Here is a 113,063-nt window from a genome sequence, read left to right as displayed (position 1 = left end):
TGTGCCAGCCTTCGCGCTGCCAGAGCGCCTCAATAATGCCTGCCACGGTGGCGACGCCGGCGACGGTCTGGGTGCCGCAGTCGACGTTTACCAGGGTTTTCAACTCTTCAATGTATTGGTCAAGATTCATGTTCACGTCCTGTTCAGAAATGATGTGCATCAGCAGTTCGGTACAAACGTTGCGTCATTCTGGCCGGGTTACGTGCAAAAAAAATGATACAAATCATCCCGTAATAACGTGCCTGGCTGAAAAAGGTAAAAGTGTGACCGCTGACGGCGCGAAAGTGATCGGCTTAACACTGTGGTGTAAATGTCTGGTACGACCCCACATTATTGCGTTTCAAAGTTGTTAAATTTTGGCGGGTGTTCTAGAAACAAAATGTAACATCTCACTGTTTCACAACAACGGACACCAACTATGAACAACTCAGGGAAATACCTTCTGTGGGCAGGGCTCTCCGTTGTGGGAGCCTTTGCCCTGGGCTATATCGCCCTCAATCGGGGGGAGCAGATCAACGCGCTGTGGATCGTCGTCGCCTCCGTCTGCATTTATCTGATCGCGTATCGTTTTTATGGCCGTTATATCGCTAAAAACGTGCTGGGCGTGGACAGCACGCGCATGACACCAGCGGTGCGCCATAACGACGGGCTGGACTACGTGCCGACCGACAAAAAAGTGCTGTTTGGTCACCATTTCGCGGCCATTGCCGGGGCAGGGCCGCTGGTGGGGCCGGTGCTGGCGGCGCAGATGGGCTACCTGCCAGGGATGATCTGGATCCTCGCGGGCGTGGTGCTGGCCGGGGCGGTGCAGGACTTCATGGTGTTGTTCGTCTCTACGCGCCGCGACGGACGTTCGCTGGGCGAGCTGGTGAAAGAGGAGATGGGAGCCACTGCCGGGGTGATTGCCCTGGTGGCGACCTTTATGATTATGGTGATCATTCTGGCGGTGCTGGCGATGATCGTGGTGAAAGCGCTGACCCACAGCCCGTGGGGAACCTACACCGTGGCCTTTACCATTCCGCTGGCGCTGTTCATGGGGATCTACATTCGCTATCTGCGCCCGGGGCGTATTGGCGAAGTGTCGGTGATTGGCCTGGTGTTCCTGGTGTTCGCCATTATCTCCGGCGGCTGGGTGGCGGAAAGCCCCACCTGGGCGCCGTGGTTTGACTTCACCGGCGTGCAGCTGACGTGGATGCTGGTGGGCTATGGCTTTGTGGCGGCGGTGCTGCCGGTGTGGCTGCTGTTGGCCCCGCGCGACTATCTCTCCACGTTCCTGAAAATCGGCACGATTGTCGGGCTGGCGATCGGCATTCTGATTATGCGCCCGACCCTGACCATGCCCGCATTAACCAAATTCATCGACGGTACCGGCCCGGTCTGGACCGGCAACCTGTTCCCGTTCCTGTTTATCACCATTGCCTGCGGAGCGGTGTCGGGCTTCCATGCCCTGATTGCCTCCGGCACCACGCCCAAGATGCTGGCGAATGAAAATCAGGCCTGCCTGATTGGCTACGGCGGTATGCTGATGGAGTCTTTCGTGGCGATCATGGCGCTGGTCTCCGCCTGTATTATCGACCCGGGCGTTTACTTTGCGATGAACAGCCCGATGGCGGTGCTGGCCCCTGCCGGAACCGTGGACGTGGTGGCTTCTGCTGCGCAGGTGGTCAGCGGCTGGGGCTTTGCGATTACCCCTGAAACGCTGACGCACATCGCGAATGAGGTGGGCGAGCAGTCGATCATCTCCCGAGCGGGCGGCGCACCGACGCTGGCGGTGGGGATGGCCTACATTCTGCACGGCGCGCTGGGCGGGCTGATGGATGTCTCGTTCTGGTATCACTTTGCGATCCTGTTTGAAGCGCTGTTTATCCTGACCGCGGTGGACGCAGGTACGCGCGCGGCGCGCTTTATGCTGCAGGATCTGCTGGGCGTGATTTCGCCGAACCTGAAGCGTACCGACTCCCTCCCGGCCAATCTGCTGGCGACGGCGCTGTGCGTGCTGGCGTGGGGCTACTTCCTCCATCAAGGGGTGGTCGATCCGCTGGGCGGGATTAACACCCTGTGGCCGCTGTTCGGCATCGCCAACCAGATGCTGGCGGGGATGGCGCTGATGCTCTGTGCGGTGGTTCTGTTCAAAATGAAGCGCCAGCGCTATGCATGGGTGGCGCTCCTGCCAACCGCGTGGCTGCTGATTTGTACCCTGACGGCAGGCTGGCAGAAAGCCTTCAGCCCGGATAACAAGGTAGGCTTCCTGGCGATTGCCAACAAGTTCCAGGCGATGATCGACAGCGGTAAAATCCCGGCGCAGTACACCGAATCGCAGCTGTCGCAGCTGGTGTTTAACAACCGTCTGGACGCCGGGCTGACCATCTTCTTTATGGTGGTGGTTGTGGTGCTGGCGTTGTATTCTCTGAAAACCGCGCTGGCGGCCCTGAAAGTGGACAAGCCGACGGCGAAAGAGACGCCGTACGAGCGGATGCCTGAGAACCTGGATGAGATTGTGACCCAGGCGAAAGGGGCGCATTAACCTGTGTGCCGGGTGGCGGCTCCGCCTTACCCGGCCTACATTTCCTGTGAGACCAGAATCATGTTCGACACCCTCTCCAAAGCTGGTAAGTACCTGGGCCAGGCCGCCAAAATGATGATTGGCGTGCCGGACTACGACAACTACGTCGAGCATATGCGCGTCACCCATCCGGATCAGACGCCGATGACCTACGAAGAATTTTTCCGCGATCGTCAGGACGCCCGCTACGGCGGCAAGGGCGGGGCGAAGTGCTGTTAACCCTCTTTTGGTAAATAGAGGCTGATCTGCTCCTGCTTACAGCCGTAAATGGCCGCCAGCTTTTCGCGGGTGCGCTTTTGCGGGCGTGAGTCGATGGCCTCAAGCTGCGACACGGCGGACTGGCTGATGCCGAGTTTCTCCGCCACCTCCTGCTGTGATAGCCCGCAATGGATGCGCCACGCGGCCTGCAGGCTGACGTTCTGCCAGGTCATGATGCTGCATACTTCACCGGGCAATTCAACGTCATCCAGACTATCGTGTTCGACTTCAATATCCTCCAGATCGTCGTCGGTTTCGTCGTCAATCTCAGCCATCTGCAAGCACATGCGGAAGTATTCGTGATAAGGAATAACCACGTACTGCGTTTTACCGTTATCGTCCTTAATTAGCTGAACAGCCATATGTGGCTTTCTCCTCGTGCAGGTAAGTTGTTGATGTTCTGCGTTTGATGGCCAGAATATAACAATGGTCATCGGGATCGTCCCGAAGCGTATAGATGATGCGGTAATCGCCAACGCGAAGCCGGAAATGATTTTCTGCCATCGATATTTTTTTGATATCGGGCCGGGGAGCCGAGCTGTCATCCAGTTCGGTAAGCTTTACCTCAATGCGGCGCTGATACCGCTCGTCAATTCTGGAAAAAGCCTTTTTTGCACCATTAGACCAGACAATCTTCATCCGTACCTCCACTGTACGCCCACACAAAATATAAGGAAATAATAAGACTATTAGATAAATTCCGAATTTCTTATGGGAGCACTGTAGAGCGGAGCGCTGGCGGGATAAAGCGGCAAAACGCGAACCGTCGAGGCGGCTCGACAAAGCCTCTGCCGGGCGACAGAGGCGTGCAGAAAATATGCGATCAGGCGTTCAAACCGCCGTCCACGTCCAGACCGGTGCCGGAAATTTGCCCCGCTGCCGGGCTGGCGAGGAAGGTGACCGCCGCAGCCACGTCTTCCGGCTGGCCGTAATGCCCCACTGCGATAAGCTGTCGCTGCGAGTCGGCCTGCTCACCGTCTTCCGGGTTCATGTCGCTGTTGGTCGGGCCGGGGTGAACGAGGTTCACGGTGATCCCGCGCGGGCCTAAATCGCGGGCCAGACCACGGGTCAGGGAGTTGAGTGCGGATTTGGTCATCGAGTAGACGGCAATTCCCGGCTGCGCCACGCGGTTCGCCAGACAACTGCCGATGTTGATGATGCGCCCACCGTCGGACATGTGGACCAGCGCCTCCTGAATGGCGATCACCACGCCGCGAATGTTGACGTTGATAAGCGCATCGATATCCGCCAGCGTCATGGTCTCCAGCGGGCCGCCACGGGCGATCCCGGCGTTGTTGACCAGAATGTCCAGCCCGCCGAGGGAGCGTGCCGCATGGGTGACGGCATCCTGAATGGCCTGCGCGCTGGCGCTGTCCGCCTGTATCGCCTCGCCGTGCCGCCCGAGCGCCGTTATCTCATCGACGACGGCCTGCGCTTTATCCGCGGATTTTTCATACGTAATAACCACATCGGCACCGGCGCGCGCCAGCGACAGTGCAATTGCACGACCCAACCCACGGCTGGCGCCGGTAACCAGCGCCTTCTTACCTGTTAAATCGATCTGCATGATGACCTCGTTGCGAGAGTAGTGAGAATCATCATTAGGTATAGACGGTCGGCGCGTTTAGCGGGGGAATGTTTCCACCTTCTCAAACGCAGCACGCAGCACATCCGGGCTGAGCGTAACCGGCAGGTAGTGAATCGACTCGACCGGGCGCAGGGTATGGGCAATCACCTTGTCCAGCTCGTCACGGTTGTTGATATCCACCTCCAGTTCACGCAGGGTGGTCGGCAGGTTAAAGCGCTGATAGGCCGCCACCAACTGCGCCAGCACCTCATCCTGACCGAGCAGCGCGCTTTGCACCAGAATGCCGTAGGCCACTTTGGTGCCGTGCAGGTATTTTTCCGTCTGCGGCAGCACCGTTAAGCCGTTGTGTACCGCATGCGCGGCGGCCACGCGGGTAAAGCGTTCGCCAAGACCACCAACCATCCCGCCTCCGGCGATGATGGCATCCACCACGTCGCGGAACGCCTGCGTCTGTTCACCACGCTGCTGGTCGGCCAGCGCCTCCTCGCTGCGCGCCAGCAGCACATCGCGGATTGCCAGTGCGCCGTTAATGCCCAGCCGCACGGTCAGCGGCAGCGCCTCCGGCTGCGGGGCGAGGACCACCGCCTCGTACCACTTCGCCAGCGTGTCGCCGATGCCCGCCAGCAGGTATTCCGCCGGGGCGTTGAGGATGATTTGCGGCTCCACCAGCACCAGAAAATTGGCGTCGTCGAAAATCTCGAACTGAAGCGCCTGACCGGCATCGTTGTACCAGACGGAGAGCGGCGTCCACGCGGCGCAGGTGGCAGCGATGGTCGGCACCGCCACGACAGACACGCCCAGACGGCGCGCCACGGCTTTGGCGGTATCAAGCAGCGCGCCGCCGCCCACCCCAATCACCACGCTGGCGTCGTCGCCGGCCTGGCGAACCAGGTCTGTCACGTCGCGCTCGCTGCAGTGGCCTTTAAATAACAGGCGTTTTGCCCCCGGGGCGTTAAAGCTTTCCGGCAGGAACGGGCGAGCGCCTTCGATGGCGCGTTCGCCGTAAATCCACACGGCGCGGGAAAGCTGCTCCGGGGTAAAAAATTCGCTCAGGCGCGCAAGGCTCCCGGCGTGAGAGAAGTAGTTCGCCGGGCCGGGTACGACGCGGATATCGGTGTTGCTCATGGTGTTGTCCTTTTTCGCAAGCGCTAACCCGATGTTATGTCTGGACATCCGGATGGCTAATAATATTTCGCTTTATCTTATGCCTTTTCCGTCGTTGTCAGTCAACCGGAGCTGTGAAAAATTCGCTAAATCAAAAGAGTAATGAAGGATTTACGCAGATGGTCTCCAGTCACCTTGAAATGCGCGGTATCAGCCTGGCCTTTTCCGGCTTTCAGGCGCTGACGCGCGTGGACTTTACGCTGGCGGGCGGCTCGGTACATGCGCTGACCGGCGCAAACGGCGCGGGGAAATCGACGTTGATGGCGGTGCTGTGCGGAACGCACGATCGCTATGAAGGCGAGATATGCATTAACAACCAGCCGGTGACGATCCGCGAGCCGCTGGACGCCAAACGTCTGGGGATCCACCTTGTTCAGCAGGAGGTGGACGTGGCGCTGGTGCCGGGCTTGAGCATTGCCGAAAACATCATGCTCGACCAGCTGGCGCAGCCGGGACACCGCTACCGCTGGCGCACCATTCGCCAGCAGGCGAGACAGGCGCTGGCGCAGCTTGACGTCTCGCTGGACGTCCGCCGCACCATCGACGGCTGTACGCTTGCCGAAAAGCAGCAGATTTTGCTGGCGCGGGCGCTCTCGCACCACTGCCGTTTTCTGATCCTCGATGAGCCTACCGCGCCGCTCGACGCCCACGAAAGCGAGCGCCTGTTTGCGGTGGTGAGACGTCTGCAACAGCAGGGCATCGGCGTGGTGTTTATCTCGCACCGTATCCACGAGCTGAAGGCCATCTGCGACACCCTGACGGTGCTGCGCGACGGCAGGCTGATTGAGTCCGGCCCGATGGCCGATCTCAGCGGTGAGGCGATCGTCGAGAAGATGCTCGGCCATGTGCTGAGCGATATCTATCCGCCCGCGCGTCCGCCGCACGGTGACGAGACGCTGCTGCGGGTAGAAGGGCTGCACGACGAGGCTCTGCTAAAAGATATCTCTCTGCACCTGCGCAAAGGCGAAATTCTCGGCATTGCCGGGCTGGCGGGGGCGGGTAAAACCGAGCTGTGCAAGGCGCTGTTTGGTGCAACCAAAAGCCGCATCGATCGCGGTGAGTTGAACCATCAACCCTGGCAGCCGCGCGACCCGGCGGACTCGGTGCTGCGCGGTCTGGCGCTGGTGCCGGAGGAGCGGCGCAAAGAGGGTATTTTTATTGATGAACCGATCGGCATGAACCTGGCGGTGACGGCGGACAAGACGTTTTCGCGCTGGAGCCTGTTCGGCCATCGTCAGGCGTGGCGCTGGGCAGAGGAGGTGATTGCCCGGGTTGGCGTGCGTGCGCGTGGGCCGGGGCAGGTGCTGCGCCGCCTGTCGGGCGGTAATCAACAGAAGGTCGCCATTGGCAAATGGCTGCGCAACGACGCCAGCGTATTGATTTTCGATGAGCCGACCAAGGGCGTCGACGTGAAGGCCAAAACCGATCTGTTTCAGCTGATCGACGGCCTGGCGCGCGAGGGCAAAGGGGTGATTTACGCCTCCGGTGAGTTCGCCGAGCTGGTCGGGCTGTGCGACCGCATTTGCGTACTGTGGGACGGGCGCATCGTGGCGGAAATTGCCGGGGCCGAGGCCCGCGAAGAGACACTACTTTATTATTCAACCGGAGGAACGGCGACGTGAGCAAGGCCCTTTCAGTGACCGCGGCGGCGTCGGGCCGCCAGCAGATTTTTGATTTTCTCTACCGGTGGGGCATGCTGTTGACCGTCGTCGCGCTGGTGGCGTTCTTTGGCCTGGCGTCAGACAGCTTCCTCGACCCGAACAACATCATCAATATCCTGCGCGCAATTGCCATCGTGACGGTGATTGCCGTGGGGGTGTCGATTTCCCTCACCGTCGGCGGGTTTGATCTGTCGGTGGGGTCAACGGCCTCGCTGGCTAACGCGCTGGTGATTTCACTTTTCGTCTGGCACGGCTTCGGCACCACCACGTCGATCCTGATTACCCTCGCGCTCTGTACGCTGGTGGGGCTGTTTAACGCCTTTCTGATCGTCATCCTGCGTATCCCGGACATGCTTGCCACGCTTGCCAGCCTGTTTGTGGTTCAGGGCGTGGCGATGACCTACAGCTACGGCGGGTCGATTACCGAAAACATGGTGCTGCCGAGCGGCGATATGGCGGAGGGGACCCTTCCGGCAGCGTTCAGCCTGCTCGGGCAGGTGCCGACCATCGTGATTGTCATGCTGGTGGTGACCGTACTGGCGCAGCTCGGGCTGTCGCTGACTACCCATGGCCGTCGGATGTACGCCATCGGCGGTAACCCGGAGGCGGCGCGCCTTTCGGGCATTCGGACCACGCGCTACAAGGTGGCGGCCTATGTGATTGCCTCGCTGCTGGCCGGGCTGGGCGGCATTTTGCTGGCTTCGCGCATTGGCTCATCGCAGGTGAATGCGGGCGGCGGCTATCTGATGGACGCGGTAGCGGCGGCGTGGATCGGCTTTTCGCTGGCCGGATCCGGGAAACCAAACGCGCTGGGGACTCTGGTGGGCGCGGTGATTCTGGGCGTGCTGTCGAACGGCCTGGTGATGCTCTCCGTGCCGTACTACGCGATGGACATTATAAAAGGGCTGGTGCTCGCCGTGGCGCTGGCCATTACCTACATACAAAAACGTTAAGGGATAGCACAATGAAAACAGTGACACGCGCTGTGGTGGCGCTCGGCTTTCTGACCTCGCTGCCGGGCTTCGCGGCAACGCCCGCACCGCTTCCGGCGGCCATTGCCAGCCATGACGGACCCATCCGCATTGCCGTGATCCGCAACCTCGGTTCCGATGACAACACCACCCAGTTTGTCGCCGGAGCCATCCAGCAGGGTAAAAAGCTCGGCTTTAAGGTCAGCACCTTCTTGAGCAACGGCGATGATGCCAAATTCCAGGACTTCGTTAATCAGGCGATCAGCCAAAAGTATGACGGGATTATTCTCTCGCAGGGGCGCGATCCGTATTCAACCGCGCTGGTGAAAAAAGCGGTGGAGGCCGGGATTAAGGTCTCGGTATTTGATACCGCCGTAAACGGTGACATTCCGGGCGTGACCGTGACCCAGCAGGATGACGCCTCCCTGACCAACCTCTCTTTCGGCCAGCTGGCGAAAGATTTCAACGGCAAAGCCAACATCGTCAAGCTGTGGGTGGCGGGCTTCCCGCCGATGGAACGCCGTCAGGCGGCCTATCAAGCGCTGCAAAAGCAGTACCCGGGCATTAAAGAGCTGGAGTCGATTGGCGCGGTCTCTTCTGACGTGCAGGGCGATACCGCCAACAAGGTGGGCGCGATCCTGGCGAAATACCCGAAAGGCAAAATCGACGCCATCTGGGGAACCTGGGACGCATTCAGCCAGGGGGCATATAAGGCGTTGAAAGAGAATGGCCGGACCGAAATCAAACTCTACAGCATTGATATCTCTAACCAGGATCTTCAGCTAATGCGCGAGCCGGGCAGCCCGTGGACGGTGAGCGTGGCGGTGGATCCGAAACTCATCGGCGCGACCAACGTCCGCCTGATTGCCAACAAGATTGCCGGAGAAACCACGCCTGCAACCTACGACTTTAAAGCGGCGGCGATCCCGCAGGCGTTGCTCACCGCCCAGCCTGGCGCGGTGAACGTGGCTACGCTCGGGAAAATCATTCCGGGCTGGGGCCAGACCGACGATTTTATCGCCCCGTGGTTTGCGACGCTGGAAGCAAAATCTAAATAATGCCCGGTGGCGCTTTTGTAGGCCGGATAAGGCGCAACTGCCATCCGGCGAAAGGACGAAAATATGTCTGCATTACCTCAACCCGAATACAGCCGCAATATGCGGCTGGTAGGTCATAGCGACCAGGGCGGCCGGCCGGACGGCGTGCAGCTGATGGTTCATCGCGGCTTTGCTTACATCGGCCATATGGTGTCGCAGGGTTTTTCAATTGTTGACGTGCGCGACCCGAAAAACCCTAAAGCAGCAGGGTATGTGCCCGCGCCGCCCGGCACCTGGAACGTCCACCTGCAGGCGCACGACGATCTGCTGCTGGTGATTAACGCCCGGGATCTGTTTGCCGATGCCCGCTTTGCCGACGAAAAGGTGTACTACACCCGGCAGGTGGGCGAGACCGTGCGCGACGTGCAGGACACGGGCTGGAGCGCCGGGCTGCGCGTGTTTGATATCTCCACGCCGGATGCGCCGCGTGAGATCGGGTTTCTGTCGCTGAACGGCATTGGCATTCACCGCATCTGGTACGTGGGCGGGCGCTGGGCATACGTATCGGCGCTGATCGACGGCTTTACCGATTATATCTTTCTGACCATCGATCTGGCCGACCCGCGTAAGCCCGAGGTGGCGGGACGCTGGTGGCTGCCGGGGATGAACCAGGCCGACGGCGAAGAGCCGACCTGGCCCGAAGGCAAACGCTACGCGCTGCACCACGCGATTATCGCCGGGGATACCGCGTACGGCAGCTGGCGCGACGGCGGGCTGACCCTGCTGGACGTTAAGGACAGAGCGAATCCGACGCTGATTAGCCATCGCAACTGGAGTCCGCCGTTTGGCGGCGGTACGCACACCGCGCTGCCGTTGCCGGACCGCGATCTGCTGGTGGTGCTGGATGAGGCGGTGCTGGATAACCAGGAAGATGGCGAGAAGCTGATCTGGCTGTTTGATATCCGCGAGCCGTCTAACCCGGTCAGTATTTCCACCTTCCCGCAGCCCGATGAGCGCGATTACGTGGCGAAGGGGGCGCACTTTGGCCCGCATAACCTGCACGAGAACCGGCCAGGGAGCTTTGTCAGCTCCACGCTGATTTTTGCGACGTATCAGAATGCGGGCGTGCGAGCGTACGACATTTCCAACCCGTATCGCCCGGTGGAAACCGGCGCGCTGGTGCCCGCTGCGCCGCAGAAGATGATGGATACGCGGCCCAACCGCCCGCAGGTGATCCAGTCGTGCGATGTGTTTGTGGATGCGCAGGGGATTATCTACAGCACGGATTATAACGGCGGGTTATCGGTGATTGAGTATCTGGGGTGAGTGCGGTTTGATGCCCTCACCCCGGCCCTCTCCCACAGGGAGAGGGCGAAAATCAGGATCGTAGGCCGGGTAAGGCGAAGCCGCCACCCGGCAAAAGCACTCAGCTGTACTGCCGCACCCGCGCCACCAGCTCTTCCGCGCTGTCGATGCGATCGGCAATCACAATCAACGCTTTGCCGAGCGTGATGGCGTGACGCAGGCATTCGTGGCGCATCGCCTCATCCCGAATGGTGTCGATATCCGCCACGTGCGACAGCCCCACGCTGCGGCGAATCAACTCGGTGCCGCAGAAGCCAATCGCGTCCTGCCAGACTTTTTTCAGGAATTCCGTGGCGTAGCCCGGTGCGCTCAGCGCGGCGTCGCGGGTTTTCTCGTGTGCCAGCGCCTGGAAGCGTTCCGCAAAGGTGTGCCACAGCGTCTGGATATCGGTCAGACGCTGCTCGCGGGCGGCGGCGGCATCGCGAATGCCCAGATGACCCGGCAGGCCGCAGAAGTTCAGCAGCAGGTTGCCGATGGCGGTACCCATGTCGAAGCCAATCGGCCCGAAGTAGCCGAATTCGGCGTCAATGGCTTTCAGGCTGCCTTCCGCCACGAAAATCGAGCCGCTGTGAATATCGCCATGCAGCAGGGCTTCGGCCTGTGAGAAAAAGCGGTGCTTCAGGGACGCCACCGCAATTTTCAGTTGGGCATCGTCACGCAGGGCGGCCACGTCATTTTCCAGCTCGGCAGGGTAATTATTGCGCGCGTGGATCTGGTACGGATCGTTAAAGAACAGATCTTCGGTGATCTCGCACATCTCCGGGTTGATGAACTGCGCCACCCGCGCTTTTTTCTCGTGGGGATGCAGGTAAAAATCGCTGGTGTGAAACAGCGTGTGGGCGAGATATTCCCCCAGCTGGCTTGCTGCCTGCGGGTAGGATACGTTACCGATCAGCTCGCCGCGCCAGATGCGATGGCTGGAGAGATCTTCCATCACCATCACCGCCAGCGCCGGATCGAAGTGGTGGATTTTCACCGTATGCTGCGGGCTGTGTTTGTAATGCTCGATCAGCGTTTGCGCTTCCAGGCGGGCGCGGTCCAGCGTCAGCGGCCAGGATTCGCCCACGCAGCGCACATAGGGCAGCGCCTGCTTGACGATGATGCGGCTTACGCCTGCGCTGTCAAAAATTTTAAAGACCAGATTGAGGTTGCCGTCGCCCACTTCCTGCGCCTCTACCAGCGTTGAGGGATCATCAAGGCCCCCGAACTGCTTTGCATACTCCACGGCGTCCTGGGCGGTAAAGGTACGGTATTGCGACATCGCTGTTCCTCACGAGAATGACTAATTAAGACATGTAGACGTCTATACATCTGGATTTCATCCTGACACAATGTGCTACAACAACGCAACAGGGAATTAACGACATGCAGACATTACAGACGACCAGCCTGCGGGTGGCGGATAATCAGCTCTTTATTCTCGACCAGCAGGCGCTTCCGCAGGAGAAACGCTGGCTGGATGCCTCCAGCGTAGAGGCGCTGGTCGGGCACATTCACAGCCTGCGGGTGCGCGGCGCACCGCTGATTGGTCTTTCTGCAAGCCTGCTGCTGGCGCTGCTGGCAGAAAAGGGCGCACGTCGTGACGAACTGGCGGCGGCGCTGGCGATCCTGCGGGCGTCACGTCCGACGGCGGTCAACCTGATGAACAACCTCGACCGCATGAAGCTGGCGCTCGACGAGGCAGATTTTGTCCCGGCGCTGGTGGCCGAAGCGCTGCGCCTGATTGACGAAGACAAACAGCTCTGTAATGCGATCGCGAAAGCGGGCAGCGCGCTGGTTAAGCCTGGCAGTCGCCTGCTGACCCACTGCAACACCGGCGGGCTGGCGACGGCGGGCGTCGGCACGGCGCTGGGCGTCATTGCCCGCGCGCATCAGGAAGGTAACGTGACCAACGTCTGGGTGGATGAAACCCGCCCGCTTTTGCAGGGCGGCAGGCTGACCGCATGGGAACTCGGCGAGCTGGGCGTGCCGTATCAGCTGATCACCGATTCGATGGCCGCCAGCCTGATGGCAAAAGGACAGGTAGACGCCGTGTGGGTGGGGGCTGACCGCATTGCCGCCAACGGCGACGTGGCGAACAAAATTGGCACCTATTCGCTGGCGGTACTGGCGAAATTCCACGGCATACCGTTTTACGTCGCCGCGCCGCACACCACCCTCGACCGCGACTGTCCGAACGGCGAGGCGATCCCGATTGAGCAGCGCGCCGCCAGCGAAGTGACAGGCGTCGCCGGAAGCTTCGGCGCGGTACAGTGGGCGCCAGAGAACGCGCAGGTCTACAACCCGGCGTTTGACGTTACGCCTGCCTCGCTGATTAGCGGCTGGGTGCTGGATACGGGCGTGGTTACGCCGAAAGAGGTGGCAGAAGGGAGATTTGCCTGATTCCACGAAGGAATTGAAACGGTAGTGCTTTTAGACCCCCTCTCCCTTGAGGGAGAGGGCAGGGGTGAGGGGGCTGAACAACGCTCACCCAGCCGAATAGCGATAAAAATCAGGCCAGACGTGGATACGCATTCGCAATCGCATCGCCCGTAAACTGCGCAATCCATCCTTCCGGGTTATCGAAAATACGGATGGCGGTAAAATTCGGCTCGGACCCCATATCAAACCAGTGCGGTGTACCGGCGGGGACGGAAATCAGGTCGTTTTTCTCACACAGTACCTGATACACCTCGTCGCCGATGTGCAGGCAGAACAGCCCGGCGCCCTCGACGAAGAAGCGTACTTCGTCTTCACCGTGGGTGTGTTCGTTGAGGAACTTCTCGCGCAGCGCCTCTTTCTGCGGGTTATCGGCGCGCAGGCTGATGACGTCCCAGCTCTGATAGCCTTTTTCCGCCACCAGTTTGTCGATCGCATGTTGGTAAGCGTCGATCACCGCGTCGGGGGTAGGATCGCGGCCTAAATCACGATCCGCCGCCCAGCGTTCAAATCGCACGCCTTTGGCGTTGAGCTGCCGGGCGATCTCGTCGGCGTCGGTGCTGTGCCACAGGTGCTGGTGCGGATCGTTAACAGAATAAAGGGTTAATGCGCTCATGAGGGGATCTGCTCCGGATTTATCTCGTCAAACTGGTGGACCTGATGGTGGTGGCTCGCGCCATCGTCATCGCCGCGAATCAGTTGCAGGGTGCGAAAACCCGCCTGTTCAGCGGCGTCCAGCTCCTGGTGAATGTCCGACAGGAACAGAATTTGCGACGCAGGGATACCCGTCTGCGCGGCAATGTTCTGATAGGACTGCACCTCGCGCTTGGCACCGATACGCGTGTCAAAGTAGCCGCTGAACAGATGAGTAATATCACCTTCATCGCTGTAGCCAAATAACAGTTTCTGCGCCGCCACGGAGCCAGAGGAATAAACATAGAGATCAATCCCTTGCGCTTTCCATTTTTCCAGCGCGGGCAGGACGTCCGGGTAGAGGTGGCCGGTAAAGTCGCCGTTGACGTAGCCGTCGTGCCAGATAATGCCCTGCAGCGCCTTCAGCGCCGTGGATTTACGATCCTCGTCCATAAAGCCATACAGGGCATCAATAAGCTCGCTGACGCTGGCGTGCGGATGACCGGTTTCATCGCGCAGGTTGTCCAGAATCGATTTGACCGGCTCGGCGTACTGCTGGGCAGTCACGAAGGCCGCCAGCCGCTCACGCGCGTAGGGGAACAAAACCTCATGGACAAAACGAATATCGCTGGTGGTCCCTTCAATATCCGTCACAATCGCGCGAATCATACTCTCTCCCATTGGCGTAAACGCATTTCGCATTCAAATAAGAATTCTAATCCTTCCAGATGACGGCGGGCTTCTGCCACGTCGCGTCCCCAGCAGGTTAAGCCATGGCCGCGCAGAAGAAAACCATAATTCAGCGGGCGCTCGCGGGCGTAATGGGCGATGCGCGAGGCAAGAGCGTCGATATCCTGGTCGTTATCAAATACCGCAATGGCCACCGTATCCTCATGCGTGGTCTGTCCGGCGAGCGATTTCTGCATCTCGAAGCCGCTGATTTTTAGCTCGGCGTCGCGAACCAGACGTGAGAGCACGGTGGCGTTGACGGTGTGAACGTGCAGCACCGCGTTAGCCTCCGGGAACAGACGGTAGAGTAAGGTATGCAGCCCGGTTTCTGCTGAGGGCCTGCGGCCAGACGGCGCGCGGTTGGTGGCGATCTCCACCTGCAGAAAATCGTCCGTCGTAAGGCTGCCCTTATCTTTGCCGGATTCGCTGAGCCAGCACAGGTGCTCATCCTGACGTACGGACATGTTGCCGCCGGTGGCGGGTGCCCAGCCTTTGGAACCAATCCAGCGGCAGGCGTCGACCAGATGCGTGAGTTGCAGGTTGTCTGTCATTTTCCTTTTACCCTCTCGTCAGGCAGGAATATTGATATGGTTTAGACGTCTAAGCGTCTTGATTGCCAAAGACTAACATCGTGTTATAGTGTCAGCAACATAAGTATTACACGCAGGCACAACGCAATGAGCAATAACCCCTTGATTCCGCAAAGTAAACTTCCCAGTCTCGGCACCACCATCTTTTCGCAGATGAGCGCGCTGGCGCAGCAGCACAACGCCATTAACCTTTCCCAGGGATTCCCGGATTTTGACGGCCCGGCTTATCTGCAGGAGCGCCTGGCGTACCACGTTGCGCAGGGGGCGAACCAGTACGCGCCGATGACCGGCGTGCAGGCGCTGCGTGAAGCCATTGCGGATAAAACGGCGGCGCTTTATGGCTACACGCCGGATGCCAACAGCGAAATCACGGTGACGGCAGGGGCCACCGAAGCGCTGTATGCGGCCATTACTGCCCTGGTGCGCACCGGGGATGAAGTGATTTGCTTTGATCCGAGCTACGACAGTTACGCCCCCGCCGTTGCGCTTTCTGGCGGTGTGGTAAAACGCGTGGCGCTTCAGCCGCCGCATTTCCGCCCGGACTGGCAGGCCTTTGCCGCGCTGCTGAGTGATAAAACGCGCCTGGTTATCCTGAACACGCCGCACAATCCGTCCGCGACGGTATGGCAACAGGCGGATTTCGCCGCCCTGTGGCAGGCCATCAGCGAACGCGAAATTTACGTGCTGAGCGATGAAGTGTATGAGCACATCTGTTTTGCCAAAGAGGGGCATGCCAGCGTGCTGGCGCATCCGCAGTTGCGCGAGCGCGCCGTTGCGGTGTCGTCATTTGGCAAAACCTACCATATGACCGGCTGGAAAGTGGGCTACTGCGTGGCACCGGAGGCCATCAGCGGGGAGCTGCGCAAAGTGCATCAGTACCTGACCTTTGCGGTCAATACGCCCGCCCAGCTGGCGCTGGCGGACATGGTGCGCCATGATCCGGCGCACTACCGCGAGCTGCCGGATTTTTATCGCGCCCGCCGGGATCTGTTTGTGGATGCGCTTAGCAAAAGCCGGCTGAAGATTTTGCCGGGGGAAGGCACTTACTTCCTGCTGGTGGACTACAGCGCGATTTCCGATCTGGACGACGTGAGTTTCTGCCAATGGCTGACCAAAGAGGCGGGCGTGGCGGCCATTCCGCTGTCGGTATTCTGCGCCGATCCCTTCCCGCACAGGCTGGTTCGCCTCTGCTTTGCGAAACAGGAATCGACGCTGTTGGCCGCGGCGGAGCGCCTGAACGCCCTCTGATTATTTCACCGTCCAGGCTTCGGAATAACGGCGGTCTGCAAACAGCTCCAGCAGGCCGTTAATCTGCTTCAGACGCAGCACTTCGTCACAGTCCATCCCCAGCTCTTTGCCGATTTTCTCGTCAGGCCAGCCAAGCTGCGCCAGTTCACGTACGATATCGGACATGGCGTTGATCTGGTGTCGACCCCGCGCACGGTTGTGGCGAATGGTGGCGGCCATCCTGTCGACCTTCTCCCGGCGATCTTTGCGCAGGCAGGTGACGGGCAAATAGCCCCGGAGCTGGCGCTTGAGCGCTGCCCGATTTTTGCCTATCTCGTGGCGGTGAAAGCCATCGACGATTTCATAGTGCCGGGATTTGCCTTCCGTCACCACGATTGGCTGGGTGAATCCATCAAGCTCAAGCGACTGCGTCAGCAGACGCTTTTCCGGAGGGGCAACGTTATTGGGGTTGTAATCATTGGCGACAATCTCGTCCTGTTTGATCCACAGCACGCAGTCGATAGGTTGTTCGCGAAAAGGACTGTCTTCATGTAGCGCCTCGCGGAATTTGTTGATCGCCTCGATTTTTTGCTCTTCCGGCAGTGACGACAGATAGCGTTTGATATCGTTGATTAATCGTTGTTGCATAAGATCCCCCACTCCTTGCGTTTTAATTTCATCCGTTCGCTGTATCGCTGGTAATGCTTTGGCTTGTTAGGGCTGAACGACAGCGCGCGACACCAGTAGTCGTTATTGAGAAGTACCTTGCAGATGCGCCGCCACGACGGGATGTCTTTTGACCCGATGTCGCCCTCCTGGGTATCGGGGATCTCTGGCATCCCCTTTTTTTGGTACCAGTGCAGGTAAACGGCAATTTTATTGCGGTAATGTTCAGAGGTGGTTTGCGGCATGCTGTCGAGCAGCAGAAGGGCGTATTCTTGCCAGGTGAGGTGCTCGGGTTTGAGTATTTTACGGTGACCGTAGAAGTGATTGTCGTGGCCCGCGTAGATCCCACCGCTCCTGACGCCGCTGACGCGTTCGCACATTGCGGCCCACCGCTCCGGCTCCAGCACATGATAAAGCCACAGCCCCTGACGTTGCTCCGGGCCGAAGGGTTCACAGATGCGCATATAGCGCGGCGGCACCCCGGCCTGGTACATCAAATCGTACAGCGGGTTATAGCAGGAACCGGTTTTGGCAAACCACGTCCAGATGTCAGCCGTTTTCCAGTCATAGAGCGGGTAGACATACCAGGCATGCCCGCCGGGGGCGACGGTGGTCCAGGGTTTATCATCGGCAAAACGCTGCTTGCGCGCGTTGGCGATGGTCAGAAAGCGGTTGTAGGACTCATCGGCGCGAATACCGATCATCACGGTGGCAGGGCGGTTTTGAGCAAACCAGTCGGAAAAGGCGCGAACAAACGCCTCAAACGTCATGCCCTGCTGGTAAAAATCAAAGTAGCCGGGATCGGTAATGGCATCGGGCGGCGGCTGGCGCACCCACTTCGCGCCCGGCTCCCAGCATTGCCATTCGGGCTGAAATTGAGAAAGGGCATTTTGCGTGGTCAGCGGCAGTGCAACCCACCAGAAATTATCGATGACGTCACAAAACTGGGCTCGCATATTTTCGACATGCTGGATGGTTGTGGAAAATTGCGCTTCCCAGTCGATGAACAGGACGTCAATTTTACGCTGCATCTTGCGCGCGCATTCACACGCCAGGTAGAGCATGACCGTGGAGTCTTTCCCGCCAGAAAATGACACACATACTCGGGAGAAATTTTCCAGCGTCCATGCAATGCGCTCCTGCGTTGCGTTCAGGACATTTTGGTTAAGGGGGAGCTTATATAATGACATATTCTTCCTCATCCTGAGTAAGTTACGCTGTGTCAGCACGGGCCAAACAGCGTGAAGAATAATATCATTATTTTTTCAATGGGTTAGCTGAAAAATTGTGAATATTTGAAAACGGTAGCGTGGAACCTGTTCTTATTGCCCCCGGCTGCTTTAAAGAAAGCAGCCGGAAGGGGGGGTTATAAAACCGGTATTTCCTCAATGAAACTCGAAAATACCGAGCTATTAAGCGCCGAGCGGTTGTACAGCATAAAAATATCAACGGTAGGGATCGCAATATCCGTTTCAAGAACTTTTAAACCCAACGCATCGCCGTATTGCCTGAAGGCATTTTCCGGTACAACGCCCACTAAATCGGAAACGGTAAGCATCGATAATATTGTCAGATAAGAATCGCTTCGGAAACTGACCGTTCTTTCCGGCAGTGCGTGTTCAATTTTTTCCTGAAACGTTTTTACGCCAGAACCGTCGCTTAAGTAAGCGGCAAATTTCTCATTAAGAAGATCCTGGCGGGTAGGCGATACGCTCAGTCGTGGATGCCCCTTGCGGCAGACGAGGTTCATCTGCAATTTATGAAACAGATTGCAGGCGAGTGAGCGGTTGTTCACCGGCGCGATAGCAAAAACCAAATCCGCCTTACGATAGGCCAGCAGGTTTTCTGCGGAGTCCGGTGAGACCATGACGTCATGCAGTTCGATCTCGTAATTATGCTTATCCATGAGAAGCTTAATGGGGTCGAGAAGGATGTTGGGCGTCAAAATTTGCGGGCAATAGATCACAAAGTTTTTCTTTAGCCCTGAGCTGTGCATAATGTTGATGGTCTGCTCAAGCTGGTTCAGGTTTTGTTCCAGATGATGATGCAGATTTACCCCGACAGTGGTAGGCGTGATGCCTTTACCCGAACGGATAAAAAGGGGATCATTAAGCTGGTTGCGCAGACGCTGCAGAGACTGGCTTACGGCTGAAGGCGTAATGTAAAGCGTTTCTGCGGCCTTGCTGATGCTCAGATTCTGATAAATGCACTCAAAAATAACTAAAAGATTTAAATCAAACTTTTTGAGATCGTATAGGTTAGCCATGTTTCATCCTGATGTTGCTTCGTTGTCATGTTGTTAGTGCATTTGTATTAACTATAGATTGAAGCGAACCATTTACAATCCTTGTGGTTAGCTTACTTAATGCCACATTAAAACGTGCTTAATATATCACGCCACCAGATAAATGAAATAGTTCTGAAACGGAACTTAAGATATTATTATCTTTGAAAGGTTGACGTTTCGATTTAAAAAAAACTTGAACTATTTTTTTTACGTATTCAACGTTTTTATTTGTTAAATTTCATGGGTGAAAATAGTGAACATCATTCATGTCATAAATAAAACTGCCTACCTCCTATTCGTTATTCGATCAAACCTATCGCAGCCATAGGCAGTAACGCGGCCAGACCGATTGCCCTGAGCAGGGGCGGGTGCTTTAATCACTTTGCTGTTACGACCTTGATATTACGGTTTGTAGAGCGCAACGCAACGCCAGCGTCTGCTGGCACTGAAAGTTCCTGTGGGAAGTTCAGGTATCAGGGCCGCCCAATGGGCGGCCTTTTTACTTTCAGGCTTAGCTTCTTTTAGGTTCACCACCCTTTGAAGTGCGTTTGTAAGGTATCGCTGATTGATTTGATAAAGTAAACGCATTAGCCCGTTCAGCGAAAGTTCGATACCTTACATCTCAACGAAAACACGGAGGAAGTACAGATGTCCTTGATTAACACCAAAATTAAACCTTTCAAAAACCAGGCGTTCAAAAACGGCGAATTCGTAGAAATCACTGAGAAAGACACCGAAGGCCGCTGGAGCGTGTTCTTCTTCTATCCGGCTGACTTTACCTTCGTTTGCCCAACCGAACTGGGCGACGTGGCAGACCATTACGACGAACTGCAGAAGCTGGGCGTAGACGTTTACTCTGTCTCTACTGACACCCACTTCACCCACAAAGCGTGGCACGGCAGCTCTGAAACCATCGCAAAAATCAAATATGCGATGATCGGCGACCCAACCGGCGCCCTGACCCGTAACTTCGACAACATGCGTGAAGATGAAGGCCTGGCCGACCGTGCCACCTTCGTTGTTGACCCGCAGGGCATTATCCAGGCCATCGAAGTGACCGCTGAAGGCATCGGCCGCGACGCATCTGACCTGCTGCGCAAAGTGAAAGCAGCCCAGTATGTTGCTTCTCATCCAGGCGAAGTGTGCCCGGCGAAATGGAAAGAAGGTGAAGCGACCTTAGCGCCATCTTTGGATCTGGTCGGTAAAATCTAAATTTCCGTCGTCTTTCACGCCATAGCTGCGTTGGCGTCGCCTGCTCACCCCGGTCACTTACTTCAGTAAGCTCCCGGGGATTCACAGGCTAGCCGCCTTGCTCTGACGCGAAATACTTTGGAAATTGTTTCAGTTATGGGCGCACCCGCGCCCATTTTATCCCAGCACCATGATGCAAGTTGCATTCAGGTTGCCCGTTTAAGGCAATTTGCATGATGACGTCTTAAGAGAGGGAAGAACAATGCTCGACACCACAATGAAAAGCCAGCTCAAGGCGTACCTTGAGAAATTAACGAAGCCTGTTGAGCTGATTGCCACGCTGGACGACAGCGCAAAATCGGCAGAAATCAAAGAATTGTTGACCGAGATCGCTGAACTGTCGCCAAAGGTGACCTTCAGAGAAGATAACGCGCTGCCCGTTCGCAAGCCGTCATTCCTGATCGCTAACCCAGGCTCTGACCAGGGGCCGCGCTTTGCCGGTTCTCCGTTGGGGCACGAATTTACCTCACTGGTGCTGGCCCTGCTGTGGACCGGTGGTCATCCGTCGAAAGAGGCGCAGGCGCTGCTGGAGCAGATCCGCGATATCGACGGTGATTTTGAGTTTGAAACGTACTACTCGCTCTCCTGCCACAACTGCCCGGACGTGGTGCAGGCGCTGAACCTGATGGCAGTGCTGAACCCGCGCATTAAACACACGGCGATTGACGGTGGCACCTATCAGAACGAAATCACCGAACGCAACGTGATGGGCGTTCCGGCGGTCTTTATGAACGGTAAAGAGTTTGGTCAGGGCCGCATGACGCTGACGGAAATCGTTGCAAAAGTAGACACCGGTGCGGAAAAACGTGCGGCAGACGCGCTGAACAAACGCGATGCGTACGACGTGCTGATCGTCGGCTCCGGCCCTGCGGGCGCGGCGGCGGCGGTGTACTCCGCACGTAAAGGCATTCGTACCGGCCTGATGGGCGAACGTTTCGGCGGCCAGGTGCTGGATACGGTAGACATCGAAAACTACATCTCTGTGCCGAAAACCGAAGGCCAGAAGCTGGCCGGCGCACTGAAGGCGCACGTTAGCGATTACGACGTGGACGTCATCGACAGCCAGAGCGCCAGCAAGCTGGTCCCTGCGGCAGTGGAAGGCGGTTTACACCAGATTGAAACGGCCTCCGGCGCGGTACTGAAAGCGCGCAGCATTATCATTGCCACCGGCGCAAAATGGCGCAACATGAACGTGCCGGGTGAAGATCAGTACCGTACCAAGGGTGTAACCTACTGCCCGCACTGCGACGGCCCGCTGTTTAAGGGTAAACGCGTGGCGGTGATCGGCGGCGGTAACTCCGGTGTGGAAGCGGCCATTGACCTGGCGGGTATCGTTGAACACGTTACGCTGCTGGAGTTTGCCCCGGAAATGAAGGCCGACCAGGTGCTGCAGGACAAAGTGCGTAGCCTGAACAACGTCGACATCGTGCTGAACGCGCAGACGACGGAAGTGAAAGGCGACGGCAGTAAAGTGACGGGCCTGGAATACCGCGACCGCGTAAGCGGGGATGTGCACAGCGTTCCGCTTTCCGGGATCTTCGTGCAGATTGGTCTGCTGCCCAACACCACCTGGCTGGACGGGGCGATTGAGCGCAACCGCATGGGCGAAATCATCATCGATGCCAAATGCGAAACCAGCGTGAAGGGCGTGTTTGCGGCGGGCGATTGCACCACCGTTCCGTACAAACAGATCATCATCGCCACAGGCGAAGGTGCGAAAGCGTCGCTGAGTTCCTTCGACTACCTGATCCGCACCAAAACAGCATAATAAAAGAAAGTAAGACTACACCTGCATACCGCCTCATCACGAGGCGGTTTTTTTATTTCCACGCTTTTTTAATATTATTTTCCGCGCAAAATATTTTGCATCCCGAACCGACAGCCTGCCTTGATCAAAGAAATTGCCGAATATATTGATAATATCTGCCAGATTTTCGTTGCAGATAATTATTTATATTTTCTATGAAAGATAAAAATATATTCGCAAATTCAATATATGACAACCTGTCATTATTTGAATTAACCGGATTAGCCTTACGCGATTTTTTTAGCGCCGCAGAAATGACGGCACGACAGCGGGCGTTGCGTCAGCTTTATCCGCAATGTAAAGCATGGGACGACAGCGCCTGGCTGGAGATGGAGTACGATTTCAGCGCGCTGTTTGTCGGGCCGATGGCACCGCTGGCCGCGCCCTACGCCTCGGTCTGGCTCGACGATGAACCGCTGGTTATGGGGCCGACAACCCTTAACGTACGCGAATTCTTAGACAGCGTGGGGCTGGTGGTGGGGGAGGACAGCGCGGCACCGGATGACCATATCAGCATTGAGCTGGAACTGGTGGTTATGCTCTGTGCCCACGCTCGTCATTTACCGCAATATCATGACGCCCTGACCCGCTTTACAACGGGCCACCTGGCGCTGTGGCTGCCTGCGTTTATCGACAACATCAAAAACAATGCGAAAACATCTGCAATAAGAGAAGTCGCCCTGCAACTTACTAATTGGTTAGATGAATTAAAAACGAGAGTAATATTATGAGCATTGATAAAGGACAGCTAAACCGGCGCTCCTTTTTAAAAGGTCTGATTGCATTAGGTACCGTTGCGGCACTGCCTGGCGGGTTATTATCTTCCCGCTGCGCGATGGCCCAGCCGCCGATTCCGTTTAACCCTAAAACCTACAAAATTTTCCGCAACGCCTGCCCGCGTAACTGTTATGACACCTGCAGCCTGAAAACCTGGGTGAAGGACGATGTCATCACCTTCGTGGAGGGGGCGAGCGAATCGACCTACACCCACGGCGCGCCGTGCGTGAAAGGCTTGACCTATCCGCGACGCGTTTATTCCCCGGACCGTATTAAGTATCCGATGATTCAGGACGGACGCGGCAGCGGTAAGTGGCGACGCATCTCCTGGGATGAGGCGATGCAGCGCATTGCCAGCAAAATGCTGGAGATCAAAAAGAAAGATGGCTCCCTGCTGGGCCTGGCGCTGACCAAATACTCCGGCAACCTCGGCGTGATGAGTTACGCCGTGGAAGGTATGATGTCCTCTCTGGGATACACCACCCGCTTTGCCGGGACCCCTTGCTGGCCAGCCGGAATTGACGCCCAGCATTACGATATGGGCGACATGTGGTGTAACGACCCGGAAGATATGGTGAAGGCCAAATACATCATTCTCTGGGGCGCGAACCCGGCCTGGTGCTCCATGCACTCGATGAAATACATCTATCAGGCGCGGGAGAAAGGGGCGAAGGTTGTGGTTATCGATCCGCTGTTCTCGCAAACCGCCGCGAAAGCCGATCTCTATCTGCGCGTGCGTCCCGGCTCTGATGGCGCGCTGGCGCTGGGCATGGCGCGTCACCTGCTGGATTTAGGCCGCGTTGATCAGGAATTTGTGACCCAGTTCGCCCACGGCTACCCCGAGTTTGAGCAGTACCTGCGCAACAACATTACGGTGGAGTGGGCGTCCGAAATTTGTGGGCTGGCCCCGGACGTTATCCGGCAGCTGGCGGACGAGTTTACCGCCGTTAAGCCCGCCACCGTCTGGATCGGCTACGGCATGCAGCGTCACGTCAACGGCGGGGCGAACGTGCGCGCCATCGATGCCTTTGTGGCGATGACGGGTAACATCGGGGTTGAAGGCGGCGGGGCGCGCTACGGCCATCTGCAAACCTGGGGCTATAACTACCATGCGATGGCGCAAAAGCCACCGGCTGGCTCCGTCGGTATGACGGGTGCCGCGGGTCCGGTTGGCGAGTTTGTCAGCGACAGCGGCGAGAAAAGTCAGTATTCAGACCGCGCGCTGAACCTGAACCAGACCGCACAGAGCATTCTTGACGCTAACGATCCGCCGGTTCGCATGCTGTGGGTCGCCTGTAAGAACCCGTTCGCGCAGGATTTCGATCGCAACAAAATGGAAAAAGCGTTCGAGAAGCTGGAGATGGTGGTGTGCGTGGATCAGTTCTTTAACGAGACGGTACAGCACGCCGACATCGTTCTGCCTGTCACCACGACCTTTGAGCACTGGAGCGCCTCGTCCTCTTACTGGCACTACTGGCTGACGGTGAACGAACCGGCCATCAAGCCGATGTACGAATGCAAGAGCGACCTGGATATTGCCGTGCTGCTCTCGCGCACCATCAACAAAATGGAGCCGGGTTCATGCACCTTCCCGCAGGATGTCGATCAGAAAAAATGGCTGGACCTCGAGTTTAACGACGGGCTGGCGAAACAGTTCGGCATCAGCTCGTGGGACGACCTGCTGGACGGCCCGGTGAAGGCCAAAATGCCGAGCAGCGCCGCCTGGTACGATCGCAAATTCAAAACGCCGTCCGGCAAGTACGAGTTCCTCTCTGAGCTGTGCGAGAAAAACGGCCACAAGGCGCTGCCGGAATATCTGCCTGCCGCCGAGGGTAAACTGCCGTTCCACCTCTTTACGCCGCATCTGCAGTACGGCCTGCACTCGCAGTTCGTCAACCTCGACTGGATGCAGGTCTTCTGGCCGGAGCCGTTCGTCTATATCCATCCCGTCGCCGCGAAGAAAAAAGGCATCCGCGATCTGGCTACCGTCCGGGTATTTAACGAGATCGGCGAAGTTGAACTGCGCGCGAAGGTCACCACCAACGTGCCGGAGGATTTCCTGGTGATGTATGAATCCTGGTTTAACAAGCTCAGTTACAACGTGCAAAACGTGGTGAAAGACACCCCGGCCGATATGGGCCTGATGGCAACCGGCGCGCCCGGTGCGGCCATTCATGACCAGTTTTTTGACATTGTCCTCATTGCAAATGAAGGAGTAGAGGCATGAGACGCGCATTTTTAGTGAACAGTGATAAGTGCATTGGCTGCCGTGGGTGCGCTATGGCCTGTAAAAGCTTTAACCAGTTGGAGCCGGACCGCTTCTGGCGCTATGTCTATCCGCTGGATAAAGCCATTTACCCGCACGAAGAGCGCGCGTTTTTCTCGCTGGCCTGTAACCACTGTGAAAATCCGGCCTGCCTGGCCGCCTGCCCGGTGGAAGCCTACACCAAACGTGATGACGGCGTGGTGGTGCATAATCCTGAGCGCTGCATTGGCTGTAAAAACTGCATTCGCAACTGTCCTTACGGCGCGCCGCGCTTTAACGAAGAGACGCAAAAAGCCGAGAAGTGCAGCATGTGCTACGAACGTCTGGATATCGGCATGAATCCGGCCTGCGTGAACGCCTGCCCGGTAGGGGCGCTGACGCTTATCGACCTGGACGCCGATCCGCTGCCGAACAACGCGGTGCAGTATCCGCCGGGCTTCCCGCATATGCCGCAGCTTAATCCGGGTACGCGCTTTATTCTTGCCCGTCAGCCAAAACAGCCGGGGGATAAATAATGGAAAAGTATGAACTGCCGCTGGTGATTTTTACCGTGCTGAGCCAGATGTCGGTGGGGATGACGTTACTCCTCACCTGGCGGACGCTGCGCGGCGAGATCGAAGGTAACCGCCTGTACTGGCTGATCACCGGTGCGATCCTTGGGGTAGCGTCCGTTGCGGCGATCCTGCACCTGGCGCACCCGGAACACGCCTATAACGCGCTGATCAACCTGAAACACGCCTGGCTGAGCCGTGAAATTCTCGGCGCGACGATCTACGGGGGGACCATCGGCCTGGCTTTCCTCACCAAAGGCAATAAAGGCGCTGCGCTGCTGGCGTCCCTGTTTGGGGTGTTGCTGGTGGTTGTGCAGGGCATGACCTATGCCGCGCCCGCCATGCAGGCGATTGCCAACGGCATTACCATGATGCTGTTTTTCGCTACCGTCTGGGTGATGGGCTGCGCCGCCACGCCGCTGCTCGGGCTGCAATCCTCCCATCGCGCTCTGCAACAGGGTGTTATCGCCCTGATGGCACTGATGATCGCCGCGCCTGTTATCTGGCTGAGCGGCGGCACGGTGGTGAAGATGACGGCGCAGGCGTGGTTAAGCTCACCGCTCTATCTGGGTAGCCTGGTCTGCTGCCTGCTGGGATGTGGATTAACGCTGACGCGCCAGCCGAAGCAGAAAGCGATCTTCGCGATTCTGCTGGTGGGGGTCGTGCTCAGCCGCCTGACCTTCTTCGGTGATACGGTCAGCACCGTCGTGAACATCGGACACCTGTACTGATAAAACTAACCCCGCATCAGCGGGGTTTTTTACGGGCGTTTAGCGCACCACCATCACCGGGATATGGGTGTGGCGGATCACGCTTGAGGCGTTGGACCCCAGCAGGTGCGTGGTAATCGAAGGATTGCGCGAGCCGATCACCACCACGTCAGCTTTCAGTTCGTCGGCCAGCTCGTTAACCACATCACGCACGCTGCCAAACCTGACGTGGGTTTTGATGCGGGAAGGATCGATGCTGAAGTGCCCGACCATGGTCTGCAGCCGCGTTTCGGCCTCGTGCTGTAAGTGTTCCTCAAAGCGACGCACGTCGGCGGCAAAGCGGTGCAAACTCAGGCTCGCCGAGCCGGGCAATACGTGCAAAAGGTGAATAATCCCGTCCTGCTGCGCCAGGAACTCGGCGTGGCGAACGGCTTTGTCGCTTAGCTCCATCTCAAAAACATCAACCGGCATAATGATTGTCTGATACATACCCGTTTCTCCTTGTTTATTAACGCTGAAATCATTCAACCATAAAATAGTTATGCTTTCTGTAACCTCAACAGCACTTTTTTATATCACCAGGATAAATCTCAAAAGGTGCGGATTTCGGGGGTACGCCTGAGAGGTAGCTACCCTTTTAGTAGCTTACCCACATCCTTTCGGAGGTCGTATGAAGGCATTGACGTATCACGGTCCGCACAATGTTCGCGTTGAGAATGTCCCCGATCCTGTCATTGAGCAGCCTGACGATATCATCCTGCGCGTGACGGCCACCGCCATCTGCGGCTCTGACCTGCATCTCTATCGCGGGAAGATCCCCAAAGTGGAACATGGCGATATCTTTGGTCATGAATTTATGGGCGAAGTGGTTGAAAGCGGGCGGGACGTGAAGAACCTTCAGAAGGGCGACCGCGTGGTGATCCCCTTTGTCATTGCCTGTGGCGACTGCTTCTTTTGCCAGATGCACCAGTACGCCGCCTGCGAAAAAACCAACGCCGGGCAGGGCGCTGCGCTGAACAAAAAGCAAATCCCCGCACCCGCCGCGCTGTTTGGCTACAGCCATCTTTATGGCGGCGTGCCGGGCGGGCAGGCGGAGTACGTGCGCGTGCCGAAAGGCAACGTGGGGCCGTTTAAAGTGCCGCAGCTGCTCTCCGACGACAAAGCGCTTTTCCTGTCTGACATTTTGCCTACCGCCTGGCAGGCGGTGAAAAACGCGCAGGTGGGTAAAGGTTCAAGCGTTGCCGTTTTCGGGGCGGGGCCGGTGGGTCTTCTCACCATTGCCTGCGCGCGGCTGGCAGGCGCTGAGCAAATCTTTGTGGTGGACCATCACCCGTACCGCCTGCGGTTTGCGCAAGAACGTTACGGCGCCATCCCGATCAACTTCGACGACGACAACGATGCGGCGGAGAAAATCATCGAACAGACGGCGGGCCAGCGCGGCGTGGATGCGGTGATTGATGCTGTCGGCTTTGAAGCGAAGGGCAGCACCACGGAAACTATCCTGAGCAACCTCAAAATTGAGGGAAGCAGTGGTAAAGCGTTGCGCCAGTGCATTGCCGCAGTGCGTCGTGGCGGCGTGGTGAGCGTACCCGGGGTGTATGCCGGGTTTATTCACGGCTTCCTGTTTGGCGATGCCTTCGATAAGGGCATTACGTTCAAAATGGGCCAGACGCACGTCCATGCCTGGCTGGGCGAGCTACTGCCGCTAATTGAACAGGGGCTGCTTACCCCGGAAGAGATTGTGACGCACTATCTGCCGCTGACCGATGCCGAACGTGCCTACAAAATTTTCGAAAAACGCGAAGAGGAGTGCCGGAAGGTTATCCTGGTGCCTGGCGCAGACACGCCGGAGGCGGCAGAGCAGAAGGTGAAAGGGCTGGTGAACGCCTTTCCCGGCGGGGTCGTGTAACCCGGCTCGCTTACCAGTGACGTTCCAGGTAAAGCACGGCCATGACGATGACCGCCAAAAAAACCAAATAAACCAGTGTGATGGACGCTATTTCACCCATAAGCGTTTCCGCGCGACGCAAACAGATTAAGCGTGGATGACGGCGTTTTTCGGCGATATAGGACGTTTGGGTGAAATGCGTAAAAAGCGGAAAGAGGATGCCTGGCATCCTCTGTGCAAAGCGGACAGGCGCTTGTTCAGAAGGGATTAACGCAGGTAATCACCGGCGGCTTCTGGCTGGTAGAGCAGGGCGAGCACTTCCAGATGGGTAGACGCACCGCCCGGAAGGTCCCAGTGAATGGTATCACCGGTACGCAGACCCAGCAGCGCCGCGCCGACAGGGGCCAGAACCGAAAGCTGCGTGGCGCTGTCGGTCATCTGCGCCGGGTAGACCAGCGTACGGGTCAGTTCTTCACCGGTGGTCAGGTTGCGGAACGTCACCTGGCTGTTCATCGTCACTACGTCATGCGGCATGGACTCAGGCGTACACATCTGCGCGCGATCAAGCTCCTCGTTGAGGGCGTCGGCAACCGGGAGTGAGGCGTATTCTGGTTTTTCCAGAAGGCGGTCGATACGTTCTGCGTCGAGCTCATTAATGATAATTTTAGGTCTGGACATTTCTTACTCCATGTCGTGAATGCTGCGTGTTACGCAGAAACCAATCCAAAAGAAAACCCTCGCCGTCTGGCAGCGAGGGTTTAACTCTCCTGATGATACTGGCTGAAGAGGCAAGTTTGAAGTGATGAAGGTCACATTCATACGCCATATGAATTTTTGGCGAAAAACGTGCTGCCTTGCCAATTTGCATTATTCTTTTTAAGCGCCCTTTGTGGGCGACTATCCGCCTTCCGTGTTTCCTGTCAGGAGATTTCATGAGCGATTACGACAAACTTACCCTGAAAGACGGCAGTTATTTGCATTTTAAGGACTGGGGCAGCGGGCAGCCGATTGTCTTCAGCCACGGCTGGCCGTTAACCGCCGATGCCTTTGAAGATCAAATGTTGTATCTGGGGTCGAAAGGATTTCGCGTTATTGCCCACGACCGCCGCGGTCACGGGCGCTCGGCGCAGCCGTGGGACGGGCATACGATGGATCAGTACGCGGACGACTTGGCCGAGCTGACCGCGCACCTTAACCTGAAAGAGGCGGTGCACGTTGGGCATTCAACGGGCGGCGGAGAAGTGGCGCGCTATATCGGCCGCCACGGCACCGATCGCGTCGCTAAAGCGGTGCTGATTGGGGCCGTGACGCCGATTATGATCAAAACCGATTTTAACCCGGACGGCGTGCCAAAAGAGGTCTTTGATGGTATTCGCGAAGGGGTGGTAAACGATCGGGCGGCCTTCTTCTACGAGCTGACCGCTGCGTTTTATGGCTACAACCGCCCGGGGGCAAAAGAGTCTAAAGCGGTACGTGAAAGTTTTGTGGAGCAGGGGCTTCAGGGGTCGATCAAGGCGCTGTACGACTGCGTGAAAGCCTTCTCGGAGACGGACCTGCGCGAAGATCTGAAGAAGATGACCATCCCTACGCTGGTGATCCACGGCGATGACGATCAAATTGTGCCGATCGACACCTGCGGGCGCGTGGCTGCGGAGATCCTGCCGAACGCGGAGCTTAAGGTGTACGCTGGCGGCTCTCACGGCATTTGCACCACTCATAAGCATCAGATTAATGACGATTTGCTGAAATTTATTCAGTCCTAATTTCGTGCGGATTGCGTTACGCTGAGTGTCCTGAATCAGGGCACTGAGCGAAGCGTCATTCGTATCTGCCCCACCAGTGAGAGAGCCTCATGTATTTTTATCAACCTTCTCAGGGGCACGGCCTGCCGCATGACCCGTTGAATGCCATTATTGGTCCGCGTCCGATCGGCTGGATCGCGTCGTGCGACCGCGCCGGTCAGCGAAACCTTGCCCCTTACAGCTTCTTTAACTGCTTTAACTATCGTCCGCCGATCATTGGGTTTTCCAGCAATGGCTGGAAAGACAGCGTTCGCAATATTACCGAAACGGGTGAGTTCGTGTGGAACCTGGCAACGCGCAGTCTGGCCGAAGCGATGAACGAAACGTCCGCGACGCTTTCGCCCGGCGAGGATGAATTTGCGTTTGCCGGGTTGACGCCAGCCGCCAGCCAGCTTGTCAGCGCGCCGCGCGTGGCGGAAAGTCCGGTCAACTTTGAGTGTCGCCTGTCCCAGTGTATTCAGCTCACGGGGGCCGACGGTACGCCGATTGACACTTGGCTGGTGCTGGGCGAAGTGGTCGGGGTGCATATTGCCGAAACGCTGCTGGAGGAGGGGATTTACCAGACGGCGAAAGCGCAGCCGATCCTGCGCGCGGGCGGGCCAACGGCCTATTACGCAATCAGCGATACCCATCGCTTCGACCTGGTTCGCCCGGATGCGCGATAACAGCCTGCCTGCCGATCAACAGTTCTTTGCCGACCTGTTTAGCGGGCTGGTCCTCAATCCCCAGCAGCTTGGACGTGTCTGGTTTGCCCATCGCCCGTCATCCACCTCCTCCGGGACCGTGGCCCTCGAATGGCCGCGGCTCGATGTGGTGTTGCGCGGCGAGTACGGTAACCTGCTTATTGCCGAGCAAAAAGCGATTCGCCAGGGGGAGATGCTGTTTCTCCCGTCGCGCACCGTCTGTTCGCCAACGTTTGCCCGGCCAGTTATGCTGCTGAGCATTATTTTTGCCCCGTCGTGGCTTGGGCTGGCATTTCAGGATGCCCGCAGCGGGCAGGCCGTTGAGCCGCAGCGAAAAGTGGAGCTTCCGCATCCGGAAAGGGGGGAGTGTGCGGCCATGCTGACGGCGCTTACCCATCTCAGTGCCTCCCCGCAGGACCAGGATATTATCCAGCCGCTGGTGCTGAGCCTGCTGAACTGGTGCCGTAAACGGGTCTCTTCTCTGCCCGAGCCAGGGATGTCGCGCGGCGATTTTCTGTATCAAAGCATCTGCAGCTGGATCCAGGTCAACTATGCGGGGGCACTGACCCGTGAAAGCGTGGCCGCCCTGTTTAACATCTCGCCCAACCATCTCTCGCGCCTGTTTTCGCAGCAGGGCACCATGAGTTTTGTGGACTATGTTCGCTGGGTGCGTATGGGAAAAGCGCGGACGATCCTGCAAAAATATCACCTGCCGGTGGGGGAAGTGGCGAAGCGCTGCGGCTATCCCGACAGCGACTACTTTTGCCGTCTGTTCCGGCGTCAGTTTGGCCTGACGCCGGGGGAGTACCGCACGCGATTTCAGTAGCGGTCAGAAGGTGATTTCAGCATTGAGCAGGTCAAGCATGCTTTGCGGCGAGTCGGCCGCAAAAAGCGACGCGCGAAACGCCTTGTTGACCAGTTTTCTGGCCAGCTGAGAGAAGACCTTGACGTGGTTGTTTCCTTCCTGAGCACCCAGCGTCAGCATGATCACCAGCTCGACCTCTCCCATATCCGACTCCCAGTCAATCGGCTTCTCCAGACGAGCAATGCTAATGCTGGAGTGGCGTATCCACTGGGATTTGGTATGCGGGATCGCCACCCCAAACCCGACGGCGGTGGTGACAATCTCTTCCCGTTGCCAGAGATCTTCTTCAAGCTCGAGCGGGTGTTCTGTGCGTCCGTGGATAGCCAGATTGCCGCATAAAAATTGCAGCACCTGCTCTTTGGAAGCCAGCGGTTCGTTGAAGACGATTGTCTCCTGCGCCAGCAGTGGACGCGGCGGCTCTTCAGGGGTGAATTCCGCCAGAAGCGCTTCGATCTCCTCTGCGCTGCGGCACTCGCAGGCACGTTCTGCCAGGGTCTGACACGCGCTTAGCTCAAGCTGGCGAAGCAACGTTTTCACGTCAGGGATGCGCGGCCCGCTCATGCTAAATTCATCGATGCCCAATCCCAGGAGCAGAGGCAGATAACGACGTTCGCCGCCGAGTTCGCCGCAGATCCCAACCCATTTTCCATGGCGATGGGCAGCGGTGACGATCTGGCGCACCATGCGTAAAAATGACGGCGTGATCGGGTTATACAGCGGCGAGACACGCGGGTTATTACGGTCGACGGCGTAAAGGTACTGGGTCATGTCGTTTGAGCCAATACTGAAAAAATCCACCTCGTCGCAGAAGTGATCGATGATAAAGCAGACGGACGGGACTTCCACCATGATGCCCAGCGGCAGGTCCGGGGTGTGACGCAGCCCCTGTGACGTCAGCTCCTCGCGGACGTTTTGCAGCTCTTGTTTTACCCACAGAATTTGGTCGAGGCTGTGGACCATGGGGATCATCAGCAGGGCATTTCCGCTGGCGCCTGCGCGTAAAATCGCCCGCAGCTGGGTACGGAACAGGTGAGCAAATTCAGGGTAGATGCGTACCGCACGATAGCCGAGGAAGGGGTTCTCCTCCTGCGGGATATTGAGATACGGGATCTGTTTATCGCCGCCGATATCCATGGTGCGGAAGATCACCGGTTTACCCTGAGCCGAGAGCAGCACCTGCTGATAGGCTTCAAACTGTTCCTGCTCATCCGGGGCGGTATCGCGATCCATGTAGAGCATTTCGGTACGGAACAGCCCAACGCCCTGCGCGCCACAGGCGAACGCGCCGGGGGCTTCCAGGGCGCTGCCGATATTGGCGGCAATATCCACGGCAATATTGTCCCGGGTCAGCGCAGGACGCCCGGCGTCTTTGAGCTGCTGCTGCTGGCGTTTATCGGCAAGCCGCTGCGCCACGCTGTAGTAGTGATTCACCGCCTCATCAGGCTTCACCACCAGTACGCTGCACACGCCGTCAAGAATGACCTCGTCGCCGGTAAACGGTGCCAGGGAGGAAATGGTTACCCCGCTGAGTACCGGAATGGAAGCGGCGCGGGCCAGGATCAGGGTATGCGACGTTCGCCCGGTTTTTTCCAGCACCATGCCTTTCAGATAGCGGGTATCAAGGCTTAAAAACTGGCTCGGGGTTAAATCTTCCGCCATCAGAATTGTGGGCGCATCCAGCGTAAATACGGACGCTTGCTGAAGCTCAGGCCAGGTAATGCTCAGCAGTTGTTCGCTGATATCACGGATGTCGCTGACGCGCTCGCGAAGGTAATCGCTGGCCGAATGGGAGAGCTTGTCGCAAATCTGCTCCATGTTGCCAATGATCGCCTCTGCAAGGCTCAGCCGTTCTTCGCCGATCAGACGGCGAATATTGCCACCAAACTCATCGTCCTGAATCAGCGACAGATGAGCACTGATAATGGTTTTACTTTCACCCCCCAGCCCGCGCAGGCGCTGGTTAAGCTGCTCCGCCAGCGTGGCGAGGCTGTGTTCCAGACGGGTGATATCCTCCGGCGAGGCCGGTATCTGACGATAACGATGGAGATTATCACTCTGCCAGGCTCGCAGCGTTCCGCTACCGATGCCGCTGGCAAGCGTAATTGCGTGCTGCAGCTGCGGATTAAGCCGCATCAGCGAACGGGGCAGAGGATGTGCGACGTGCGGCGCATCCCCTGACGGGATGCTGTCGCTGTCGATGAACGACGTGTTTACATACTGCTCAAGCACGCGTCTGGCCTGCTCTTCGTCGCTGCCGCTGATTTCGAGCACGCAGCTGTCGTTAAACAGCGTGCCGGTGCTGATCAGCGCCAGCGAGCTTTTGGCATCCGCCTGGGTGTTAAGCCGGTTATTGATAAAACGGATATCGCTGCGCCAGACGCTGCACTGCTCTTTAAGCGCCCACGCCGGACGGGCGTGCAGGCCGTTGGGCAGCGGGCAGGAAAATTCAATAGAAATCATACGCTCTCCTTAACGCGTGAGATCAGCACCTGAAGTCCGTCAGGTGAGCCACGGTCTCACGATTCATACACGCCACCAGGGCGACAAGCAGTTGATGAGTTTGGTTAATGTCTTTTTCGTCGGCGATCGAGGCCGCGCAGTGCCCGTGTCGGGTTGGCGGGCCTAACACCACCGCGGGAACGCCCGTCCCGGACAGGTGAATGGCGCCGCCGTCGGTACCGCCGTTGCTGAACATATCCTTTTGCAGCGGGATCCCCAGCGGACGCGCTACCGATTCAATAAACGCGGTCAGTTTCGGTGGGGCGATAAGCGTTTTGTCGTACAGCACCAGCATCGGGCCAGCACCGATTTGACGGTGGTTTGCGTTACCGTAATCAAAGTTTTTCGACCAGCAGGCGGTATCGAGGACCAGAGCAATATCAGGATGAATGGCCTGGGCTGCGGTGCGCCCTCCACGCAGCCCAACCTCTTCGCTGGAACTGGCTACCAGCCACAGTTCACAGTCGAGCGGGGCCTGATGCAACTCGCGCAGCAGGGTGATCAGCAGATAGCACCCGAGGCGATCGTCGAAGGCTTTTCCCATTACCCGGTTATGGGGAAGCGTCTGGAAAGGCGTATCGAACGTCACGCGGTCGCCCGCATCTATGCCCGCAGCGTAGACCTCCTCGTCTGAGGTTGCGCCAATATCCACGCGCAGGTTGTCTACGGTTTCACCTTTCAGATCGCCGTCCAGCAGGCCCGGGATTTTTAGCCCGTTGCGGGTGGTGATGCGTACGGGCTGAAGCGTGCGGGCCATCATGCGGACGTTGCCAATCGGCAGGACATCGATGGCTCCTTCACGCGAAATACTGCGTACGATAAAACCGACTTCGTCCATGTGGGCGCAAATCATCACCTTTGGCCCGTTGCTCTGATTCACACGAATGAGCACCGAGCCGAGGCCGTCGAACTGAACGTCTTTCTGATAGCGATGTGCTTCGTTAATCAGGATGTCGCGCACCTCTTGCTCCGACGCGGCAATGGCATCGGCTTCGCTTAACGCGCGCAGTAATTCCTTGTCCATCAGTGTTCTCCCGTCATCAGTAGCGTTTTGTCCATGGTGTAGAGCACCTCGGCCCCGGTGTGCGTGACCAGCACCACGTCTTCAATCCGCACGCCGCCCACACCGTCAAGGTAGATGCCAGGCTCCACGGTCAGGAGCATGCCAGGTTTGAGCAGCGTGGCGTCTGTGGGGGAAAATCGCGGATTTTCATGGACATCAATGCCGATAGCGTGCCCGGTGTTGTGACCGAACTGCGGGCCGTAGCCTGCGCGTGCGATTGTCTCCCGGGCAGCAGCATCCACCGCATGGCAGGGGACGCCGGGACGAATGGCATTGATGGCCGCGAGTTGCGCCGCCAGCACGGTCTGGTAAACCGTGTAGAGCGGATGCGCCTCGGGTGTCTGGCCTTGTCTGGCGACAAGGAAGGTCCTCGTCATATCCGAACAATATCCCTGGTGTTGGGCGCCAAAATCGAGGGTGACCATTTCGCCCGCGTCGATGATCTTATCGGAGGCTTTGCCGTGCGGCATTGCGCCGCGTGGCCCGCTGGCAACGATAGTATCGAAGGAGGGCTTATCTGCGCCCTGCTGCTTCATAAACCACTCCAGCTCGGCGGCGACCTCGCGCTCGCGCATACCCGGCTGGATGAAGCGGCGGATATGATGCGCGGCGTCGTCGGCGATGCGGCACGCCGCGCGGATCCGGGCGATTTCGTCCGCGGTTTTAATCTGTCGCAGGGCGTCGAGAGAGATCCCGCACAGCGTCGCATTCAGCGCGTCGCGCCACTGACTGGCGGTGTGCCAGCTGACGTGTTCGCCTTCAAAGCCCAGCCGCGAAAGCCCTTCGTCGGCAATCAGCTGGTTCACCACCCCGGCAAACGAATGCTCTGCATCAAGCAAGTGCATCCGGTAGCCTTCCGCGCGTGAGGCGATGTCGTGGTAGTAGCGAAAATCCACCAGAATATGCGCGTCGGTTCGCGTAACCAGCACATAGCCCGAACCGGTGGACAGGCCCAGATGGGGCTGTTTGTTCTGCCGTGAGGCAATCAGCACGCCATCGAGCTTTTCGGTCTTTAGCCAGTGGCGAAGCGTTGTGAGTAAATCCATCTCGTTATCCCGTTACAGCGTATCGACGGAGAGTTTTCCGCGTTTATGCATGTGGTTACGGATAGTCACCACCAGCAGGGCCGTAATGACCGCGCCGACCAGAATGCTGAGCATATACGCACCCAGATTGGTCACCAGCGGCCATGCCCAGATGGCAGATTCCGGGAACCACTGCACAGCACCCAGGGCGGTGGCGGTCATCGCGCCCGCTATGGCACCGACCATGTACGCTGGCAGCGTCGCGAGCGGGTTTTCCAGCAGGAACGGGATTGCCCCTTCGCTGATCCCCATAAAAGCGAGGAACATGGCGGTTTTGCCCTGCGGATAAAGCTGTGGGCTAAACAGGCGTTTGCCGGTCAGGCGGCGGTCAATCAGCGTTGCCAGCCCCAGACCAATCGGTGGGATAACGATCGCCACCGCGCGGGAGGTTATCGGCAAAACGTGATCGGTCGTCAGTCCCAGCCCGACGAACCCGGCCGCTTTGTTGATCGGACCGCCAAGGTCAATCGCCGTGGCCGCAGCCATGCCGATGGCATACATCATCGAGCCTGCTTCACCGGCGGCGAGAAGCAGGGTGCGCATCCCGGCGTTGAGCCAGCCGCCAATCGGGGTGATGACGTAATACATCGCCAGCATCACAAACAGGGCGGAGAGAATCGGGATCAGGAAGGTGCTTTTGAACGCCAGCAAATACTGTGGGAGGTTGATGCGGGTGTTCAGCCATTTCACCAGGTAGCCTGCGGCAATGGCGATAATCAGCGCGCCGATAAAGGTCGACGGCACCGGTTTGGTGGCAAGCCAGGTGAGTTTTTCAGGATCGAAATTCAGCACCAGCGTGGGCTGGGTGGCGACAAGACCGCCGATAAACCCGGCCGGGAAGGCCAGTTTGCCGCCGATGGAGTTGGCGACGAACGCGGCGAACATCGGGATGGCGAAGCTAAACAGCAGCCCGCCAAAGGACTCGGTCAGATAGCCGAATTTCAGCACCGACAGGTTAAACCCGGTGAATTTGCCTGAGTTAAGCGCGTCAAGAATACCGGTGTCTGGCGGGATCTCCAGCCAGACGTAGGCGATCAGTTGCGAAATGGCGAGGATAACCCCGCCCATGATGAGCGTTGGCACCATGCGGGAAATGCCCGACATAATGTGCTGAGGCAGCTCTTTCCAGAACGTATTGCCTGCCGCGACGGGCGCCGGCTTGATGGCGAGCGTATCACCCTCTACCGGGCGCACCGCACTGCGTTTTTTAATTGCCATGACGAAAACCCCTGAGGTTGAGGATTATTGTTGTTCTGCAGCAATCAACTCTTCGATCTCTTTCAGGGTGCCAGCCGCATTTTTAATAGCATCCTGAAGCGTAATTTCGTAAACGTCGCGCGTTTCAAAGCGTTCGTTATCTTCCGGCGTAATGGCGATGGCGTGGATAATGATGTCAGCTTCGGCAATGTCCTGCGCCGTTAAGCGGTTCTGAATGCCGTCCGCGCCCTGCGTTTCAATTTTGACCTCATAGCCCGCTTCCACCGCCGCTTCTTCCAGCGCCTGAGCTGCCATAAAGGTGTGTGCCAGGCCCATTGGGCAGGCGCAAAGTGCAATCAATTTTTTAGCCATGTGTAATTCCTCCTGTAGGTAACGCCTTGATTATGGCGGGGAGGATCTGGCGCTGTTTACCGGATAAATAATGCATTGGCTGGAAAAATGATGCGTATAGCCGGAAGTGTGACGCGGGTCGTCATATAAGGGAAAGGAATGAATTGCCGGGCAGAAGCTGCCCGGCAGGAGGGTCAGTAGCCGACTTTATCGATAATAAACTGTTTGCCGCAGTTACCGGGATGCGGGCGTGGCGCGAAGGAGGCCGCCGCGAGCGGATTGTTAATGGTGCTGGCGTTCAGCGAGATTTGCATTTCCGTCAGATATGCCGGGTTGCCATTACAGGTGAGCTTGATCGCCTTCACGCTCTCTTTGCCCCAGCTTTTGGCCACTGCGTCATCGAAGGCGCTGCGGTTAACGGTTTTGCCGTAGTTCCCGGCGAGGAATGTCCCCAGGGCACTGCTTTTGACCTCCTGGGTCATACGGACCATGGTGCCGAAATAGGCGTCGGGATCGAAGCCAAAACAGACTCCATGCCGGGCGTACTCATACCGTTCGAGGCAGGACGTTCCGCCCGCGCCGGGCATCACGCTGTTCAGCTTTGCGGCAGCAGACAGTGAAAGCCCTGTCTCGGCTGCGGCACATTTGCGGCTGGCTTTTGCTTCCGGCATGTCTGGAATGGGGCGAGTGGCGCAGCCGAAACGTATCCAGCGGCGTTCATCCACGCCACGCGCGGCGACAGACTTAGGCAAGCCGGGCCATAGCCCATGAACGGTCAGGAAATCGGTTTTATTCGCGCTCTCTTTTTGCAGGCGGCACTCCTCCGGCTCGTTGCGGTTGCGCTCAGCCATGCTCTGACAAAACCCGGTTTGCCAGGAGAGTGCCAGAACGTAGCGATCGAAATCGCCATACTGTGTGGCCTTGAGCGGTTCTGCGTGTGCGCTGAGTGCGCAGAGTGCGAGCGCCATAGCGCCAGCCGGGATAACGATATCCTTCCTGAACATGTGATTTCCTGATCGGTGAGAGCGAAATATTTCTGGAAGTTATTAAAGCATAAAAAGCGCCCGCAGGCGCTTTTTTGGCAACAGTCAGGAGGCTCAGGCGGCGCCTGGCACCAGTACCTCCGTCGCAATAATCACGATGATAAGCCCGACCAGGACCGGCACCGACGTGCGTTTCACCACTTCGAAAGGCGAGATTTTTGCCATCCCGGCCACCGCAACCACGACGCCGGAAACCGGGGAAATGGTGCGCCCCAGGTTGGATGCCTGCAGCATCGGAATGGAGAGGTACGCCGGGTTGATACCGGAGGAGTGCGCCAGTTTTGGGATCATCTCAACGAATGCATAGAACGGCGCGTTACCGGAGCCGGTGGTCATTGCCGCCAGCATGGTCAGCACGACCAGCACCAGCATCAGAATAATGCTGGCTGAGCCGAACGACGTCGCAATGGAGATGAGGCTCTGAATAAAGCCGATGGTGCTCAGCCCCTGCGCAAACACGCCTGCGGCCACCAATAGCATCACGACCCCGGCAAAGGCATCTGCCATTCCGCGATACGCCACTTCAAGGCCGGAGAACACTTTCTGTGTATTGAAGCCTCGCACAAACTCCAGCAGAGCGGCCAGCAGCATGCAGATCACGAGGATGGTGATAATGTGCAGCTGCGGGCCCCATTTGCCGTCAAAAATCAGCACGCCAATAATCGGCGTGAACGGCAGAATGGAGTAAAACGCCGGGGCGGTTGTGGTGATTTCACTCACATCCAGCATTTCGTGGTTAATGTTCTCTTTTTTATCGAGATAGCGCTGCCAGAAGAAATGCGTGATGCCCATGCCAACGATAGCCACAATCGAAATGGGCAGCGTTGTTTTAAAGGCAAAGTCGATGAGCGACATTTCCGCCGCTTTTGCCGCCAGCACAACGTCGCCGGAGGTTGGGGAGAGAATGATTGCCGCTGGCGAGGCGCAGATTGCCGCGGCTGCACCACGACTGATCCCCACGTTGACCATAATGGGGAACAGCGTTGCCATCAGCAGCACTCCAAGCCCGGTCGCCGATGACACCGCGAGCGACATCAGGCATGCCAGGAAGTAGGCCGCCACCATCAGCAGGTAAGGGGAGTTAATGTACTGCAGGGGTTTAGAGGCCAGCTTGACCACCATATCATTGGCACCGATATGGGTCATATAGGCAGCAAAGCCACACAGCATCATAATCATCATGCCCAGATCGCCGCCGCGGCTCATAAGCAGAATCTTAATATATTCCACGATATCGGTAGCGGTATAGCCGGTGCTGGCCTCGCTGGCGGGCAGAACCTGATGGCCCATCAACGCGCTGATAATCAACAGCGTCAGGCCACCGACAAACAGCACGCCCGTCGCTGAATACCCTTTAATGATGTAGCGCGCTACACCGACGATGACCACGACCCCAATAAGGAGCTCGATAAACGTAAGCATGATTTCCCCTGTATCCTTGCTGCCCAAAAGTAAGATAATCAATAAAAAAGAAGCATGAAATGTGCCGAATTAATGGCCTGCCCTTGCTGATTAAAATCAAAGAAGAGACGACTTGAGGCAGTATCGACGATTTTTTTGCCACCGCACTGGCATTTCTGTCTAGTCGTCATTGACTGCATGAATACTTATTATATGCCCTGGCACCCGGAAAATGGGTAGTTTTGTATTATCTTCGGGCGTTTCGCCCACGTCTCCCTGTGATTTTCACCTGTCTGAGTTTGCTGCGCAAACGTAAAAGATAGGATTTATGCATCACGGAGTTAAGATTGTATATGCCCATAATTCCTGAATAAAAATACGGGAATTATTTTTTTAGTTAATTAATTACGCCGCGTTTATGGGGTGGCGTGAATATATGTTTTCCCTAACCGCTCTCAACGGACCAGTCGCGCGTGCAGGCGTCGGCGTTATCGCGCTTTGCGCATTTGACTGAACAGGAGGGTGAGGGCGAAAGCCCAGCGCTGATGCGGTCCTGCGCGAGAGGGGACGATTAATAAATCCACGATGATATGAGGGGAGGATTATTCTGGTCTTCATTATAATGTTAAATTAACGTTAAAAAACTAATATTATGAGGTTATTCATAAAAGCTCAGATGTTTTCTCAGAATATTCTCAGCACAGAAAAGAATAATTAGGAACAGAGACGATTTTGTTAAGACTTCGTTCAACTATTCTATGGTAAGCTTCGCCTCGTATACTAAGAATGGTAATGGTATTGTGACTTTACGTAATAAGATTTTTATCATATTAGCCTTTATTTTCGGCCAGTTAAGTTTCGCCTGCGTTGCAGGTGCGAACGACAATGTAAGCGAGAAAGGGTGGTTCTCCACCTTTAAAGATAATGTGGCGCAGACGTGGAACGAGCCGGAGCATTACGATCTGTATATTCCGGCCATCACGTGGCATGCCCGCTTTGCGTATGACAAAGAGAAAACGGATCGCTACAACGAGCGCCCATGGGGTGCCGGCTTTGGTCAGTCCCGCTGGGATGAGAAAGGGAACTGGCACGGCCTCTATCTGATGGCGTTTAAAGATTCCTACAACAAGTGGGAACCGATTGGCGGCTACGGGTGGGAGAAAACCTGGCGTCCGTTATCGGATGATAATTTCCGCCTGGGGCTGGGGTATACGGCAGGTTTTACCGCGCGTGATAACTGGAAGTACATCCCGGTGCCGGTTCTGCTGCCGCTGGCCTCCATCGGCTATGGTCCTGCGACGTTCCAGATGACCTATATCCCAGGGACCTATAACAACGGTAACGTTTACTTCGCTTGGATGCGTTTTCAGTTTTAACTAAAAATGCGCTCCCTTCTGGCGAAAAAATGGGCAGGCCTTGAATCGTAAAGGATAAAAATCCGGCAGTTAAAATTAACGCGACTTTTGTCACTTTTTATCAAAGATCCGCTGGACAAAACGTTCCACAATTGATGTACTGATACCCGACACAGCATTTGTGTCGTTTTTTAATGTAAAGGTAATTTTGATGTCTAAGATTAAAGGTAACGTTAAGTGGTTTAATGAGTCCAAAGGATTCGGTTTCATTACTCCTGAAGATGGCAGCAAAGATGTGTTCGTACACTTCTCTGCAATCCAGTCTAATGGTTTCAAAACTCTGGCTGAAGGTCAGCGCGTAGAGTTCGAAATCACTAACGGTGCCAAAGGTCCATCTGCTGCTAACGTAATGGCTCTGTAATACAGACTCGTCAGCAAGAATTTCAAAACCCGCTCATCGAGCGGGTTTTTTTCGTCTGCAATCAGCCCATCAGATAGATTTTCAGGAAGCTGGCAACGATCGCGACGCTCAGCAAAACCATACCTGCGCTCATCAAACTCTCTTTCATGCTGTCACCCTCGTTCAGTATTGCGCTCAGAGTGACAGATAAAAATTAAGCTAACATTAACGCTGCGATCAGGAATGCGCGCTGGCGGAAGAAACGAGCCAAAATGCGAACCCGGTCATCGCAAATGAGCCGAGCATGTTAACCGCTATGTTGCCCAGCGCCCAGACGATGCGCCCTTCCTGAAACAGGAAGACCGTTTCGGCCGAGAAGGTGGAAAAGGTCGTTAATCCGCCGCAGAAGCCGGTGGTGATTAAGACTTTCCACATCGGGTCGATATCGGTCATGCGATTAAACCAGGCTAACCCCATTCCGATGATAAACGCCCCAATCAGGTTTGCAGCCAGTGTTCCCAGGGGGATAGCCTGATGCACCGGGTTAAACCGCATGCTTAACAGCCACCGTGCAACGCTACCTGTTCCTCCACCAATAAAAACGGCTAAAAGTAGTTGTAACACTGTAGATTCCTGCTATTTGATAGTTAAGAACATCGAGTGTAACGCTGTTTATGAGCAGGGGACAATTATGTATGTGGCCGTAGGACAGTTTGCCGTCACGCCAGACTGGCAGGTGAATGCGCAAAAATGCGTGTCTCTGATGGCACAGGCGCAGCAGAAGGGCGCAGCGATGCTGGTGCTGCCAGAGGCGCTGCTGGCGCGTGATGATAATGACCCGGACCTGTCGGTAAAGTCCGCGCAGTCGCTTGAGGGGCCGTTCCTGAAACGTCTGCTGGCCGAAAGCGAGGGCAATGCGCTTACCACCATCCTGACGATCCACGTCCCGTCCACGTCGGGCAGGGCGGTGAATACCCTGGTGGCTATACGCGCTGGAGAGGTGATTGCCAGCTATGCCAAGCTCCATCTCTATGACGCGTTTAGTATCCAGGAGTCACGGCTGGTTGATCCGGGGGATCGCGTCCCGCCGTTGATTGATATTCAGGGTGTTAAGGCCGGGTTGATGACCTGCTACGATATCCGCTTCCCGGAGCTGGCGTTACACCTGGCGCTGCAGGGGGCTGATGTGCTGGTGCTCCCCGCCGCATGGGTTAAAGGACCGCTTAAAGAGCACCACTGGGCCACGCTGCTGGCTGCCCGCGCGCTCGATACCACCTGCTATGTTGTGGCAGCAGGGGAGTGTGGGAATAAAAATATCGGACAGAGCCGGGTTATCGATCCGTTGGGGGTGACCATTGCCGCAGCGGCAGAGGCACCCGCTTTGCTGTTGACGGAAGTAAATTCAGAGCGAATAGCGCTTGCGCGGCAGCAATTACCTGTTCTACGCAACCGACGTTTTGCGCCACCGCAATTATTATGATGTTTTTTTCATCAGTGCTTGATTCACCTTGTTACAGATTGCTATTGTGTGCGCGCGCCAAATGACCGTTAATACCATCAGGTTTTTTCGGCGCTGAATGCAGCCTGTTTTATGTAAAGAAGGTATCTATGGGTGAGATTAGTATTACCAAACTGCTGGTGGTTGCCGCACTGGTCGTCCTGCTGTTTGGTACCAAGAAGTTACGCACACTGGGTGGCGATCTGGGTGCAGCCATCAAAGGCTTTAAGAAAGCGATGAACGATGATGACGCGGCGGCGAAGAAAAGCGCCGAAGATGGCGTTCCTGCAGAGAAGCTTTCTCATAAAGAGTAACGGCAATGCCTGTTGGCTTGCGAAAAAAAACCGGCTCATGAGGCCGGTTTTTTTGTATTACTGTAACGGTTTATTACAGGATTATTTGACTTCTTCGCCTTTCGCCTGCATGTCGGCATGGTAGGAAGAGCGAACAAATGGCCCGCACGCTGCGTGGGTAAAGCCCATCGCCATCGCTTCGGCTTTCATTTCATCGAACTCATCCGGGCTGACATAGCGCTGTACCGGCAAATGGTGACGGCTTGGCTGCAGGTACTGGCCCAGCGTCAGCATGGTCACGCCGTGGCGACGCAGATCGCGCATCACTTCAATGATTTCAGCGTTAGTTTCGCCGAGACCCACCATCAGACCAGACTTGGTCGGGATATGCGGATGGGCTTCTTTAAAGCGCTCCAGCAGTTTCAGGGACCAGTTATAGTCGGCACCCGGGCGCACCTGGCGATAGATACGCGGCACGTTTTCCAGATTATGGTTGAAGACGTCCGGCGGGGTCGCCGTCAGAATGTCCAGCGCGCGGTCCATACGGCCACGGAAGTCAGGGACCAGCGTCTCAATCTTAATGCTTGGGCTTTTCTCGCGGATAGCCGTAATGCAGTCCGCAAAGTGCTGAGCACCGCCATCGCGCAGATCGTCACGGTCAACAGAGGTGATAACAACGTAACGCAACGCCATGTCAGCAATGGTCTGCGCCAGTTTCTGTGGTTCGTTCGCATCTGGCGCAACAGGGCGGCCATGGGCAACGTCACAGAACGGACAGCGGCGGGTACAGATTGCACCCAGGATCATAAAGGTTGCGGTACCGTGATTGAAACATTCAGCAAGGTTAGGGCAAGAGGCTTCTTCACACACAGAGTGAAGACCGTTTTTGCGCATCGCTGCCTTGATCCCCTGAATACGTGAAGAGTCGGCCGGAAGTTTAATTTTCATCCATTCCGGTTTTCTTAACAGCGCTTCGCGCTCTGTAGCCACGTTTTTAACCGGGATAAGGGCCATTTTATCGGCATCGCGGTATTTAACACCGCGTTCCATCACAATGGGTTTACTCATAGCGTGCGTGTTCCAGTTGCGAATAACGAAGGAAAGCGTTTCAATTCAAGGGAATGTTGTATTTATCAACTATTTTTGAACGAACGACAGGCAGTATATCATTGATAAGGGCCATAAAGCAGCCTGTCAGGTCGCCAAATTGTAAAATAGTTGTTGTTTTGTGCGTTATGGCCTGCAGGCTGCTGGGTTCGTCTGTCAGAAGGCCTGACGGATGATATTGATGACATTTTCCAGTACCGGATCGCGCAGACTCAGCTTGTTGTAATGCAGCGAAATGTCGAGGGATTCGCCATTCAACTCGCTCAGGGCGAGACGCTCCAGCGGCCAGCATTTGCGCAGCAGAGTAAACAGCCGCGAAGGCATGACACACAGCATGTCGCTCCCGCCAATCAGTGACGCTACGGTAAACATATTGTAACTGCTAAAGCTAATCTGGCGGTCCGGGAAGAGCTCATCAAGACGCTGACGTAGCGGGGCAGAGCCTTGTCCCTCGGCCATGAAAGACGCATGTTCGTAAAGGCGCAGGTTCTCAAGCGTGGCGGGCTGGCTGAGTGCCGGGTGGTGCTGGCGACACACCAGTACCAGCGCATCGGAATAAAGCACGTTTTGCCCCAGGGCTCTGGCACTGAAACTGTTGATGTCGATAATCAGATCGGTCTGGAACTGCGCCAGCTGCGCTTCAGGTTCGTGAACGGGAACGTTGCGGATGAGTAACTGCGGCGCGTGCTGCCTGATGGCCTGATAAATTGCTGGCATCACCAGCACGCCAAGAGAGGCAGAGGCACCAATGGTGATGGTTCGCTGCTTGTCATAGCTCCCGGTTAAGTCCAGCGCGCCGAGTATCGATTCCAGCCCCTGGCTGATGTACTCATGCAGGTGCGTGGCGTAAGCGGTTGGCGTTACGCCCTGGCCTTTACGAATAAATAAGGGATCGGGAAATATGGCGCGCAGTTTTTGAATTGACTGGCTAATTGCGGAGGGCGTGAGATTAAGAATTTTCGCAGCATTAACGATACCCTTGTGGACATATACTGCCTCAAAAATAGTCAGCAAATTGAGATCAATATTACGTAAAGTCCGAAAAATTTGCGGCTTATCCTCGCCACCGGGTTCATTCAGGCGTTTAGCTGGTAAATTATTAGACTCCACGCGTTCACTCCGTATTCATTCACAATATGAATGATAGTTGAATTTATTTATTATGCCTGTAGAGATTCGTAAAGTGTTACCCGTGCCTCACTTGTTTCGCGAAAACAAACAGTTGGGTGATTATCACGCCGGTAACATGCACTCTGCAGCAGGGACTATTAGGGAACAAAATAATATGTAACGCTAATATGCGGGCGCTTCGAAAATATAGAATATGGGGATTATTGTAAAGCGTAAAAGCGGGAAATAAGCAGTGGCTCGACAAATAGTGAGCCACCGGGCGAAATATATTAAGCAGTGATATATTCGTGAGGAGGATTGTTAAGCAGCACTAAAAAGTTGTTTAGAAGTACAGGGCGAATTATTTCAGGCGTCGCGTTCTCGACCCACTGGCGCATTTGCGTCATTTCCATCCCGGCATAGCCGCACGGGTTGATACGCAGGAATGGGGTGAGATCCATATTAATATTCAGCGCCAGCCCGTGGAATGAACAGCCCTTGCGAATACGCAGCCCCAGCGAACAAATTTTCATCTCTCCCACGTACACGCCGGGCGCATCAGCGCGGGGATGGGCATCGATATTGTATTCCGCCAGGGTACGCACCACCGTTTGTTCAAGCAGCGTGACCAGCTCGCGCACGCCCAGCTTTCTGCGTTTTAAATCCAGCAGAACGTACATCACCTGCTGTCCCGGACCGTGGTAGGTCACCTGCCCGCCGCGATCGCTTTGAATAACCGGAATATCACCGGTCATCAGCAGATGTTCAGCTTTTCCAGCCTGCCCCTGGGTAAACACGGGAAGGTGCTCTACCAGCCAGATTTCATCCGGGGTAGTTTCATCGCGTGAATCCGTGAAATCATGCATAGCCTGGGAGACAGGTTCGTAAGGTTGTAGCCCGAGATGGCGGACAAGAATGTTATCCTGGTACAAAACGACGACTCCGAAGAGGGACGAGAAACGATGTCAGGGAGTATATCACAGCGGGGAGGTGGGTTACCCGGCCAACCGGGTAACCGCGAGGGGACTACAGCACCATGCGAACGATTTCGATATTGCCGAGTTCTTCGTATAGCGTCTCAACCTGCTCAATGTGTGTCGCAGTGATGGTGATAGAAACCGAGTGGTAGTTGCCTTTGCTGCTTGGCTTAACCGACGGAGAGTAGTCGCCCGGCGCATGGCGCTGTACCACTTCAACCACCTGATCAACCAGCTCAGGTTTCGCCAGACCCATTACTTTGTAAGTAAATGAGGTAGGGAATTCAAGCAGTTCGTTAAGTTTGGTTTTCATGTCAGCTCCGGCGTAACGTCAAAAAAGAATAACTCCCACATCGGGTGGGAGTTATCAGGATACTTAGTATATGGGGATCAAAATCACACTTTCAAGTGTTCAATTTTTAGCCGAACCAGTGATGGAACATCAATTTAATGTAATCAATGATTTTGCCGAAGAAGTTGCCTTCCGGGATCTCATCCAGAACCACAAGCGGGCGCTGATCGATGGTTTTACCATCGAGCTGGAAGTTGATAGTCCCCACAACCTGGTTTTTCTGCAGCGGTGCGTGCAGTTCGGAGGTGTTCAGCACGTAGCTGGCTTTCAGATCTTTCATGCGTCCGCGAGGAATGGTCAGATAGAGATCTTTGTCCACGCCCAGAGAAGCACGGTCGTTGTCGCCGAACCAGACCGGCTCGGAAGCAAACTCTTTGCCTGCTTTAAGCGGGTTCACCGTTTCGAAGAAGCGGAAGCCCCAGGTCAGCAGCTTTTTGCTTTCGGTTTCACGGCCCTTGAAGGTACGTCCGCCCATCACGGCTGAGATCAGGCGCATCTGGCCTTCGGTAGCCGAAGCGACCAGGTTGTAGCCGGCTTTTTCGGTATGACCCGTTTTGATGCCGTCAACGTTCAGGCTGTTGTCCCACAGCAGGCCGTTACGGTTGGTCTGGCGAATACCGTTGAAGGTGAACTCTTTCTCTTTATAGATGGTGTACTCGTTCGGCACATCGCGGATCAGCGCCTGGCCGATCAGCGCCATGTCGCGCGCGGAGCTGTACTGGCCTTCAGCATCCAGGCCGTGAACGGTCTGGAAGTGGCTGTTTTTGAGACCCAGCGCAGTTACGTAGCTGTTCATCAGGCCCACGAAAGCGTCCTGGCTGCCCGCCGCAAAATCGGCCATGGCGACGCAGGCGTCGTTTCCGGACTGCAGGTTGATACCACGGATCAGCTGAGAAACAGGCACCTGCATGCCGGGTTTCAGGAACATCAGCGATGAGCCTTTGAAGACCGGGTTACCGGTGGCCCAGGCATCGTTACCAATGGTCACCAGATCGGTTTCTTTGAACTTGCCTGCCTTCATTGCCTGACCGATAACGTAGCTGGTCATCATTTTGGTCAGGCTCGCCGGATCGCGGCGGGCATCGGCGTTCTGTTCTGCCAGAACCTTGCCAGAGTTGTAGTCGATCAGGATGTAGGATTCCGCGTCGATCTGCGGAACGCCAGGGATCATGGTCTTGATGTTCAGGTCATCGGCATGCGCCGCGGAGAGAGCCGCTGCACAAAGGGCCGTGGTCAGCGCCATGCGCTGCACAAAACGAGCAGAAAAAGTGGTCTTCATGGTCAGAACTACGACATCCGTGATGGAATTAAAAAAAGTGCCTTACTATAGCAAAAGCTATACAGGCAGGCATCCGACTTTAAGCATGAGTTTGTGAATGTGTTTTACACAAATTGACATTTCGGATACCGCCGAATCATTATTTTGCAACAACGATGAACGACTGCAACTGCGCTTCGCTTTGCAGACGCTGTTGCAGGGCCGCTGCCTGCGATTTGCTGGCAAACGGGCCCATCTGAATGCGCCATACCGCACCGTTTTGCTCAACGCGGCCTGGCACGCTGAACTGCTGGCTCAGGCGTTGCTGGTACTGCTTCGCGCGAGCCTGATCGCTTACGGCACCGACCTGAACCACAAAGCCACCGCTGGCAGTTGCGGGTGCAGCAACCGGCGCGCTTTGCGCTGTGCCCGGTGCGGTAACAGGCGCGGGCTGAGTGACGGGTGCAGTCACTACAGGTTCAGTCACCGCAGGCGCAGCGACAACAGGCGCTGGCGTTGGCTCGCTGCCTTCCAGCACGCCCGACGCTAAGGTCGTTGGTGCGCCAAGGAAACCGCTGCTTTTAACCGGGGCGCCCGTGCTGTCATCACTCTGTAAGGTATCGTTGCTGATAGCGCGTACTTCACCCTGCGGCTGAGCAGGTTCAGCTGGCGTGGATGCGCCACCCATACCGCCGCTCAGGTCAGGACGCGGGGGAAGGGCGTAGGTCTGTTTGGCGACCGTCGTACAGGCGGTACCCGGGCCGGAGAGCGTTCCATCCTGCGCCACAATGATAGGATCGATGCGTACTTTGGTATTGTTCGAGGTGTTCAGGCGGTCAGCTGCCGCGCGCGACAGGGAGATCACCCGGTCATTACCGTACGGGCCCCGATCGTTAATACGCACCACAATCATGCGCCCATTGGCCAGGTTGGTGACGCGGGCATAGCTCGGGATAGGCAGCGTGGGATGCGCCGCGGTAATTTGCATCGGATCGAACGTTTCACCAGACGCTGTCAGGTTACTGCCTGGTTCAGCGTCATAGATGGCCGCTAAGCCCGCCTGGCTGAAGCGGGACGGATCCTGAACGATTTTGTAGCTTTTACCGTCGCGCTGGTAATCCTGATTCGCGCTGGCGTTAAGCGGTTCATAAACAGGATCGGCACCGCTGATCTCAACTATCGGGCCATTACAGACCGCTGGCTGCGGCGGCGCGACAGTTGCCTGTTGCTGACCATCATCACTCGTACAGGCTGCAAGTAAACTTGCGGCGATACAGATCCCCAGCCACTGCTTACGCATTGCGATCCCCTTATTTTTATACGCTTTTGGACAACATTTTTCTGTGGGTATGGATCGACATGACGATACCAAACCCGGCCATCAACACGATCAGTGCCGAGCCCCCGTAACTGACCAGCGGGAGCGGGACGCCAACAACGGGCAGAATACCACTCACCATACCAATATTTACGAAGACATAAACGAATAAAATCAGCATCAATCCACCGGCCATGACGCGGCCAAAGGTGGTTTGCGCCCGTGCGGCAATCCACAGCCCGCGCATGATCAGCAGCACATAGAGCGCCAGCAGGATGAGGATGCCGACCAGTCCCAACTCTTCGGCCAGGACCGCAAAGATAAAGTCAGTATGGCGCTCCGGCAAGAACTCCAGCTGTGACTGGGTTCCGTGAAGCCAGCCTTTACCGCGCAGACCGCCGGAACCGATGGCGATCTTCGACTGAATAATATGATAGCCCGCGCCCAGCGGATCGGTTTCCGGATCAAGCAGCATCATCACGCGCTGGCGCTGATAATCATGCATCAGGAAGAACCACAGGATCGGGATAAAGGCCGCCACCAGCACCACGGCAATGCCAATTAACCGCCAGCTCAGGCCAGACAAGAACAGCACAAACAGGCCGGACAGCGCGATAAGGATGGAGGTGCCGAGGTCCGGCTGCGCCGCCACCAGCAGCGTAGGCAGGAAAATCAACACCAGCGCAATCGCGGTATTTTTCAGTGAAGGCGGGCAGACGTCGCGGTTGATAAAGCGCGCCACCATCAGTGGAACGGCGATTTTAGCGATTTCCGAAGGCTGGAAGCGGACGATCCCGAGGTCCAGCCAGCGCTGCGCCCCTTTGGAAATTGCCCCAAAGGCATCTACGGCCACCAACAGCACGATACAGAAGATATAGAGGTAGGGCGCCCAGCCTTCGTAAACACGCGGCGGGATTTGCGCCATAACCACCATAATGACCAGCCCCATCGCAATCTGGCCGACTTTACGTTCCATCATGCCAATGTCCTGGCCGCTGGCGCTCCAGATGACCAGCGCGCTGTAGACCAGCAGCGCCAGGAGAATCAGCAGCATAGCGGGGTCGATGTGAATCTTATCCCACAGCGATTTTTTGTTCGGATTATCCGTCATGATTTATTGGTCCTCCGCCGCAGCGGCTGCCGGGTTTTCAGCAGGCAGTTCGGTGTTGTTATCACCCAGCATGATATGGTCGAGGATCTGGCGCATGATTGTCCCCACTGCCGGACCCGCACCGCCGTTTTCCAGGATCATCGCGACCGCAACCTGCGGGTTATCGTAAGGGGCAAACGCCGTCATCAGCTTGTGGTCACGCAGGCGTTCGGCAATACGGTGCGCGTTGTAGGTCTCGTTCGCTTTCAGGCCAAATACCTGCGCCGTACCGGATTTCGCGGCGACTTTATAAGGCGCTCCGGCGAAATATTTGTGCGCGGTACCGTTGGCCCGGTTTGCTACGCCGTACATGCCGTCTTTGGCAATTTCCCAGAATCCGGAATGGATATCGCCCACCGGCGGTTCGTGCGGCTGGATCCACGGGACTTTTTTACCGTCCTCAACCGTACTTTGCAGCAGGTGCGGAACTTTCACCACGCCATCGTTGATGAGGATCATCATCGCTTTATTCATCTGTATCGGCGTTGCCGTCCAGTAACCCTGGCCGATACCGACCGGAATGGTGTCACCCTGATACCAGGGTTTTTTAAAGCGTTTCTGCTTCCATTCACGGGTTGGCATGTTGCCCGAGCGCTCTTCGGAGAGGTCAATGCCGGTGTAGTGCCCATAGCCGAACTTGCTCATCCACTCGGACAGGCGGTCAATCCCCATGTCATAGGCGACCTGGTAGAAGAAGGTATCCGCAGATTCTTCCAGCGATTTGGTGACGTTCAGATGACCATGTCCCCACTTCTTCCAGTCACGGTAGCGTTTTTCAGAACCCGGCAGTTGCCACCAGCCAGGGTCGAACAGGCTGGTATTGCGGTTGATCACGCCCGCGCTCAGGGCAGAGACGGCGACATAAGGTTTCACCGTGGATGCAGGAGGATAGACGCCCTGCGTAGCGCGGTTAACCAGCGGCGTGTTCGGGTCATTCAACAGGCCGGAATAATCTTTGCTGGAGATACCATCCACGAAAAGGTTCGGGTCGTAGCTGGGCATGGAAACCATTGCCAGGATCCCGCCGGTTCGCGGGTCGGTGACGACGACAGCGGCGCGGCTGCCGGTCAGCAAGGTTTCGATATACTGCTGCAGTTTGAGGTCGAGCGTCAGATAGACGTCGTGTCCCGCCTGGGGCGGTACCTCTTTCAGCTGGCGGATCACGCGGCCACGGTTGTTGACCTCAACCTCTTCATAACCGGTCTGGCCGTGCAGAACGTCCTCGTAATAGCGCTCTATCCCAAGCTTACCGATATCATGCGTCGCGGCGTAGTTAGCCAGCTTGCCGTCTTTATCGAGGCGGTCGACGTCTTTATCGTTAATTTTGGACACATAGCCGATTACATGCGTCAGCGCAGAGCCATAAGGATAGTAGCGACGCTTATAGCCTTTTACCTCAACGCCGGGGAAGCGATACTGGTTCACGGCAAAACGGGCGACCTGCACTTCGGTGAGGTTCGTTTTGACCGGAATAGAGGTGAAGCGGTGCGAGCGGGCGCGCTCTTTTTTAAAGGCAGCGATGTCATCGTCGGTGAGATCGACCACGTTTCGCAGTGCGTTCAGCGTGTCCTGCACATTGTCGACTTTCTCCGGCATCATCTCGATTTGATAGATGGTGCGGTTCAACGCCAGCGGCGTACCGTTACGGTCGTAAATGATGCCGCGGCTTGGCGCAATAGGGACAAGCTTGATGCGGTTTTCGTTTGAACGCGTCTGGTAATCGGTATAGCGGACAATTTGCAGATTATAGAGGTTGGCGATCAGCACGCCGGTCAGCAGCAAAATCCCCAAAAAGGCGACCACTGCCCGGCGCACAAACAGCGCGGACTCAGCCGTATAGTCGCGAAAAGAATTCTGTAGTTTCATCCGCTGCTTAATCTACCCTGGTCAGTCATTACTCGCGGTGATAGGGGTGGTTGGTAGTAATGCTCCACGCGCGATACAGGCTTTCGGCCACCAGCACCCGAACGAGGGGGTGGGGAAGCGTCAGCGCGGAGAGAGACCAACTTTGTTCTGCCGCCGCTTTGCAGGCAGGGGAGAGACCTTCCGGGCCGCCAATCAACAGACTGACGTCACGTCCATCCTGCTTCCAGCGCTCCAGTTCGTGCGCCAGCTGCGGCGTATCCCAGGGTTTCCCCGGGATATCGAGGGTCACGATGCGGTTTTTGCCTGCGGCAGCCAGCATCAGCTCTCCCTCTTTATCGAGAATACGTTTGATATCGGCGTTCTTGCCGCGCTTTCCTGCCGGGATCTCCACCAGTTCGAACGGCATATCTTTTGGGAAACGGCGCAGATACTCAGTAAAACCGGTTTGTACCCAGTCCGGCATTTTGGTGCCGACGGCGACCAGTTGCAACTTCACGCATTAACCCCAGAGTTTTTCCAGCTCATACAGGCGACGGCTCTCGTCCTGCATGACGTGGACAATCACATCGCCGAGATCGACAACCACCCAGTCAGCGGTCGCTTCACCTTCAACGCCAAGCGGATAAAGCCCTGCTGCGCGTGATTCCTGAACGACATGGTCGGCAATGGAAGCAACATGGCGAGTGGACGTGCCGGTGCAGATGATCATGCAGTCGGTGATGCTGGATTTACCCTTAACGTCGATAGCGATGATGTCCTGACCTTTCAGGTCATCAATTTTGTCGATAACAAAATCCTGGAGTGCTTTACCCTGCAAGTTTTCCCCCTGGGTGAATGAGATTGTACAACTGTGAATTCGTGGCCAGACAGTATACCTGAACTGACGCCAGTATCGGGACAAATGTCACCGGCCGGGCTTTTGAAGGCGGGTATCATCCCACCCCCCGCCTGAGATTGCATCGCCATTTTTGTAAAACAATTTCTGTAAAGCAATGACTGGCGGGAAAGTCTGGCAGCGGAGGATAACAGTATGGCTTACCCTGTCAAGGCAGGATAATCAATAAGCCCGGTTTTCGTGTGCCAGCATTATGCGTCTGTACTTTTCTGATACAGCCCGTGCTGATGAATATAGTCCAGCACGGCGGCGGGCATCAGTTCGTCGCAGGATAATCCCTGCTGCAGGCGCTCGCGGATGAGGGTCGCCGAAATATCAAACCATGGCGTATCGGCCAGATAAATCTTCCCGGCAGGCAGGTTATGCAGATCCTCAACGTTGTTCGTCAGGTGGGTATCCAGCCACTGCTGATGCTGCTCTTCGCGCATGGTCAGGGGGTAGCCCGGACGGCGGGTTACAATCAGATGGCTGTTGTTCAGGATGGTTTCGTACTGATGCCAGCTCGGGAAATTCAGCAAGGAATCCTGTCCGATAATAAATGCCAGCGGCGCGTGCGGCCCTTGCTCATCGCGCCACTCCTGCAGCGTTTGCGATGTCCAGGAGGGGGCGTCGCGCTGCAGTTCACGCTCGTCGAGGGTAAAGAGCGGCTTATCGGCAATGGCCAGGGCGAGCATCGCTTTACGCTGTTCGCTGGTTGCCTCAGGCTGCGGGCGATGCGGTGGAACATTGTTGGGCATGATAATGACGCGCTGCAGGCCAATCAGGTTAGCCAGAATTTCTACCGGCTTAAGATGCCCGTAATGGACCGGATCGAAGGTGCCGCCATATAGCGCCTGAAGAGAATGCATATTATCCATCAATAAAAACGTCGGCGAGCGCCTTGTGGCAAAGCAGCAGAGAGAGACTTTCCAGCTCCGCCCATATCGACTGCCCATAATCCTGCTTCAGCGTCAGCTCGGCGCGCATCAACAGTTGCACTGCCTGACGCAGCTGCTCATGGCTCAGGCGCTGTACCGCTTCGGTGGTCATCGCCCGGCGATTCTGCCAGACACGGTGTTTATCAAACAGCGATCGCAGGGGAGCGTGTGCGGACTGGCGCTTGAGCGTAATCAGCAGTAACAGTTCACGCTGAAGCGTACGCAGCAAGATGACCGGTTCACTGCCTTCCAGCCTGAGCTGCTGCAAAATATGCAGGGCGCGCTTGCTCTTTGCCGCAAGCAGGGCATCAACCCAGTGGTAGGGGGTGAAGTGGGCGGCATCGTTAACGGCTTGTTCAACGCGGGGCAGGGTCAGTTTGCCATCAGGCCACAGCAGGGCGAGGCGATCCAGCGCCTGGGCCAGGGCCAGCAGGTTGCCTTCATAGCAGTAGCACAGCAGCTGATTTGCGGCGTCATCCAGCTGGAGGTTATGCTGCTTTGCCCGCGTGGCAACCCATTTTGGCAGATGCGCCTGTTCCGGCGTCTGGCAGGTGACCAGCACGGCGTTTGTTGCAAGCTGGGTAACCCATGCCGCGTTCTCCTGCGCTTTGGTGAGCTTATTGCCGCGCACGATCAGCAATAAATCGCTGTGCAGCAGGCTGACCAGCGTCGCGAGTTGCTCATTGATGGCCGCATTTGGGCCGTTTTCTGGCAGCAGAAGCTGGATGGTCTGACGTGACGCAAACAGGCTCATCGCCTGACACACTGAAAAGAGGGCGTTCCAGTCAGTGCTGTTATCAAGCTGGAAGGTGTGGTGTTCATCAAAACCCTGAGCCGCCGCGACGTGTCGAACGGCATCAAGGCTTTCCTGAAGTAAGAGCGGATCGTTGCCCAGTAACAGATACGCCGCGCGCAGCCCTTCATTGAGCTGCGCGCGGAGTTGTTCAGGATACAACCTGATCATCAGTTACCCATCGAGGTAGTCACCGGCGGCGAGTTTGCCTCCGGCTGGTCGATGATGTCTGAGCCCGGTTTCGTCGACGCGGCAATGCTTGGCAGCTTACGGATCAGCTGCTCGGCTGCCTTGTCATACATTTCGTTGATGATAATCGCCTGCTCAGCATCTTTCGCCAGTGCAGTTTGCGGGTTATCAAAGAACGAACGGTAGACCTTGGTGCTGATCGGATAGATATCTTTACCCGGGATCAGCACGGCTGCGTTAACCGACATGACCATCTGATATTCCGCCGTACGCCCATCCTGGAAGATAGAGGCGGTATCTTTACTCAGCGTCGAGCCGGTGACGCGGAATGACGGTACATCCTGGCGCAGCGTGTCTTTTTCGATAATCTCAACGCCATTCAGGCGCAGCTGGTTGCGGATCGCCCGGCTGAGTGGGCCATTCGGATCGGATGAATCAAAGATCATCGTTTTCATGTTAGCAGGCACTGCCGTAGTGTTGCGCAGATGCCAGCCACAGCCTGCGGTGACCAGCACCGCCAGGGATAAGAGTATTGTTGCCAGTTGTCGCACGTTTCCTCCCGCGCTTAGCCAACGACCAGATTGAGCAGTTTGCCCGGTACGTAGATCACTTTACGCACGGTAACGCCCTCAAGATATTTCGCCACCAGAGGTTCCTGGCCGGCACGCTCGCGAACCTGTTCTTCGGTGGCATCGACAGCCACGGTAATTTTACCGCGCACTTTGCCGTTGACCTGCACAACCACCAGCGTGGTGTTTTCCACCATGGCTGATTCATCGGCTACCGGCCACGGTGCGTTATCGATATCACCTTCGCCTTTCAGCTCCTGCCACAGAGTGAAGCTGACGTGCGGAGTGAACGGGTTCAGCATGCGAACCACAGCCAGCAACGCTTCACGCATCAGGGCACGATCCTGCTCGCCTTCCTGCGGGGCTTTTGCCAGCTTGTTCATCAGTTCCATAATAGCCGCAATTGCGGTATTGAAGGTCTGACGACGACCAATATCATCGGTCACTTTCGCGATTGTTTTATGAACATCACGACGCAGTGCCTGCTGATCTTCAGTCAGTGCCGCTACGTTCAGCGCCGGCACATCGCCCTGTGAGGTGTGCTCGTAAACCAGTTTCCAGACGCGTTTCAGGAAGCGGTTCGCCCCTTCAACGCCGGACTCCTGCCATTCAAGCGTCATGTCTGCCGGAGAGGCAAACATCATGAACAGACGCACGGTATCCGCGCCGTAACGCTCAACCATCACCTGCGGGTCAATACCGTTGTTTTTCGACTTGGACATCTTGCTCATGCCGGTATAAACCAGCTCATGACCTTCGGCGTCTTTTGCCTTAACGATACGGCCTTTTTCGTCGCGCTCAACGATGGCATCAACCGGAGAGACCCAGTTACGCTCGCCGTTAGCACCCACGTAGTAGAACGCATCCGCCAGCACCATACCCTGACACAGCAGCTGTTTCGCCGGTTCATCAGAGTTCACCATGCCTGCGTCGCGCATCAGCTTGTGGAAGAAGCGGAAGTAGAGCAGGTGCATGATGGCGTGCTCGATACCACCGATGTAGATATCCACCGGCAGCCAGTAGTTTGCCGCGTCAGCGTCCAGCATGCCTTCCTGATACTGCGGGCAGGTGTAGCGCGCGTAGTACCATGATGACTCCATAAAGGTGTCGAAGGTGTCGGTTTCACGCAGCGCAGGCTGACCGTTAACGGTGGTTTTTGCCCACTCAGGATCGGCTTTGATCGGGCTGGTGATGCCGTCCATGACCACATCTTCTGGCAGGATCACCGGCAGCTGATCTTCCGGGGTGGGCAGCACGGTACCATCTTCCAGCGTCACCATTGGGATTGGCGCACCCCAGTAACGCTGACGGGAAACGCCCCAGTCGCGCAGACGGAAGTTCACTTTACGTTCGCCAACGCCCAGAGAGGCCAGTTTATCGGCAATGGCGTTAAAACCGTCTTCGAAGCTCAGGCCGCTAAACTCGCCGGAGTTGAACAGCGTGCCTTTTTCGGTCAGCGCATGTTCGGACAGGTCCGGTTCAGAACCGTCAGCCGCGAGGATAACAGGCTTGATGTCCAGACCGTATTTGGTGGCAAACTCGTAGTCGCGCTGATCGTGACCCGGAACGGCCATCACGGCACCCGTGCCGTACTCCATCAGCACGAAGTTTGCGGCCCACACCGGGATCGCATCGCCAGTCAGCGGATGCTTAGCGTAGTAACCGGTCGCAACGCCTTTCTTCTCCATCGTCGCCATGTCGGCTTCTGCCACTTTGGTGTTGCGGCATTCGTCGATGAAGGTCGCCAGTTCCGGATTGTTTTCTGCCGCTTTCTGCGCCAGCGGGTGACCTGCGGCCACGGCCAGGTAGGTCGCGCCCATGAAGGTATCCGGACGGGTGGTGTAAACGGTCAGCGGCTGATCGTAGTTGTCCACGTTGAAGGTGATCTCTACCCCTTCAGAACGGCCAATCCAGTTGCGCTGCATGGTTTTAACGGTGTCTGGCCAGTGGTCAAGCTTGTCCAGATCGTTCAGCAGCTCGTCAGCGTAGGCGGTGATTTTGATAAACCACTGCGGGATCTCTTTACGCTCAACTTTGGTATCGCAGCGCCAGCAGCAACCGTCGATAACCTGTTCGTTCGCCAGAACGGTCTGGTCGTTCGGACACCAGTTAACGGCGGAGGTTTTTTTGTAGACCAGCCCTTTTTTATAGAGCTCGGTGAAGAATTTCTGTTCCCAGCGGTAGTATTCCGGGGTACAGGTCGCCAGCTCGCGGCTCCAGTCGTAGCCGAAGCCCAGCATTTTGAGCTGGTTTTTCATGTACGCGATGTTGTCGTACGTCCACGGCGCAGGTGCCGTGTTGTTTTTAACCGCCGCACCCTCAGCAGGCAGGCCGAACGCATCCCAGCCGATCGGCTGAAGAACGTTTTTGCCAAGCATTCGCTGGTAGCGAGCAATCACATCGCCAATGGTGTAGTTACGCACGTGGCCCATGTGTAGTCGACCAGAAGGATAGGGAAGCATCGACAGGCAGTAATACTTCTCTTTGCTCTCGTCTTCGGTTACTTCAAAGGTACGCTTCTCGTCCCAGTGTTGCTGGACTTTTGATTCTATCTCTTCCGGGCGGTATTGCTCTTGCATGGCAGCCAGTGGTCCTGTTTTCAATACAGCTACAAATGTAGCCAATGGATGTGGTAATTCAGATCCGCATAGCATAGCCCAAACGCCCGCGTCAAAACAGCCTTTCGCACAAATGCACTTTGCAGGAATTTACCGGGTCTGTGGCGCGCCTGACAAAGCGGCGGCGAAATAAGGTCTATTATTAGAGTTAGTTACTTACCCGGGAGGCAAAAGGATGAACAAGGTTGCTCAATTTTACCGCGAACTGGTGGCAACACTGACGGAGCGGCTGCGTAATGGCGAGCGTGATATCGATGCGCTGGTCGAACAGGCGCGCGCAAAGGTGACGCAAACGGGTGAGCTAACGCGAACCGAAGTTGAAGAGGTGACTCGCGCAGTGCGCCGCGATCTGGAAGAGTTTGCGCGCAGCTACGAAGAGAGCCAGGACGAGGTGGTCGACAGCGTCTTTATGCGGGTGATCAAAGAGAGCCTGTGGCAGGAACTGGCGGACATCACCGATAAAACCCAGCTGGAGTGGCGCGAGGTATTTCAGGATCTCAACCACCACGGCGTGTACCACAGCGGTGAAGTGGTGGGGTTGGGCAATCTGGTCTGCGAGAAGTGCCATCATCACATTGCGGTCTATACCCCCGACGTGCTGCCGCTGTGCCCGAAATGCGGGCACGATCAGTTTCAGCGCCGGCCCTTTGAACCCTAGGTAAAAGCGAAGTTACATTCCCTCTCCCTGTGGGAGAGGGAGAATCGCGGGCCTACCTGTAATAAGCCAGTCTCTCTGTCAGCAAATCCACAAACGCTTCCCGGTCGATATCCACCATCACCGTCGTATTTGGCGCATTTCCCGTCAGCGAATAGTAGTCCACCACCGTCATCCCCTGCGTGTATTTCCCCTGCGTCTCCACGCCGACCCAGCGGTCCACCGTGGTAAACATCTCCGGCTTCAGCAGCCAGGCGATGGTACAAGGGTCGTGCAGCGGCGCGCCGCTAAAGCCCCATTTTTCGGCTTTGTGATACTCCATAAAGAAGTCGAGCAGCTCCGCCACCGTCGTCGCAACCGGGTTCCCCACAGAACGGAACCGTTCGATGTCCTGGGCCATAGTTTGCGCCCGGTGAGTCACGTCAAGCCCCGCCATGACGATCGGCAGGCCAGACTGGAAGACAATCTCCGCAGCTTCCGGATCAACAAAGATGTTGAATTCGGCCGCAGGCGTCCAGTTTCCCAGCCCCATCGCGCCGCCCATGATTACGATTTGTGCAATGTTGCGGTGCAGCTCAGGGTGGCTGTTGAGCAGCAGTGCGACGTTGGTCTGCGGACCGGTTGCCACCAGCGTCACGGGCTCTGCGCTTTCACGCAGTACCTTCGCCATCAGCTCAACGGCGGTGCAGGGTTGCGGCGCGAATGCTGGCTCTGGTAATGCCGGGCCGTCCAGCCCGCTTTCGCCGTGAACGTTGTCGGCAATGATCAGTTCGCGCATCAGCGGTTTTAGCGCGCCGCCAGCGACCGGGATATCGGTGCGCTTTAACAGCGTCAGCATCCGCAGGACGTTGCGCAGGGTTTTCTCTGGCGTCTGGTTCCCCGCAGACGAGGTGACGGCTTTGACGTCAAGCTCGGGGGAGGCGAGGGCAAGGACGAGGGCGATCGCGTCATCATGACCCGGATCGCAATCGAGAATAATGGGCTGTGCCATAGGGTTCTCCATTACTGGCGTTATTGTGTGACAAGGTTAACGCTGCACTGTCGCGCCGACGAGAAGAAGAGAGGCAAAGCGTGAAGCGGAGCGCAATCCGCAGATTGCGCTCCGGAAAATTAATGCAGGATTTTGGCGAGGAAGTCTTTTGCGCGTTCGGATTTCGGATCAGCGAAGAATGCCTCTTTCGGGGAGTCTTCCACGATTTTGCCTTCGTCCATGAAGATCACGCGGTTAGCCACTTTGCGGGCGAAGCCCATTTCATGGGTAACAACCATCATGGTCATCCCTTCGTGCGCCAGTTCGACCATCACGTCCAGCACTTCGTTGATCATCTCCGGATCGAGCGCGGAAGTCGGTTCATCGAACAGCATCGCCACCGGGTCCATGCACAATGCACGGGCGATAGCCACGCGCTGCTGCTGTCCGCCGGACAGCTGTGCCGGGAATTTATCGGCATGGGCCGTCAACCCGACGCGTTCCAGTAACTTCAGCCCTTTCTCACGCGCCGCTTTTTTATCACGCTTAAGCACTTTCACCTGCGCCAGGGTCAGGTTCTCAATAATCGAGAGATGCGGGAACAGCTCAAAATGCTGGAACACCATGCCGACGTGAGAACGCAGCTGAGCAAGGTTCGTTTTCTTGTCATTGACCTTCGTGCCGTTGACCACAATTTCACCCTGCTGCACCGGCTCAAGGCCGTTGACGGTTTTAATAAGCGTCGATTTACCGGACCCGGACGGCCCGCACACGACCACCACATCGCCTTTTTTCACTTCGGTGGAGCAGTCGGTCAGCACCTGAAAGTGCCCATACCATTTAGAAACATTTTTCAGGGAAATCATTATACCGTCCTTTTCTTCAGCCAGCTGACCAACAGCGACGCGCTTAAACTAATCACAAAATAGACCCCGCCCGCGAAGAGGACCATCTCAACCTGCGTACCGTCACGTTCGCCGATAGTGGATGCGGTACGGAAGAAGTCCGCCAGGCTCAGAACGTAGACCAGCGACGTATCCTGGAACAGGACGATGCCCTGCGTCAGCAGGAGCGGAACCATGGCGCGAAACGCCTGCGGCAGAATAATCAGCTTCATGGACTGCCAGTGCGTCATGCCCAGCGCCAGCGCCGCGCTGGATTGCCCGCGGGAGATGCTCTGAATACCGGCGCGAATAATCTCGGAGTAGTACGCGGCCTCGAACATGGAGAACGCCACCATGGCGGAGATCAGCCGGATATCGGTTTTTGGCGACAGCCCCAGTACGTTTTGCAGAAAACCGGGAACGATCAGGTAAAACCACAGCAGCACCATCACCAGCGGGATAGAGCGGAAGACGTTAACGTAGGCCGTTGCAAACCAGGCGAGTGGCTTAAAGCTCGACAGGCGCATCACTGCCAGCAGGGTGCCCCAGACAATCCCGACGATAATGGCAATCACGGTGATCTTTAACGTGATCGCCAGGCCATCAAGCAGGTAAGGCAGGGAAGGAACGATAGAACTCCAGTCAAACTCGTACATTATTTACCCCCCAGATTGCCCGGCAGGCGAGTTTTGCGTTCAACCAGGTTCATCACCAGCATGATGAAAGCGTTTATCAGAACATAGGCGAGCGTAATGGCCGTAAAGGATTCCCACGCATGGGCGGAATAATCCAGCAGCTTGCCCGCCTGCGCGGCCATATCCACCAGGCCGATGGTCGAGGCGATGGCCGAGTTTTTCACCAGGTTCATCATCTCTGAGGTCATCGGCGGCACGATGACGCGATAGGCGTTAGGCAGCAACACGTAGCGGTAGGCCTGCGGCAGGGTCAGCCCCATTGCCAGGGCCGCATTCTTTTGCCCGCGTGGCAGCGACTGAATGGCGGCACGCACCTGCTCGCACACGCGCGCAGCGGTAAACAGGCCCAAACACAGCATCGAGGAGACGAAGAACTGCACGTTCGGATCCAGCTCTGCCTTGAACCACATGCCGATGTTTTCCGGCAGCAGTTCCGGGATAACCAGATACCAGGTAAAGAACTGCACAATCAGCGGAACGTTACGGAATAGTTCCACATAGAGCGTGCCAAGAGAAGAGAGGAAACGGTTGGGGACGGTGCGCAGAATACCGAACAGCGAACCGATAAGAAACGCAATGATCCACGCCGTTATCGATAGCGCCACGGTGACCTGAAAGCCGCTCCACAGCCAGCCAAGGTAGGTGGTGTTGCCGAACGGGGCTTGCTGTAGAAAGATGCCCCAGTTCCAGTCAATTGACATAATAAACTCCAGAAAAAAAAGGGTAGCAGCGCTACCCTCGAAGATTGGTGAGAAGCTCATTTTTCGCGCTGAGTGGGGAACGAGCCACTCAGCGTAGAGTCTGTCCATGCTTCCCGACAATCGAGAGGGCAGGAGATCCCGCCCCTGTATTTCTAATTAGTTAAGAGCTTTGTCGTTTGGTGATTTGAACAGCGCTTTCATGTCGTCAGACAGTTCAAAGTTCATGTTCAGGTTTTTCGGTGGGATCGGATTCTTGAACCACTTGTCGAACCATTTTGCCGCTTCGCCGGAGGTCTGCGCCTGCGCGATGGTGTCATCGATCAGCTTTTTGAAGTCCGCATCGTCTTTACGCAGCATACAGCCGTAGGCTTCTTTAGACTGCGCGGTACCGACGATCTCCCAGTTGTCTGGTTTCTTCGCCTTCGCACGTTCACCCGCCAGCAGAGCGTCATCCATCATAAACGCGACGGCACGACCGCTTTCCAGCGTACGGAAGGAGTCGCCGTGGTCTTTCGCGCTGATGATGCGCATATCCATTTTCTTGTCGTCATTCAGCTTGTGGAGCAGCACTTCTGAAGTGGTACCGGAGGTCACGACAACCGCTTTACCTTTCAGATCCGCGAAATCTTTAATGTCGCCGCCTTTCTTGGTCAGCAGACGAGTGCCCACGACGAAGATGGTATCGGAGAAGGCGGCCTGTTTCTGGCGTTCCAGGTTGTTGGTGGTGGAGCCGCATTCAAAATCAAAGGTGCCGTTTTGCAGCAGTGGGATACGGTTCTGCGAGGTGATTGGAATCAGCTTCACCTGCAGGTCTGGTTTGTTCAGCTTTTTCTTCACAGCTTCAACGATGGCGTTGGAGTAGTCCTGTGAATAGCCCACGACTTTTTGCGTGTTATCGTAGTAAGAGAACGGGACGGAAGATTCACGGTGGCCGACCACGATCACGCCGTTTTTGGCAATCTTGGCGAGGGTGCTTCCGGCAGCCGGCGCGTCTTCAGCGTGAACGACGCCTGCGGACATTCCCATAACCAGCATTGCTGTGGCCAGTTTACGTAATTGCATACCCAACTCCTTTCTTATCAGCGCCAGTGACGCATTGATACCCATTGTGATGTTGTTATATCTCGCGCAACGCGAGTGCAGTGTTATGCAAGCTTGTTAACATTTAGTTTGGCTTAATGTAAAGATTTTGCTGCGTTATTGTTTATTTTTGCGAAGCGCGCCGCACCATTCAGAGGCAAAAATCTCTCATTGCACCGTTTCGGTGCCAGGGACGCTCAGTGCTGGTGCGGTCAGGTGCACGTTAAGCCAGATTGCGTTTGCGTGGAGAAATAAAAGCAATAGACGTGCCAGAATTGGAGTAGTGAGGGGATTGTCGGGTGGCGGCTACGCCTTCAGAAGCGAAATGGAGAAAGTAGGCCGGGTAAGCGTCAGCGCCACCCGGCAGGAAGAATTGAGATTATCGACGACGCTGACGAAGGCCCATCAGCACGGCGCCAAAACCAAACAGCGCGGTCAGGATCCACAGCGGCCAGTTGCCGGTGCGGGCGTATGGCGTCAGGCCGGTGGCTGGCGTCACGGTAGTGGTCAGCACGTCGCGGGTAAACTGCGGGATCATGGCCTGAATGTCCCCCTGCGGACCAATCACGGCGGTAATGCCGTTGTTGGTGCTGCGCAGCAGCGGACGCGCCAGCTCCAGGGAACGCATACGCGCCATCTGGAAGTGCTGCCACGGGCCAATCGACTTACCAAACCACGCATCATTCGAGATGGTCAGCAGATAGTCGGTATCCGGGCGGAAGTTATCGCGTACCTGCTCGCCGAGGATGATCTCATAGCAAATGGCCGCCGTGAGAGCAAAACCGTGCGCGTGCAGCTGCGGCTGAACGTACGGACCGCGGCTGAACGAAGACATCGGCAGATCGAAGAACGGTGCCAGCGGGCGCAGAATTGACTCCAGCGGAACAAATTCGCCAAACGGCACAAGGTGGTTCTTGTTGTAGCGATCGGTCGAGGTGTAGCTGTACTCGCTGTCTTTGCCAAGCGTGATGATGGTGTTGTAGGTGTCATAACGGTTTTGCGTGTTCAGACGCGCGTCTACAATCCCGGTGATCAGCGTACTGCCATGTGCGCGCAGCAGGGCGTCCATCATCTTCAGGAACGGCTGCTGGTTGATTTCCAGATCGGGAATCGCGGATTCCGGCCAGATAATCAGCTGAGATTTACCCATCACCTTTTCGGTAGCACCGGCGTAAATTTTCAGGGTGTTGATCAGCTGATTCTCATCCCACTTCATCGACTGCGGGATATCCCCCTGCACCAGAGAAACCTGCGTCGCGCGCTCGGGCACGAGGTTATACCACTGGATATAGCGCAGCGGGAAAGGCAGGGCGAACAGTACGAAGGCGGCGACCAGCGCTTTCCAGTTGCGGGTTACCAGCGCCAGCACCAGCAGGCCGCTTACCACCATCAGCAGGAAGTTTATCGCCTCAACGCCCATTACCGGTGCCAGCCCTTTTAGCGGGCCGTCGATCTGGCTATAGCCGAACTGCAGCCACGGGAAGCCAGTCAGCACCCAACCGCGCAAGAACTCGGTAATTTGCCAGACAACCGGTGCGGCGATGGCAACGCGCAGCCAGCTCGTTTTCGGCCACAGGCGAGAGAGAATGCCGGCAAACAGGCCGGTATACAGCGAAAGGTAGGCGGCGAGCAGGACCACCAGGAAGACGTTTACCGGGCCCGGCATTCCGCCAAACTGAGCGATGCTGACATACACCCAGTTAATGCCGGAACCGAACAGCCCAAGTCCCCAGAAATAGCCGATAGCAGCGGCCTGCACCGGGCGGCGATTCAGGGTTAACCCCTGTAATCCCATCAGGGAGAGGAGGGCAGCAGGCCAGATGTCGTAAGGAGAAAAAGCCAGCGTACCGCTGGCTCCGAGCAACAGCGCCAGCAGCAAACGGACGCGCTGGCGTTCAAGCAATGGGGCAAATGCCATTTACATTAATCTTCCAGTTTTGGCACCGGTGAGTCGTCCGGCGTTCTGACGTGAACCTGAATAATACGTCGGCTGTCGGCCATGGCGACTTTGAATTGGTAACCGTCGATGTCAACGGTCTCGCCGCGCGCCGGAAGATGACCAAAGGCCTGCATCACCAGCCCGCCTATGGTGTCCACCTCTTCATCGCTGAAGTGCGTGCCGAATGCGTCGTTGAAGTCCTCAATCGAGGCCAGCGCGCGCACCGTCCAGGTGTGGCGGCTGAGCTGACGGAAGTCGATATCTTCTTCTTCGTCATACTCGTCTTCGATTTCGCCCACGATAAGCTCAAGAATATCTTCGATCGTGACCAGACCGGACACGCCGCCAAACTCATCAATCACAATCGCCATGTGGTAACGCTGAGAGCGAAACTCTTTCAGCATCCGATCCACACGTTTACTTTCCGGCACAACCACGGCCTGGCGTAACACTTTTTCCATGCTGAAGGCTTCGGCATCGCTGCGCATAAACGGCAGCAGATCTTTCGCCATCAGGATCCCTTCGATGTGATCTTTATCTTCGCTGATGACCGGGAAACGCGAGTGGGCAGATTCGATGATCACATCGAGGCACTCGTCCAGCGTCTGGTTGCGTTTCAGGGTGATCATCTGCGAGCGGGGGATCATGATATCGCGGACGCGCTGGTCGGCAATGTCCATGACGCCTTCGAGCATTTCGCGCGTATCGTCGTCGATAAGGTCGTTTTGCCCGGAATCACGGATCAGCTCCAGCAGTTCATCACGGTTTTTTGGTTCACCGTGGAAAAGCTGGCTCAGGATGAGGGAGAAAAATCCCTTTTTAGTGTTGGTGTTGTCGCTACTGTGTGAATTGTCGTCGCTCATGGCGTTTGTTAAGGGTTCTCTTGTTAGTTCAACGTTTACCGCCGCGCTATATCCCTGCGCGGCAGCATGTGAGTCGGTCAATGGACTGACTATTCTTTCTCGGCAATGTACGGATCCTCATAGCCCAGAGCAAGCATTATCTCTGTCTCGAGGGACTCCATCTCTTCCGCTTCGTCATCGTCGATGTGGTCGTAGCCCAGCAGATGCAGGCTGCCGTGCACCACCATATGCGCCCAGTGGGCGTCGAGCGACTTCTGCTGCTCTTTCGCTTCCTGCTCAACCACCTGACGGCAGATGATCAGATCGCCCAGCAGCGGCATTTCCATGCCCGGTGGCGCTTCAAACGGGAAAGAGAGTACGTTGGTCGGCTTATCTTTCCCACGGTAGGTCAGGTTAAGTTCGTGGCTTTCCGCTTCGTCCACCAGGCGAATCGTGACTTCTGATTCCTCCTGAAACTGGGGGATAACGGCGTCCAGCCACGTCTGAAACTGTGCCTCATCTGGCATGCCGGAATTATTTTCACAGGCCAGCTGTAAATCGAGGATCACCTGACTCATTTATGTTCTTGCTCCTGCGCGTCGCGCTTACGTTCTGCGGCCAGTTCGGCCCTGCGCTTCTGATCGGCCTCTTCCCAGGCCTCATAAGCGTTTACAATGCGTGCCACGACAGGGTGGCGCACAACATCTTCACTGTGGAAGAAGTTAAAGCTGATTTCATCGACCTCTGCCAGCACTTCAATTGCGTGGCGCAGGCCAGATTTGGTGCTGCGCGGCAGGTCAATCTGCGTGACGTCACCGGTAATCACCGCTTTTGAGTTGAAGCCGATACGCGTCAGGAACATCTTCATCTGTTCGATGGTGGTGTTCTGGCTTTCATCAAGAATGATGAACGCATCGTTGAGCGTACGGCCACGCATGTAGGCCAGGGGCGCCACTTCAATCACGTTGCGCTCAATGAGCTTTTCGACTTTCTCAAAGCCCAGCATTTCGAACAGCGCGTCGTACAGCGGGCGCAGATACGGGTCAACCTTCTGGCTCAAATCGCCCGGCAGGAAGCCCAGCTTTTCACCCGCTTCCACGGCAGGGCGCGTCAGCAGAATGCGGCGAACGTCCTGGCGCTCCAGGGCATCCACCGCCGCGGCGACGGCAAGATAGGTTTTACCCGTACCCGCCGGGCCGACGCCGAAAGTAATATCATGGTCGAGGATATTGGCGATGTACTGCGCCTGGTTCGGCGTGCGTGGTTTGATGACGCCGCGCTTGGTCTTGATGTTGATCGCCTTGCCGTAGTCCGGCACGCTTTCCGCGCTTTGTTCAAGCACGCGCGCCTCTTTGATGGCGAGGTGGATCTGTTCCGGTTCGATATCCTGCGTTTCGCCGCGCATCGGGGCGGTATCAACATACAGACTACGCAGAATATCCGCCGCCGCGTTAACGCAGATGGGGCGGCCGGTGAGTTTGAAATGATTATCGCGACGATTGATTTCGATACCCAGACGTCGCTCCAGTTGTTTGATGTTGTCATCAAACGGCCCGCACAGGCTCAGCAGGCGAGCGTTGTCTGCGGGCTCAAGGCTAATTTCACGCGTGTCTATATTCAAACCGTTCCTCTTTGATTGTTCAGAAGGCCCGTTAGCTCATCACCGAGGGGCATCATAAAACCGTCATTAATGAAATTATTCACGCCATAGAATGAAGGCGCAAGCATTGCTATGCATATTGGGGGTGAAGAAAGGAATTACAAGGCCTGCCGGAAAGGCAGGCCAGAAGGATTAGGGCTGGTAAATGCCCACGCCAGAATCGTTTACTTTGCGGGTACGCGAGATAACAGACTCAGGCGTCTCGGCAATGCGCAGACCCATTTCGTCCTCGGTACGCACCACCTTCGCACGCAGGGAGTTTGTCAGCACGTCGACAATTTCGACATCCACAAATTTACCGATCATGTCCGGCGTGCCTTCAAAGTTCACCACGCGGTTATTTTCGGTACGACCGGACAGCTCCATGATGCTCTTGCGCGAGGTGCCTTCCACCAGAATACGCTGAACGGTGCCGAGCATACGACGGCTCCAGGCGTTGGCCTGCTGGTTGATACGCTCCTGCAGAATGTACAGACGCTGTTTTTTCTCTTCTTCCGGCACATCGTCAACCATATCGGCTGCAGGCGTGCCAGGACGCGCGGAGAAGATGAAGCTGTAGCTGACGTCAAAATTCACTTCGCCGATGAGCTTCATGGTGCGCTCGAAATCATCAGCCGTTTCGCCAGGGAAGCCAACAATAAAGTCGGAGCTGATCTGAATATCCGGGCGCGCTTCGCGCAGCTTACGGATGGTGGATTTGTACTCCAGCACCGTATGCGGACGGCCCATCAGGTTCAGCACGCGGTCAGAGCCACACTGAATCGGCAGGTGCAGGAAGCTCACCAGCTCCGGCGTATCGCGATAGACATCAATGATGTCATCGGTAAATTCCATCGGATGGCTGGTGGTAAAGCGAATACGGTCGATGCCGTCAATCGCGGCCACCAGACGCAGCAGTTCAGCAAAGCTGCCGGTGGTGCCGTCGTAGTTCTCACCGCGCCAGGCGTTAACGTTCTGGCCCAGCAGGTTGACTTCGCGTACACCCTGGGCGGCAAGCTGCGCGATTTCAAATAAGATATCGTCTGCCGGGCGGCTGACCTCTTCACCGCGCGTATAAGGCACCACGCAGTAAGTACAGTATTTGTTGCAACCTTCCATGATAGAGACGAAAGCGGTCGGGCCATCCGCGCGCGGCTCTGGCAGACGGTCAAATTTCTCGATCTCCGGGAAGCTCACGTCGACAACCGGGCTACGATTGCCGCGAACCTGGTTGATCATCTCTGGCAGGCGGTGCAGGGTCTGAGGGCCAAAGACGATATCCACATAAGGGGCTCTCTGGCGGATCAGCTTACCTTCCTGCGAGGCTACGCAGCCACCGACGCCGATGATCAGGTCCGGATTTTTTCGTTTGAGAAGTTTCCAGCGGCCTAATACGTGAAAGACTTTCTCCTGCGCTTTTTCACGAATTGAACAGGTGTTAAGCAGCAACACGTCGGCTTCTTTCGGATTTTCAGTCAGCTGGTATCCGTGGGTGGTATCCAGCAGATCGGCCATCTTCGATGAATCGTATTCGTTCATCTGACAGCCCCAGGTTTTTATATGGAGTTTTTTAGTCATCGACTTGCTCAGCTCAGGATTGCAAGCCGCGTATTGTAATGCTTTGGTGCGGTTGTGACCAGTATGAAGGTTGTCACCCTCACGCGCCCAAAAATCCGGTAAACTTAAGGTATTCTCCAATAAGGACAATTGACCATGACACTCCAACAAACCGAAGTTGCCGTTGTCGGCGGCGGTATGGTCGGCGCCGCGCTGGCGCTGGGGCTGGCGCAGCAGGGATTTGAGGTAACGGTAATCGAGCAGGCTGCGCCTCCGGCATTTGACCCGACCGCCAAACCGGACGTGCGCATTTCAGCCATCAGCGCCGCGTCCGTTGACCTGCTTCGCGGGCTGGGCGTGTGGGATGCCGTGCTGGCGATGCGCGCCCATCCGTATAACCGACTGGAAACCTGGGAGTGGGAAAATGCCCATGTGACATTTGACGCCGCCGAGCTGAAGCTGCCGCGCCTGGGGTATATGGTGGAAAACAGTGTGCTCCAGCAGGCACTCTGGCAGGCGCTGGAGGGGCACCCTAATGTGACGCTGCGTTTGCCCGCCTCTCTCAAGGCGCTACGCCGCCACGATAGCGGCTATGTGCTGACCCTGAATAATGATGACGAGCTGGCCGTGAAGCTGGTGGTCGGCGCAGACGGTGCGAATTCGCAGGTCCGGCAGATGGCGGGGATCGGGATCCATGCCTGGCAATACCCGCAGTCCTGCATGTTGATCACCGTTCAGTCAGAGAATGCACCCGGCGAGAGCACCTGGCAGCACTTTACCCCGAATGGCCCCCATGCGTTCTTGCCCCTGTTCGATAACTGGGCATCGCTGGTGTGGTACGACAAACCGGCGCGCATTCGCCAGCTTCAGGGGCTTTCGATGGAGCAGTTGCAGCGTGAAATCAAGCAACACTTCCCGAGTCGTCTGGGCAACGTGACGCCGGTTGCCGCGGGGGCCTTCCCGCTCACGCGCCGCCATGCGTTGCAGTATGCCCTCGAAGGGCTGGCGCTGGTGGGCGATGCGGCCCACACCATTCATCCGCTGGCGGGGCAGGGTGTGAATCTCGGCTACCGCGACGTGGATGCCCTGCTGGACGTGCTGGGCAATGCCCGCGCGCATGCTGAACCCTGGTCGGGTCTGCAGGTACTGAAGCGCTACCAGATGCGACGGATGGCGGATAACTTTATCATGCAGTCGGGGATGGAACTGTTCTATGCCGGTTTCAGCAATGAGCTGGGACCGGTGCGTATTTTGCGCAATATTGGATTGATGGCCGCGGAGCGTGCCGGTGGGCTGAAACGTCAGGCCCTGAAATATGCCCTGGGACTGTAATCTTTTTTCCCTCTCCCCGTGGGAGAGGGCATCAGGCCGTACAGACAACAAAAACAAAAAAGCCCGCAGAGCGGGCTTATTTGTTTTTAAATGGCTGGGGTGCAGGGATTCGAACCCCGGAATGCTGGTATCAGAAACCAGTGCCTTACCGCTTGGCGACACCCCAATTGCGTTAAACATGTTGCTTAACGACTTTTTAAATTGGCTGGGGTACGAGGATTCGAACCTCGGAATGCTGGTATCAGAAACCAGAGCCTTACCGCTTGGCGATACCCCAACAATTTTTTCTAGTCTACCGAATAAATCGACAGATGACTAATATGGTGGCTACGACGGGATTCGAACCTGTGACCCCATCATTATGAGTGATGTGCTCTAACCAACTGAGCTACGTAGCCAGTACTGCAATCTTCGATGGCTGGGGTACCTGGATTCGAACCAGGGAATGCCGGTATCAAAAACCGGTGCCTTACCGCTTGGCGATACCCCAATAACCGCGGAGAACCGCAAAATCGAAGAAATATGGCTGGGGTACCTGGATTCGAACCAGGGAATGCCGGTATCAAAAACCGGTGCCTTACCGCTTGGCGATACCCCATCCGTGCAACGCTTATCTGGAAATGGTGCGGGAGGCGAGACTTGAACTCGCACACCTTGCGGCGCCAGAACCTAAATCTGGTGCGTCTACCAATTTCGCCACTCCCGCAAAAAAAGATGGTGGCTACGACGGGATTCGAACCTGTGACCCCATCATTATGAGTGATGTGCTCTAACCAACTGAGCTACGTAGCCATCTTTTTTTCGCGTTACCTTATCGGCGTTGCGGGGCGCATTATGCGTATAGACCCTTGCAGCGTCAACACCTTTTTCAACGAAAATGTCCTGAATGTGACTGTTTGGTTAGGTTGCGAACAGCGTGGCCGAATAATCGGCAATTATTGGTTATTAATCGTTTTTGTACCGTTAAATTCAGGGCAAAAAAAAGACCCCGCAGGGTCTTTTTTGGTGCAGGGGATCATTTATACGCAGACTGGTGAACGCCTACCGCACGCCCTGACGGATCGTTCATCGATTTGAACGATTCATCCCACTCGATCGCTTTCGCCGACGAGCAGGCCACGGACGGGCCGCCTGGTACGCATTCAGCAGCGCTCGGTACCGGGAACAGCTCTTCGAAGATCTCGCGATACAGATACGCTTCTTTCGAACCCGGCGTGTTGTACGGGAAACGGAAGCTCGCGGTTTCCAGTTGCTGATCGGAAACCTGCTTCGCCGCCACCTCTTTCAGGGTATCGATCCAGCTGTAACCCACGCCATCGGAGAACTGCTCTTTCTGACGCCATGCCACGCTTGCCGGCAGGTAAGATTCAAAACATTCGCGCAGGATATGTTTTTCCATTTTACCGTTGCCGCACATTTTATCCTGCGGGTTGATACGCATCGCGACGTCGAGGAATTTTTTATCGAGGAACGGGACGCGGGCTTCAACGCCCCAGGCCGACATCGCTTTGTTGGCGCGGGCGCAGTCAAACATGTGCAGTGCCTGCAGCTTGCGCACGGTCTCTTCATGCAGCTCTCTGGCGTTTGGCGCTTTGTGGAAGTACAGGTAGCCACCAAACACTTCGTCAGATCCTTCCCCGGACAGCACCATCTTAATGCCCATCGCTTTGATCTTACGGGACATCAGGTACATTGGCGTGGAGGCGCGAATCGTCGTCACATCATAGGTTTCAATGTGATAGATCACATCGCGGATCGCATCCAGACCTTCCTGCACGGTGAAGTGAATTTCGTGGTGGACGGTACCAAGATGATTTGCCACTTCCTGCGCGGCTTTCAGATCCGGTGCCCCTTCCAGGCCGACGGCAAAGGAGTGCAGCTGCGGCCACCAGGCTTCCGAGCGCTCCTGATCCTCGACGCGACGTGCGGCGAACTTCTTGGTGATCGCGGAGATCACGGAGGAGTCCAGCCCGCCGGAAAGCAGTACGCCATACGGCACGTCTGACATCAGGTGGCTTTTCACGGACTCTTCCAGCGCCTGACGGAGCTCGGCTTTATCAGTGACATTGTCTTTAACCGCGTCATAGTCAAACCAGTCGCGATGATAATACGGGCGGATCTCGCCGTCCTGGCTCCACAGGTAGCTGCCCGCCGGGAACTCTTTGATGGTGCGGCAAACCGGCACCAGGGCTTTCATTTCAGAGGCGACATAGAAGTTACCGTGTTCATCGTGCCCCATGTACAGCGGGATAATACCGAGATGGTCACGCCCAATCAGGTAAGCTTCTTTTTCGCTGTCGTACAGCGCAAAGGCAAACATGCCCTGCAGATCGTCGAGGAATTCAGGTCCTTTCTCCTGATACAGCGCCAGGATCACTTCGCAGTCAGAACCGGTCTGGAAGGCGTAGCGGTCGCTATATTCAGCGCGCAGGGCCTGATGGTTGTAGATTTCACCGTTCACCGCCAGCGCGTGCGTTTTTTTCTCGTTATACAGCGGCTGTGCTCCGGCATTGACGTCAACAATGGACAGACGCTCGTGCGCAAGGATGGCTTTATCGCTGGCGTAAACGCCGGACCAATCCGGGCCGCGATGGCGCATCAGGCGGGACAGTTCGAGTGCTTTTTTACGCAGTTCACCCGCGTCAGTTTTAATATCCAGTACGCCAAAAATTGAACACATAACCTTCTCCGTTAACCCTGTTGCATTGTGATGTTGCTTGCTTATGAAAATGCCGCAAAGGGGCAGGGCGCGCAAGAGTTTTGCGGGCTAAAACGCAAATAGTGCAATGACAATTGCAGAATGTTGAAAAACGCGTATCTCAAACGTGCTTTTATTGAGGATTTTTTAATGAATTGTGCTTTTTATTAGGTGGGGTGAGGTTTTCAGGCGCTATAAATGAAAAACCACGCCCTGAGGCGTGGTCCGGCGTCAGATAATGTCGATTTCATTAACCGAAGGGTAAATCCAGCTTGGCCGAAACGGCATACTGTCGATGTCATCAATGGTCGACACGCCGGAAAGCACCAGGATGGTCTCAAGGCCAGCCTGAAAACCGGCCAGGATATCGGTGCGCAGGTTGTCGCCGACGATGACGGTCTCTTCAGAGTGCGCCTGCATGGTGTTCAGCGCCGCGCGGATGATCCACGGGCTAGGTTTGCCAACATAGAACGGTTTACGGCCCGAGATTTTCTCGATACCGGCGCACAGCGCGCCGCAGGCCGGGTAAAACCCACGACCATGCGTATCCGGATTGGTGGCGATAAACCGCGCGCCGTTGGCGACGAAGTAGGAAGCCTTGTGCATCATCTCCCAATTGTAGGAACGGGTTTCACCGACGATCACAAAATCCGGATTCACATCGGTGATGGTAAAGCCCGCCTTGTACAGTTCGTGGATCAACGCCCCTTCGCCCACGACGTAGGCTTTTTTCCCTTCCTGACGCTTCAGAAAATCAGCCGTTGCCATCGCAGAGGTGTAAAACACGCTGTCCGGCACGTTAACGCCCGCGGTAGCAAAGCGGTTCGCCAGGTCCTGACCAGTTTGAGAAGGGTAGTTCGTGAGGAGAACCAGTGGCATTCCTTTGTCGATGATACGGCCAAGAAACTCCGCAGCACCCGGCACGGCAACGTTGTCGTGCATCAGCACGCCGTCAATATCACAAATTACGTTCTTAATGGTCATGGACAATCCGACATCACAAAAGAGAGGGCATTACTATAAGGTCCGATCAGCTTTCCAGCAAATGCTGGAGCAGAATACCGTTGAGCATGGCGCGCTTCACCAGCGCAAACGCGCCGATTGCTGAGCGGTGATCCAGCGTGGAACGCACGACCGGCAGGTTTTGACGAAATGCCTTCAGCGCCTGGGTGTTAATGCAGCCTTCAATCGCGGGCAGCAGCACTTTTTCGGCTTCGACGATTTCACCGGCGATGACCACTTTTTGCGGGTTAAACAGGTTGATGGCAATGGCAATGGTTTTGCCCAGATGACGACCGACCTGCTCAATCACCTCGCAGGCCAGCGCATCGCCTTTATTCGCGGCTTTGCAAATCGCTCCGATTTTACAGTCATCCAGCGTGACGCGGCTTTGATAGCCCTGCTCAAGCAGATGGCGAACGCGGTGTTCAATCGCAGCGTTGGCGGCAACGGTCTCAAGACAGCCAAAGTTACCGCAGTGGCAGCGTTCGCCAAGCGGTTCCACCTGGATATGACCGATTTCACCCACGTTGCCGTTGCGGCCAATAAAGATACGGCCATTGGAAATAATGCCTGCCCCGGTTCCACGGTGAACGCGCACCAGAATAGAGTCTTCGCAGTCCTGACTCGCACCAAAATAGTGCTCTGCCAGCGCCAGAGAACGGATGTCGTGGCCGACAAAGCAGGTCACGTTGAACCGTTTTTCAAGCGCATCGACCAGCCCCCAGTTCTCTACCTGAATGTGCGGCATATACCGGATCACTCCGCTTTCGGGGTCGACGAGGCCGGGTAAAATCACAGAGATGGCAATGAGTTCACGGATCTTGCGCTGGCAGCTTTCCATAAACAGCGCAATGGTGTTCAGCAGCGCATGTTCCAGCGTCTCCTGCGTGCGCTCGGGCAGCGGATAGTGCTCTTCAGCAATCGCTTTGCTGCTCAGATCGTAAAGGGTCAGCGTGGTGTCATGACGGCCAAGACGGACGCCGATGGCCTGAAAGTTGCGGGTTTCGGTGACGATAGAGATAGCGCGGCGCCCCCCGGTGGAGGCCTGCTGATCGACTTCTTTGATCAGACCGCGCTCAATAAGCTGACGCGTGATTTTTGTCACGCTGGCAGGCGCAAGCTGGCTTTGTTCGGCTATCTGAATTCGAGAGATTGGCCCGTGCTGGTCAATCAGGCGATAAACTGCCGCGCTGTTAAGTTGTTTAACGAGATCGACATTACCGATTTGAGCTTGTCCGCCTGTTGTCATACTTTTACTTACTCAGTGACGACCTCGTTACCATTAACGATGGTCTTAATAATTTTATAATCGTGTGTGAAGGCCGTCAGGTTTGCCACCATACCCGGTGCAATCCCGCCCAGTTGTTTATCCACGCCGATTGCACGCGCCGGATAAAGCGTGGCCATCCGCAGCACTTCATCAAGTGCAATGCCGCAATGCTCGACGAGGTTACGGACCCCTTCAATCATTGTCAGTGAAGACCCGCTAAGCGTGCCGTTTTCATCCACACACAGTCCATTACGGTAGTATATTGTTTTACCAGCAAAAATGAACTGTTCAATATTTGCCCCTGCCGGTGCGGTAGCATCGGTGACCAGGCACAGCTTATCGCCCTTCAGGCGTTTCGCATTACGGATATTGGTGTAATCAACGTGCAGGCCGTCGGCAATAATGCCGCAGTAAACGTCTGGCTCGTCCAGAATTGCCCCGACGAGACCCGGTTCGCGACCGGTAATATACGGCATGGCGTTATAGAGGTGCGTCGCAAAGGTAATGCCCGCGCGGAAACCGGCTTTCGCCTCTTTCAGCGTGGCATTGGAGTGACCTGCGGACACCACAATCCCGGCGGCGGCCAGTTTGCTGATGACCTCAGTACCGGTCATTTCAGGCGCCAGTGTCACTTTGGTGATCACATCGGCGTTCGCGCACATGTAGTCAACCAGTTCGGCATCCGGCTTGCGGACATAATCCGGGTTGTGCGTGCCTTTCTTGACCATGTTCAGCCATGGCCCTTCCAGGTGCAGACCCAGCGCCTGGTTAGGGTGTTTCGCCAGGTAGTCTCGCATCACGCGGATACCCTGTTTCATCAGATCATCGCTGCTGGTAATCAGCGTAGGCAGATAGCTGGTGCAGCCCGATTTCTCGTTGGCTTTCTGCATGATTTCCAGCGTCTCGACCGTAACGGCCTCTGGCGTGTCGTTAAACTGCACGCCGCCGCAGCCGTTGAGCTGTACATCAATGAAACCGGGGGAGATTATTGCTCCATTGAGTGAGCGCTGTTCTATCTCCGGCGGCAACTCAGCCAGCGGGCAAACACGTTCAATCAGGCCATTAGCGATCACAATCGCATGGTCATCCAGAATTTCATGGCCGGTATAAATCCGACCGTGGGTTAAAGCGTACATATCGACCCCCGGTTTAAAAAAACGACCGCCCCTGCGTAACGGGGCGGTGATAAAATTACAGACCTTTGATGTTTTCTGCTTCTAGCTCGTTGAAGTATTTCAGCGTTTTGACCTTCAGTTCCATCGTGGACGGTTCGTCACACACGATCACTGATTTCGGGTGCAGCTGCAGGCAGCTGATGGTCCACATATGGTTAACGTTGCCTTCAACGGCTGCCTGGAGCGCCTGCGCTTTCACGCCGCCCAGCACCAGAATCATGACCTCTTCGGCATCCAGCAGGGTACCTACGCCCACGGTCAGGGCGAATTTTGGTACCTGGTTAACGTCGCCATCAAAGAAGCGAGAGTTTGCCACGCGGGTGTCATGGGTCAGGGTTTTAATACGAGTACGGGAAGCCAGAGAAGAGGCTGGCTCGTTAAACGCGATGTGACCATCGTTACCCACGCCACCCATAAACAGGTGAATTTTGCCGTAAGAGCGGATTTTTTCTTCGTACTGGCGGCATTCTGCGTCAATATCGGGCGCGTTACCATTCAGCAGATTAATGTTTTCAGCTGGAATATCAACGTGGTCAAAGAAGTTACGGTGCATGAAGCTGTGGTAGCTTTCCGGATGCTCCTTCGGCAGGCCCACATATTCGTCCATATTAAAGGTCACAACATGCTTGAAGCTAACCTGGCCCGCTTTGTGCATTTCAACCAGCGCTTTGTATGCCGTCAGCGGGGTGCCGCCGGTAGGCAGGCCCAGAACGAAAGGACGATCTGCCGTTGGTTTGAACGCGTTAATGCGGTTAACGATATGACGTGCAGCCCATTTACCGACCTGTTCAGCTGTTGCCAGGGGAATCAGTCTCATTGTTCACCTCTAAAGTTAAAGTAATAAAGTGGGCGGATGATTAGGGAGCCTGAACTAAGCGTAACCTGGAAACTTCAGGCCGGATCAATCCGTCTTGATTTTTTGAATGATAAAATAAGTTTTCGCTGTTAGCCAGTGAAAGGGAGGGTGATTAACGATATTTGGTGACAAAAATCACAAAAAATAGGTGTTTAATTTGCGATACGAATTAATTTTTCACACACTCACCATGCCAGTGAATCATCAACGGTATCTATCGTTGTCGACACAATAAAAAACATAGTTTACGTGCGAGTCTTCACAAAGGGTCTCGTAGGGGGAATAGGATGAATATTTTAGGTTTTTTCCAGCGCCTCGGTAGGGCTTTGCAGCTCCCTATCGCCGTGCTACCGGTTGCAGCGCTGCTGCTGCGATTCGGGCAACCCGATCTTCTTAACGTGCCGTTTATTGCCCAGGCTGGCGGCGCAATTTTTGACAACCTGGCGCTGATTTTCGCCATCGGTGTGGCGTCAAGCTGGTCAAAAGATAGTGCTGGTGCTGCGGCACTGGCAGGGGCTGTAGGTTACTTCATCCTCACCAAAGCGATGGTAACCATCAACCCTGAAATCAACATGGGTGTCCTGGCGGGTATCATTACCGGTCTGGTCGGTGGTGCCGTCTATAACCGCTGGGCTGGTATCAAGCTGCCTGACTTCCTGAGCTTCTTTGGCGGTAAACGTTTTGTACCGATTGCGACGGGCTTCTTCTGTCTGATCCTCGCCGCTATTTTCGGCTACGTATGGCCACCTGTTCAACACGCTATCCATGCGGGCGGCGAGTGGATCGTTTCTGCGGGCGCACTGGGTGCGGGTATCTTCGGTTTCATCAACCGTCTGCTGATCCCAACAGGTCTGCATCAGGTACTGAACACTATCGCCTGGTTCCAGATTGGTGAATTCACTAACGCCGCTGGCGCGGTATTCCACGGTGATATCAACCGCTTCTACGCAGGCGACGGCACCGCGGGCATGTTCATGTCTGGCTTCTTCCCTATCATGATGTTTGGTCTGCCTGGTGCTGCGCTGGCAATGTACCTGGCTGCGCCGAAAGCGCGTCGCCCAATGGTTGGCGGTATGCTGTTGTCCGTTGCGATTACGGCCTTCCTGACCGGCGTAACCGAGCCACTGGAATTCCTGTTCATGTTCCTGGCTCCGCTGCTGTATCTCATGCACGCCATCCTGACCGGTATCAGCCTGTTCGTTGCCACCCTTCTGGGTATCCACGCTGGCTTCTCCTTCTCAGCAGGCGCCATCGACTATGTATTGATGTACAACCTGCCGGCGGCAAGCAGCAACGTCTGGATGCTGGTGGTGATGGGCCTGATCTTCTTCGTTATCTACTTCGTTCTGTTCAGCGCGGTTATTCGTATGTTTAACCTGAAGACGCCGGGCCGCGAAGATACCAAAGACGACGTTGTGACCAGTGAAGCAAACAGCAATACCGAAGAAGGTTTAACCCAGCTGGCAACCAACTACATTGCCGCTGTGGGTGGTACCGATAACCTGAAAGCCATTGATGCCTGTATTACCCGTCTGCGCCTGACCGTGGCCGACTCCGCGCGCGTCAGCGATGCAATGTGCAAACGTCTGGGTGCGTCTGGTGTGGTGAAACTGAACAAACAAACCATCCAGGTTATCGTGGGTGCGAAAGCCGAATCTATCGGCGATGAAATGAAAAAAGTGGTTGCCCGTGGGCCGGTAGCTGCCGCCTCAACGGATAGCGCGCCAGTGGCTGACGCTCCGGTGGTGAAACCGCAGGCTGTGCCAAATGCGGTAACCATCGCTGCCCTGGTCTCTCCGGTGACCGGTGAAGTGGTAGCGATTGAGCAGGTGCCAGACGAAGCGTTCGCCAGCAAAGCGGTCGGTGACGGTGTCGCTGTTAAACCAACGGAAAAAACCGTGGTGTCTCCGGCAGCTGGTACCATCGTGAAAATCTTCAACACAAACCACGCGTTCTGTCTTGAGACCGAAAACGGCGCGGAGATCGTTGTCCACATGGGTATCGATACCGTGGCGCTGAACGGCCAGGGCTTTACTCGCCTGGTGGAAGAGGGGGCTGAAGTGGTCGCAGGCCAACCGATTCTGGAAATGGATCTGGACTACCTGAACGCCAACGCGCGCTCGATGATTAGCCCGGTGGTTTGCAGCAACATCGACGACTTCAGCGGCCTGGTCATTCAGGCGAAAGGTCAGGTCGTTGCGGGCCAAACCCCACTGTATGAGATTAAAGGCAAGTAATCGCTCCTGAGTAGAGTCATGCCTTAAGCGGCGGGGGGATAACCTCCGCCGCTTTTTTTTGCGGTTATTGTCCCCATTATTTTATTCTCAATAGACGTTTTAAAGGTTGTCACTACGTCCGGCTTATAAGATCATATGCCGTTATACGTTGTTTATGCTTTGAGGAATCCACGATGAGTGAGGCAGAAGCCCGCCCGAGTAACTTTATTCGTCAGATCATTGATGAAGATCTGGCCAGTGGTAAGCACACCACGGTTCATACGCGTTTCCCGCCGGAGCCAAACGGCTACCTGCACATCGGCCACGCGAAATCTATCTGCCTGAACTTTGGTATCGCACAAGACTACCAGGGACAGTGCAACCTGCGTTTCGATGACACTAACCCTGCAAAAGAAGACATCGAATACGTTGAGTCTATCAAGAACGACGTGCAATGGCTGGGCTTCAACTGGTCGGGCGATATCTGCTACTCCTCTAACTATTTTGATCAGCTGTTCGCCTATGCGGTTGAGCTGATCAATAAAGGTCTGGCGTATGTGGATGAGCTCTCTGCTGACGAAATCCGTGAATACCGCGGTTCGCTCACCGCGCCGGGCAAAAACAGCCCGTACCGCGACCGCAGCGTAGAAGAGAACCTGGCGCTGTTTGAAAAAATGCGTGCCGGTGGCTTCGAAGAAGGCAAGGCCTGTCTGCGTGCCAAAATCGATATGGCCTCGCCATTCATCGTCATGCGCGACCCGGTGCTGTACCGCATTAAGTTCGCGGAACACCACCAGACCGGGAACAAGTGGTGCATCTACCCGATGTACGACTTCACCCACTGCATCAGCGATGCGCTGGAAGGCATTACGCACTCCCTGTGTACTCTGGAGTTCCAGGACAACCGTCGTCTGTACGACTGGGTGCTGGATAACATCACCATCCCTGTGCACCCGCGTCAGTACGAGTTCTCTCGTCTGAATCTGGAATACACGGTGATGTCCAAGCGTAAGCTGAACCTGCTGGTAACCGACAAGCATGTAGAAGGCTGGGATGACCCGCGTATGCCGACTATCTCTGGTCTGCGCCGCCGGGGTTACACCTCTGCCTCTATCCGCGAGTTCTGCAAACGTATTGGCGTGACCAAACAGGACAACACCATTGAGATTGCCTCTCTGGAATCCTGCATCCGTGAAGATCTGAACGAAAACGCTCCGCGCGCGATGGCGGTGATCGACCCGGTTAAGCTTGTTATCGAAAACTACCCGCAGGGTGAGAGCGAGATGGTGACGATGCCGAACCATCCGAGCAAGCCTGAAATGGGCACCCGTGACGTGCCGTTTAGCGGTGAGATTTGGATCGATCGCGCGGATTTCCGCGAAGAAGCCAACAAGCAGTACAAGCGTCTGGTGCTGGGCAAAGAAGTCCGTCTGCGTAATGCGTACGTGATTAAAGCCGAGCGCGTCGAAAAAGACGCGGAAGGCAACATCACCACCATCTTCTGCTCTTACGATGCCGAAACGCTGAGTAAAGACCCGGCGGATGGCCGTAAAGTGAAGGGCGTTATCCACTGGGTGAGCGCATCGCACGCGCTGCCGGTTGAGTTCCGCCTGTATGACCGTCTGTTCAGCGTGCCTAACCCAGGCGCTGCGGAAGACTTCCTGTCAACGATTAACCCGGAATCACTGGTGATCAAGCAGGGCTTTGCCGAACCGTCGCTGAAAGCCGCACAAACCAGCAAAGCGTTCCAGTTTGAACGTGAGGGTTACTTCTGCCTGGACAGCCGCTACAGCACTGCGGAAAAACCGGTATTTAACCGTACTGTCGGTCTGCGCGATACCTGGGCCAAAATCGGCGAATAATATCGCTGCACTGGTCAATCAGAAACAAACGCCGCTAATTGCGGCGTTTTTTTATTTAACGATCATGCCGTTAAAGAACGCTTTTAATAACGGAAGTCAAAATAACTGGTCAATGCGGTGCTACTTATTTTTTTAAATAAAGTTTGTATATACCCGAAAACAGTAAAGAGGAATTAACAGACAGGTTTTTTAACCCTTAGCCATTGAAAAATCGCGCTTCCCCCCGCCATTACTCGCTTCGGCGTAAATGTTACAAAGCACTACTAATTATGTGCACTTCGTCATAATCCTGAGTTTTGCCCACGAAAAAGCATTGATAATTCGCGTCGCGAAAAATAACCTAAAGACGGTAGTTAATTCGAGGGTATTTCTAACTACCCCTGACCATTAGGTCTTTTTATATTTTTCGCCGTTCAGGCGTTTTTAATTCGTCAAAGAGGAATAATCTATGCGTACGTTCAGTGGCAAACGTAGTGCGCTGGCGCTGGCAATTGCCGGTGTGACAGCAATGTCGGGCCTGGTGATTGCGCCAGAGGCTAAAGCAGAAGGTTTCATTGATGATTCAACCCTCACGGGCGGAATTTATTACTGGCAGCGTGAGCGTGACCGTAAAGACGTCACTGAAGACAAATACAAAACCAACCTTTCACACTCCACCTGGAACGCCAACCTGGACTTCCAGTCGGGTTATGCCGCGGATATGTTTGGCCTGGATATTGCGGCGTTTACCGCAATAGAAATGGCGGAAAACGGCGACAGCGGTCACCCGAACGAAATCGCATTCTCCTCCAGCAATAAAGCCTATGACGAAGACTGGTCCGGGGATAAGAGCGGCATCAGCCTCTATAAGGCCGCGGCGAAATTCAAATACGGCCCGGTATGGGCGCGCGCAGGTTATATTCAGCCAACCGGACAGACGCTGCTAGCCCCACACTGGAGCTTCATGCCGGGTACCTATCAGGGCGCAGAAGCGGGGGCCAATTTTGACTACGGTGACGCCGGGGCGCTGAGCTTCTCCTATATGTGGACCAACGAGTACAAAGCGCCGTGGCACATTGAGATGGATAAGTTCTACCAGAACGATAAAACCACTAAAGTGGACTACCTCCACTCCCTGGGTGCGAAGTATGACTTCAAAAACGACCTGGTACTGGAAGCCGCCTTCGGACAGGCTGAAGGCTATATCGATCAGTATTTCGCGAAAGCCAGCTACAAATTCGACGTTGTGGGCAGCCCGCTGAGCACCAGCTATCAGTTCTATGGCACGCGTGATAAAGCCAGCAACGGCACCGTTAACGATATCTACGACGGTACCGCATGGCTGCAGGCGCTGACCTTCGGTTACAAGGTGGGCCAGGTTGACCTGCGTCTGGAAGGGACGTGGGTGAAGGCGGAAGGGCAGCAGGGTTACTTCCTGCAGCGTATGACCCCAACATACGCCTCATCAAACGGTCGTCTGGATATCTGGTGGGATAACCGCTCTGACTTCAACGCCGACGGTGAAAAAGCCGTCTTCTTCGGTGCAATGTATGACCTGAAAAACTGGAATCTGCCAGGCTGGGCGGTCGGTGCTTCTTATGCTTACGCGTGGGACGCGAAGCCTGCTGATATGGCAACCCCGGATGCGTACTACGATCCTAATTACCGCCTGAAAGAGTCCTCCTACAGTCTGGATGCTAGCTACACCCTGCAGGACGGGCGTGCCAAGGGCACCATGTTCAAACTGCACTTCACGCAGTATGACAACCACTCCGATATCCCAAGCTATGCGGGCGGTTACGGCAATATCTTCCAGGATGAACGTGACGTGAAATTCATGGTCATCGCGCCATTCACTATTTTCTGATGAAACCCCGGCGGGCGTGGCCCGCCGAAACGGAGACGGCAGATGAAAAGAAAAGTAGTCATGGTCGCGATGCTGGCAACAGGGCTGGTGGCCTGTGCGCAGCCTCAGGCCCCGAAAGAAGATTCGCGTCTGAAAGAGGCCTATAGCGCCTGTATCAATACCGCGCAAGGCTCGCCGGAGAAAGTTGAAGCCTGCCAGAGCGTGCTGAATGTGCTGAAGAAAGAGAAAGCGCATGAACAGTTCGCGACGCAGGAGAATGTCCGCGTGATGGATTACCAGGCCTGTATTCAGGCGCGTCAGACCGGTAACGAGCAGGAAGTCGAGAAGCGTTGCGATAAGATCTGGCAGGAAATTCGTAATAATAACCAATAGCGCTGTTTGACGCCCGGTGGCGCTGCGTTTACCGAACCTACAGAGGTGTCATCGCCCGTAGGCCCGGTAAGCGCAGCGCCACTGGGCTTTTTAAGGCAAAAAAAAAGCCAACCTTGCGGCTGGCTCAGAGTATGAAAGTTTGCTTATTTCGCGTCGTGCGCGTGCTCATCTTCGCGGCAATCGCCTTCCGCACAGTGTCCATACAGGTACAGGCTGTGGTTAGTCAGACGGATACCGTGGCGCGCGGCAATTTCACGCTGGCGTGATTCAATAGAATCATCGCTGAACTCAATGACCTTGCCGCAGTCGAGGCAGATCAGATGATCGTGGTGGTGTTGCTGGGTCAGCTCGAAAACAGATTTACCGCCTTCGAAATTATGACGGGTAACAATGCCCGCGTCATCAAACTGGTTCAGCACACGATAAACGGTTGCCAGCCCAATTTCTTCGCCCATGTCGATAAGACGCTTGTAAAGGTCTTCCGCACTGACATGGTGATTGTCTGGCCCCTGAAGCACTTCAAGGATTTTTAACCGAGGAAGCGTTACTTTCAGGCCAGCCTTCTTTAATGCGGTATTGTTGTCGGTCATGCGGAATCTGTCCTGTTGCTAAACGTTTCACTTCAAAAGAAGAAGTGACAGAAAATGCACCTGGGATAATGCGTCTCATTATAGAACTGCCATGGCTAAATGAAAACTGCAAGTCTCAGGCAAAGTATGCTTATAAAAACGTGGTATCACCAACAAACTTGTTCGATGGAGCCCACTTTTTATCAGGGGGATATTGTACAGGTCTGAGCGAAAAAGTTAAAAGTTTGTAGCAATTAATTTAATCGGTTTTACCTGGCATGCGGGCGCAACCGCAGTTGCGCCGCAGGAAAATCAGGCGTTAAGAATGTCGTCGAGGTTCAGTTCTTCACGGACCTGCTTCACCCATTTTTCGACACGCTCAGCGGTCAGTTCTGGCTGACGATCTTCGTCGATAGCCAGACCCACGAAGTGGTTGTCGTCTGCCAGGCCTTTGGACGCTTCAAAGTGGTAGCCCGCCGTTGGCCAGTGGCCGACAATCGCCGCGCCGCGTGGCTCAATGATGTCGCGGATGGTGCCCAGCGCATCACAGAAGTATTCCGCATAATCTTCCTGGTCGCCGCAGCCAAACAGGGCGACCAGCTTGCCGTTGAAGTCCACTTCTTCGAGCGTCGGGAAGAAATCGTCCCAGTCGCACTGCGCCTCGCCGTAGTACCAGGTCGGGATACCCAGCAGCAGGATGTCATAACCTTCGAGGTCTTCTTTGCTGCTTTTGGCGATGTCATGTACATCGGCAACGTCTTTACCGAGCTGTTTTTGAATGTTTTTTGCGATATTTTCGGTATTGCCGGTATCACTGCCGAAGAAAATGCCGATGATTGCCATGAGTAAAATAACCTCTTGAAACTTAATGGTATGGTGGCGCAATTTGTCCACGGATAAGGGCAATAATAGCAGAACTGGCAACCCTGCGGAAACAGCTATCGCGCAGGACTGCACTCTGTGCTACATGAAAAGGGAAATACGGGGGTTTTTCAGACTTATGCCTTGCTGCGTAACGCGTTGAGCTGAGCGATCAGCATCTCTTCAATCAATTCGCTGCGGCTGATATCACGGGCGGAGGCCAGCTCGTTTAGCGCATCGACAGCGTCAGCGTTGAGCTTCAGTTCGACACGCTTAAGCCCACGATTTTTATCGCGTTTAAGCTGGTTGCGTTTATTGATACGCAGCTGTTCATCACGCGAAAGCGGATTCGTCTTGGGTCGTCCCGGGCGACGCTCATTCGCGAACAGGTCTAGTGTCGTACGGTCCGTTTGTTCTTTGGCCATGATTCAGAGACTTCGGGGGAAAACAAGCCGCCCTGTTAATGCCCGGGCGATAAGCGCGCCATCATACATCACCGAAAACGACACGCCAACGACTGGAAGCCCTCTGTCTTCCAGTCGCTCTCTTTTTAATCAATTCGCCGTATCAGTAAGATAGCGGCGGATAGCGCGCAGGACCGCCTCCGGTTTTTCTGCATGAACCCAGTGGCCCGCCCCGGCGATGACGTGCGCGCGAGCCTGTGGGAACTGCGCCAGCAGTGCGTCGCGGTACGCCTCGGTCACGTAGGGTGAATTGCCGCCGGTAATAAAGAGGGTAGGGTGCTGCCAGGCGGGAACCGGCTGCCAGCCGACAATGTGAGCATACTGATCCCAAAGTACCGGGACGTTAAAACGCCACTGGCCGTCGACAAAGGATTTAAGCAGGAACTGCACCACGCCTTCCTCATCGAGGTGTTCACGCATGACGGCTGCGGCCTGCTGACGGGTAGACACGCCAGACTCCGTGACCGCATTGATCGCCGCGAAAATCTCGTCGTGGCGACGCACGTCGTAATCCACGGGGGCCACGTCAACCACCACCAGGCCAGCAATACGTTCCGGTGCCAGCGCCGTCAGCGCCATCACCGCTTTGCCACCCATGGAATGCCCGACTAAAGTGACCTTCTCAAGTTGATGTGCATCCAGCGTATCCAGCAAATCCTGCGCCATCGCCGCGTAAGTCATGTCAGGCGAACGCCCGGAAAGGCCATGATTACGCATATCGACCTGCAAAATGTCATGATCGGCAACCAGATCGCGCGCCAGTATGCCCAGGTTATCCAGGCTACCAAACAGGCCGTGAACCAGTACGATGGGAGAATTATTGTTCGGCGATTGTGCAGATTGCGCTCGGGTATTCAATTTCATGGCAAAGTTCTTTTTTTACGTATGTCAGGTTAGGGTATCATGTTGTCCATTCTGCCGCCCGGCTGCAAGGATCCAGTTTAATCCGACTTTTGCCGCCAACCTGGTTTGACGCTATCCGCTGTTGGGATTTGCTCCTATAATCCCAACGACTTGTATTCAGATAAGATATCGCACTGGATTAAGATGAAAACAATCGAAGTTGATGACGAACTCTATCAGTATATTGCCAGCCAGACGCGGCATATCGGGGAGAGCGCGTCCGACATTTTACGGCGTATGCTCAAAATTTCCGCCGCCGCACAGCCTGCTACCCCAGCCACTAAAGATGTCGTCTCTCAGCCGAGTGTTACCGCACAAGCAAAACCTGCCGTCGCGCCGGTGAAAGACAAAGTGCGCGCGATGCGCGAGCTGCTGCTGTCAGATGAGTATGCAGAACAGAAAAAGGCGGTTAACCGCTTTATGCTGGTGCTGACTACACTTTATTCACTGGATAACACCGCGTTTGCTGAAGCGACCGAGTCGCTGCATGGTCGTACCCGCGTTTACTTCGCGGGCGATGAGCAGACGCTGCTGCAAAATGGCAATCAAACCAAACCTAAACACGTCCCGGGTACACCGTACTGGGTGATCACCAATACCAACACGGGCCGCAAGTGCAGCATGATTGAACACATCATGCAGTCCATGCAGTTCCCGGCGGAATTGATTGAAAAGGTTTGCGGTACAATTTAACCCTTGCATCAGAAGGACCAGGCAATGGCAAATCACAGCCGTGCAGGCCAACCTGCACAACAAAGCGATTTGATTAACGTCGCTCAACTGACCGCCCAGTACTACGTGCTGAAGCCGGTGGTGGGCAACGCAGAACACGCAGTGAAGTTTGGTACATCTGGCCACCGCGGCAGCGCGGCGCGCCACAGCTTTAACGAGCCGCACATTCTGGCCATTGCCCAGGCCATCGCGGAAGAGCGCGCCAAAAACGGCGTCACCGGACCGTGCTATGTTGGGAAAGATACGCACGCCCTGTCTGAACCGGCCTTCATTTCCGTACTGGAAGTGCTGGCGGCAAACGGCGTCGACGTGATCGTGCAAGAGAACAATGGCTTTACGCCAACGCCTGCGGTGTCCAACGCCATTCTGGTGCACAACCAGAAAGGGGGCGCGCTGGCAGACGGGATTGTGATTACGCCATCCCACAACCCGCCGGATGACGGTGGCATCAAATACAACCCGCCTAACGGTGGCCCGGCAGACACCAACGTCACCAAAGTGGTGGAAGACCGCGCCAACGCGCTGCTCGCAGACGATCTGAAAGGCGTTAAGCGCATCTCTCTGGATGCGGCCATGGCCTCTGGCCACGTGAAAGAGCAGGATCTGGTGCAGCCATTCGTGGAAGGGCTGGCGGAGATCGTCGACATGGCGGCGATTCAGAAAGCGGGCCTGACGCTGGGCGTTGACCCGCTTGGCGGTTCCGGTATCGAATACTGGAAACGTATTGCCGAGCACTACAAGCTGAACCTGACCATCGTGAACGATCACGTCGATCAGACCTTCCGCTTTATGCACCTGGATAAAGACGGCGCGATCCGTATGGACTGCTCGTCAGAGTGCGCAATGGCCGGCCTGCTGGCGCTGCGCGACAAATTCGATCTGGCGTTTGCTAACGACCCGGATTATGACCGTCACGGTATCGTCACGCCTGCCGGCCTGATGAACCCGAACCACTATCTGGCGGTGGCGATTAATTATCTGTTCCAGCATCGTCCACAGTGGGGCAACGAGGTGGCTGTCGGTAAAACGCTGGTCTCTTCTGCGATGATCGACCGCGTGGTCGATGCGCTGGGCCGCAAGCTGGTGGAAGTGCCGGTAGGCTTCAAATGGTTTGTTGACGGTCTGCACAACGGCAGCTTCGGCTTCGGCGGCGAAGAGAGCGCGGGGGCTTCCTTCCTGCGTTTCGACGGCACGCCGTGGTCAACCGATAAAGACGGCATCATCATGTGTCTGCTGGCGGCTGAAATCACCGCTGTCACCGGTAAAAACCCGCAGGAGCACTATAACGAGCTGGCGGAGCGTTTTGGCGCGCCAAGCTACAACCGTCTCCAGGCGAGCGCGACCTCTGCGCAGAAAGCGGCGCTGTCTAAGCTCTCGCCAGAAATGGTCAGCGCCAGCACTCTGGCCGGTGATCCGATCACGGCTCGCCTGACGGCCGCTCCGGGGAACGGCGCGTCTATCGGCGGTCTGAAGGTGATGACCGAAAACGGCTGGTTCGCCGCGCGTCCGTCCGGCACGGAAGATGCGTACAAAATTTACTGTGAAAGCTTCCTCGGCGCTGAGCACCGTCAGCAGATTGAGAAAGAAGCGGTAGAGATTGTCAGCGAAGTGCTGAAAAACGCGTAAGTGCTGGTGTGGTGCGGGCTGATGCCCTCACCCCGGCCCTCTCCCACAGGGAGAGGGAGAAAACACTAAAAACGGCAACCCCAGGGTTGCCGTTTTACATTGATTTTGTAGGCCCGGTAAGCGCTAGCGCCACCGGGCTTTTTTTTAGCTGTGTTTGTTCGTCAACTCAAAACGCGGCGAAACCAGCCCGTACAGCGTCCAGCCCATAAACGTGACCATTGCGCCGTAGAGCATCGCTTCCTGACCGGAGGAGTAGAGCGCATAGAAGCTGTAGATGGCCCCAATCAGCGCCACGATATTCGCCGCTTTTGCTTTGCGCGGTTCGACCTTCGCCACCTTCTGAATGATCACCAGCGCTGCCATCGACAGGATATACGGAATGATATTGGTCACCACCGCCAGGTTGACCAGCACGTTGAACTGGCTGTTCAGCGACGGGCTGATGGTCATCAACGACAGGCCGCTCTGGAAAATCACAATCGCCAGCATTCCCTGCACGGGCGCATCGGCTTTGGTCACGCGGGAGAAGATTTTCGGAAAGTAGCCTTCATCCGCCGAGGATTTAAACACCTGCGCGATGGTAAACTGCCAGCCGAGCAGCGAACCACAGCAGGACATCACCATCAGCCCCATAATCACTTTCCCGACTTCCGGGGTGAACATTTGCGCGAAGGCCAGACCGAACGGCGCGGTAGAGCTGGCAAGATCCATATTTGGGACGATCCCGGCAATCACGTTGGTCGAGACGATGTAAATCACCGCCGCCCCCAGCGTACCGCCCAGCACCGCAATCGGCACGTTCTTCTCCGGGTTTTCCACCACGTCGGCGTTGGCACAGGCCGATTCCAGGCCCAGGAAAGCCCACAGTGTCATGGCGATGGACGAACCTACCGCGGTAAAGAACGGCACATGGTGCGGGTTCCACGAGTTGGCGTACATCGTCGGGCTAAACCAGAACCAGCCGATAACGCACAGCCCGACTACCGGGATAATCACCCCCCAGACGGTAATGCTGCTGAGCTGTCCGGTGATGCGCGCGCCGCCGAAGTTGGCGACGGTGCAGATCCACAGCACGCCGATGGTCGCCAGCCCAATTTGCACCGGACTCAGCGTGGTGCCAAACAGCTCCGTGCCGTAACCCACCGCTGAAATGGCAATCGCCACGTTAGCGATGAGCAGCGACACGCCGTAGGTGTAGTTCGCCATAAAGTTGCCGGACTTGCCGAACGCGTATTCCGCATAGCCTCCCATGCCGCCTGACTTGCGGCTAAACATCCCACACTTGGCAAACGCCCAGGCCAGCGCCATCGAGCCGACGGCGGTCACCAGCCAGGAGATAATAGAGATGGTCCCGACCTCGGCGAGCTTGGTGGGCAGCATGATAATCCCGGACCCCATCATGTTCACCATGGTGAGGATGGTCAGCTGCACCACGCCCATCTTGTTCGACTTGCTCATAATGCTTCTCCTTTCAGCAGCGCGGGCTGGTCAGCAGACCGTTTGATGACGTAGCAGCGAACCTGCTTACGACCGTCACACTCCTCGACGTACACACCCTGGAGTTCCGGTGCGAAGCCCGGTAACAGGTTGATCCCTTCTTCCAGCGCCGCAAAATAGCGCAGTACCGAACCGCCCCAGACTTCACCGGGAACCACGCACAGCACGCCCGGTGGATAAGGGAGCGCGCCTTCGGCGGCGATACGTCCTTCAGCATCGCGCAGCGAAACCAGCTCAACCTCGCCGCGTAGATAGGCGTAGTTCGCCTCCTGCGGACTCATCATCACGCGCGGGAAGTGAGATTTACGGAACATCTCTTTTTGCAGCTGTTTAACGTTATTACGGGCGTACAGGTCATGCATTTCCTGGCAGATTTGCCGCAGGCTGTAATCCGCATAGCGATCCGGATGCTGTTTATAGAGTGACGGCAGCACCTCTTTTAATGGCGCATCGCGCTGGAGCAGCTTTTCGAAGCGCACCAGTTGGGCGACCAGCTGCTGCAATTTGCCCATATCTTCCGCAGGCGTCAGCAGGAATAAGATCGAGTTGAGGTCGCATTTCTCCGGGATGATGCCGTTTTCGCGCAGGAAGTTGGCGAGAATAGTGGCGGGTACGCCGAAATCCTCATACTCACCGCTGCTGGCGTTGATCCCCGGCGTGGTTAGCAGCAGTTTGCAGGGGTCGATGAAGTACTGGTGCTCGGCGTAGCCGTCAAAGGCGTGCCAGCGTTCGCCCGGCACGAAGTGGAAGAAGCGCAGGTCGGTGGCTATTTCCGCCGTATCCCAGCTCTCCCAGGGGCGTCCATCGACCTGTTCAGGCACGAACGGGCGGATAAACCGGCAGTTTTCCAGAATGAGCTTGCGCGCTTCAATGCCGTTTACCACGCAGTCCATCCACATATTGCGTCCGCTCTGGCCCTCGTGCATGCGGGCGTTAATATCCAGCGCGGCGAACAGCGGGTAAAACGGGCTGGTGGAGGCGTGCATCATGAAGGCGTTGTTGAGGCGCTTGTGGGGCACATAGCGCGGCTGGCCTTTAATGTGACTGTCCTTCTTGTGGATCTGCGAGGTTTGCGAGAAGCCAGCCTGCTGTTTATGCACGGATTGAGTGACCAGAATGCCCGGGTCGTTTTCGTTCAGCTCCAGAAGCAGCGGCGAGCAGTCGGCCATCATCGGAATAAACTGTTCGTAGCCCACCCAGGCGGAGTCAAACAGGATGTAGTCGCACAGATGACCGATCTTATCCACGACCTGACGGGCGTTATAAATGGTGCCGTCATAAGTACCAAGCTGGATCACCGCCAGGCGAAACGGGCGCGGTGCGTGCGCGCGATCGGGTGCCACGTCGGATATTAACTCGCGCAGATAGCGCTCTTCGAAGCAGTGCGCATCAATCCCGCCGATAAAGCCATACGGATTACGCGCGGTCTCCAGATAGACCGGCGTTGCGCCCGCCTGTAGCAGGGCACCGTGATGATTAGATTTGTGGTTGTTGCGATCGAATAGCACCAGGTCGCCCGGCGTGAGCAGGGCATTGAGCACCACTTTGTTTGACGATGAGGTGCCATTCAGCACGAAGTAGGTCTTATCGGCGTTAAAGACGTTAGCCGCATGCTGTTGGGCGATGCACGGTGCGCCTTCGTGGATCAGCAGATCCCCCATCGCCACGTCAGCGTTGCACAGGTCAGCGCGGAACAGGGTCTCGCCAAAGAAATCCACGAACTGATTTCCGGCAGGATGACGGCGGAAGAACTGGCCCCCCTGATGCCCCGGGCAATCAAATGCGCTGTTGCCCTGCTCAACGTAGTCCACCAGGGCGCGGAAGAACGGCGGGCGCAGGTGGGTTTCGTACTTCTGTGCCGCCGCTTCCAGCTGGCGTCCGTAAAAATCATTGCTGCTGTCTGAACATTCAAAAACGCCATGAATGCGCGACAAATAGTCTGCCGGGACAATCTCGTCTTTCTGGGTGGCAATAAAGACAGGAATGCCAAAGCCTGTCGCCTCAATTTCTTCTATCGCGCCTGTATATATATCCTGGGTGGCCAGAACCACGGCGGCGACGTCAATATAATCGGTTGCGCTGACATCTACCGTCTCGCGATGTGTGGTAAAACAGTCGGGGCAGGTACGGCTGGTGGCAATTTTTAAATTTTTCATCTTTCACTCTTTATTTTAGGTAATAGCAGTCCCTCGATTTCTTTAAAAAAGAAATCGAACGTTATCCGGAAAAAAAGCAAACGGTGGCCGCTGATTGAAAATCAGTGGATTGCTTTTTGCAGAATACGATTCAGTCCGCCCGGTAGCGGATGAGTCTGAATCAGGAGAAATGAACGCAGGTGTTCACAGGCAAACGCCTGTAAGAGAAGGTGTTTTAAAACAACCTGTCAACAGATGCGCCAGAAGTCGAAGGACTACCGGGCGTTAAAGAGATGGAAGTCGAAGCAGTTACGATGCGCAAACATCATAATATGGGTTGTCCGCCTTATATGCGGCATTAAACGGTTGTTGTTTTCCATGCTTATTTTCCTTTCAGTAATTGAAAGCACGGCCATTTTATCCTGGAAAATGGGTTTAACTGTGAAGCAGATCACCGTTAAAAGATCATTTCAGAAATAAATATGCGCTTTTGATGAATATGGCAGATCAAAATGCTGTTTTGTAGATTTTATGTTATCTTTGTGTTTTGGAAATGTGTTTTGATGGCGGAAAATAAGTAAGGCACTGCCTTTTGGTTTATTTTCTCTTTATTACCGGCGGGTTTTTGTTTTTATTTGAAATTAATGTGAATAACTATTCAAAGCATAAACCGATAACCGATACCGGTTTCAGTTAATAAATGGCGGGGGCGTGCGGGATCAACTTCAAGTTTTTGACGAAGGTGGCCCATATAAATGCGTAAATAGTGACTATGTTCGACGGCATTAGGTCCCCAGACCTGACTTAACAGCTGGCGCTGGGTCAGAACTTTGCCGTGATTGTTGAGCAGCACCGCCAGCAGGCGGAACTCGATCGGCGTGAGGTGGATCTCCTCGTCACCGCGAAGGATGCGCCGCGCGGCGAGATCGACCTGGATCTCGCCAAAAGTATATACCGGGTCGCTGGGGGAGGGGGCACTGTGCCGACGCAGCGCCACGCGTAGCCGCGCCTGCAGCTCGCCAATACCAAAGGGCTTGACCAGGTAATCGTCCGCTCCGGCATCGAGGGCGGCAATTTTATCCGTCTCTTCGGTGCGGGCAGAGAGCACCAGAATGGGCATCTGGCTCCACTGGCGCACCTCGCGAATAAAATCGATGCCGTCGCCATCCGGTAGCCCTAAATCCAGGATCACCAGGTCCGGCTTGCGGGTCGCGGCCTCGATCAGCCCGCGCTGTAGCGTACCGGCTTCGTGGACGCGTAAGCCGTCGCCTTCCAGCGCGGCGCGCAGAAAACGGCTAATGGCGAGCTCATCTTCAACAATCAGGACGTTAATCACAAATCCTCTGGTAATTCATCAAGTTCGGGCGGGACATCAAGAGGAAGTGTAACACAAAAACGTGCGCCACCTTCCGGGCGGTTGGCTGCCGAAAGGGTACCGCCATGCACCTCAACGATGGCCTCGCAAATCGCCAGCCCAAGCCCGACGCCGGGAATGGCTGACTCTTTATTGCCGCGCGCAAACTTCTCAAAAATGGCCTGCTCCTGGCCCTGCGGAATGCCCGGCCCCGTGTCCCACACCTCCAGGCGCAGCGCCTGTTCTTCCACGGAAGCATTCATGCCAATCTGCGCCTTCGGCCCCGCATATTTACCGGCATTTTCCAGCAGGTTGATCAGTACACGTTCGAACAGCGGGCCATCAACATGGATAAGCGTAAGCGGCTCCGGCATATTCAGCGCGATATGGCGGCCGCCGAGACCCGGCTCCAGCATCTTCAGCGCGCTGCCAACCACCTCTTCCAGCGTCAGCCACTCTTTTTTAAGGTTAAACCCGCCGGACTGGATGCGCGCCATATCGAGCAGGTTGTTCACCAGGCGCGTCGTGTTCAGCACGTGCTCGCGGATCTCGCTGGCCTGCATCGCGTGTTTAGACCCTTCAGCAGCGAGATCCAGCGTCAGGATCTCAGACTGACCAAACAGGACGGTGAGGGGCGTGCGCAGGTCGTGCGAGAGCGCCGCCAGCAGCGAATTACGAATGCTTTCCCGCTCGCTCGCCAGCCGGGCCTGCTCCTCGCTGGCGGTGAGGGCCAGCCGCTCAAGCGCGCTGGCAACCAGCAGCGTGAAGGTCTCCAGCAGCCGCTGCTGCTCGGGGATCATCAGCTGGCGCAGGTTGGATGGCTCGACAATGACCAGCCCGTGATTTTTATCCGCGCTGCGCAGCGGCAGGATCTGATACGGCACTCCCGGCAGGGTATCCGTGCCCGCACCTGCCGGTAAGCCCTTGTCAAAACTCCAGCGCGCGATGGCTTCATCCCAGGGCGTCATGCCCGAGGTCGATGTCAGCGGGCGCAGCTTGCCGTGCTCATCAGGAAGCAGGATCAGGCTGCTGGCGTGAAAGGTCGAGCGGATAAACTGCTCGCTGGTCTGGACGATATCCCGTGGCGTGCGGCCGACTGCCAGCGATTTGGACATCTCGTATAAATGCCGCGTGCGTTGTTCGCGGTAGCGGGCAATACGCGCCTGATAGCGCACGCCTGCCGTCAGGTTCCCGATCACCAGCCCGACGGTAAGCATCACTCCAAAGGTGAGAATGTACTGCACATCCGAGACGGCGAGCGTCCCGCGAGGGGCAATAAAAAACAGATCGAAGCTGACCACGTTGAGAACCGTTGCCAGCACCGACGGCCAGCGTCCGTAAAACAGCGCCACGACAACCACGCCGAGCAGGTAAATCATCACCAGGTTGGCGGCATCGAAGGCAATCAGCCACTGGCTGGCAATCAGGGTGATCAGGGCGCAAAGTACCGCGGCCACCAGACAACCGCGAAGCTGGATGCGCCACTTTTCACTAAACGTGCGGGCGTCTGGCGTTCGGCCAGGAAGGGGGGTGGGTTTATCATCCAGCGCGACGATCACCAGGTCCAGATCCGGCGCGCGGCGCGCCAGCCTGTCGGCGAAGGACTCCCGGCTCAACCAGCGACGCTGCTGACGGCGGCCAATCACAATCTTGCCGAGGTTGTGCTCGCGGGCGTAGTGCAGGATGGCTTTATCTTCCTGCGGGTCGGAGAGGGTAGCCGTTTCCGCCCCCAGCTCCTGTGCCAGCCTGAGCGCGCTTAAAATCGCGCGCCGCTGCTGTTCAGGCAGGGCGTGAAGCTGCGGCGTTTCAACATACACCGCGTGCCAGACGCTGCCGAACTTCGCGGCGAGGCGGGCGGCGGTACGGATAAGCTTCTCATTCCCGCTGCTGTGACCAATGCACAGCAGAATGGCGTCCCGGGTATGCCAGACTCGCTCCTGTCCCTGCAGATCGCGCCAGGCACGCATCTGGTCATCAACGCGATCCGCCGTGCGCCGCAGGGCCAGCTCGCGCAGGGCGATTAAATTGCCTTTGCGGAAGAAATGTTCGATGGCACGCTCGGCCTGCCCGGCAATATACACTTTGCCCTCGTGCAGGCGCTGGCGCAGATCGTCCGGCGGCAGGTCGACCAGCACCACTTCGTCGGCGGCGTCAAAAAACGGATCGGGAACCGTTTCCCGTACCTGTATGCCGGTCACACCGCTGACGACGTCGTTGAGGCTCTCCAGATGCTGAACGTTGACCGTGGTGAACACGTCGATGCCGGCTTCCAGCAGCTCTTCCACGTCCTGCCAGCGTTTAGGGTGGCGGGAGCCTGGCGCATTGCTGTGCGCCAGTTCATCCATCAGAATCAGAGCAGGACGGCGGGCGAGGGCCGCGTCAAGGTCGAACTCGGTGACCAGCCGCCCACGGTGGTTGATGCGGCGAGCCGGCTGCACGGCAAGCCCCTCCAGCAGCGCCGCCGTCTCTTTACGACCGTGCGTTTCGACAACACCGATAAGAATATCAAGCCCCTGCGCCCGCAGCCGCTGCGCTTCAGTGAGCATCGCGAAGGTTTTTCCGACCCCCGCGCAGGCCCCGAAGAAAATTTTCAGCTTGCCGCGATGGGCTTCCGCCGCCTGTTCGAGCAGCCTGTCCGGATCCGGGCGCATCGGCTCGTCAGTCATTTAGTTTTTCCTTAGCGCGTCCAGCGCCAGATTGAGCTCAACAATGTTTACGACAGGCATGCCGATAAAACTGACCAGCGGTGTATGGGTATGTTCTGTGACCAGCTGACTCACCTGTTCCACCGTCAGGCGACGCGCGGCAGCGACGCGTGGAACTTGCCACGCGACGGCCTCCGGCGTCAGGCTGTAATCCAGCCCGCTGGCGGACGCGGTGACCAGCTCCACCGGCACCTCACGGCTTGCCTGCGGGTTCGCGGTTCGCAGCGCGGCTACGCGTTCGGCGATGGCGGTATCCAGCGCCGGGTTGCTGCCCGCGAGGTTGCTCCCCCCGGATGCCATGGGATTATACGGGCTTTCGGCGGTGGCGGAAGGGCGTCCCTGGAAGTAGCCAGCGGCGGTAAAGTGCTGGCCGATCAGCCGCGAACCACGGGTTTCGCCGTCTTGTATGATCAGCGAGCCGTTGGCCTGGTCAGCAAACCACCACTGGCCCAGTGCGGTCGTCATCAGGGGATAAAGCCCGCCGGTTATCAGCGCCAGCAGAATAAACAGAAGTATAGCGGGGCGTAACATCATCATGAGATTCACCTTTTAAACCAGCCCGAACAGGGTTAACAGCAGGTCGATCGCCTTGATCCCGATAAAGGGAACGATCAGCCCGCCGAGACCGTAAATCCACAGATTGCGGCGCAGCATCGCGGCAGCGGTCAGCGGCTTATAGCTCACCCCTTTTAGCGCCAGCGGGATCAGAAAGACAATAATCAGCGCGTTGAAGATCACTGCGCTGAGAATGGCTGACGCCGGGGAGTGCAGGTGCATCACGTTCAGCGCATCCAGCTGCGGATAGGTGGCGGCAAAGGCCGCCGGAATAATGGCGAAGTATTTCGCCACATCGTTGGCGATACTGAATGTTGTCAGCGAGCCGCGCGTCATCAGCATCTGCTTCCCGATGTGTACCACTTCAATCAGCTTGGTCGGGTTAGAGTCGAGATCGACCATGTTGCCCGCCTCTTTTGCCGCCTGCGTACCGGAGTTCATCGCGACCGCCACGTCGGCCTGCGCGAGGGCTGGTGCGTCGTTGGTGCCGTCTCCGGTCATCGCCACCAGCCGACCTTCGGCCTGATACTGGCGGATCAGCGCCAGCTTGGCTTCCGGCGTCGCTTCGGACAGGAAATCGTCGACGCCCGCTTCGGCCGCAATGGCGGCTGCGGTAAGACGGTTATCGCCAGTGATCATCACCGTTTTGATGCCCATCTGGCGCAGCTGAGCGAAGCGCTCTTTGATCCCGCCTTTGACAATATCTTTCAGGGCAATCACCCCGAGGACGTGCGAACCTTCAGCCACCACCAGCGGCGTGGCCCCCTGACGGGCGACGCTCTCGACCAGCGCGTCGACTTCTGGCGGGAAGTGGCCATTGTTGGCTTCAATATGGCGACGGATGGCGTCGACGGAGCCTTTGCGGATCATCCGGTCCTGAATGTTGATCCCGCTCATGCGGGTCTGAGCGGTGAAGGGGACAAAGGTGGCGTGCAGGCTCTGGACGTCACGCTGGCGCAGGTTAAAACGCTGTTTGGCAAGAATGACGATACTGCGGCCTTCTGGCGTTTCATCTGCCAGAGACGAGAGTTGCGCCGCGTCGGCCAGCGTTTTTTCATCCACGCCGGGGGCCGGTAAAAATTCGGAGGCCTGACGGTTACCGAGCGTGATCGTCCCGGTTTTGTCCAGCAGCAGAACGTCAACATCCCCGGCGGCCTCTACGGCGCGCCCGCTGGTGGCGATCACGTTCGCACCAAACATGCGGCTCATCCCGGCCACGCCGATGGCCGACAGCAGGCCGCCGATGGTGGTTGGGATCAGGCACACCAGCAGGGCGACCAGCACGGTAATGCTCACCGCTGTTCCGGCGTAGGCAGAGAACGGCCACAGGGTGGCGGTGGCGAGTAAAAAGACCATCGTCAGGGCGATCAGCAGAATGGTCAGGGCGATTTCGTTCGGCGTTTTGCGACGCTGTGCGCCTTCCACCATGGCGATCATCCGGTCGAGGAAGGTCTCGCCCGGGTTGACGCTGCACTGGATCACCAGCCAGTCCGAAAGAATGCGCGTTCCGCCGGTCACAGAGGCGAAGTCGCCGCCCGACTCGCGGATAACCGGCGCTGACTCCCCGGTAATGGCGCTTTCGTCTACCGATGCGCCCCCTTCAATCACTTCGCCATCACAGGGGATAATGTCCCCGGCTTCGACCAGCACCACGTCGCCTTTGCGCAGCTCGTCTGCCGGCACCTGGTCCATCTGCGCACCGTATTTCGGCTCACGCAGTTTGCGCGCAAAGGCGGTCTTTTTCACCCCTTTCAGGCTGTTGGCCTGCGCCTTACTGCGGCCTTCCGCCAGCGCTTCGGCAACGTTGGCGAAGAGCACGGTAAACCACAGCCACAGGCTGATGGCCCCGGTAAACAGGGCGTTCCCCGGGAGATGCCCCGTTCCCATGGCAATCGCCAGAGCGGTGGTCAGCACGCTGCCGATCCAGACGATAAACATCACCGGGTTGTGCCACTGCACGCGTGGGCTCAACTTTTTCACCGCATCCATGAGGGCCTGGCGAACTAACGACGGTTCGAACAGGGCCAGTTGTTTACGACTCATGACAATTCTCCGCATATCAGCGTAAAGAGAGGGTTTCCGCGACCGGGCCTAACGCGAGGGCGGGGATAAAGGTCAGGGCACCGACAAGCAGGACGGTGCCAATCAGCAGCCCGGTAAACAGCGCGCCGTGGGTAGGCAGCGTACCGGTGGTCGTGGGTTGGATTTTTTTATTCACCAGTGAACCCGCAATCGCCATCACCGGCACAATTACGCCGAAACGCCCAACGAACATGCAAAAGGCCAGCAGGCAGTTCCAGAACGGTGAGTTGGCGCTCAGGCCCGCAAAGGCGCTGCCGTTGTTATTGGCGGCAGACGAGACGGCGTACAGCACTTCGCTAAAGCCGTGGATACCCGGATTAAAAATGCCGCTGCGTCCGGCATCGGTCATTAGCGCCAGCGCGGTGCCGAGCAGCACGAGGGCAGGTGTAACCAGAATGGCCAGCGCGGTCAGCTTCATCTCGCGCACGTCGATTTTTTTACCCAAATACTCGGGGGTACGGCCAATCATCAGACCGGCGATAAACACCGCCAGCAGCACGAAAAGCAGCATGCCGTACAGCCCCGAGCCAACGCCGCCAAACACCACTTCACCGATCTGCATCAGCCACATCGGGATCATGCCGCCGAGTGCCGTAAAGGAGTCATGCATCGCATTCACCGCCCCGCACGAGGCCGCCGTGGTGACCACGGCATACAGGCTACTGGCGAGAATACCGAAGCGGCTCTCTTTGCCTTCCATGTTGATATTGCTGTTGGCGCCCAGCGGCATAAGATGGCCATTGCCGTGCCATTCGGCCCACATCACCAGCGCAACGCAGACCACGAAGATTAACGACATGGCCCACAGCAACGTCCGGCCCTGACGGCGGTCATTAACCACCTCGCCAAACGCAAAGCACAGCGCCGAAGGGATCAGGAAGATGGCCAGCATCTGAACCAGGTTGGTCAGCGCCGTTGGGTTTTCAAATGGATGGGATGAGTTAGCGTTGAAGAACCCGCCGCCGTTAGTCCCGAGCATCTTGATGGCCTCCTGCGACGCGACAGGTCCCATCGGCAGAAGCTGCTGTGCCCCTTCAAGCGAGGTATAAGGGGTGTAAGGGTGCAGGTTTTGCAGGGTGCCCTGCTGGATAAATAACAGGGCAATGATCAGTGCGATGGGAAGCAGGATCCACAGGGTAATCCGGGTCAGGTCGACCCAGGCGTTGCCCAGCGTGCTGACATTCTGACGCGCAAACGCCCGCGTCAGGGCAAAAATCACCGCGATACCGCTCGCCGCAGAGAGAAAGTTTTGTACCGTCAGTCCCGCCATCTGGCTGAAGTAACTGAGCGTGGTTTCACCCGCATAGGATTGCCAGTTGGTGTTACTGACGAAGCTGACCGCCGTGTTCAGGGCCAGGTGCCAGGACAGGCCGGGAAGCTGCTGTGGATTCAGCGGCAGGCTTCCCTGCAGCATCAACATGGCAAACAGGACCGCCAGGCCGATAATATTCAGCAGCAAAATGGCCAGCAGATACTGCCGCCAGGTCATCTCCCGATCGTGTGTTCCCAGAAACCGCCACAGCGCGTTTTCAACGCCAGCCGTGCCCGGTAACGCCACGTTGTTGATCATCCGCGTGAGTAAGGAACCCAACGGCCTTGCCAGTATGAACAGCACCAGCAGGAAGCTGGCAATAAGCAAAAACGCCTGAGCAGCCATCAGAATGCCTCCGCATTAATCAGGGCATAAACCAGATAACCCAATAACAGGAACACCAGCACGATGCCGGTAATCAGACCTGCACTCACAATTCACCTCCGGGTGACAGTTGTACTGGTGCTAACGGTAGGATTTACGGCGCAAAGATTTCGCAAAAATCTGAAGGGAAGGTGTAAAAAAAGTATAAAAATGGCAAAGCCACAATTTAACTACTGATAAGTAAATCGTTAACTTTTTTGTAACTTAGTTACGGCGTGAATGTAAATATTCCCTAAATGGCGAGAAATAAGTGGTCGGATGAGTAGTAAAATTACAAACAAAACGATATTATTTTATCCAGGTCACAGATTTCACATTTTCCGGATGACGTTTCCGGCCAACTACAGGGGAGAAAAATATGGATCTTTATAAAGAGTATCCGGCTCATATCGTTTTCATGCGTCGCACTTTCGCCGTAGTGGCTGGCGTGCTGGCACTGCCGGTGATGCTTTTCTGGAAAGACCGCGCACGTTTTTACAGCTATCTGCATCGCGTCTGGGCGAAAACCAGCGAGAAGCCGGTGTGGATGGATCAGGCCGAGAAAGCGACCTGCGATTTCTACTAAAAAAGAAAGATGACGCACAGTGATAAAAAAACCGCCAACAGCAATGTGGCGGTTTTTTTGTCCCTCGGGGTTCGCGGTCCGTTGGGATAGATGGTTTTTCAAGCTCTCACCAGAGGTCTGCGATCTTACTGCTCAGCACTGAAGAATCAAACGTTGTTTCTCTAAATATAATCTTAAAAGGCTGTTGAGCGGATTCCAGTCCACATCAATGCCGACTACCATGCGTCGTCCCTTTCCGCCATCTCGCACATGGGCACCGGTCCCGGGAAAGGTGTAACCACAACCGTGAGTCAGGCTCTCACCAGAGCTTGTGTCCACCGACTTATCACCGGTGGTGAACGGTGGAGCGGTTAGCTGCAGGGACCGCATAATGAAACGCTATTTTTGCATTGCGTTCATTGTCGCCAGCGTACTCGTCGTTAAGAGCGATGAACCTTCCGCGTTCATTGCGTTAACCTTGATAGCGCAGGACAAGTAGCGTTAAGGCCGCCCCGGGCGGCCTTTTTTATTTCATCGCGTCTACACTTCATGGCAAAGTACATAAAAGCCTGCCCCCTTTTTCCTTTGGTGGCATGCCCTTACGGACATAATGGACAATTGCCTGGAGTTTTATGCCCACCCATCTGGTTTGGTTTCGCGCGGATCTGCGCATTCACGACAACATCGCCCTGGCGGCAGCCTGCCGCGCCAAAGACGCCCGCGTGCTGGCACTGTTTATTGCGACTCCCGAGCAGTGGCAGCAGCATGATATGGCACCCCGACAGGCGGCCTACCTCTGCGCGCATCTGAACGAACTGCAGCGCTCGCTGGGCGAAAAAGGTATTCCGCTGATCTATAAAGAGGTGAGCGATTTCTCTGCGCAACTGCAGGCGGTGCAGGCGATATGTGACGAGCATGATGTCACGCACCTTTTTTATAACTACCAGTACGAATTCAACGAGCAGCAGCGGGACCGTCAGCTGGAAAACCGGTTAGACACCGTGGTGTGTCAGGGATTTGATGACAGCGTTATGCTGCCGCCGGGCAGCGTGATGACCGGCAACCACGAGATGTATAAAGTGTTTACCCCGTTCAAAAACGCTTTTATCAAACGCCTGAAAGAGGCGCTGCCGGAGTGCGTCGCCGCGCCCGCTTCAAGGGGCGAACCCTTAACGGATCTCCCCGCGCTGACGTTTGATTATCCTCAACAGGCGTTTGATGAAACCCTGTTCCCCGCCGATGAAAAAGCGGCCATCACGCAGCTGCGCCACTTCTGCAAACAGGGGGCGGCTGAGTATGAAAGTCAGCGGGATTTTCCCGCCGTCGAGGGAACCAGTCGGTTGTCGGCCTGTTTAGCACTGGGCGTGCTCTCTCCACGCCAGTGTCTGCATCGTCTGCTGGCTGAGCAGCCGCAGGCGCTGGACGGTGCGGCAGGCGCCGTGTGGCTCAACGAGCTTATCTGGCGCGAGTTCTATCGCCATCTGATGACTTATCATCCTGATTTATGTAAACATCGACCTTTCATCCGCTGGACTGAAAACGTCAAGTGGCAGCAAAACGACGATCGGCTCCGCGCCTGGCAAAACGGCATGACGGGCTACCCGATTGTCGATGCCGCGATGCGCCAGCTCAATGCAACCGGGTGGATGCATAACCGCCTGCGCATGATTACTGCCAGCTTTCTGGTAAAAGATCTGCTTATCGACTGGCGCGTCGGGGAGCGGTATTTTATTTCTCAGCTGATCGATGGCGATCTGGCTGCCAATAACGGCGGCTGGCAGTGGGCGGCCTCTACCGGTACCGATGCGGCACCGTATTTCCGCATCTTTAACCCGACAACCCAGGGGCAACGGTTTGACGCCGACGGCGAGTTTATCCGCCACTGGCTTCCGGAGCTTAACGAGGTGCCGGCTAAAGCGATCCATGAACCCTGGACGTGGGCGGATAAGCAGGGCGTAACGCTCGATTATCCTCGCCCCCTCGTCGACCATAAACAGGCGCGCGTCGCCACGCTGGCGGCGTACGAAGCGGCCCGTAATGCGTAAGAGAATGATGATGAACAACCACGAACTTGAACGACTGATTAACGAGAAGCTCAACACCGCCGCCTTCAGCGACTACGGCCCGAACGGCCTGCAGGTTGAAGGGCGCGATAAGGTGCAAAAAATTATCACCGGTGTGACGGCAAGCCAGGCGCTGCTGGATGAGGCGGTACGCCAGCAGGCGGACGCCGTGATCGTCCATCACGGTTACTTCTGGAAAAACGAAGCGCCGGTTATTCGCGGTATGAAGCGTAACCGGCTGAAAACGCTGCTGGCGAACGACATCAACCTCTACGGCTATCATCTGCCGCTGGACGCGCACCCGGAACTGGGAAATAACGTGCAGCTGGCGCAGCTGCTGGGGATCACCGTGAAGGGGGAAATCGAGCCGCTGGTGCCATGGGGCGAGCTGGCGATGCCGGTTCCGGGGCTGGAGCTGGCCTCGTGGATTGAAGCGCGTCTGGGGCGTCGTCCGCTGTGGTGCGGTGACACAGGGCCGGATCTGGTGACGCGCGTCGCCTGGTGTACCGGCGGTGGTCAGGGCTTTATTGATAGCGCGGCACGTTTTGGCGTTGATGCCTTCATTACCGGCGAAGTCTCCGAGCAAACCATCCACTCCGCCCGCGAGCAGGGGCTCCATTTCTACGCGGCGGGGCATCATGCAACGGAGCGCGGCGGCATTCGCGCGCTCGGGGAGTGGCTGACAGAAAATACCGATCTGGATGTGACCTTTATTGATATTCCTAATCCGGCCTGATGAGAGGTAGTTAAGTGCAGCGAGCGCGTTGTTATCTTCTGGGCGAAACCGCCGTGGTTCTGGAACTTGAACCACCGGTGACGCTTGCCACGCAAAAGCGTATCTGGCGGCTGGCTCAGCGTCTGCCGGAGATGCCGGGGGTGGTTGAAGCCATTCCGGGTATGAATAATATCACCGTGGTGCTGCGTCACCCGCACACGGGGGCGCTGGATGCCATTGAACGATTGCAGCGCTGGTGGGAGGAGAGCGAGGCGCTGGAGCCGGAGTCCAGATCTATTGAAATCCCGGTGGTTTATGGCAGGGAAGGCGGACCGGATCTTGGCGTCGTGGCGCAACACAGTGGTTTAACCGAGAAGCAGGTGGTTGAAATGCATGCTTCGGTAAATTACGTGGTCTGGTTCGTTGGCTTCCAGCCAGGTTTTCCGTATCTGGGCGGGCTGCCGTCAGAGCTGCATACCCCCCGTCGCGCCGAGCCGCGCCTGAGCGTACCCGCGGGGACGGTGGCGATCGGCGGTGAGCAGACCGGCATCTACCCCCTTGCCTCGCCCGGCGGCTGGCAGCTTATCGGACACACGTCCACCCCATTATTTGAACCACGCCAGGATGCGCCAATACTTCTGCGTCCCGGCGACACCCTTCGCTTTATCCCGCAGAAGGAGGGGGTATGTTAACGCTTATTCGCGCCGGGCTTTACACCTCGGTACAGGATGCCGGGCGCTTTGGCATGCGCCAGTCCGGCGTGAGCTATTGCGGCGCGCTTGACCGCCCTGCGCTTGAAATTGCAAACGTGCTGGTGGGCAACCCCGGCAGCACGGCGGCGCTGGAGATTACGCTCGGACAGTGCGTGATTGAATTCGGCCAGGAGACTTGGTTTGCGCTTACCGGCGCAGGCTGCGATGCAACGCTTGACGGTAAAGCGGTCTGGACGGGCTGGCGTCTCAGGGCGCAAGCGGGCCAGCGACTGACCCTCAACCGTCCTTCGCACGGCGTACGCAGTTACCTTGCCGTCGCCGGAGGCCTTGACGTGCCTGACGTCCTTGGCTCGTGCAGTACCGACGCAAAAGCGGGCATTGGCGGGCATGAAGGACGCTTGCTGCGCGACGGCGATCGCCTGGCTATCAAGCCTGCGGATCGGCTTTTTTCCACCGCCCAGGGCGTGAAGCAGCTGCTGTGGGGAAATCAGATCCGCGCTTTGCCGGGGCCGGAATATCAGGAGTTCGACGCGGCGTCTCAGGCATCCTTCTGGCGCTCGCCGTGGAAGATCAGCCCGCAAAGTAACCGCATGGGCTATCGCCTGCAGGGGCAGCCGCTAACCCGCACAACCGACCGCGAGCTGCTTTCGCACGGCCTGCTGCCGGGCGTGATTCAGGTTCCACCGAACGGGCAGCCTATCGTGCTGATGAACGATGCGCAAACTACCGGCGGATACCCGAGAATTGCCTGCATTATTGAAGCCGATCGCTACCATCTGGCGCAGATCCCGCTTGGTCAGCCGATCCATTTTGTACAATGTACGCTGGAAGAGGCGCTCAAAGCCCGGCAGGATCAGCAGCGCTACCTGGAGCAACTGGCCTGGAGGCTGGATGGCAAAGATTGATTTAAATGCCGATTTGGGCGAGGGCGGCAGCGCGGACGACGCGCTGATGACGCTGGTCTCTTCGGTCAATATCGCCTGCGGTTTTCATGCGGGCGACGCGCAAACCATGCTGACAAGCGTGCGCAATGCCATCAAACACGGCGTGGCGATCGGGGCGCACCCGGGTTTTCCTGACAGGGCGAATTTTGGCCGAACGGCGATGGAGCTGCCGCCGGAGACGGTCTATGCCCAGATGCTCTATCAGATTGGCGCGCTGGACGCGATTGTCCGTGCGCAGCAGGGTGTGCTGTGCCACGTGAAGCCGCACGGCATGCTTTACAACCAGGCGGCAAAAGAGCCTGCTCTGGCCGATGCCATCGCACGGGCTGTGCGGGACTATAACCCGCATTGCATTCTGGTCGGCCTGGCCGGCAGTGAGCTTATCCGCGCCGGCGCGCGTCTGGGCTTAACCACCCGCCAGGAAGTCTTTGCCGACCGGGGATACCAGGCTGACGGCAGCCTCGTCCCGCGCACGCAGCCGGGCGCGCTTATCACCTCTGAACCGCAGGCGCTGGCGCAGACGCTGGAGATGGTACGCCTGGGGCAGGTCACGACGATTGACGGCACAACGGCAAAGGTCCAGGCTGATACGGTCTGTTTACACGGCGATGGTGAGCATGCGCTGGCATTTGCGCGCCGCCTGCGGGCGGCCTTTGCAGAGCAGGGTATTCTCGTCAGCGCCTGACATCGCAATAAGGACAACACCATGCCAGAAGGTCCGGAGATCCGCCGCGCGGCGGATAACCTGGAGGCGGCGATAAAAGGCAAACCCCTGACCCGTGTCTGGTTTGCTTTTCCGCAACTCAAAAAATATGAATCAATGCTGGTGGGCCAGACGGTGACCCACATCGACACGCGCGGCAAGGCATTGCTGACGCATTTCTCCCATAACCTGACGTTATATAGCCATAACCAGCTATACGGCGTATGGCGCGTGGTGAATGCCGACGAACAGCCTGAAACCACCCGCGTGCTGCGCGTCAGGCTGCAAACGGCAGATAAAGCCGTTCTGCTTTACAGCGCGTCGGATATCGACATGTTAACGCCGGAGCAGTTGCTTACGCACCCGTTCCTGCAACGCGTGGGGCCGGACGTGCTGGATATGCGCCTGACGGCCAGCGACGTGAAAGCCAGGCTGTTATCACCCAAATTCCGCAACCGGCAGTTCTCCGGCTTATTCCTCGATCAGGCGTTTCTGGCGGGGTTAGGAAATTATCTGCGGGTGGAAATTCTGTGGGACGTTGGGCTGGCGGCGCAGCATAAAGCCTCGCAGCTGAGCGACGCGCAGCTGGACGCCCTGTCCCACGCGCTGCTGGAGATACCGCGCCTGTCCTACAACACGCGAGGCAGGGTAGATGATAAAAAGCACCACGGGGCGCTGTTCCGGTTCAGGGTGTTTCATCGGGCGGGAAAAAAGTGCGAACGCTGCGGCGGGATAATTGAAAAGACAACGCTCTCATCCAGACCGTTTTACTGGTGTCCGGGGTGCCAGAGGTAAAAGCAAAACGGCAACGAAAGTTGCCGTTTTTAATGTTTTCACCCTCTCCCTGTGGGAGAGGGCCGGGGTGAGGGCATCAGGCCGCACCCAACGTTGTTAGCGCTTAATATCAGACTTAAAATCACGCTGCTCGTAGCCGGTATACAGCTGACGAGGACGGGCGATTTTCATGCCTTCGCTGTGCATTTCGTTCCAGTGCGCAATCCAGCCTACGGTACGCGCCATCGCGAAGATCACGGTGAACATGGAAGACGGAATACCCATCGCTTTCAGGATGATACCGGAGTAGAAGTCGACGTTCGGGTAGAGTTTCTTCTCGATGAAGTACGGGTCGTTCAGCGCGATATGTTCCAGCTCCATCGCCACTTCCAGCAGGTCATCTTTGGTACCCAGTTCTTTCAGCACTTCGTGGCAGGTTTCACGCATCACGGTGGCGCGCGGGTCGTAGTTTTTGTACACGCGGTGACCGAAGCCCATCAGACGGAAGGAGTCATTCTTGTCTTTCGCGCGACGCACGAACTCAGGAATGTGCTCAACGGAGCTGATCTCTTCCAGCATCTTGAGCGCGGCTTCGTTCGCGCCGCCGTGCGCCGGTCCCCACAGGGAGGCGATACCCGCAGCGATACAGGCGAACGGGTTCGCGCCTGAAGAGCCTGCGGTACGGACGGTAGAGGTAGAGGCGTTCTGTTCGTGGTCAGCGTGCAGGATCAGAATACGGTCCATGGCGCGTTCCAGCACCGGGTTCACTTCGTACTCTTCGCACGGCGTGGAGAACATCATGCGCAGGAAGTTACCGGCGTAGGAGAGGTCGTTACGCGGATAAACAAACGGCTGGCCGATAGAATATTTGTAGCACATCGCCGCCATGGTCGGCATTTTGGACAGCAGGCGGAACGCGGCAATATCACGGTGACGTGGGTTATTCACGTCGAGCGAGTCGTGATAGAACGCGGCCAGCGCACCGGTGATCCCGCACATTACCGCCATCGGGTGAGAGTCACGACGGAACGCATGGAACAGACGGGTAATCTGCTCGTGGATCATGGTGTGACGGGTAACGGTGGTCCGGAATTCATCGTATTCCGCCTGGGTCGGCTTTTCGCCGTTCAGCAGGATGTAGCACACTTCCAGATAGTTGGATTCGGTGGCTAACTGATCGATGGGGAAGCCGCGATGGAGCAGGATGCCTTCGTCACCGTCGATGAAGGTGATTTTGGATTCGCAAGATGCGGTAGAGGTAAATCCAGGGTCAAAGGTGAAAACACCTTTCGAACCCAGCGTACGGATATCAATAACATCCTGACCGAGCGTGCCTTTTAGCACATCCAGTTCAATAGCAGTATCACCCCCGAGGGTGAGCTTTGCCTTTGTATCAGCCATTTACGGTCTCCTTAGCGCCTTATGCTTAAGACTGCTGTTCACCGGATTTGCCTTCAGCTGTTAATCACCGTTACCAGATTGTTATTTGGCTTACCGCTCAGCTCACGAGGCATAACCAGGGTACAGAGCTATGGCGCCTTGCAGGTAAACGAATGAAATATCAGTGAAATAACAGCAAATCAGTGTTTCAGCGGTCCGAATTATTCAAACCTGTATACCACTAATAACTGTCCTGATAACTTCGGTCAATACCATCACACTGTTACATAACTATTTGTCAGGTGAAAGAGAGACCTCATAACTTTTGCGCATTATATGCCTTTTCTGATGACGTTTGTAACAATATTGTTTAACATTTGTCAAATCAGATGATTAAAAATTAAAAAGATGTTGTTATCGTGACCCGGATCACTGTTCCAGAGAAAACCCGACAAACTGTATGTAGGTTAATTGTAATGATTTTGTGAACGGCCTATACTGCCGCCAGGTCTCCGGAACACCCTGCAATCCCGAGCCACCCAGCGTTGTAACGTGTCGTTTTAGCATTTGGAAGCAATGTTTTGCATGACGCGCAGTTATAGAAAAGGAACGCTGTCTGACCCGCATCGCAGTCCGGAGGAAGGAAACAATAAGAACAGCATGTGGGCGTTATTCATGATAAGAAACGTGAAAAAACAAAGACCTGTCAATCTGGATCTCAAAACGATCCGATTCCCTGTAACAGCAATAGCGTCCATTCTGCACCGCGTATCCGGTGTGATTACGTTTGTGGCGGTCGGTATTTTGCTGTGGCTACTGGGAACCAGCCTCTCGTCTCCTGAAGGATTCCTCCAGGCCTCCGCCATTATGAACAGCTTCTTCGTGAAATTTATCATGTGGGGCATTCTGACCGCGCTGGCATACCACGTCGTAGGCGGCGTACGCCATATGCTGATGGATTTCGGCTATCTGGAAGAGACCTTCGAGGCCGGGAAACGCTCTGCTAACATTTCATTTGTATTGACTGTCGTGCTTTCAATTCTCGCAGGAGTTCTCGTATGGTAAGCAACGCCTCCGCATTAGGACGCAACGGCGTACATGACTTCATTCTGGTCCGCGCTACCGCCATCGTCCTCACGCTTTACATCATCTATATGATCGGTTTCTTCGCGACCAGCGGCACGCTGACGTGGGAGCTCTGGAGTGGTTTCTTCGGATCGGCCTTCACCAAAGTGTTTACCCTGCTGGCGCTGTTCTCCATCCTTATCCATGCCTGGATTGGCATGTGGCAGGTGTTGACCGATTACGTTAAACCTCTGGCCATTCGCCTCCCTCTGCAGCTGGCAATTGTCGTTGCACTGGTGGTTTACGTTATTTATGGATTCGTTGTGGTGTGGGGTGTGTAATGAAACTGCCAGTCAGAGAATTTGATGCTGTCGTGATTGGTGCTGGTGGCGCAGGTATGCGCGCAGCGCTGCAAATTTCCCAGAGCGGCCAGACCTGTGCGCTGCTCTCTAAAGTGTTCCCGACCCGTTCCCATACCGTATCAGCCCAGGGTGGTATCACCGTGGCGCTCGGTAATACCCATGAAGATAACTGGGAATGGCACATGTACGACACGGTAAAAGGTTCCGACTACATCGGCGACCAGGATGCCATCGAATATATGTGTAAAACCGGCCCGGAAGCGATTCTGGAGCTGGACCACATGGGCCTGCCGTTCTCCCGTCTGGAAAATGGCACCATCTATCAACGTCCGTTTGGCGGCCAGTCGAAAGATTTCGGCGGCGAGCAGGCGGCACGTACCGCAGCGGCGGCGGACCGTACCGGCCACGCGCTGCTGCACACTCTGTATCAGCAAAACCTGAAAAACCACACCACCATCTTCTCTGAGTGGTATGCGCTGGATCTGGTGAAAAACGCCGATGGCGCAGTCGTGGGCTGTACCGCACTGTGCATCGAGACCGGTGAGGTCGTCTACTTCAAAGCGCGTGCAACCGTGCTGGCTACCGGCGGTGCAGGGCGTATTTATCAGTCAACCACCAACGCCCACATTAACACCGGTGACGGCGTGGGGATGGCTATCCGCGCGGGCGTGCCGGTGCAGGATATGGAGATGTGGCAGTTCCACCCAACCGGTATCGCCGGCGCGGGGGTTCTGGTGACGGAAGGCTGCCGTGGTGAAGGTGGCTACCTGCTGAACAAACACGGCGAGCGCTTCATGGAGCGTTATGCCCCGAATGCGAAAGACCTCGCGGGTCGTGACGTGGTGGCGCGTTCCATCATGATCGAAATCCGCGAAGGCCGCGGCTGCGATGGCCCATGGGGTCCACACGCGAAGCTGAAGCTCGACCACCTGGGTAAAGAGGTACTGGAATCCCGCCTGCCGGGCATTCTGGAGCTGTCCCGCACCTTCGCCCACGTTGACCCGGTTAAAGAACCTATCCCGGTTATTCCAACCTGCCACTACATGATGGGAGGCATTCCGACCAAAGTGACCGGTCAGGCGCTGACCGTGAACGAGCAGGGCGAAGACGTGGTGATCCCTGGCCTGTTTGCCGTCGGCGAAATCGCCTGCGTATCGGTACACGGCGCTAACCGTCTGGGCGGCAACTCCCTGCTGGACCTGGTGGTGTTTGGCCGTGCGGTGGGTCTGCATCTGCAGGAATCCATTGCCGAGCAGGGCGACCTGCTTGACGCTACCGACGCTGAAATCGATGCCTCCCTCGAGCGCCTCAACCGCTGGAACGGCAACCGTAACGGCGAAGATCCGGTGGAAATCCGTAAAGCGCTGCAGGAATGTATGCAGCACAACTTCTCGGTATTCCGTGAAGGCGACGCGATGGCGAAAGGCCTTGAGCAGCTGAAAGCGATCCGCGAGCGTCTGAAAAATGCCCGTCTGGATGATACCTCCAGCGAGTTCAATACCCAGCGCGTTGAGTGTCTGGAGCTGGATAACCTGATGGAAACGGCCTACGCCACTGCGGTGTCGGCAAACTTCCGTACCGAAAGCCGTGGCGCGCATAGCCGCTTCGACTTCCCGGATCGTGATGACGAAAACTGGCTGTGCCATTCCCTGTATCTGCCAGAGTCGGAAACCATGACGCGTCGTAGCGTTAACATGGAACCGAAACTGCGTCCGGCGTTCCCGCCGAAGATTCGTACTTATTAATGCGGAGACAGGACAATGAAACTCGAATTCTCAGTTTATCGTTATAACCCGGATGTAGACGATGCGCCGCGTATGCAGGATTACACCCTGGACGCGGAAGAAGGTCGTGACATGATGCTGCTGGATGCCTTAATGCAGCTGAAAGAAAAAGATCCGACACTGTCGTTCCGCCGTTCCTGCCGTGAGGGGGTGTGTGGCTCCGATGGCGTGAACATGAACGGAAA

At 56.3% G+C, this 113,063-nt stretch carries 107 protein-coding genes, 7 tRNA genes and 1 pseudogene (2 of these 115 cut by a window edge); 41 read left to right on the top strand and 74 right to left on the bottom strand.

The genetic code is table 11. The annotated features are described in order from the left end of the window. Positions 1-130: the 5' end (the start) of a M20 family metallopeptidase gene (locus tag ACWKX3_RS09880; protein ID WP_202561823.1), read on the bottom strand. It extends 983 nt beyond the left edge of the window; 130 of the gene's 1,113 nt are visible here — the first part of the coding sequence; its start codon is at positions 128-130; its stop codon lies off the left edge, out of view. A 288-nt stretch (positions 131-418) separates the two neighbouring features. Here ACWKX3_RS09880 and cstA point away from each other — a divergent pair, with 288 nt between their 5' ends. Continuing rightward, positions 419-2,524 carry a pyruvate/proton symporter CstA gene (gene cstA / locus ACWKX3_RS09875; protein ID WP_006177085.1) on the top strand — a complete coding sequence of 702 codons (2,106 nt, stop codon included), beginning with the start codon at positions 419-421 and terminating at the stop codon, positions 2,522-2,524. 60 nt (positions 2,525-2,584) lie between these two features. Further along, complete coding sequence (locus tag ACWKX3_RS09870; protein WP_006177086.1) at positions 2,585-2,782, top strand: YbdD/YjiX family protein; 198 nt, start codon at positions 2,585-2,587, stop codon at positions 2,780-2,782. On the opposite strand, the gene ACWKX3_RS09865 is transcribed toward ACWKX3_RS09870, so the two are convergent. The 4 genes from ACWKX3_RS09865 to ACWKX3_RS09850 form a co-directional block, all read right to left on the bottom strand. Continuing rightward, positions 2,779-3,183 (bottom strand): helix-turn-helix domain-containing protein, encoded by a 405-nt coding sequence (locus tag ACWKX3_RS09865; protein ID WP_014069279.1) that lies wholly within the window; start codon positions 3,181-3,183, stop codon positions 2,779-2,781. The genes ACWKX3_RS09870 and ACWKX3_RS09865 overlap by 4 nt on opposite strands. Further along, on the bottom strand, positions 3,164-3,460 hold the full coding sequence (locus ACWKX3_RS09860) for a type II toxin-antitoxin system RelE family toxin (protein WP_137271755.1): 297 nt from the start codon (positions 3,458-3,460) through the stop codon (positions 3,164-3,166). Before ACWKX3_RS09860 ends, ACWKX3_RS09865 begins: the two co-directional genes overlap by 20 nt. A gap of 184 nt (positions 3,461-3,644) precedes the next feature. Further along, on the bottom strand, positions 3,645-4,388 hold the full coding sequence (locus ACWKX3_RS09855) for an SDR family NAD(P)-dependent oxidoreductase (RefSeq protein WP_006177087.1): 744 nt from the start codon (positions 4,386-4,388) through the stop codon (positions 3,645-3,647). A gap of 57 nt (positions 4,389-4,445) precedes the next feature. Then, a complete protein-coding gene (locus ACWKX3_RS09850; RefSeq protein WP_137849103.1) occupies positions 4,446-5,534 on the bottom strand; it encodes an oxidoreductase in 1,089 nt (362 codons plus the stop codon). A 158-nt stretch (positions 5,535-5,692) separates the two neighbouring features. On the opposite strand from ACWKX3_RS09850, the gene ACWKX3_RS09845 reads away from it, so the two are divergent. From ACWKX3_RS09845 to ACWKX3_RS09830, 4 genes are all read left to right on the top strand, one after another. Next, positions 5,693-7,195 (top strand): sugar ABC transporter ATP-binding protein, encoded by a 1,503-nt coding sequence (locus ACWKX3_RS09845; protein WP_454541652.1) that lies wholly within the window; start codon positions 5,693-5,695, stop codon positions 7,193-7,195. Further along, the gene (locus ACWKX3_RS09840) at positions 7,192-8,187 is read left to right on the top strand and encodes an ABC transporter permease (protein ID WP_102891265.1); all 996 of its coding nucleotides are present in this window, start codon (positions 7,192-7,194) and stop codon (positions 8,185-8,187) included. Before ACWKX3_RS09845 ends, ACWKX3_RS09840 begins: the two co-directional genes overlap by 4 nt. Positions 8,188-8,198: 11 nt before the next feature. Continuing rightward, positions 8,199-9,263 (top strand): sugar ABC transporter substrate-binding protein, encoded by a 1,065-nt coding sequence (locus tag ACWKX3_RS09835; protein WP_088207715.1) that lies wholly within the window; start codon positions 8,199-8,201, stop codon positions 9,261-9,263. 63 nt (positions 9,264-9,326) lie between these two features. After that, on the top strand, positions 9,327-10,568 hold the full coding sequence (locus ACWKX3_RS09830; RefSeq protein ID WP_454541651.1) for an LVIVD repeat-containing protein: 1,242 nt from the start codon (positions 9,327-9,329) through the stop codon (positions 10,566-10,568). Between the two features lie 100 nt (positions 10,569-10,668). On the opposite strand, the gene mtnK is transcribed toward ACWKX3_RS09830, so the two are convergent. Further along, a complete protein-coding gene (gene mtnK, locus ACWKX3_RS09825) occupies positions 10,669-11,868 on the bottom strand; it encodes an S-methyl-5-thioribose kinase (RefSeq protein WP_101738075.1) in 1,200 nt (399 codons plus the stop codon). 104 nt (positions 11,869-11,972) lie between these two features. Between mtnK and mtnA the strand changes: the two genes are divergently transcribed. Further along, the gene (gene mtnA / locus ACWKX3_RS09820) at positions 11,973-12,989 is read left to right on the top strand and encodes an S-methyl-5-thioribose-1-phosphate isomerase (protein WP_220711190.1); all 1,017 of its coding nucleotides are present in this window, start codon (positions 11,973-11,975) and stop codon (positions 12,987-12,989) included. Between the two features lie 109 nt (positions 12,990-13,098). Here mtnA and ACWKX3_RS09815 read toward each other — a convergent pair whose 3' ends face one another. The 3 genes from ACWKX3_RS09815 to ACWKX3_RS09805 are packed head-to-tail and all read right to left on the bottom strand — an operon-like array spanning position 13,099 to position 14,938. Next, positions 13,099-13,641 (bottom strand): 1,2-dihydroxy-3-keto-5-methylthiopentene dioxygenase, encoded by a 543-nt coding sequence (locus ACWKX3_RS09815; protein ID WP_006177095.1) that lies wholly within the window; start codon positions 13,639-13,641, stop codon positions 13,099-13,101. Further along, a complete protein-coding gene (gene mtnC / locus ACWKX3_RS09810) occupies positions 13,638-14,327 on the bottom strand; it encodes an acireductone synthase (RefSeq protein ID WP_006177096.1) in 690 nt (229 codons plus the stop codon). Before mtnC ends, ACWKX3_RS09815 begins: the two co-directional genes overlap by 4 nt. After that, a complete protein-coding gene (locus ACWKX3_RS09805; RefSeq protein ID WP_236345357.1) occupies positions 14,324-14,938 on the bottom strand; it encodes a methylthioribulose 1-phosphate dehydratase in 615 nt (204 codons plus the stop codon). Before ACWKX3_RS09805 ends, mtnC begins: the two co-directional genes overlap by 4 nt. 126 nt (positions 14,939-15,064) lie before the next feature. Here ACWKX3_RS09805 and ACWKX3_RS09800 point away from each other — a divergent pair, with 126 nt between their 5' ends. After that, positions 15,065-16,225, top strand: a complete 1,161-nt coding sequence (locus tag ACWKX3_RS09800; protein ID WP_454541650.1) for a pyridoxal phosphate-dependent aminotransferase — start codon at positions 15,065-15,067, stop codon at positions 16,223-16,225. On the opposite strand, the gene ACWKX3_RS09795 is transcribed toward ACWKX3_RS09800, so the two are convergent. The 3 genes from ACWKX3_RS09795 to citR all read right to left on the bottom strand — a co-directional run bounded on the left by ACWKX3_RS09795 (position 16,226) and on the right by citR (position 19,136). Beyond that, positions 16,226-16,852: an IbrB-like domain-containing protein gene (locus ACWKX3_RS09795; protein ID WP_006177099.1), complete on the bottom strand. Its 627-nt coding sequence runs from the start codon at positions 16,850-16,852 to the stop codon at positions 16,226-16,228. It lies immediately after the preceding gene. Continuing rightward, complete coding sequence (locus ACWKX3_RS09790; RefSeq protein WP_042320951.1) at positions 16,837-18,060, bottom strand: phosphoadenosine phosphosulfate reductase; 1,224 nt, start codon at positions 18,058-18,060, stop codon at positions 16,837-16,839. The genes ACWKX3_RS09795 and ACWKX3_RS09790 overlap by 16 nt, the downstream gene beginning before the upstream one ends. A gap of 176 nt (positions 18,061-18,236) precedes the next feature. After that, the gene (citR, locus tag ACWKX3_RS09785; RefSeq protein WP_006177101.1) at positions 18,237-19,136 is read right to left on the bottom strand and encodes a DNA-binding transcriptional repressor CitR; all 900 of its coding nucleotides are present in this window, start codon (positions 19,134-19,136) and stop codon (positions 18,237-18,239) included. Positions 19,137-19,805: 669 nt separating this feature from the next. Between citR and ahpC the strand changes: the two genes are divergently transcribed. From ahpC to ACWKX3_RS09755, 6 genes are all read left to right on the top strand, one after another. Continuing rightward, the gene (gene ahpC / locus ACWKX3_RS09780; RefSeq protein ID WP_006177103.1) at positions 19,806-20,369 is read left to right on the top strand and encodes an alkyl hydroperoxide reductase subunit C; all 564 of its coding nucleotides are present in this window, start codon (positions 19,806-19,808) and stop codon (positions 20,367-20,369) included. Between the two features lie 241 nt (positions 20,370-20,610). Then, the gene (ahpF, locus tag ACWKX3_RS09775; protein WP_088207703.1) at positions 20,611-22,176 is read left to right on the top strand and encodes an alkyl hydroperoxide reductase subunit F; all 1,566 of its coding nucleotides are present in this window, start codon (positions 20,611-20,613) and stop codon (positions 22,174-22,176) included. Between the two features lie 293 nt (positions 22,177-22,469). Next, complete coding sequence (locus ACWKX3_RS09770; RefSeq protein WP_454541649.1) at positions 22,470-22,946, top strand: TorD/DmsD family molecular chaperone; 477 nt, start codon at positions 22,470-22,472, stop codon at positions 22,944-22,946. Continuing rightward, entirely contained in the window at positions 22,943-25,219 is a 2,277-nt protein-coding gene (locus ACWKX3_RS09765; protein WP_454541648.1) for a molybdopterin-dependent oxidoreductase, read from the top strand. The genes ACWKX3_RS09770 and ACWKX3_RS09765 overlap by 4 nt, the downstream gene beginning before the upstream one ends. After that, on the top strand, positions 25,216-25,773 hold the full coding sequence (locus ACWKX3_RS09760; protein WP_042320954.1) for a 4Fe-4S dicluster domain-containing protein: 558 nt from the start codon (positions 25,216-25,218) through the stop codon (positions 25,771-25,773). The genes ACWKX3_RS09765 and ACWKX3_RS09760 overlap by 4 nt, the downstream gene beginning before the upstream one ends. Continuing rightward, positions 25,773-26,540, top strand: a complete 768-nt coding sequence (locus ACWKX3_RS09755) for a dimethyl sulfoxide reductase anchor subunit family protein (RefSeq protein WP_220711197.1) — start codon at positions 25,773-25,775, stop codon at positions 26,538-26,540. Before ACWKX3_RS09760 ends, ACWKX3_RS09755 begins: the two co-directional genes overlap by 1 nt. 39 nt (positions 26,541-26,579) lie before the next feature. Here the strand turns inward: ACWKX3_RS09755 and uspG are convergent, their stop codons facing one another. Continuing rightward, a complete protein-coding gene (gene uspG, locus ACWKX3_RS09750; protein WP_088207699.1) occupies positions 26,580-27,008 on the bottom strand; it encodes a universal stress protein UspG in 429 nt (142 codons plus the stop codon). Between the two features lie 181 nt (positions 27,009-27,189). Here uspG and ACWKX3_RS09745 point away from each other — a divergent pair, with 181 nt between their 5' ends. Next, positions 27,190-28,428 (top strand): zinc-dependent alcohol dehydrogenase, encoded by a 1,239-nt coding sequence (locus ACWKX3_RS09745; RefSeq protein ID WP_006177110.1) that lies wholly within the window; start codon positions 27,190-27,192, stop codon positions 28,426-28,428. A 10-nt stretch (positions 28,429-28,438) separates the two neighbouring features. Here the strand turns inward: ACWKX3_RS09745 and yldA are convergent, their stop codons facing one another. Continuing rightward, positions 28,439-28,528, bottom strand: coding sequence for a small membrane protein YldA (yldA, locus tag ACWKX3_RS09740; protein WP_366928102.1), 90 nt, complete (start codon positions 28,526-28,528; stop codon positions 28,439-28,441). Between the two features lie 146 nt (positions 28,529-28,674). Then, the gene (gene rnk, locus ACWKX3_RS09735; protein ID WP_006177112.1) at positions 28,675-29,085 is read right to left on the bottom strand and encodes a nucleoside diphosphate kinase regulator; all 411 of its coding nucleotides are present in this window, start codon (positions 29,083-29,085) and stop codon (positions 28,675-28,677) included. 254 nt (positions 29,086-29,339) lie between these two features. Between rnk and ACWKX3_RS09730 the strand changes: the two genes are divergently transcribed. The 3 genes from ACWKX3_RS09730 (at position 29,340) to ACWKX3_RS09720 (ending at position 31,718) form a co-directional block, all read left to right on the top strand. Continuing rightward, entirely contained in the window at positions 29,340-30,170 is an 831-nt protein-coding gene (locus ACWKX3_RS09730; RefSeq protein WP_006177114.1) for an alpha/beta fold hydrolase, read from the top strand. An 89-nt stretch (positions 30,171-30,259) separates the two neighbouring features. Continuing rightward, positions 30,260-30,874 (top strand): flavin reductase family protein, encoded by a 615-nt coding sequence (locus ACWKX3_RS09725; RefSeq protein ID WP_006177115.1) that lies wholly within the window; start codon positions 30,260-30,262, stop codon positions 30,872-30,874. Next, positions 30,864-31,718, top strand: a complete 855-nt coding sequence (locus ACWKX3_RS09720) for an AraC family transcriptional regulator (RefSeq protein WP_058610648.1) — start codon at positions 30,864-30,866, stop codon at positions 31,716-31,718. The genes ACWKX3_RS09725 and ACWKX3_RS09720 overlap by 11 nt, the downstream gene beginning before the upstream one ends. Before the next feature lie 3 nt (positions 31,719-31,721). Here ACWKX3_RS09720 and ptsP read toward each other — a convergent pair whose 3' ends face one another. From ptsP to dcuC, 7 genes are all read right to left on the bottom strand, one after another. Further along, a complete protein-coding gene (gene ptsP, locus ACWKX3_RS09715) occupies positions 31,722-34,217 on the bottom strand; it encodes a phosphoenolpyruvate--protein phosphotransferase (protein WP_454541647.1) in 2,496 nt (831 codons plus the stop codon). Between the two features lie 22 nt (positions 34,218-34,239). After that, entirely contained in the window at positions 34,240-35,280 is a 1,041-nt protein-coding gene (ypdE, locus tag ACWKX3_RS09710; protein ID WP_454541646.1) for an aminopeptidase, read from the bottom strand. Further along, positions 35,280-36,365 carry an aminopeptidase gene (gene ypdF / locus ACWKX3_RS09705; RefSeq protein WP_454541645.1) on the bottom strand — a complete coding sequence of 362 codons (1,086 nt, stop codon included), beginning with the start codon at positions 36,363-36,365 and terminating at the stop codon, positions 35,280-35,282. Before ypdF ends, ypdE begins: the two co-directional genes overlap by 1 nt. A gap of 12 nt (positions 36,366-36,377) precedes the next feature. Beyond that, entirely contained in the window at positions 36,378-37,622 is a 1,245-nt protein-coding gene (locus ACWKX3_RS09700; RefSeq protein WP_153688773.1) for a PTS fructose transporter subunit IIC, read from the bottom strand. Positions 37,623-37,646: 24 nt separating this feature from the next. Beyond that, positions 37,647-37,973, bottom strand: coding sequence for a PTS fructose transporter subunit IIB (locus ACWKX3_RS09695; RefSeq protein WP_058610653.1), 327 nt, complete (start codon positions 37,971-37,973; stop codon positions 37,647-37,649). A gap of 173 nt (positions 37,974-38,146) precedes the next feature. After that, positions 38,147-38,956: a ribonuclease I gene (gene rna / locus ACWKX3_RS09690; RefSeq protein ID WP_006177122.1), complete on the bottom strand. Its 810-nt coding sequence runs from the start codon at positions 38,954-38,956 to the stop codon at positions 38,147-38,149. Positions 38,957-39,049: 93 nt separating this feature from the next. Next, entirely contained in the window at positions 39,050-40,417 is a 1,368-nt protein-coding gene (gene dcuC, locus ACWKX3_RS09685) for an anaerobic C4-dicarboxylate transporter DcuC (RefSeq protein WP_042320960.1), read from the bottom strand. A gap of 737 nt (positions 40,418-41,154) precedes the next feature. On the opposite strand from dcuC, the gene pagP reads away from it, so the two are divergent. Together pagP and cspE are read left to right on the top strand one after the other, a co-directional pair. Beyond that, positions 41,155-41,772 carry a lipid IV(A) palmitoyltransferase PagP gene (gene pagP, locus ACWKX3_RS09680; protein WP_006177126.1) on the top strand — a complete coding sequence of 206 codons (618 nt, stop codon included), beginning with the start codon at positions 41,155-41,157 and terminating at the stop codon, positions 41,770-41,772. A gap of 190 nt (positions 41,773-41,962) precedes the next feature. After that, a complete protein-coding gene (gene cspE, locus ACWKX3_RS09675) occupies positions 41,963-42,172 on the top strand; it encodes a transcription antiterminator/RNA stability regulator CspE (protein WP_006177128.1) in 210 nt (69 codons plus the stop codon). 216 nt (positions 42,173-42,388) lie between these two features. On the opposite strand, the gene crcB is transcribed toward cspE, so the two are convergent. After that, positions 42,389-42,775 (bottom strand): fluoride efflux transporter CrcB, encoded by a 387-nt coding sequence (crcB, locus tag ACWKX3_RS09670; RefSeq protein WP_042320967.1) that lies wholly within the window; start codon positions 42,773-42,775, stop codon positions 42,389-42,391. Between the two features lie 67 nt (positions 42,776-42,842). Between crcB and ACWKX3_RS09665 the strand changes: the two genes are divergently transcribed. After that, complete coding sequence (locus tag ACWKX3_RS09665) at positions 42,843-43,631, top strand: deaminated glutathione amidase (protein WP_454541644.1); 789 nt, start codon at positions 42,843-42,845, stop codon at positions 43,629-43,631. Positions 43,632-43,759: 128 nt separating this feature from the next. Then, on the top strand, positions 43,760-43,963 hold the full coding sequence (gene tatE / locus ACWKX3_RS09660) for a twin-arginine translocase subunit TatE (protein ID WP_006177131.1): 204 nt from the start codon (positions 43,760-43,762) through the stop codon (positions 43,961-43,963). A gap of 81 nt (positions 43,964-44,044) precedes the next feature. Here the strand turns inward: tatE and lipA are convergent, their stop codons facing one another. From lipA to leuS, 14 genes are all read right to left on the bottom strand, one after another. After that, positions 44,045-45,010 carry a lipoyl synthase gene (gene lipA / locus ACWKX3_RS09655; RefSeq protein ID WP_006177132.1) on the bottom strand — a complete coding sequence of 322 codons (966 nt, stop codon included), beginning with the start codon at positions 45,008-45,010 and terminating at the stop codon, positions 44,045-44,047. A gap of 195 nt (positions 45,011-45,205) precedes the next feature. Continuing rightward, complete coding sequence (locus ACWKX3_RS09650) at positions 45,206-46,159, bottom strand: YbeF family transcriptional regulator (RefSeq protein WP_058610656.1); 954 nt, start codon at positions 46,157-46,159, stop codon at positions 45,206-45,208. A gap of 290 nt (positions 46,160-46,449) precedes the next feature. After that, a complete protein-coding gene (lipB, locus tag ACWKX3_RS09645) occupies positions 46,450-47,091 on the bottom strand; it encodes a lipoyl(octanoyl) transferase LipB (protein WP_454541643.1) in 642 nt (213 codons plus the stop codon). 94 nt (positions 47,092-47,185) lie between these two features. Then, complete coding sequence (gene ybeD / locus ACWKX3_RS09640) at positions 47,186-47,449, bottom strand: DUF493 family protein YbeD (protein ID WP_006177135.1); 264 nt, start codon at positions 47,447-47,449, stop codon at positions 47,186-47,188. Positions 47,450-47,555: 106 nt separating this feature from the next. After that, positions 47,556-48,767, bottom strand: a complete 1,212-nt coding sequence (gene dacA / locus ACWKX3_RS09635; RefSeq protein ID WP_006177136.1) for a D-alanyl-D-alanine carboxypeptidase DacA — start codon at positions 48,765-48,767, stop codon at positions 47,556-47,558. A gap of 139 nt (positions 48,768-48,906) precedes the next feature. Beyond that, entirely contained in the window at positions 48,907-50,046 is a 1,140-nt protein-coding gene (gene rlpA, locus ACWKX3_RS09630) for an endolytic peptidoglycan transglycosylase RlpA (protein WP_137271775.1), read from the bottom strand. 16 nt (positions 50,047-50,062) lie between these two features. Continuing rightward, entirely contained in the window at positions 50,063-51,175 is a 1,113-nt protein-coding gene (mrdB, locus tag ACWKX3_RS09625; protein WP_006177138.1) for a peptidoglycan glycosyltransferase MrdB, read from the bottom strand. Positions 51,176-51,178: 3 nt separating this feature from the next. Next, positions 51,179-53,080 (bottom strand): peptidoglycan DD-transpeptidase MrdA, encoded by a 1,902-nt coding sequence (gene mrdA, locus ACWKX3_RS09620; RefSeq protein ID WP_006177140.1) that lies wholly within the window; start codon positions 53,078-53,080, stop codon positions 51,179-51,181. A gap of 28 nt (positions 53,081-53,108) precedes the next feature. Beyond that, a complete protein-coding gene (gene rlmH / locus ACWKX3_RS09615; protein WP_003858701.1) occupies positions 53,109-53,576 on the bottom strand; it encodes a 23S rRNA (pseudouridine(1915)-N(3))-methyltransferase RlmH in 468 nt (155 codons plus the stop codon). A gap of 3 nt (positions 53,577-53,579) precedes the next feature. Further along, complete coding sequence (rsfS, locus tag ACWKX3_RS09610; protein WP_006177142.1) at positions 53,580-53,897, bottom strand: ribosome silencing factor; 318 nt, start codon at positions 53,895-53,897, stop codon at positions 53,580-53,582. Between the two features lie 269 nt (positions 53,898-54,166). Continuing rightward, positions 54,167-54,832, bottom strand: coding sequence for a nicotinate-nucleotide adenylyltransferase (gene nadD, locus ACWKX3_RS09605; RefSeq protein WP_137849072.1), 666 nt, complete (start codon positions 54,830-54,832; stop codon positions 54,167-54,169). After that, on the bottom strand, positions 54,825-55,856 hold the full coding sequence (gene holA / locus ACWKX3_RS09600) for a DNA polymerase III subunit delta (RefSeq protein WP_454541642.1): 1,032 nt from the start codon (positions 55,854-55,856) through the stop codon (positions 54,825-54,827). Before holA ends, nadD begins: the two co-directional genes overlap by 8 nt. Further along, on the bottom strand, positions 55,856-56,425 hold the full coding sequence (lptE, locus tag ACWKX3_RS09595) for an LPS assembly lipoprotein LptE (protein WP_058610659.1): 570 nt from the start codon (positions 56,423-56,425) through the stop codon (positions 55,856-55,858). The genes holA and lptE overlap by 1 nt, the downstream gene beginning before the upstream one ends. Positions 56,426-56,439: 14 nt before the next feature. Beyond that, entirely contained in the window at positions 56,440-59,022 is a 2,583-nt protein-coding gene (gene leuS, locus ACWKX3_RS09590) for a leucine--tRNA ligase (protein ID WP_400443068.1), read from the bottom strand. Positions 59,023-59,236: 214 nt separating this feature from the next. On the opposite strand from leuS, the gene ACWKX3_RS09585 reads away from it, so the two are divergent. After that, positions 59,237-59,719, top strand: coding sequence for a zinc ribbon-containing protein (locus ACWKX3_RS09585; RefSeq protein ID WP_006177147.1), 483 nt, complete (start codon positions 59,237-59,239; stop codon positions 59,717-59,719). Positions 59,720-59,771: 52 nt separating this feature from the next. On the opposite strand, the gene rihA is transcribed toward ACWKX3_RS09585, so the two are convergent. The 10 genes from rihA to miaB form a co-directional block, all read right to left on the bottom strand. Beyond that, a complete protein-coding gene (gene rihA / locus ACWKX3_RS09580) occupies positions 59,772-60,707 on the bottom strand; it encodes a pyrimidine-specific ribonucleoside hydrolase RihA (protein ID WP_454541641.1) in 936 nt (311 codons plus the stop codon). A gap of 119 nt (positions 60,708-60,826) precedes the next feature. Next, on the bottom strand, positions 60,827-61,552 hold the full coding sequence (locus tag ACWKX3_RS09575) for an amino acid ABC transporter ATP-binding protein (RefSeq protein ID WP_006177149.1): 726 nt from the start codon (positions 61,550-61,552) through the stop codon (positions 60,827-60,829). Further along, on the bottom strand, positions 61,552-62,226 hold the full coding sequence (gene gltK / locus ACWKX3_RS09570; RefSeq protein WP_006177150.1) for a glutamate/aspartate ABC transporter permease GltK: 675 nt from the start codon (positions 62,224-62,226) through the stop codon (positions 61,552-61,554). The genes ACWKX3_RS09575 and gltK overlap by 1 nt, the downstream gene beginning before the upstream one ends. Further along, positions 62,226-62,966, bottom strand: coding sequence for a glutamate/aspartate ABC transporter permease GltJ (gene gltJ / locus ACWKX3_RS09565; RefSeq protein ID WP_058610663.1), 741 nt, complete (start codon positions 62,964-62,966; stop codon positions 62,226-62,228). The genes gltK and gltJ overlap by 1 nt, the downstream gene beginning before the upstream one ends. A 156-nt stretch (positions 62,967-63,122) precedes the next feature. Next, positions 63,123-64,028, bottom strand: coding sequence for an amino acid ABC transporter substrate-binding protein (locus ACWKX3_RS09560; protein WP_042320989.1), 906 nt, complete (start codon positions 64,026-64,028; stop codon positions 63,123-63,125). Between the two features lie 397 nt (positions 64,029-64,425). Then, the gene (gene lnt / locus ACWKX3_RS09555; RefSeq protein ID WP_454541640.1) at positions 64,426-65,964 is read right to left on the bottom strand and encodes an apolipoprotein N-acyltransferase; all 1,539 of its coding nucleotides are present in this window, start codon (positions 65,962-65,964) and stop codon (positions 64,426-64,428) included. Between the two features lie 5 nt (positions 65,965-65,969). Then, the gene (gene corC, locus ACWKX3_RS09550; RefSeq protein WP_006177155.1) at positions 65,970-66,848 is read right to left on the bottom strand and encodes a CNNM family magnesium/cobalt transport protein CorC; all 879 of its coding nucleotides are present in this window, start codon (positions 66,846-66,848) and stop codon (positions 65,970-65,972) included. A gap of 89 nt (positions 66,849-66,937) precedes the next feature. Further along, on the bottom strand, positions 66,938-67,405 hold the full coding sequence (ybeY, locus tag ACWKX3_RS09545; RefSeq protein WP_454541639.1) for an rRNA maturation RNase YbeY: 468 nt from the start codon (positions 67,403-67,405) through the stop codon (positions 66,938-66,940). Beyond that, entirely contained in the window at positions 67,402-68,448 is a 1,047-nt protein-coding gene (locus ACWKX3_RS09540) for a PhoH family protein (protein ID WP_058610666.1), read from the bottom strand. The genes ybeY and ACWKX3_RS09540 overlap by 4 nt, the downstream gene beginning before the upstream one ends. 171 nt (positions 68,449-68,619) lie before the next feature. Beyond that, entirely contained in the window at positions 68,620-70,044 is a 1,425-nt protein-coding gene (miaB, locus tag ACWKX3_RS09535) for a tRNA (N6-isopentenyl adenosine(37)-C2)-methylthiotransferase MiaB (protein ID WP_006177158.1), read from the bottom strand. 135 nt (positions 70,045-70,179) lie between these two features. Here miaB and ubiF point away from each other — a divergent pair, with 135 nt between their 5' ends. Next, positions 70,180-71,355: a 3-demethoxyubiquinol 3-hydroxylase gene (ubiF, locus tag ACWKX3_RS09530; protein ID WP_454541638.1), complete on the top strand. Its 1,176-nt coding sequence runs from the start codon at positions 70,180-70,182 to the stop codon at positions 71,353-71,355. Positions 71,356-71,446: 91 nt separating this feature from the next. Here the strand turns inward: ubiF and ACWKX3_RS09525 are convergent. The 12 genes from ACWKX3_RS09525 to nagB form a co-directional block, all read right to left on the bottom strand. Beyond that, positions 71,447-71,521: transfer RNA gene (locus tag ACWKX3_RS09525), tRNA-Gln, on the bottom strand. A 36-nt stretch (positions 71,522-71,557) separates the two neighbouring features. Continuing rightward, positions 71,558-71,632, bottom strand: a tRNA-Gln gene (locus ACWKX3_RS09520). A 44-nt stretch (positions 71,633-71,676) separates the two neighbouring features. Further along, positions 71,677-71,753, bottom strand: a tRNA-Met gene (locus ACWKX3_RS09515). 17 nt (positions 71,754-71,770) lie between these two features. Next, a tRNA-Gln gene (locus ACWKX3_RS09510) sits at positions 71,771-71,845 on the bottom strand. Between the two features lie 33 nt (positions 71,846-71,878). Beyond that, positions 71,879-71,953: transfer RNA gene (locus ACWKX3_RS09505), tRNA-Gln, on the bottom strand. Positions 71,954-71,976: 23 nt separating this feature from the next. Further along, positions 71,977-72,061, bottom strand: a tRNA-Leu gene (locus ACWKX3_RS09500). 9 nt (positions 72,062-72,070) lie between these two features. Further along, positions 72,071-72,147 (bottom strand) — tRNA-Met (locus ACWKX3_RS09495). A gap of 223 nt (positions 72,148-72,370) precedes the next feature. Then, positions 72,371-74,035 (bottom strand): asparagine synthase B, encoded by a 1,665-nt coding sequence (gene asnB, locus ACWKX3_RS09490; RefSeq protein WP_137271781.1) that lies wholly within the window; start codon positions 74,033-74,035, stop codon positions 72,371-72,373. A gap of 249 nt (positions 74,036-74,284) precedes the next feature. Then, entirely contained in the window at positions 74,285-75,037 is a 753-nt protein-coding gene (nagD, locus tag ACWKX3_RS09485) for a ribonucleotide monophosphatase NagD (protein WP_006177161.1), read from the bottom strand. Between the two features lie 46 nt (positions 75,038-75,083). Continuing rightward, the gene (nagC, locus tag ACWKX3_RS09480; protein WP_006177162.1) at positions 75,084-76,304 is read right to left on the bottom strand and encodes a DNA-binding transcriptional regulator NagC; all 1,221 of its coding nucleotides are present in this window, start codon (positions 76,302-76,304) and stop codon (positions 75,084-75,086) included. A gap of 8 nt (positions 76,305-76,312) precedes the next feature. Continuing rightward, a complete protein-coding gene (gene nagA / locus ACWKX3_RS09475; protein ID WP_006177163.1) occupies positions 76,313-77,461 on the bottom strand; it encodes an N-acetylglucosamine-6-phosphate deacetylase in 1,149 nt (382 codons plus the stop codon). A gap of 55 nt (positions 77,462-77,516) precedes the next feature. Continuing rightward, on the bottom strand, positions 77,517-78,317 hold the full coding sequence (gene nagB / locus ACWKX3_RS09470; RefSeq protein WP_006177164.1) for a glucosamine-6-phosphate deaminase: 801 nt from the start codon (positions 78,315-78,317) through the stop codon (positions 77,517-77,519). 326 nt (positions 78,318-78,643) lie between these two features. On the opposite strand from nagB, the gene nagE reads away from it, so the two are divergent. From nagE to chiQ, 4 genes are all read left to right on the top strand, one after another. After that, positions 78,644-80,593 carry a PTS N-acetyl glucosamine transporter subunit IIABC gene (gene nagE / locus ACWKX3_RS09465; protein ID WP_006177165.1) on the top strand — a complete coding sequence of 650 codons (1,950 nt, stop codon included), beginning with the start codon at positions 78,644-78,646 and terminating at the stop codon, positions 80,591-80,593. Between the two features lie 173 nt (positions 80,594-80,766). Then, on the top strand, positions 80,767-82,434 hold the full coding sequence (glnS, locus tag ACWKX3_RS09460) for a glutamine--tRNA ligase (RefSeq protein WP_006177166.1): 1,668 nt from the start codon (positions 80,767-80,769) through the stop codon (positions 82,432-82,434). A gap of 448 nt (positions 82,435-82,882) precedes the next feature. After that, positions 82,883-84,280, top strand: coding sequence for a chitoporin ChiP (gene chiP / locus ACWKX3_RS09455; RefSeq protein WP_006177167.1), 1,398 nt, complete (start codon positions 82,883-82,885; stop codon positions 84,278-84,280). 42 nt (positions 84,281-84,322) lie between these two features. Then, positions 84,323-84,652, top strand: coding sequence for a ChiQ/YbfN family lipoprotein (gene chiQ, locus ACWKX3_RS09450; protein WP_454541637.1), 330 nt, complete (start codon positions 84,323-84,325; stop codon positions 84,650-84,652). A 143-nt stretch (positions 84,653-84,795) separates the two neighbouring features. On the opposite strand, the gene fur is transcribed toward chiQ, so the two are convergent. From fur to ybfF, 4 genes are all read right to left on the bottom strand, one after another. Next, positions 84,796-85,242, bottom strand: a complete 447-nt coding sequence (gene fur / locus ACWKX3_RS09445; RefSeq protein WP_006177169.1) for a ferric iron uptake transcriptional regulator — start codon at positions 85,240-85,242, stop codon at positions 84,796-84,798. Between the two features lie 291 nt (positions 85,243-85,533). Beyond that, positions 85,534-86,064, bottom strand: coding sequence for a flavodoxin FldA (gene fldA / locus ACWKX3_RS09440; protein WP_454541636.1), 531 nt, complete (start codon positions 86,062-86,064; stop codon positions 85,534-85,536). Between the two features lie 155 nt (positions 86,065-86,219). Next, a complete protein-coding gene (ybfE, locus tag ACWKX3_RS09435; protein WP_101738051.1) occupies positions 86,220-86,507 on the bottom strand; it encodes a LexA regulated protein in 288 nt (95 codons plus the stop codon). Between the two features lie 129 nt (positions 86,508-86,636). Then, positions 86,637-87,410 carry an esterase gene (ybfF, locus tag ACWKX3_RS09430; protein WP_454541635.1) on the bottom strand — a complete coding sequence of 258 codons (774 nt, stop codon included), beginning with the start codon at positions 87,408-87,410 and terminating at the stop codon, positions 86,637-86,639. 183 nt (positions 87,411-87,593) lie between these two features. Here ybfF and seqA point away from each other — a divergent pair, with 183 nt between their 5' ends. Next, positions 87,594-88,142, top strand: a complete 549-nt coding sequence (gene seqA, locus ACWKX3_RS09425) for a replication initiation negative regulator SeqA (RefSeq protein ID WP_006177173.1) — start codon at positions 87,594-87,596, stop codon at positions 88,140-88,142. A 24-nt stretch (positions 88,143-88,166) separates the two neighbouring features. After that, a complete protein-coding gene (gene pgm / locus ACWKX3_RS09420; protein ID WP_337277676.1) occupies positions 88,167-89,807 on the top strand; it encodes a phosphoglucomutase (alpha-D-glucose-1,6-bisphosphate-dependent) in 1,641 nt (546 codons plus the stop codon). A gap of 144 nt (positions 89,808-89,951) precedes the next feature. Here the strand turns inward: pgm and potE are convergent, their stop codons facing one another. The 9 genes from potE to kdpF form a co-directional block, all read right to left on the bottom strand. After that, on the bottom strand, positions 89,952-91,265 hold the full coding sequence (potE, locus tag ACWKX3_RS09415; protein WP_454541634.1) for a putrescine-ornithine antiporter: 1,314 nt from the start codon (positions 91,263-91,265) through the stop codon (positions 89,952-89,954). Then, on the bottom strand, positions 91,262-93,460 hold the full coding sequence (gene speF, locus ACWKX3_RS09410; RefSeq protein ID WP_454541633.1) for an ornithine decarboxylase SpeF: 2,199 nt from the start codon (positions 93,458-93,460) through the stop codon (positions 91,262-91,264). The genes potE and speF overlap by 4 nt, the downstream gene beginning before the upstream one ends. Positions 93,461-93,714: 254 nt before the next feature. Continuing rightward, complete coding sequence (gene speFL, locus ACWKX3_RS09405; RefSeq protein WP_003858645.1) at positions 93,715-93,819, bottom strand: leader peptide SpeFL; 105 nt, start codon at positions 93,817-93,819, stop codon at positions 93,715-93,717. Between the two features lie 278 nt (positions 93,820-94,097). After that, positions 94,098-94,775 carry a two-component system response regulator KdpE gene (kdpE, locus tag ACWKX3_RS09400; RefSeq protein WP_058610540.1) on the bottom strand — a complete coding sequence of 226 codons (678 nt, stop codon included), beginning with the start codon at positions 94,773-94,775 and terminating at the stop codon, positions 94,098-94,100. Further along, complete coding sequence (gene kdpD, locus ACWKX3_RS09395) at positions 94,772-97,459, bottom strand: two-component system sensor histidine kinase KdpD (protein WP_454541632.1); 2,688 nt, start codon at positions 97,457-97,459, stop codon at positions 94,772-94,774. The genes kdpE and kdpD overlap by 4 nt, the downstream gene beginning before the upstream one ends. Continuing rightward, the gene (kdpC, locus tag ACWKX3_RS09390; RefSeq protein ID WP_454541631.1) at positions 97,460-98,035 is read right to left on the bottom strand and encodes a potassium-transporting ATPase subunit KdpC; all 576 of its coding nucleotides are present in this window, start codon (positions 98,033-98,035) and stop codon (positions 97,460-97,462) included. A gap of 12 nt (positions 98,036-98,047) precedes the next feature. Beyond that, the gene (gene kdpB / locus ACWKX3_RS09385) at positions 98,048-100,096 is read right to left on the bottom strand and encodes a potassium-transporting ATPase subunit KdpB (RefSeq protein WP_454541630.1); all 2,049 of its coding nucleotides are present in this window, start codon (positions 100,094-100,096) and stop codon (positions 98,048-98,050) included. Positions 100,097-100,112: 16 nt separating this feature from the next. Continuing rightward, positions 100,113-101,792 (bottom strand): potassium-transporting ATPase subunit KdpA, encoded by a 1,680-nt coding sequence (gene kdpA, locus ACWKX3_RS09380; protein ID WP_400443083.1) that lies wholly within the window; start codon positions 101,790-101,792, stop codon positions 100,113-100,115. Further along, positions 101,792-101,881 carry a K(+)-transporting ATPase subunit F gene (gene kdpF / locus ACWKX3_RS09375; protein ID WP_015386886.1) on the bottom strand — a complete coding sequence of 30 codons (90 nt, stop codon included), beginning with the start codon at positions 101,879-101,881 and terminating at the stop codon, positions 101,792-101,794. Before kdpF ends, kdpA begins: the two co-directional genes overlap by 1 nt. A gap of 308 nt (positions 101,882-102,189) precedes the next feature. Between kdpF and ACWKX3_RS09370 the strand changes: the two genes are divergently transcribed. The 7 genes from ACWKX3_RS09370 (at position 102,190) to nei (ending at position 108,308) form a co-directional block, all read left to right on the top strand. After that, positions 102,190-102,396, top strand: coding sequence for a YbfA family protein (locus ACWKX3_RS09370; RefSeq protein WP_014069366.1), 207 nt, complete (start codon positions 102,190-102,192; stop codon positions 102,394-102,396). Positions 102,397-103,007: 611 nt separating this feature from the next. Next, positions 103,008-104,420 (top strand): deoxyribodipyrimidine photo-lyase, encoded by a 1,413-nt coding sequence (phrB, locus tag ACWKX3_RS09365; RefSeq protein WP_454541629.1) that lies wholly within the window; start codon positions 103,008-103,010, stop codon positions 104,418-104,420. A gap of 10 nt (positions 104,421-104,430) precedes the next feature. Further along, positions 104,431-105,174: a type 2 GTP cyclohydrolase I gene (locus tag ACWKX3_RS09360; RefSeq protein ID WP_137849264.1), complete on the top strand. Its 744-nt coding sequence runs from the start codon at positions 104,431-104,433 to the stop codon at positions 105,172-105,174. Positions 105,175-105,188: 14 nt separating this feature from the next. Then, positions 105,189-105,845, top strand: coding sequence for a 5-oxoprolinase subunit PxpB (gene pxpB / locus ACWKX3_RS09355; protein WP_042321000.1), 657 nt, complete (start codon positions 105,189-105,191; stop codon positions 105,843-105,845). Beyond that, the gene (gene pxpC, locus ACWKX3_RS09350) at positions 105,839-106,771 is read left to right on the top strand and encodes a 5-oxoprolinase subunit PxpC (protein WP_058610544.1); all 933 of its coding nucleotides are present in this window, start codon (positions 105,839-105,841) and stop codon (positions 106,769-106,771) included. The genes pxpB and pxpC overlap by 7 nt, the downstream gene beginning before the upstream one ends. Further along, positions 106,758-107,495: a 5-oxoprolinase subunit PxpA gene (pxpA, locus tag ACWKX3_RS09345; protein WP_088207673.1), complete on the top strand. Its 738-nt coding sequence runs from the start codon at positions 106,758-106,760 to the stop codon at positions 107,493-107,495. Before pxpC ends, pxpA begins: the two co-directional genes overlap by 14 nt. 21 nt (positions 107,496-107,516) lie before the next feature. Next, the gene (gene nei / locus ACWKX3_RS09340) at positions 107,517-108,308 is read left to right on the top strand and encodes an endonuclease VIII (RefSeq protein ID WP_058610546.1); all 792 of its coding nucleotides are present in this window, start codon (positions 107,517-107,519) and stop codon (positions 108,306-108,308) included. A gap of 96 nt (positions 108,309-108,404) precedes the next feature. Here the strand turns inward: nei and ACWKX3_RS09335 are convergent, their stop codons facing one another. Continuing rightward, positions 108,405-109,688, bottom strand: coding sequence for a citrate synthase (locus ACWKX3_RS09335; RefSeq protein WP_006177190.1), 1,284 nt, complete (start codon positions 109,686-109,688; stop codon positions 108,405-108,407). 204 nt (positions 109,689-109,892) lie between these two features. Further along, positions 109,893-109,955: pseudogene (locus ACWKX3_RS09330) on the bottom strand (hypothetical protein); the annotation flags it as partial. A gap of 372 nt (positions 109,956-110,327) precedes the next feature. Between ACWKX3_RS09330 and sdhC the strand changes: the two are divergent. The 4 genes in view from sdhC to ACWKX3_RS09310 are tightly spaced (at most 15 nt apart) and all read left to right on the top strand, a layout consistent with a single transcriptional unit that may run on beyond the window. Next, entirely contained in the window at positions 110,328-110,732 is a 405-nt protein-coding gene (gene sdhC, locus ACWKX3_RS09325; protein WP_006177191.1) for a succinate dehydrogenase cytochrome b556 subunit, read from the top strand. Further along, positions 110,726-111,073: a succinate dehydrogenase membrane anchor subunit gene (gene sdhD, locus ACWKX3_RS09320; protein WP_006177192.1), complete on the top strand. Its 348-nt coding sequence runs from the start codon at positions 110,726-110,728 to the stop codon at positions 111,071-111,073. Before sdhC ends, sdhD begins: the two co-directional genes overlap by 7 nt. Beyond that, positions 111,073-112,839 (top strand): succinate dehydrogenase flavoprotein subunit, encoded by a 1,767-nt coding sequence (gene sdhA, locus ACWKX3_RS09315; protein WP_006177193.1) that lies wholly within the window; start codon positions 111,073-111,075, stop codon positions 112,837-112,839. Before sdhD ends, sdhA begins: the two co-directional genes overlap by 1 nt. A gap of 15 nt (positions 112,840-112,854) precedes the next feature. Next, on the top strand, positions 112,855-113,063 hold the 5' end (the start) of the coding sequence (locus ACWKX3_RS09310; RefSeq protein WP_058610547.1) for a succinate dehydrogenase iron-sulfur subunit. It continues 508 nt past the right edge of the window; only the first 209 of its 717 coding nucleotides appear in the window; it begins with the start codon at positions 112,855-112,857; the stop codon falls past the right edge of the window.

The organism is Enterobacter sp. UPMP2052, from assembly GCF_053709675.1.
The sequence above is the reverse complement of the archived record's forward strand: the minus strand, read 5'-3'. Positions and strand labels throughout refer to the sequence as shown.

Bases quoted from the DNA above. Each gene is read 5' to 3' on its own strand.
- cstA (WP_006177085.1), top strand. From the start codon at position 419: ATGAACAACTCAGGGAAATACCTTCTGTGGGCAGGGCTCTCCGTTGTG.
- ACWKX3_RS09870 (WP_006177086.1), top strand. From the start codon at position 2,585: ATGTTCGACACCCTCTCCAAAGCTGGTAAGTACCTGGGCCAGGCCGCC.
- ACWKX3_RS09865 (WP_014069279.1), bottom strand. From the start codon at position 3,183: ATGGCTGTTCAGCTAATTAAGGACGATAACGGTAAAACGCAGTACGTG.
- ACWKX3_RS09860 (WP_137271755.1), bottom strand. From the start codon at position 3,460: ATGAAGATTGTCTGGTCTAATGGTGCAAAAAAGGCTTTTTCCAGAATT.
- ACWKX3_RS09855 (WP_006177087.1), bottom strand. From the start codon at position 4,388: ATGCAGATCGATTTAACAGGTAAGAAGGCGCTGGTTACCGGCGCCAGC.
- ACWKX3_RS09850 (WP_137849103.1), bottom strand. From the start codon at position 5,534: ATGAGCAACACCGATATCCGCGTCGTACCCGGCCCGGCGAACTACTTC.
- ACWKX3_RS09845 (WP_454541652.1), top strand. From the start codon at position 5,693: ATGGTCTCCAGTCACCTTGAAATGCGCGGTATCAGCCTGGCCTTTTCC.
- ACWKX3_RS09835 (WP_088207715.1), top strand. From the start codon at position 8,199: ATGAAAACAGTGACACGCGCTGTGGTGGCGCTCGGCTTTCTGACCTCG.
- ACWKX3_RS09830 (WP_454541651.1), top strand. From the start codon at position 9,327: ATGTCTGCATTACCTCAACCCGAATACAGCCGCAATATGCGGCTGGTA.
- mtnK (WP_101738075.1), bottom strand. From the start codon at position 11,868: ATGTCGCAATACCGTACCTTTACCGCCCAGGACGCCGTGGAGTATGCA.
- mtnA (WP_220711190.1), top strand. From the start codon at position 11,973: ATGCAGACATTACAGACGACCAGCCTGCGGGTGGCGGATAATCAGCTC.
- ACWKX3_RS09815 (WP_006177095.1), bottom strand. From the start codon at position 13,641: ATGAGCGCATTAACCCTTTATTCTGTTAACGATCCGCACCAGCACCTG.
- mtnC (WP_006177096.1), bottom strand. From the start codon at position 14,327: ATGATTCGCGCGATTGTGACGGATATTGAAGGGACCACCAGCGATATT.
- ACWKX3_RS09805 (WP_236345357.1), bottom strand. From the start codon at position 14,938: ATGACAGACAACCTGCAACTCACGCATCTGGTCGACGCCTGCCGCTGG.
- ACWKX3_RS09800 (WP_454541650.1), top strand. From the start codon at position 15,065: ATGAGCAATAACCCCTTGATTCCGCAAAGTAAACTTCCCAGTCTCGGC.
- ACWKX3_RS09795 (WP_006177099.1), bottom strand. From the start codon at position 16,852: ATGCAACAACGATTAATCAACGATATCAAACGCTATCTGTCGTCACTG.
- ACWKX3_RS09790 (WP_042320951.1), bottom strand. From the start codon at position 18,060: ATGTCATTATATAAGCTCCCCCTTAACCAAAATGTCCTGAACGCAACG.
- citR (WP_006177101.1), bottom strand. From the start codon at position 19,136: ATGGCTAACCTATACGATCTCAAAAAGTTTGATTTAAATCTTTTAGTT.
- ahpC (WP_006177103.1), top strand. From the start codon at position 19,806: ATGTCCTTGATTAACACCAAAATTAAACCTTTCAAAAACCAGGCGTTC.
- ahpF (WP_088207703.1), top strand. From the start codon at position 20,611: ATGCTCGACACCACAATGAAAAGCCAGCTCAAGGCGTACCTTGAGAAA.
- ACWKX3_RS09770 (WP_454541649.1), top strand. From the start codon at position 22,470: ATGACGGCACGACAGCGGGCGTTGCGTCAGCTTTATCCGCAATGTAAA.
- ACWKX3_RS09765 (WP_454541648.1), top strand. From the start codon at position 22,943: ATGAGCATTGATAAAGGACAGCTAAACCGGCGCTCCTTTTTAAAAGGT.
- ACWKX3_RS09760 (WP_042320954.1), top strand. From the start codon at position 25,216: ATGAGACGCGCATTTTTAGTGAACAGTGATAAGTGCATTGGCTGCCGT.
- ACWKX3_RS09755 (WP_220711197.1), top strand. From the start codon at position 25,773: ATGGAAAAGTATGAACTGCCGCTGGTGATTTTTACCGTGCTGAGCCAG.
- uspG (WP_088207699.1), bottom strand. From the start codon at position 27,008: ATGTATCAGACAATCATTATGCCGGTTGATGTTTTTGAGATGGAGCTA.
- ACWKX3_RS09745 (WP_006177110.1), top strand. From the start codon at position 27,190: ATGAAGGCATTGACGTATCACGGTCCGCACAATGTTCGCGTTGAGAAT.
- yldA (WP_366928102.1), bottom strand. From the start codon at position 28,528: ATGGGTGAAATAGCGTCCATCACACTGGTTTATTTGGTTTTTTTGGCG.
- rnk (WP_006177112.1), bottom strand. From the start codon at position 29,085: ATGTCCAGACCTAAAATTATCATTAATGAGCTCGACGCAGAACGTATC.
- ACWKX3_RS09730 (WP_006177114.1), top strand. From the start codon at position 29,340: ATGAGCGATTACGACAAACTTACCCTGAAAGACGGCAGTTATTTGCAT.
- ACWKX3_RS09725 (WP_006177115.1), top strand. From the start codon at position 30,260: ATGTATTTTTATCAACCTTCTCAGGGGCACGGCCTGCCGCATGACCCG.
- ACWKX3_RS09720 (WP_058610648.1), top strand. From the start codon at position 30,864: ATGCGCGATAACAGCCTGCCTGCCGATCAACAGTTCTTTGCCGACCTG.
- ptsP (WP_454541647.1), bottom strand. From the start codon at position 34,217: ATGATTTCTATTGAATTTTCCTGCCCGCTGCCCAACGGCCTGCACGCC.
- ypdE (WP_454541646.1), bottom strand. From the start codon at position 35,280: ATGGACAAGGAATTACTGCGCGCGTTAAGCGAAGCCGATGCCATTGCC.
- ypdF (WP_454541645.1), bottom strand. From the start codon at position 36,365: ATGGATTTACTCACAACGCTTCGCCACTGGCTAAAGACCGAAAAGCTC.
- ACWKX3_RS09700 (WP_153688773.1), bottom strand. From the start codon at position 37,622: ATGGCAATTAAAAAACGCAGTGCGGTGCGCCCGGTAGAGGGTGATACG.
- ACWKX3_RS09695 (WP_058610653.1), bottom strand. From the start codon at position 37,973: ATGGCTAAAAAATTGATTGCACTTTGCGCCTGCCCAATGGGCCTGGCA.
- rna (WP_006177122.1), bottom strand. From the start codon at position 38,956: ATGTTCAGGAAGGATATCGTTATCCCGGCTGGCGCTATGGCGCTCGCA.
- dcuC (WP_042320960.1), bottom strand. From the start codon at position 40,417: ATGCTTACGTTTATCGAGCTCCTTATTGGGGTCGTGGTCATCGTCGGT.
- pagP (WP_006177126.1), top strand. From the start codon at position 41,155: ATGGTAAGCTTCGCCTCGTATACTAAGAATGGTAATGGTATTGTGACT.
- cspE (WP_006177128.1), top strand. From the start codon at position 41,963: ATGTCTAAGATTAAAGGTAACGTTAAGTGGTTTAATGAGTCCAAAGGA.
- ACWKX3_RS09665 (WP_454541644.1), top strand. From the start codon at position 42,843: ATGTATGTGGCCGTAGGACAGTTTGCCGTCACGCCAGACTGGCAGGTG.
- tatE (WP_006177131.1), top strand. From the start codon at position 43,760: ATGGGTGAGATTAGTATTACCAAACTGCTGGTGGTTGCCGCACTGGTC.
- lipA (WP_006177132.1), bottom strand. From the start codon at position 45,010: ATGAGTAAACCCATTGTGATGGAACGCGGTGTTAAATACCGCGATGCC.
- ybeD (WP_006177135.1), bottom strand. From the start codon at position 47,449: ATGAAAACCAAACTTAACGAACTGCTTGAATTCCCTACCTCATTTACT.
- dacA (WP_006177136.1), bottom strand. From the start codon at position 48,767: ATGAAGACCACTTTTTCTGCTCGTTTTGTGCAGCGCATGGCGCTGACC.
- rlpA (WP_137271775.1), bottom strand. From the start codon at position 50,046: ATGCGTAAGCAGTGGCTGGGGATCTGTATCGCCGCAAGTTTACTTGCA.
- mrdB (WP_006177138.1), bottom strand. From the start codon at position 51,175: ATGACGGATAATCCGAACAAAAAATCGCTGTGGGATAAGATTCACATC.
- mrdA (WP_006177140.1), bottom strand. From the start codon at position 53,080: ATGAAACTACAGAATTCTTTTCGCGACTATACGGCTGAGTCCGCGCTG.
- nadD (WP_137849072.1), bottom strand. From the start codon at position 54,832: ATGGATAATATGCATTCTCTTCAGGCGCTATATGGCGGCACCTTCGAT.
- holA (WP_454541642.1), bottom strand. From the start codon at position 55,856: ATGATCAGGTTGTATCCTGAACAACTCCGCGCGCAGCTCAATGAAGGG.
- leuS (WP_400443068.1), bottom strand. From the start codon at position 59,022: ATGCAAGAGCAATACCGCCCGGAAGAGATAGAATCAAAAGTCCAGCAA.
- ACWKX3_RS09585 (WP_006177147.1), top strand. From the start codon at position 59,237: ATGAACAAGGTTGCTCAATTTTACCGCGAACTGGTGGCAACACTGACG.
- rihA (WP_454541641.1), bottom strand. From the start codon at position 60,707: ATGGCACAGCCCATTATTCTCGATTGCGATCCGGGTCATGATGACGCG.
- ACWKX3_RS09575 (WP_006177149.1), bottom strand. From the start codon at position 61,552: ATGATTTCCCTGAAAAATGTTTCTAAATGGTATGGGCACTTTCAGGTG.
- gltK (WP_006177150.1), bottom strand. From the start codon at position 62,226: ATGTACGAGTTTGACTGGAGTTCTATCGTTCCTTCCCTGCCTTACCTG.
- gltJ (WP_058610663.1), bottom strand. From the start codon at position 62,966: ATGTCAATTGACTGGAACTGGGGCATCTTTCTACAGCAAGCCCCGTTC.
- ACWKX3_RS09560 (WP_042320989.1), bottom strand. From the start codon at position 64,028: ATGCAATTACGTAAACTGGCCACAGCAATGCTGGTTATGGGAATGTCC.
- lnt (WP_454541640.1), bottom strand. From the start codon at position 65,964: ATGGCATTTGCCCCATTGCTTGAACGCCAGCGCGTCCGTTTGCTGCTG.
- corC (WP_006177155.1), bottom strand. From the start codon at position 66,848: ATGAGCGACGACAATTCACACAGTAGCGACAACACCAACACTAAAAAG.
- ybeY (WP_454541639.1), bottom strand. From the start codon at position 67,405: ATGAGTCAGGTGATCCTCGATTTACAGCTGGCCTGTGAAAATAATTCC.
- miaB (WP_006177158.1), bottom strand. From the start codon at position 70,044: ATGACTAAAAAACTCCATATAAAAACCTGGGGCTGTCAGATGAACGAA.
- ubiF (WP_454541638.1), top strand. From the start codon at position 70,180: ATGACACTCCAACAAACCGAAGTTGCCGTTGTCGGCGGCGGTATGGTC.
- asnB (WP_137271781.1), bottom strand. From the start codon at position 74,035: ATGTGTTCAATTTTTGGCGTACTGGATATTAAAACTGACGCGGGTGAA.
- nagD (WP_006177161.1), bottom strand. From the start codon at position 75,037: ATGACCATTAAGAACGTAATTTGTGATATTGACGGCGTGCTGATGCAC.
- nagC (WP_006177162.1), bottom strand. From the start codon at position 76,304: ATGACAACAGGCGGACAAGCTCAAATCGGTAATGTCGATCTCGTTAAA.
- nagA (WP_006177163.1), bottom strand. From the start codon at position 77,461: ATGTACGCTTTAACCCACGGTCGGATTTATACCGGCCATGAAATTCTG.
- nagB (WP_006177164.1), bottom strand. From the start codon at position 78,317: ATGAGACTGATTCCCCTGGCAACAGCTGAACAGGTCGGTAAATGGGCT.
- nagE (WP_006177165.1), top strand. From the start codon at position 78,644: ATGAATATTTTAGGTTTTTTCCAGCGCCTCGGTAGGGCTTTGCAGCTC.
- glnS (WP_006177166.1), top strand. From the start codon at position 80,767: ATGAGTGAGGCAGAAGCCCGCCCGAGTAACTTTATTCGTCAGATCATT.
- chiP (WP_006177167.1), top strand. From the start codon at position 82,883: ATGCGTACGTTCAGTGGCAAACGTAGTGCGCTGGCGCTGGCAATTGCC.
- chiQ (WP_454541637.1), top strand. From the start codon at position 84,323: ATGAAAAGAAAAGTAGTCATGGTCGCGATGCTGGCAACAGGGCTGGTG.
- fur (WP_006177169.1), bottom strand. From the start codon at position 85,242: ATGACCGACAACAATACCGCATTAAAGAAGGCTGGCCTGAAAGTAACG.
- fldA (WP_454541636.1), bottom strand. From the start codon at position 86,064: ATGGCAATCATCGGCATTTTCTTCGGCAGTGATACCGGCAATACCGAA.
- ybfE (WP_101738051.1), bottom strand. From the start codon at position 86,507: ATGGCCAAAGAACAAACGGACCGTACGACACTAGACCTGTTCGCGAAT.
- ybfF (WP_454541635.1), bottom strand. From the start codon at position 87,410: ATGAAATTGAATACCCGAGCGCAATCTGCACAATCGCCGAACAATAAT.
- seqA (WP_006177173.1), top strand. From the start codon at position 87,594: ATGAAAACAATCGAAGTTGATGACGAACTCTATCAGTATATTGCCAGC.
- pgm (WP_337277676.1), top strand. From the start codon at position 88,167: ATGGCAAATCACAGCCGTGCAGGCCAACCTGCACAACAAAGCGATTTG.
- potE (WP_454541634.1), bottom strand. From the start codon at position 91,265: ATGAGCAAGTCGAACAAGATGGGCGTGGTGCAGCTGACCATCCTCACC.
- speF (WP_454541633.1), bottom strand. From the start codon at position 93,460: ATGAAAAATTTAAAAATTGCCACCAGCCGTACCTGCCCCGACTGTTTT.
- speFL (WP_003858645.1), bottom strand. From the start codon at position 93,819: ATGGAAAACAACAACCGTTTAATGCCGCATATAAGGCGGACAACCCAT.
- kdpD (WP_454541632.1), bottom strand. From the start codon at position 97,459: ATGACTGACGAGCCGATGCGCCCGGATCCGGACAGGCTGCTCGAACAG.
- kdpC (WP_454541631.1), bottom strand. From the start codon at position 98,035: ATGATGATGTTACGCCCCGCTATACTTCTGTTTATTCTGCTGGCGCTG.
- kdpB (WP_454541630.1), bottom strand. From the start codon at position 100,096: ATGAGTCGTAAACAACTGGCCCTGTTCGAACCGTCGTTAGTTCGCCAG.
- kdpA (WP_400443083.1), bottom strand. From the start codon at position 101,792: ATGGCTGCTCAGGCGTTTTTGCTTATTGCCAGCTTCCTGCTGGTGCTG.
- ACWKX3_RS09370 (WP_014069366.1), top strand. From the start codon at position 102,190: ATGGATCTTTATAAAGAGTATCCGGCTCATATCGTTTTCATGCGTCGC.
- phrB (WP_454541629.1), top strand. From the start codon at position 103,008: ATGCCCACCCATCTGGTTTGGTTTCGCGCGGATCTGCGCATTCACGAC.
- ACWKX3_RS09360 (WP_137849264.1), top strand. From the start codon at position 104,431: ATGAACAACCACGAACTTGAACGACTGATTAACGAGAAGCTCAACACC.
- pxpC (WP_058610544.1), top strand. From the start codon at position 105,839: ATGTTAACGCTTATTCGCGCCGGGCTTTACACCTCGGTACAGGATGCC.
- pxpA (WP_088207673.1), top strand. From the start codon at position 106,758: ATGGCAAAGATTGATTTAAATGCCGATTTGGGCGAGGGCGGCAGCGCG.
- nei (WP_058610546.1), top strand. From the start codon at position 107,517: ATGCCAGAAGGTCCGGAGATCCGCCGCGCGGCGGATAACCTGGAGGCG.
- ACWKX3_RS09335 (WP_006177190.1), bottom strand. From the start codon at position 109,688: ATGGCTGATACAAAGGCAAAGCTCACCCTCGGGGGTGATACTGCTATT.
- sdhC (WP_006177191.1), top strand. From the start codon at position 110,328: ATGTGGGCGTTATTCATGATAAGAAACGTGAAAAAACAAAGACCTGTC.
- sdhD (WP_006177192.1), top strand. From the start codon at position 110,726: ATGGTAAGCAACGCCTCCGCATTAGGACGCAACGGCGTACATGACTTC.
- sdhA (WP_006177193.1), top strand. From the start codon at position 111,073: ATGAAACTGCCAGTCAGAGAATTTGATGCTGTCGTGATTGGTGCTGGT.